Raw genomic sequence first — 109,981 nt, 5'->3', positions numbered from 1 at the left:
GCGTGGCCAGACCCAACGCGCAGGGGCAGGCGATGATCAGCACTGCGACGGCAGAGACCAGCGCATAAGACAAGGCCGGTGACGGCCCCCAGACGGCCCAGGCGATGAAGGACAGGATGGCGATTGCGATCACCGCCGGCACGAAATACCCGGCGACCTGATCGGCGTATTTCTGGATCGGCGCCCGGCTGCGCTGTGCGTTCGCGACCATATCCACGATCTGTGACAGCATAGTGTCGGCGCCAACGCGTGTCGCCTCCATCACCAGGCTGCCAGTGCCGTTGATCGTTGCCCCGGTCACGGGATCGCCCTCGGTCTTTTCGACCGGGACGGGCTCTCCCGAGATCATGCTTTCGTCGACCGAAGACCGGCCATCGACCACAACGCCATCCACCGGCACCTTGTCGCCCGGCCGCACCCGCAGCCGGTCGCCCACCTGAACCTCTTCAAGCGCGATTTCCTCTTCCGTTCCGTCAGGCCGGATCACCCGCGCGGTCTTGGCTGCCATATCGAGAAGCGCACGGATTGCCCTGCCCGTCCCTTCGCGTGCGCGCAATTCCATCACCTGTCCCAGCAGTACCAGCGTCACGATCACGGCAGCCGCTTCGAAATAGACACCGACATGGCCCTCTGCATCGCGGAACCCGTCCGGAAAGATGTCTGGGGCAAGCACGGCAGCGACACTGAACAGCCATGCCGCCAGAACGCCCATGCCGATCAACGAGAACATATTGAGATTCAACGTGCGGAACGAATTCCATCCGCGAACCAGGAATGGCCATCCGCACCAGAGGACGACCGGCGTGCCGAGCACCAGTTCGATCCAGAGCGTCGTGCGTTCGCCAAAGATGTCGCGCACCCCGGGGAAGCCCAGATACGGACCCATGGTCAGAACAAGAAGCGGGATCGTCAGAACAGTGCCAACCCAAAAGCGCCGTGTGAAGTCGACCAGCTCCGGGTTCGGGCCCTCCGCAACCATCGTGGCCGACTCCAAGTCAAGCCCCATGCCGCAGATTGGGCAGGAGCCGGGATGCGTCTGACGGACTTGTGGGTGCATCGGGCAGGTATAGACGGCGCCATCATATCCGGCCGGGATCTCGTCATATTTTCCATCAACGGGTGTTGCGGCTCCGTGATGGGCATGGTGGTCGTGCTCGGAATGGGCATCGAGTTCCGCCTCCGGGACAAGATGCATCCCACATTCCGGACAATCGCCGGGGCCGTCCTGCTGCACGTCGGGGTGCATCGGGCAGACATAGCTGTTGGTATCGGTCACCGAATGGTGGGCGTGGTCGTTCATCGGAAATTCCTCTCGGGGCGAGTCGGGGTCAACCTAGTCCTTCCACTGACTGGAGGGTCAAGGCGTGTCGCATATGACAATACAAGCGCGGCGCGGAGGCCGGCTCCGGCTTGTGGAAATGGTGTCGGGCTCAGAATCCCGCGACGTGACATCGCCCGGTCGGATCCACCTGCGGTCCGGGGAACCCGATTTGTTGTTCGGTCCATATCATTCCCCGATCGTCAGGGTTAGATCATCGGCAAGAGTGTAATCAGGAATGTCGAGATTGCGCGGGGCGGGACCTTTCCGGATGCGGCCCGAAGTGTCGTAATGGGATCCGTGGCAGGGGCAAAACCAGCCGCCGTATTCCCCCAACGCGTCGCCCGACCTCTGACCGACGGGAACGCAGCCGAGATGTGTGCAGATGCCGATGACGACTAGCCATTCCCCGGCCCCGTCGGCAGTGCGGTTCTGGTCGAGCGCCGGCACCATCCCGGAATGGTTCGGATTTTCTCTTGCACTGTCAGTCTGATCCACGAGCGCCTCAAGCGGTGTCGCCCGCGCGGCGTCGATGGACGCTTGCGACCGGCGCCAGACAAAAACGGGCTTTCCCTGCCAGCCGACCGTGATGCGCTGGCCGCGCTCCATCCCGGACAGATCGACGCGCACCCGTGAGAGGCTCAGGACATCTGCGGAGGGGTTCATCGCGTTGACCAGCGGCCAGATGGCGGCTCCCGTTGCGACTGCCCCTGCCCCGCCCGCCGCGTAGTAGAGGAAATCCCGTCGGCTCTCTCTGGTTCCCGGGTCGATTTCGAGTAGAGTTCCGTCGCTATTAGTCATCTCTTTGGCTCCTTCGGTTTCAGGATCCGTCTGGAGTGTCGCAGCGCGCGGGAGGTCTGGCCCGGATGCGGCACAAGCCCCGCGCCGGGCGCGTAGATTGCCTTGAACACCGCCGCGATGGCGCGATCCCGGGCAAGCCGCATCGCGCGCAGACTGGCGCCGATCCGGGCCATCGCCTTGCGTTCCGCCGCTACGGCGGGGTCGTCGGCAGGTAGCGGTTTGCGGTCAGAGCGGATCGTGTCGGCCATGGCCTGCACCGCGCCCATCCACGGGTTGTAGCGCGCCGAGAACATGAGCCGGCTCCAGCGCATCGGATGCATCGCACGCAGGGCCTCCGCCGATTGCGGCGTGGTCATGGCCCTCAGCCACGGGCCGAGGAACAGGTCGTATGCCGCCTCATTGATGAGCGAGACCTGCGCGACGTTCTGCAGCGCATGCTCGGGATGCACTTCGCCGATGTCCGACACGTCGCGCGGTTCGAAGCTGACCGAATAGGACGGCTTCCGGCAGTCGGGATCGCCGGCGGGATTGTCGATTTGCATCTCGTAGAGCCCGGGCGCCAGCGCCTCGATCTCGTCGAGGCTTTCCAGGATTGCCCGGTGTTCGAGACGCGCCACAGACGCGGATACGAAGATGCCGAGATGCCCGACATGGGGGTTCACGAGATAGACGATCCGCTGTCCCGCGGCCTTGAGCGCGGCGGTGTCGGAATAGACCTTCGGGATCCAGCCCAAGGCCTGCGCCGGCGGGGTAATGTTGTCGCCCTCGGAGGCGAAGATCACGATCGGGTTTCGGATGCGCCGCAGATCGGCCGTGCGGCCCTCGCAGATCCGCATCTCGCCAGACTCCAGCCTGTTGCCGATGAAGAGGTTTTCGGTGATGGCGAGGATCTCCTCGCGGCTCAGCGTATAGAAGCCGTTCCACCAGCGCTCGAATTCCAGGAACCGGTCGCGTTCGGCGTCGATATCGGTCAGAAGGCCCGCATATTTTTCCCAGATCGCCTTTTCCGGCTGCAGGTTCTCGAAGTTCTGCGCGAGCCACGCGCCGTCGAAGCGTCCGTCGCCGAGATCCGCGGCCATATGCGCGGCCCATGTGCCCCCGGCAAGTCCGCCCATCATCCGCATCGGGTTGGTTCCGGCTTCACCGGCCCAATAGGAGAGCGGCGAGCCGTTCAGGACAATCGGACCAGAAAGACCCTGGCAGTCAGCGGCAAGCAAGGTGATCGCCCAACCAGCTTGGCAGTTGCCGTAGAGGACTGGCGCGTGGCCGGGGTGGTGGCGGGCGACCTCCTCGACGAAGCGGCGCAATGCGTGGTGGACATCGGCCAGGGTCTGGCCTGGCTCGGGCTCCGTGGAAAACACGACGAAATACACCGGGTGGCCCTCGTGCATGGCGATGCCCACCTCGCTGTCGCGCTTGAAACCGCCGATGCCCGGGCCGTGACCGGCGCGCGGGTCGACCACGATCACCGGCGGCTTGGCCATGTCGACGCAATCGTCCCAGCAGTCGTCGCCGATCGCGGTGATCCTGAGAAGCGCGTAGTTGGCCGGTCGGTCAAAGTGGCGCGCGTCGACAAGAGTTTCGTATTTGAAATCCAGAAGCGGCGGCATCCCCCGCCGCTCGTGCTCGATCATGTTGTCAGCACGTTCGCGCAGCGTGTCCAGGAACAGGACCCAGCGTTCAAACAGGTCCTGAGGATAAGTCGTGGCGGCAGCGGCCGGTTTTTCGACCTGCGCGGCCTTCGGTTCTTCAGCTATTGGGCCGCTTTGGTTCGCAACAAAGTCGTTCGTTACTGTCGCAACCGCCTTGAGTTGCCGCTTGGGGGATCTGGTCGTGGCCATCACGAACTCCGCTCAGCAAAGAAGTTGAACAACGAGCCGAAGATCAGCGCGACGAACCAGCCGTAAAGCAGCGTTTCGGCAACGCCGAGGACGTAGCCTCCAAGGCTGATGCCATCGACCCATGGCAGAAGCGGGGTCCACAGGCTGGTCATGCTTTGGCCCGGAAAGACCAGGTCAAAGACGACACAAATCGTGTAGGTGATCGCGAAGAAAATGCCGAGGCTCCAGCCCAGTGCCTGAATCGGGATGCGCGGGGCATGGCGCGTGTCGCTGGGTGCGGCCATGTCACGTCCTCCCCTTCAGGCGTGCGCCGGAAACGCTTGCATGGCTGCCGCCGCGCAGGCGCGGGGCCGCAGGGGCGTATTGAACCCGGGCCGGAGCCAACCGAAGCTGGCGTGCCGGCAGAAGCGCCGTTGCCATGAAGGCCAATATGATCAGCATTGCTGTCATGTCTCTTCTCCCTTCTCTCTGACGGTGCCTGCGGCGCCGTCACCTTGTAGACGCCGCGCGCGGGTTTTCGTTACAGACCGGCGGCATGAGCCGGTCTTTGGCGCGCGCCACAGGCGCAATCGCCGAAACCGTCCCGGCAGCACGGGCCGCAATGGACCGCAAGCGCGTCGCCCAGGGCCGCGCGGGCGCGGTGCAACCGCACGCTCAGCGTTCCGGGCCTAAGCCCCAGGTCGGCGGCCACGTCCGTCCGGGCGTCCTCGTCAAAGTAGACGCGCCGGATCAGGTCGGCGTCCGAGGGGCGAAGGTCCGTCACCAGCTCTCTGACGCACTGACAGATCACAGCCATGTCCTCGGCCGCATCTTCGCTTGTGACGCCGGTTGTTGCTTCTCGTGCCACCCCCTCCCTGAGGCTTTTCGCGCGGCCGGTTGTCCGGAAATGGTCGTTGAGCGTCGAACGCAGCACTGCGTAGAGCCAGGCATCCATCCGCCCCGCATCGCGCAGCTGGTCCTTGTGGGTCAGAACCCGGACGCAAAATTCCTGAAACACGTCCTCGGCCTCGGCCCGGTTGCCGAGCCGCTTGGCAAGAAAGCTAAGAAACGCCGGGCGCAGGTTGATCAACCGGGTCTCGGCCGATGGGTTGCGATCAGTTGTGGTGCACATGCCTCCTCCTTTCTTGCGTCATGAGACCGGGCGAGAGCCTGTATGGGCCGGAGGTGCCGGCCGCCGCCAGGCGTGCAGGATCAGCGCCAGCCCGATCAGGATCATGGGTGCCGATAGCGTCTGGCCCATCGTCAGCCCCCAGTCGCCGAAATGGATTACGTGGCCAACCGGGTTTCCCGGAGCGACGAATTGCGCGTCTGGTTGGCGGAATAGTTCCACGAAACTCCGCGCGGCGCCGTAGCCCGCCAGGAAGGTCCCGGTCAGCGCACCGGGCATCTTCAACCAGCCGCGACGCCAGGCGAGGTAGAGCAGCACCGCGCCCAGCAGCGCGCCCTCCAACAGCGCCTCGTAGAGCTGCGATGGGTGTCGGGCGCATAGCGAAACCATACCCGGACAATCCTGCGCCGCATCACCCGGAAAGATCACCGCCCAGGGAACATCCGTCGGCCGCCCCCACAGTTCGGCGTTGATGAAATTGGCGATCCGGCCTAGCAGCAGGCCCGGTGGGGTCGCCAGCGCCAGCAGGTCGGCGACGGCCGCAACCGGGGCCTTCTGGCGCAGGCAGAAGATGAGCGCCACCGTGACGACGCCTAGGAACCCGCCGTGGAAGGACATGCCGCCCTGCCAGATCTTGAGGATCTCCGCGGGATTGGCCAGGTAGTATTCCGGCTGATAGAACAGTACGAAGCCCAGGCGCCCGCCCAGGATCACGCCGAGGATGATCCAGGTGAGCAAATCCTCGATCTGGCGCCGGTCGAGCGGCGGACCCGCGCTGGACCACAGCGCCGGTCGGCTGACCGCCGCGACACAGATGCGCCAGCCCACCAGCAGCCCGACGATATAGGCCAGCGCATACCAGCGGAGGGAAAAGCTGAAACTGCCGATCTCGATCGTGAACAGCGCGTGGTTTATGTCCGGGAAGGGGATTGCAGCGGTCAGCATGGGCCGGATTCCGTTCTCTGTCGCAAAAGGCGGCGGGTTGACTGTGCAGGCCGGGAACGGCCCAAACGGTGGAGCAAGTTGGCGCGGAGGTCACTCATGGCGCAACCTGTTGTCTCGCCAGTCGCGCAGGCCCACGATCAACAGCGGAATCAGCGTCAGCGCGCCCAGTCCGATCGCGGCCCAGGCGGCGCGGGAGGAACTTCCGCTCACCGCCTCCTCGCCGAAATGCGCCAGCACGAAACTGGCCGGGACGATCCCGGCTAGCGTGGCGAGCCCGAAGCGCCAGAAATGAAGCCGGCTCAGCCCTGCCGCATAGCTGACGATGTCGAAGGAGATGAAGGGCAGCAACCGGCTGACAAAGACTGTGAACGTCAAGGCGTTCTGCGACCCGAGCCAGCCCTTGTCGACCTTCTCGCCAAACCAGCGCACCAGCACGTCGCGGCCGAGATATCGCGCCAGCCCGAAGGCGATCAGCGCACCAAGCCCGGCCCCGGCCACGATATAGGCGGTGCCCAGCGTGTGCCCGTAGGCGGCCCCGGCCGCCAGTGCGATGGGGGCGCTGGGGATCGGCGTGGCCACGATCGCCGCCGTCATCAGCCCGACGATCAGCAGCGGCCCCCATATCCCGGCGGCCTCGATCCAGCCCGAGATCCGGTCGCCATCCAATTGTTCGAGCATGTCGGTGGCGGATCCGAGAAACAACACTGCGAGAACCGCAACCAGAAGCGCTGCGATGGCTGACTTAGCAGCCGGGCGTGATATCGACCAGTCTGCCATGGGCGCTCTCACGGCAGATATAGGGCCAGTAGAAAGCCCGCTGCCAGCAGATCAAAAACCACACAGAATGGGATGTACCATCGGGGAACGGGCGCTCCGACCCTGCCGCCGTGATGTAGCACGTCCCATCCGGCATGCGCGGCAAGTCCGGCTGGCAATGCCAGCGGGTTCCAGAGCATACCAGCCAGGGCGGCCAAACCGAAGAGGACTGCGACGCCTAGTTCGGACCAGAAAGTCCTCAGCGATCTGGAAGTGGCGCCGAAACCGATATACGCCCCGCCGATCAGGGCCAGCGTCACCGATGCGACCGCCACCGAGATTTCCTGCGGGACGAGAAGATGGATAGGAGCGGTGACGACAAAAAGTCCCGCTCCCACTGCGCTCGGTCCCGCATTGCCAGGCCCGAACCTGTGTCCAATGTCCGTTTCAACAGTTCGGTCAGTCGGCATGTTTCTTGATCTCCGTGATTGCTGAGGTTCGGATCTAATCCTCACGGAAATAGCAATTCCAGTAGCTGGAAGGTCAAGGCATGGATGATCAGGCAGCATCAACCGCTTTGCGAAGCATGTCGCGAACCTCGTCGGCGACGTCGTGAAGCTGCTGACTGTCAATGGCCTTTATCAATTCGACCGGGTCGATGGCGCTGATTTCGGTGCCGCCGTCCACCTCACGGAGGATCACGTTGCAGGGCAGCACCGCGCCCACGCGAGGCTCGATCTCAATTGCCTTGTGCGCCATGGAGGGATTGCAGGCCCCGAGGATGCGGTAGGGTGGCATGTCGGCGTCGATCTTTTGTTTCATCGTCGCTTGGACGTCGATTTCGGTGAGAACGCCGAAACCCGCCTCGGCCAGCGCGTCGCGCAGGCGCATGTCGGCATCGTCGATATCGGTGCCCATCAGTATGCGATCATAGGTATAGGCCATTCCGTTCTCCTTTTGCGTCTGTGCCCGGCCTTGCCGCTGCCCGTCCGGCGCCGCGTGAACGCCGGGGGGCGGCGGTGCCGACCTGCTCAGTTGTCCGTCATCATGCCGTCCATCCCGGGCGTGGGGGCGTCGCCGGGCTGGGCCTGCATCATCCGCGCACGCATGTTCTGCATGCGTTCCATTGTGTCGGCGACGGCCGAGATCTCGTCCGCCGTCACCGACCCGTCGCCATCGGCGTCGAGATGCTGGAACCGATCCACCATCGTTTCGCGGATCATAGCGCTGTGCAGGGTCTCGAATTCCGAGATCGACAGCGTGCCGTCGCCGTCGCTGTCATACTCGGTCAGTTTCGCCTGAAACCCGGCGCGCAACTCCTCGGCGGTCACCGTGCCATCGCCATCGGCATCGAACATCTGCATCATGGTGCCGTGCATCGGACCCATCCCGCCCATCATGCCGCCGCCCATCATGCGGCCGTGCATCTGCTGCATCATGTCCATCATCCCCGACATGCCGCCCATCATGCCGGTGCCGCCCGGGGCCGCCATTCCTGCGGCGGCCCCAGGTCCGGGTTTGGCGCCGTGGTGGTTGGCATCGGCGAAAGCCGCGCCTCCGAGTGCGGTTGCGGCCAGCACGATTGCCGCCAACAGTTTCTTGCGTGACATGAAGATCTCCTCATCCTTGGTTTCGACAAAACGCATATGGACAGGGTTAGGGGTCATCGAAACACCGGGAAACGGGCGGTTTGTATCGGTGGGTCGCAAGCGCCGCTGCGGTTACATTTCGTGACAAATCTCTTCGGGAAAGCCGCGCTTGCGACCGCTAAAAGGAGGCCATGAGCGACCAGCCGCATATCCTTGTCGTGGACGACCACCGTGAGATCCGCGAGTCCGTCACCCGGTATCTCGAGAAGAACGGGCTGCGCGCGACCTCGGCCCGCGACGCGGTCGAGATGGACGCCAAGCTGGCCCGGGGTCAGTTCGACCTGATCGTGCTGGACGTGATGATGCCGGGTGAAGACGGCTTGTCCGTCTGTCGCCGCCTGTCGGCACAGGGCGATATGCCCATCCTGATGCTGACCGCGCTTGGCGAAGAGACGGATCGCATCGTCGGGCTGGAAATCGGCGCGGACGATTACCTGGCCAAGCCGTTCAATCCCCGGGAATTACTGGCGCGGATCAAGGCCATCCTGCGCCGCTCGGCAACGCCCGAGTCGCTCGCCGGCCGGTTGTCGGGGCAACGCATCGCCTTTGCCCACTGGGTCCTGGATACCGACAGCCGGGTGCTGTCCGATGAGGCCGGCGCGCGAGTCGATCTGACCGGATCCGAACTGAAGCTGCTGATCACGTTCCTGGAGCGCCCGCGCATGGTGTTGAACCGCGATCAGCTGCTCGACCTGACTGCGGGGCGCGCGGCATCGCCGCTGGATCGCACCATCGACAACCAGGTCAGCCGACTGCGCCGCAAGATCGAACCCGACCCGGCGCGGCCCCGCATTGTCACCACCGTGCGCGGCGGCGGCTATTGCCTGGCCGCCGACGTGCGGGAGCTGGAGTGATGCGGCGCCTCTTCGACAGCCTCAGGGGGCAGCTGGTCCTGCTGATCGTCGCGGCGCTGGCCATAGCCCAGGCGGTGAGCCTATTTCTGTTCGTGGACGAACGCGGCTTGGCCGTCCGCGCCGCCTTGGGGTTCGAGGCAGCCGGTCGCGCGGCCAATGTCGCGCTTCTGCTCGAAGAAGCGCCCTCGTCCCTGCATCAGGCGATCCTGCGGGCCGCGAATTCGCCGTTGGTGCGGTTCGAGCTGTCGCCTGTCCCGGCCGTGGATCACGGCAGTCATGCCGATGGCGGCGCGGTCGAGACGCGGGTGCGCGGGCTGCTCGGCGGCGCGCCCGACCGCGAAATCCGGGTGGAGCTGCACACGGTCGAACATGACATTCTGCCGATGCCGCATCTGGCCGCCGAGATGGCCGAGATGCATCTGGCCATGATGCGGGGCGAGGTCTCGGCCATCGAGATGCAGGTGTCCATCGCGCTCTCGGATGGGCAATGGCTGAATGTCGGCACCCGGTTCGAGCGGCCCCCGCTGCAATGGCCCTGGGTGTCCTTCGTCAGTTTCGGCCTCACCGCGGCGCTGATCTTGATCACCACCTGCTGGTTCCTGCTGACCCGGCTGACCGGCCCGCTTCTGCGCGTCTCGCGCGCCGCCGACCGGCTGGGCCGGGGCGAGGCCGTGGATCCGTTGCCGCTGATCGGTCCGGGCGAGTTGCGCGATCTGACACAGGCGTTCAACCGGATGCAGGCTCGGCTGACCCGGTTCGTGGCCGACCGGACCCGGCTGCTTGCCGCCCTGGGCCATGACCTGCGCTCGCCTCTGACCGCGCTGCGGGTGCGCGCCGAGATGGTCGAAGAGGCCGAGACGCGCGACAGTCTGATCGCCTCGGTCCAGGAGATGCAGGAAATGGTCGACGCCACGCTGTCCTTCGCCCGTGGTATGGCCAGCGCCGAGGCTTACGAAACGGTGGATCTGGGCGACTACCTGCGACAGTTACAGGCCGACATGGTCGAGGGTTTCGATCTCGACACCGGCGACCGAATCGAGTTGCGCCTGCGGCCCCATTCGGTCCGGCGCGCCCTGCGCAACATCATCGAGAACGCGCAGCGCTATAGCGGCGGCGCCTCCGTGACCTGCCAACACGACTCAGAGGAGGTTCGGATCCTCATCTCCGACACCGGCCCAGGCATCCCCGAAGATCAGATCGAACAGGTGTTTGAGCCGTTCTTCCGGCTCGAGAAATCCCGCTCGCGCGAGACAGGCGGCACCGGGCTTGGCCTGTCCATCGCCCGTTCGATCATCCGCGCACATGGCGGCGAGGTGACGCTGGCAAACCGCCCCGAGGGCGGGCTTGTCGCGACCGTGACGCTGCCGCGCGAGGTCGCGCCCGGACCACAGGAAAGGAGCTTGCAATGACCAGATACACGATACTTGCCGCGCCGCTGGCCGGACTTACCACGCCCGCACCGGCCCTGGCCGACAGCGCCGAGACTTGGCGCGACGGGTTCGGCCATATGTTGGGCGGCGGCTTTGGCATGGTCGGCGGCGTGATGATGCTTCTGTTCTGGGGCGGGATCATTGTCCTGATCGCGCTTGCAGTGCGCGGTTTTTCCGGCGGAAGCGAGGCCCGTCGCGGCCCGGACGCCCGCGAGATCCTGCGTGAACGATATGCACGCGGCGACATCGACGAGGAGGAATACGAGCGCCGCAAGGCCGGGCTGGAGACGTAGTCCCGCCCGCCTTTCCGGTGGGGAGTGAGTTCCGCGACTCGCACCCGCGCAGGGTGGCCAGCAAAGGACCAAAGACAATGATACCTGAAATCGGACAATTCGCCCTTGCTCTCGCCCTTGGCGCCGCCGTGGTGCAGAGCGTGCTTCCCATGCTGGGCGCCGCTCGGAACAACCTTCTTTGGATGCGTAGCGCCCGCAGTTCTGCCATCGCGCAGCTGATGTTCATCTCCATCGCCTTCGCGGCGTTGGTGCGGTCTTTCATGGTCAGCGATTTTACCGTGGCGAATGTGGTGGAAAACTCGCATTCGCTCAAACCGATGTTGTTCAAGATCGCGGGAAGCTGGGGCAGCCACGAAGGCTCGCTTCTGCTCTGGGTACTGATCCTGGCAGCCTTTGGTGCCGGTGTCGCCCTTTTCGGGTCAAACATCCCGGAGGCGCTGAAGGCGCGCACGCTTTCGGTACAGGCGTGGATCAGCACCGGGTTCCTGTCCTTCCTGCTGTTGACCTCCAACCCGTTCGAGCGGGTCTTTCCGCCGCCGCTCGATGGTCAGGACCTTAACCCGCTCTTGCAGGATGTGGGCTTGGCGCTGCATCCGCCGCTTCTCTATGTCGGCTATGTCGGTTTCTCCATCGTGTTCTCCTTCGCCGTGGCGGCGTTGCTCGAGGGCCGGGTCGATGCCGCCTGGGCGCGCTGGGTGCGGCCCTGGACGCTGGCCGCCTGGATGAGCCTGACCGCCGGTATCGCGCTGGGGTCGTGGTGGGCCTACTACGAGTTGGGTTGGGGCGGCTGGTGGTTCTGGGATCCGGTCGAAAACGTCAGCTTCATGCCTTGGCTTCTCGGGACCGCCCTGCTGCATTCGGCCATCGTCACCGAAAAGCGCGACGCGTTCAAAAGCTGGACCATCCTGCTGGCAATCCTCACCTTCTCGCTGTCGCTGCTGGGCACCTTCATCGTCCGTTCGGGGCTTCTGACCTCGGTCCATGCATTCGCGGTCGATCCGGAACGCGGCCTCTACATCCTGGGGCTGCTGGGCCTGTCAATCGGCGGCTCACTGGCGCTCTATGCCTGGCGCGCCCCGGCGATGGAGGGCGGGGGCCTTTTCACACCGATCAGCCGCGAGGCGGGGCTTCTGGTCAACAACCTGCTGCTGGCGACGGCCACCGGAACCGTGCTCTTCGGCACGCTCTACCCGCTGTTCATCGAGGCGCTGACGGGCGAGAAACTGTCGGTCGGGCCGCAATTCTTCAACGCGACCTTCGTGCCGATGATGCTGCCGCTGGTCCTGCTGATGGGCGCGGGGCCGTTCCTGTCCTGGAAACGCGCCGATCTGAAAGGCGTGATGCAACGCCTGCGCTTTGTCGCACTTCTGGCCGTGCTGGCCGGTCTGGCGACCTGGTATCTGGCGCGGGGCGGTCCGGTGCTCGCCTATCTGTCGGTCGGGCTGGCTGCCTGGCTGCTGCTGGCGACGCTGCGCGAATGGGCGCTGCGCATCCGGCTCTTCGACGTGCCGCTTGGGGACGCGATGCGGCGCGCGCGCAACCTGCCGCGCGCCGCGCATGGCATGACCATGGCCCATGCCGGGCTGGCGGTGGCGATCTTCGGCTTTGTCGGGTCCAGTGCCTGGAAATCCGAAGAAATCGTCTTCGTCCAACCCGGATCGGTCATCGAGATCGCCGGGTTCGATGTGCGGTTCGACGGCGTGGAGCGGGTGCGCGGTCCGAACTATGTCGCCGACCGAGGCGCGCTGGCAGTCAATCGGGACGGCGAATTCGTCACCACGCTCTACCCCGAGCGGCGGTTCTATCCGGTGGCGGACAGCAGCACGACGGAATCAGCGATCCGCTCGACCGTGGCCGGCGATCTCTATGTCTCGCTGGCCGAGCCTGCCTCGGACAGTGCCGCCGACCGGGGTGCGTGGACGCTGCGCATTCTCTATGAGCCGCTGGTGAACCTCATCTGGATCGGCTCGGCGATGCTGATCCTCGGCGGTGCGCTGTCGCTCAGCGACCGGCGGTTGCGCGTCGGCGCCCCGCGCCGGGCCGCGCGGGCGCCCGCCGCCGCAACACCTGCGGAGTGAGCCCATGCGACGCCTGCTTGCCGCGCTGCCCGTCCTCATCGTCCTTGTGTTCGGCGGCTTCTTCCTGTGGGGGCTGAACCCCGACCGCGACCCCAACGCCATCCCCTCGGTGCTGATCTCGCAGCCCGCGCCGGCATTCGACCTGCCGACGGTCGAGGGTGTCGGCGTGCCGGGACTGTCCCGCGGCGATCTGACCGGCAATGCCGACCCGGTCGTAGTGAATGTCTTCGCCTCCTGGTGCGTGCCCTGCCGCGCGGAACATACCGTGCTGACGCGCATGGTCGAACGCGACGGTGTCCGGCTGTTCGGTATCAACTACAAGGACAAGCCCGAGGCCGCCCGGTCCTGGCTGGAGGAGTTGGGCAACCCCTATGAACGGATTGGGTCGGATCTCGATGGGCGCGCGGGGATCGAGTGGGGGATTTCGGGCGTGCCCGAGACCTTCATCGTGGCGGGCGACGGAACCGTTCTCTACCGCTATGTCGGTCCGATCGTTGGGCCGGAGGCCGAGGGAAAATTTGCCACTGCGCTTGCCCAGGCGCGCGCGAACACCGGAGCGAACTCATGACACGCCGTATCCTTGCCGCAGTCCTGATCGGGGTCCTGCTGCCCTTCGCGGCATCGGCCGTGGAACCCGACGAAATGCTGGATGACTCCGCGCTCGAGGCGCGCGCCCGCGAGATCTCGAAAGAGCTGCGCTGCGTGGTCTGTCAGAACCAGGACATCGACAGCTCGAACGCCGGCGTGGCCCGCGACCTGCGTCTGCTGGTGCGCGAACGGCTTGTAGCTGGCGAAAGCGATGCCGAAGTCCTCGCCTACGTGCAGGCGCGCTATGGCGATTTCGTGCTGCTCAAACCGCCCTTCAAGCCCGAAACCTATGCGCTCTGGCTGGCGCCGGTGGTGCTGTTGCTGATCGGTGCGGCGACCATGTTCGCCGTGCTGCGCGGAGGCCCCCGACGCGCGGGCGAACGTCCGCTAACCGATGCGGAAGACCGTGCGGTGGCAGAGATGCTGGGCGATGAGAACGGAGACAGCGCATGATTCTGTGGATCACTTTTGCGGCGCTCGCCTGCCTTGCGGTCGTGCTGATGCTTTACCCGATGCGCCGCGCGGGCGGTGGCAGCACGGAGCGGGACGCGGGCGCCGTCGCCGTTCTTGGCGATCAGCTGCGCGAGGTTGATCGCGATGAGGAACGCGGCCTGATCTCGCCCGCCGAGGCCGAAGCCGCCCGGACAGAAATCAAGCGACGGCTGCTGAAGCTGGGGCGGCGAAAGGGCGCGGGATCCGCCTCAACCCAAGGCGGCAGGGCCGCTCTGTGGATCTCTGCAGCGGCCGTACCGCTGCTCGCCGCTCTTTTCTATGCGGGGCTCGGCGCGCCCGGCATCCCGTCGATGTCTTACGCGGACCGGCAGGAAGAACGCGCTGATCAGGTGCAGATCGCCGAGCTTACAGACCGGCTTCGGGAACGCCTCGAAAGCGATCCCGAGGGCGGGCCGACCGAAGGCTGGATGCTGCTGGGGCAGACCTATATGCGGATGGGGCGCTATGGCGATGCCGCCGCGGCGATGGAAACCGTGATCGAGCGCCAGGATGCAAGTTCGGCCACGCTGTCGCAGTTTGCCGAGGCGCTGGTCGTGGTCGAGAACGGCATCGTGACACCCAAGGCCCGCGCAGCGATCCGCCGTGCCCGCGAGATGGATCCGACCAACCCCGCCGCCACCTATTACGAGGCGCTGGCGCTGGACCAGGCCGGGGACAGCGCCGAGGCGCATGATCTGCTGGTCGCACGACTTGAGCAAGCCGCCGGCCCCGTCCCCTGGATGGAGCCATTCATCGCCCAGGCCAACCGGATCGGCGAACGGCTTGGCCGCGCGCCCGTGACACTTGCCACATTCGCCCCGATGGCCGGGTCCGAGGCCCCCGGTCCGACCCGCGAGGACATGGCGGCAGCCGCGGAGATGAGCGACGCCGATCGCGCCGAATTCATTCGGTCGATGGTCGATCGCCTTGCCTCGAGCCTGGAGGAAAACCCCGACGACCTGGACGGATGGCTGCGGCTGGGCAACGCCTATCGGGTGCTGGGCGAGATGCAGGCAGCGCGCGAAGCCTTCGAGGCGGCGGAACGGCTCGCCGAAACCCTGCCAGTGGAAGATCCGCGCATCCAGACGATCCGGGACGCCCTGTCGGACCTGCGGGGTTAGCCCCCTGCCGGCTGTGCCAGCGCGTCGATCTCTTCTGCCCCGGTTTCGTCGAGACAGGCGGTTTCGATCTGCAGGGTGACGAAGTAGAACTCGAACCGCGTCTTGAGAAGCGCATGGGCCTTTTCCAGAATGCGCGGCCCGTCGGCATCCGGCTGAACCCGCAGATGCGACGAGAACACGTTCCGTCCGCTGGTCAAGGTCCACGCATGCGCGTGATGAACGTCCCGCACACCATCAAGGCTGGCCAATGCATCCACGACATCATGCAGGTCAATCTCTTTTGGCGTTCCTTCCATCAGCAAACGCCCGGCATTGCGCAGGATCCCCCAACTTGCCCATATCAGGACAAGGCCGAAGGCCATGCCCAGGATCGGGTCAATGAGCAAAAAGCCGGTGAACTCGATCACCAGCGCCGTCACGATGATCAGCAAGCTTCCGACAAAGGTCTGGAGGATGTGCCAAAGCGCGCCTCTTGTATTGAGGTCGTCGCGGCTCTGTTTCCAGATGAGGCCGAGCGATACGAATTCCGTCACCAGCCCCCCTGCCGCCGCAAGCAGCATGGGGCCGGTTGGAAGGTCGATGGGCGATCCCAGCCGCATCGCCGCCATGTAGATGACCACCAGCGCCATCCCCAGAAGGAACCCGCCATTGATCAGCGCGCCAAGGATTTCCGAACGGAACCAGCCAAAGCTCAGGCTTGCGCTGGCCGGCCGCCGTGCCAGACGGGCCGCCGCGAGCGCCACGAGCACGCCGCCCACGGCCGAGAAGGTGTGGAATGCGTCCGAAATCACGGCGATGGACCCGGTCCAGAGGCCGATGGCAAGCTCGATCACGAAATAAATGCCAGTCAGCCAAGCCGAGATGATCAACCCGCGCCCGAATGTCGGCATGTGCCCAGCATGGGCGGCGGGGGCGGTCCCCGAAGCGTTCTGCATCACGGATTCCTTTCCTGATCGTCTCCCATCCCAGGCACCGGCAGGGCTGGCCAAGCGCTATCGAGCGGCAGCCACCTGCCCTGCACCCGCCTGTTCCAAAGCCTCAAGCACGGCATCGCTGGACAGGAGTTCGGGCAGGACGATGCCCTCGGGCGCGCCGGGGCCGTAGACGGCGTTGAACGGAATACCATAGCGCCCGAAGCTTTCCAGATAGCGCGAAATGGCCTCATTCGGGCGCGTCCAGTCCGCCTGCATGGCGATCACCCCCGGTTCGCGCAGCCGGGCCGCGACCGAATCGCGGTCGAGAACCAGGGTTTTGTTGGCCTTGCAGGTCAGGCACCAGTCGGCGGTGACATCCACGAACACGGTCTTCCCGGTCGAGACGTGACGGGCGATGGCCGCGCGATCGAACCCCGCCCATTCCGTTGCGCCGGAGGCGGTGGGGGTGTCCGCCTCGGAGAGGTAGCCCGCCAGAACGATGGCGGCGGCCGAGGACTGCACGGCGCCTGACAGCCGGACCCTGCCGGAGAGCCGGGGCAGCGCCAGCAGCGCCGCGCCGCCGAGGCTGAACGCGCCCGTCCAGGCCGCCGCTTCCCGCCCGGCCACTCCGGCCAGCACCCAGAACAGCCAGACCGCGGTCGCAGCCAGCGTCAGGCCCAGCACAATCTTCAGCACAACCATCCAACGCCCCGGTTTGGGCAGACGCTCGACCAGTCGTGGGAATACGGCGATCAACAGGTACGGCACCGACAGGCCCAGACCCAAAGCGGTGAAGATCACCGCGATATCCACCGCGCGGCCTGCCAGCGCGAAGGCCACCGCGGTGCCAAGGAAGGGGGCCGAGCAAGGGGTGGCCAGGATCGCGGCGAAGGCACCGGTCGCGAAATCGCCGCCATAGCCCTGCCCGCCACCCGCCTGGGCCATCCGCGTCTGCCAGGAAGACGGCAGCGCGATCTTGAAAAGCCCGAACAGGTTGGCCGCGAAGATCACCAGCACGACGATCATCACCGCCAGGAAGACCGGGTTCTGGAATTGCAGGCCCCAGCCGACGCTCAGCCCCAGCCCCCGCGCCGCAAGCGTCGCCGCCGCCAGCACCCACATGAACGCCAGCACCCCAAAGGCCGAGACCGCGAACCCCGCCCGGATCCGGGCGGGGGACTGGTCGCCAGACTTCATGGCCGAGGACAGCTTGATCGACAGCACCGGCAGCACGCAGGGCATGACGTTCAGAATCAGCCCGCCGAGAAAGGCTATGCCAGCGATCCATGCAAGTTCGGCCAGTCCCGGAACCGATGCGGCGATGCGGAAAGGAGGGTCGGGCGCCACCTCGGCATAGGCGGGCTGCAACGTGGCCGCGCGCCCGGTATCTGTCACGGTGACCCGCAGATCGGGCAGGTCCGGGGTGGCAGCCAGCACCGGCAGCCTGGCCCACATCAATCTGCCCCCCTGCGCCAGCCGGATATCCGGCTTTCCGAACGCCGTGCCCTCGCCGAGTTCGGGAAAGATGTCTGGGGCCTCGAACGGCCTGTCGCTGCGCGCCGTGATGGTCAGGGCGAAGCGCTCCGCGTCGAGATGTGCCGCCTCTATGCCGATACCGCTCTGCCCGCCCTCATCCGGCACCCGCGCCGCGAAAGCGGAGATCAGCGTGGCCGAGTCCGTGTCGATTCCGCTTGCCCGCGGCAGGTCCAGCGCAAGGTCGAAGTCCTGCGGCACACAGACCGTCGAACAGGTCAGCAGGTTCACCCGCGCTTCCAGCCGCGCGGGCGCACCGGGGTTCTCCAGCGTGATCCGGATCGGAAAGACGACCTCGTCATGATAGCCGAAATTCTCGATGCCGAAGGCGGTGAACCGCTCTGGCGCGGGCCACAAGAAATCGGTCTCGGCGATGTTCTCGGACCCGGTCCAGTCGATGGTCGGCGGAAGACCGACCTCGCCAGGTGAACGCCAGTAGGTCTTCCAGTCCTCGCCGAGTCGCAGGTGGAGACCCGCCGAAATCGACGCTGCATCCGGACCGACGCCGTTCTCTGCCGAGATCAGACGGGCCTCCACGGCCGGATTCGAAAAACTTTCTGACTCGGCCGCCGCCACGAGCGAGGCGGATACCGATATGGCGAACAGAGTGGCGATCACATGCCAAACCTTGCTGCAAAGCGGCGCCATGCGCCCTTTCAAGCCACCCGACATACCGATCCCCAGCCTTCCTCGCGCTCTCTCTTGATAATCGCCTGAACTGTTCGCTCGCTGACTTCACCCTGGACAACTGTTCGGCCGATCACCATTGCAGGGGTGCCAACGAAGGCGAAGATGCGCGCAAGCGCTGCACTGTTTTCGAGGTCTTCGAGGACTTCTTCGCCGTTCATATCCGCGACCAGCCTTACATGATCGACGCCGATAGCATTTGCGAGGGCTTGAAGGTATTCGGGTGTCGCGCGGAACGGCGACCTCATGAGACGTTCGTGGAATGCAGGATAGGCCCCCTGGTTTCTCGCCGCCAGCGCCGCTTTTGCCGCGAGCGTCGAGGTTTCTCCCAACAAAGGCAGTTCGTGCCAGCTTACACGAATCTCACCTTCCTGGCGCGCTTCCATTTCAGCAAGCCGTCTGGTCTGTACACGACAGAATGGACAATAGTAGTCGGAAAAAGACGCTACGGGCACTTCGTCTGCCGTCGTCGGCCTGTCGTAATACAGCGCGGCGCAGATGTTCTGTCTTACCCTGACCCTGGCAGCCTCGAGATCGTCGTTGTTCTTTTGAGGTTCCAGACCGACGAACGGATCGAAGCCGGACGAACTTTGCCCGGCGGTCAGGCGTCGGAACCCTGCGGGATCGTCGATGTCTTCGAGAACTAGCTCCTCGCGGCCGAAACCTGGCGCAATTCGGAAAGCGGCATATGCCGCGGCCAGCCCGGAAAACAGCAGCAATGCGTTTCGTCTTTCCCTGTTCACCTTGGTTAGCTCATTTCAATACACTGTTCATATCTATTCCAGAAATTCGCCACGAAACATGAAACCCTCGCGCCCGTCGTCGCAGTCGAGGATCATCACCCCACTCGATCCCGCGTCTCTTGCCACACAACCTTGAGGGAGTTGCCCTGCGGAGCCACTGGTCGATAGTCGCGACGCGCCAGCCTCGAAGCAATCCTGTAGAGAGGTCGAGCAAGCACCCAGCAAGAGGACCACAGAAAGGGGATAGATGTTGCGCAGGGTGAGACGGCCAATCCTATTCTGTCGCAATTTTCGTAGTTGGCCGGGCTTCGACTGCCTCGTCCTCGGCACCTGTCTGGCGCGCCGTCCCATGACAGGACCTCCCCATCATGCGGTGCATGACCAGATGCGCTCCGACACATAGAAATAGCGGCGCGAAGGCGATGAGGCTCTCGGAAACGCCCGATACCCCACCTGTCGCCAGATAAGCGATGATCGGCAATAACATCACCGCGCAACAGATCCACATGCCATATTTCATCAGCGTACCAGACGCTGGCCGTGCAGCTTCTTCTTCAACTCTCATTTGCGCCCTTCTCTATTGACAGACAGGCCTTCGCTAACGGCTTCCCCCACGGGAAGGTCAACGTTACAAACCGATACAAAAATCACTCTTATGTCAGACAGGGCTTGCTTGACCCTCCAGCGCTGGAACGTGATTTACGCTTGCCGAACAGGCAAGAACTCGGAGCAAGCAGGCTTTGGCAGAGCATGTCCTTACCATGACCGACCGCCGTCGGTTCCTAGCAGGTGCGACCGGCGGTCTTTTGGCGTTGGCGGCACCGTCTTTACTTCGAGCTCAAGAAGCAGCACCCACGCGACGCAACGTTTCGTCTTTCCGCACCCACGAGTGGCAGGATCACTTCGATTCGCTTGGTAAGGGTATCATCATTTCGGACACGACCACGAAGGTCCTCCAGCACTGGACCACCGATGGCGAGATGCGCATCTACCCAACTTCGGTTCCGTTGACGGACGAGTTGACCAAGCGAGGTTATACCGAGGTGATAGAAAAAAGAATGAACCCGAGTTGGGCGCCAACGCCGTCTATGCGGGAGCGGAACCCCGAATGGCCTCCGGTTATTGCTGGTGGAGATCCGGCCAATCCGCTTGGCACCCGCGCGCTCTATTTGTCCTGGCAATACTACCGGATTCACGGAACGCAGGACACTCGCAAGATTGGGCGGCGGTCGTCGAACGGATGCATTGGGCTGTACAACGAGCATATCGAGGAAGTTTATGACAGAACGCCGGTTGGAACGCAGGTTAAACTGATATGATCAGAAGAAGCGCCCGCGAGGAACAGCGATAATGAACAAGATGATTTTGGCTGTCGCGGCCTTTCTTATTGTTGGCGGCTTTGCAGTGTATTGGAACGTGACGCAATCCGCTCAATCGCCTGCTGGGCATTCCATGGTGCCGCCGGACACGAGCGACATCGAGCAAGGGGCGCCCATTGTGGAGGTCTCGCTTCCCGCAGAGCTGTCGTCTGAAGCGCAGATCGGAAAGCGCGCCTTTGATGCAAAATGTGCCGAGTGCCACGGCGCGAATGCCGCGGGCCAGAATGGCGTCGCGCCGCCGCTCGTTCACAAGATCTATGAGCCTAGTCATCACTCCGACATGGCATTCCTACTTGCGGCAAAAAACGGCGTTAGAGCGCACCACTGGGATTTCGGGAACATGCCTCCCGTTGAGGGGCTCACGGATGCCGACGTGAAGATGATCGCGCGCTATGTGCGCGAACTTCAGGCAGCGAACGGTATTTTCTAGAGGTATGTATCCTAGGCTTTCCCCCTTCATGATCCTTCGCGCTGCTGTCCTTTGCGCACTCGTCGCGTTCGGCCTGGCGCCGCAATCAGCCGACGCGCATACAGAGGACCTGGTGGTTGCCGCAGAGGTGCATGCGGCGACGAGCGATGAGGATCACCCCCATAACCTGATCGAAGAGGTTCTGGGTCACTGCCACCCTGGCCTCGATTGTGCGCTTGCGGCTGTGGTGATCCAACCAGTACGCCTTCTCCAAGGTATCGGGCTTGACGGCGAGAAATTTCGCCCCTGCGACGCTTCCCATGAGGGAACCGACCTTTCCTATGACCCTCCGCCTCCACGAGATTTCGTCTGATCGAAATTGCGAAATCGAACAGTGAAGGACGAAGGAACAGGATATGAAAATCAAAGGATTGATCCCTGCCGCATTGGCGATTGGCGTTGCATCGGCAGCACTTGCGCATACCGGCGCAACCGGCATCGTCAAGGAGCGCATGGTTGCCATGTCGGCCATGGGCGACGCCGTCAAGGCGATCGCGCCGATGATGAGCGGCGAGGCCGCCTATGACGCGGAGGTGGTTCGCGAAGCCGCCGAACTGATCGGATCGCACGCGGGCAGTGCGATGACGGAGCTGTTTCCCGAAAACAACGAGAACGCGGCTTCCTACGTCAAGGATGCCATCTGGGAGGACTGGGACACCTTCACCGAGCTTGCGGAACGGCTGCACACCTACTCCGAAGGACTTGCCCTTGCCGCCGACAACGGGCTCGCTTCCTCTCGAAACGGCATGGCCGATGCGGGCGCGATGATGGGCGGCGACGCCATGATGGGCTCTGGTGACATGATGGGCGGAAGCGGGATGATGGCCGACGCCACGATGGGCCGGGAAGAGCTCGCTGAAATGCCGGCCGATGCCGTCTTCGCGATGGTCAGCGAAACATGCTCTTCATGTCACACACGGTTCCGGACAGAGGCCAAGTGACATGAGGCGGGTTTTTGCAGGTGTTGTCGGGCTTGCCCTTGTGGGTACGGCCGCGACGGCAGCGCTGGTGATGTGGCCGGTCGGCCAGGAACCGGCGAAGATCGATTTGGCAGGCGATGTCCAGCGCGGTGCCTACCTGGCGCGCGCCAGTGGTTGCATCGCTTGTCACACGAATTTCGAGGATGGAGGTGCGCCACTTGCAGGTGGCGCACCGCTTGAGACCGACTTTGGAACCTTCTATCCGCCAAACCTGACAACCGATGTCCAGCATGGGATTGGAGGCTGGACCGCCGAGCAGTTCGCGATGGCGGTCAGGCAGGGCGTTTCGCCCGACGGCGAGCCGTATTACCCGACCTTCACCTATCCTTTTTATGAGGACTTCTCGGATCAGGACATCGCCGATCTCTGGGCGGCTTTTCAGACGGTGGCCCCGGTCGCCGAATCCGCTCCGTCTCACGAGGTCGCGTTTCCCTTCAATCAGCGGTGGGGGCTGAAGCTCTGGCGGGCCGCATATCTGGGCGACCCGCAGACAGAGCCGGTCGAAGGTAGGAGTGAAGCGTGGAACCGCGGTCGAGAGCTTGTGCGCGGCGCCACGCATTGCGGCGCCTGCCACACAGGTCGCAATCTTGCCGGTGCCCGAATTGCAAGCGCCGTCTTTGCAGGCAACGATGCGCTGCCCGGCGGCAACAAGGCGCCGTCCATCCTTCCGGAAGATCTACGGGAACGTGGCTGGACCGTCGCGAACTTGTCCTATGCCCTGCAAAGTGGTGTCACGCCTTCGGGCGATGTCTTCGGGGGAAGCATGGGCGAAGTCGTGCAAAACGGGACCCGATTCCTTTCCAGGGACGACTTGCGCGCTATGGCGACCTATCTTCTGGACAGCGATCTTGGGCCCGAAGATGAAATCGCCTCCATACCCGCTCACGGGCCAAAGCTGGACTGACATGATGGGGCGCGAGAGCGCCCCATCCAATAAAAGGACGACTAGAGAATGACCACAAGGCGGGAATTCCTGAAACACAGCGCGGCAACGATCGCGGCTCTGACCCTGCCCGTTTCGGCACGTGCCAAAACCGGGCCGTTCACGAAACTCACGGCGCGCCCGGCTTCGATGCAGTTGGCACCCCCATCCTACCCCAAGACAGACATCTGGGGCTACGACGGCATCATGCCCGGCCCCGAACTGCGGATCGCGCGGGGCGCGCGGGTGCAGCGGTCGTTCCGGAATGCATTGCCCCAGGCAAGCTCTGTCCACTGGCACGGCATCCGTATCGACAACGCCATGGATGGGGTGGCAGGACTGACTCAACTCGCCGTGGAGCCGGGTCAGACCTTCGACTACGATTTTGTCGCGCCGGATGCGGGCACCTATTGGTACCATGCCCACAACCGGTCGGTTGAACAGGTCGCACGCGGCCTTTACGGCGCATTGATCGTCGAAGAAGATGAACCGCCGGAGGTCGACCGGGAAGAAGTGCTGATCCTCGACGACTGGCTGCTCGACCCGGAGACAGCCCAGATCGATCCTGATTTCGACTCTGTCCACGACCGCAGCCACGCTGGCCGTCGAGGCAATTTCATTGCGACCAACGGGCGCCCTGACTTATCACTCGAAGTGCGGCAGAACGAACGGCTACGCCTGCGATTGATCAATGCCGCCAATGCCCGGATCTTCGTGCTGTCACTGGCCGGACTGGAGGGTTGGAGCATCGCGCTGGACGGAATGCCCCTGGCGTCGCCAGAACCACTGACTGATGCGCTTATCCTCGGTCCGGGTCAGCGCGCCGACCTGATAGTCGACGTGACCGCGAACCAAGGCGAGACTGCGCATCTGGTTCGGATCGAGGATCAAGAGGGTTTTTCGCAGGTCGCGTTTCCCGTCACCGGCTTGGCATCGGCCGAACGGCGCGGCGAGCCCGCCGCCCTGCCCCGCAACCCGAAGATGGAGGTCACCGGCCTCGAAGACGCAGTCTTTGTGCGCCTGAACATGCAGGGCGGAGCGATGGGATCGCTGGACGCGGCGGTCCTCGATGGAGAGCGCAAGTCTTTCCGGGAACTTGTCGATGCGAACCAGTTCTGGGCCTTCAACGGCACCATCGGAATGACCGAGGCACCGCTTGCCGAACTCGCACTTGGCCAGACCGTCGAGCTCGAAATCTACAACGACACGTCCTTCCCCCACGCAATGCACCTGCATGGAATGCATTTCCGCGAGATCGGTCAGGACGGCACCCCCGGGCCGCTTCGCGATACGCTGATGATGTTCGGGGGCGAGACCAGGACGATCGGCTTCGTCGCCGACAATCCGGGCGACTGGTTATTCCATTGCCACATGCTCAGCCATGCGGCCTCTGGCATGATGACTTGGGTCAGGGTGGCGTGATGGGCAGATATCTTGCCATTTCAGCAATAGTCTTGAGCGCGGCGGCGGTTGGAGGCTGGCTTATGACACAGGCCGATGCTCAGACCGAAGCCACACCCGAAACCTTCGATATCGTCCGGGGCGAAACGCTTTACGCGGAGTATTGCGCGGCCTGCCACGGAGCGGACCTGGAGGGCCAGCCCGATTGGCGATCGCCCGGCCCCGATGGCGTTTTGCCCGCACCGCCCCATGATGAGACCGGGCATACCTGGCACCATGCCGATAGCGTTCTTTTCGACTACACGAAACTCGGGGGCAAGGCGGCACTCGCGCGTCAGGGCGTCGACTTCGAAAGCGGAATGCCCGGTTTCGACGAACAGCTCTCGGATGCAGAGATCTGGGATGTCATCGCCTACATCAAATCTACCTGGCCCGAGCGCCAGCGCGCCATTCAGGCCGAACGAAGCGCCCAGACGCAATAGCGGAAAGGAACTGAAATGCGATCGATCAAAATCGCGGCAATCACGCTGGGTCTAACCCTCGGTCCCGTTCAGTCGACCGCGCAGGATCTGACTGAAGAGCGGATCAAGGAACTGGCGCTGCAAGCCATCCGGGAAAACCCGCAGATCATAATGGAAGCGGTACAGCTGCTGGAAGCCGAGCAAGCGGCCGCTCAGGCCGATGCGCAAGCAGACGTGCTGAAGAACCAGCGGGAACTGCTTGAACGCGACCCGAACGCACCGGTTCTCGGCAATCCCGACGGAGATGTCACCGTCGTCGAGTTTTTCGACTACAACTGCCCCTATTGCAAACGCGCCATGGCCGAGGTCCAGGGGTTGATCGCCGCAGACCCCAACGTCCGGTTGGTCTACCGCGAATGGCCGATTCTGGGCGAAGGCTCGGTGTTTGCCGCAAAGGCCGCGTTAGCGGCGCGCGAACAGGGCAAGTACGAGGAGTTCCACTGGGCCCTGATGGGGATGCAGGGACGCGCCGAGGAAGCTTCGGTATTGCGAGTCGCGGAAGATATCGGCCTGGATGTCGAACGGCTTCGCGCCGACATGGATGCGCCCGAGATCGAGGAACATATCGCCACGTCGATGCGACTGACGCAGGCGCTCGGTTTCAATGGAACGCCATCGTTCGTCATCGGTGACAACCTCATTCCCGGGTTTGTGGAAGAGGAGCAACTCAGATCGGCTGTCGACGATACCCGCGGCGGCCGTTGATCGGCGCGGCCCCTTGAACCCGGCACCGGGCGGACCGGCGCTCTCCGCGTGTCAGGTTTCTGCAGGCGTGGCTACCTCGTAGCCGGCACCCCTTATGGCCTCGGACAGGGCACGGTCGCTCAGAAAGCTCTCGACCGAAACAGTGCGGGTGGGCAGTTCGCATGAAACGGTCGCTGTCGGGTCAATGGCCTTGATCGCCTTCTCGATCGCGGCGGTGCAATGTCCGCAATTCATGCCTGGAACATTAAAGCTCGTCATTTGCGTCTCCTTCTCTCTTCGCATCAGGTGAGTGCTTCCAGCACGGGAAGGTCAAGGGTCGAAGAAAAACTATCTTGCAGGGTTGACCTTCCAGTCAGTGGAAGCCCTAGTTATATCCCGAGTGACAAGGAGATCATGATGCCCGCCACGCAAAGTCTGCGCCTTTCTGTCCAGAATATGTCTTGCGCGTCTTGCGTCCAGCGGGTTGAGAGCGCGCTTTCGGCTGTAACCGGGATCGAGGAGGTCAACGTGAACCTCGCGACCGAGACGGTGCAGGTGCGGATCGGGACTGAGGCTCATTTCCCCGCGGTGATCGAGGCGCTGGAACAAGCGGGCTATCCCGCCCGGATCCGGAGCGTCCGCCTGAACGTGTCCTCCATGTCCTGCGCATCCTGCGTGGGACGTGCCGACAAGGCACTTGCGGCTGTGCCTGGGGTGCTTGGCGTCAATGTCAACCTCGCGTCGGAAACTGCGACAGTGACCTTTGCCGAAGGCGCGCTCGATCTGGACGACCTGCTCAGGGCGGCCGAAGATGCTGGATACCCCGCCGAAGCTGCGGACGACGCCAGCCCCGAAGACCGTGGCGCGCGCAAGGAAGTCGAAGCCCGCGTCCTCGCCCGCAGGACCATGTTCGCAGCGGCGCTTGCCCTGCCGGTTTTCCTGCTAGAAATGGGCGCGCATCTGGTTCCGGGCATGCACGATCTGATCGGACGGACGATCGGTCATCAGACAAGCTGGATGATCCAGTTCGTGCTGACGACGATCGTTCTGGCCTGGCCGGGTCGCCACTTCTATACCTCCGGCTTTCCGGCCCTGCTTAAAGGCGCGCCGGATATGAACAGCCTCGTCGCCGTGGGCACCGGGGCGGCATGGCTCTATTCCGTCACTGCGGTCTTTGCCCCGGCCCTGCTGCCCGAGGGCACCCGCGCTGTCTATTTCGAAGCGGCGGCGGTGATCGTTGTACTGATCCTGCTGGGCCGCTGGATGGAGGCGCGCGCCAAGGGCCGCACCGGCGCCGCGATCCAGAAACTGCTGGGGCTTCAGGCCCGGACGGCGCGGGTATTGGTCGACGGCGAGGCGCGGGATGTGACCATAGAGCGGATCCGGACCGGCGACATTTTGATCGTGCGCCCCGGCGAACGCATCGCGGTGGATGGCGAGGTGACCCAGGGCAGCGCGCATGTGGACGAAAGCATGATCACCGGCGAACCTGTCCCGGTCAGCAAGGCGCCCGCCGACGCCGTCACCGGCGGCACGGTCAACGGCGCCGGCAGCTTCCAGTTCCGTGCCACCCGCGTCGGTGCCGACACCACGCTGGCGCAGATCATCCGCATGGTCGAGGAGGCGCAGGGCGCCAAGCTGCCGATCCAGGGCATGGTGGACCGCATCACGCTGTGGTTCGTGCCGGCCGTCATGGCGCTGGCGACGCTGACCGTGCTGGTCTGGCTGGTGGCCGGCCCCTCACCCGCGCTTTCCTACGCGCTGGTGGCCGGCGTGTCGGTGCTGATCATCGCCTGCCCCTGCGCGATGGGACTGGCCACGCCCACCTCGATCATGGTCGGAACCGGCCGCGCCGCCGAGATGGGTGTGCTGTTTCGCAAGGGCGACGCGCTGCAACAACTGACCGGTGTGGACGTGCTCGCGCTCGACAAGACCGGCACGGTCACGGAGGGCCGCCCGGAACTGACCGACCTGGTGCTGGCCGAGGCATTCGACCGCGCCGAGGTGCTGACGCTTGTCGCGGCGGTCGAGTCCCTGTCGGAACATCCCATCGCCGAAGCGATCCTGCGCGCGGCGAAAGCCGAGGGACCCGTTTCGCAGGACGTCCAGGGATTCGAATCGATAACGGGCTATGGCGTACGGGCCAAGGTCGACGGGCGCGACGTATTGGTCGGCGCGGATCGGTTCATGCGGCGAGCGGGGATTTCCCTGGGCGCGCTGGCGGAGCAGGAAACCCGCCTCGCAGCGTCCGGACGCACCGCGCTTTTTGCCGCGGTGGACGGACGGATTGCCGCCGTGATCGGCGTTTCCGACCCGGTCAAGCCGGCCAGCCGCGCCGCCATCGCTGCGCTGCACGATCTGGGCCTGAAGGTCGCGATGATCACCGGCGATAAACGTGAGACGGCCGAGGCGATCGCCCGGGAAACGGGCATCGACCATGTGATCGCAGGCGTCCTGCCCGACGGCAAGGTCGCGGCACTGGAGGAACTGCGCGGATCCGGCAGCCGGATCGCCTTTGTCGGCGACGGGATCAACGACGCACCGGCGCTGGCCCATGCGGATGTGGGCATCGCCATCGGCACCGGCACCGATGTCGCCATCGAATCCGCCGATGTCGTCCTGATGTCTGGCGACCTGCGCGGCGTGGTAAACGCGTTCGAGGTCTCTGCCCGGACCATGAGAAACATCCGCCAGAACCTGTTCTGGGCCTTCGGGTACAATGTCGCCCTCATTCCCGTGGCCGCCGGGGCGCTGTTTCCCGTGTTCGGCCTGCTGCTGTCGCCGGTCCTGGCGGCCGGGGCCATGGCGCTCAGCTCCGTGTTCGTTCTGACGAATGCCCTGCGCTTGCGCCGCGTTCGGCCAGCAATGGTCGAAGCGAAATCAACGACCTCTGGCGAGACCATAACTGTCACACCTGCCCCTATCGCCGCTGAATAAGGAGGAGCATGCAATGAACATCGGAGACGTCGCCAACCTGTCGGGGCTACCCGCCAAGACAATCCGCTATTACGAGGACATCGGCCTTGTGAAACCCCTGCGCAGCACGAACGGCTATCGGACATTTCGCGAAAGCGATGCCCACAAGCTGGCCTTCCTCGGCCGTGCCCGCGCACTCGGGTTCAGCATAGAGGACTGCCGCAGCCTGCTTGCGCTTTATAGCGATGAAGATCGCGCCAGCGCTGAGGTAAAGGAGATCGCCGAACTGCATCTCGACCGCATTGACAAAAAGATCGCCGAGTTGACGGAAATGCGCGCGACGCTTGCGCATCTTGTCGATGCATGCGCTGGGGATCATCGCCCGGACTGTCCGATCCTTGCGGATCTGGCCATGGAGTGCCGCAAGGATGACCAACTAGAGAAATCAGCGTAGTCGGGCCGCCGTCGTTGACCTGGGCAATCGTTTTTGCGGTCCTGCTTTTTGGAATGAGTGGGCTCATACATGTCCGCGCGATGTCCCTGGTGATGAGTGTCACCAAACGCGCTTCTCTTTCCCGGTCAGGCAATCTGTTGGTTGCACTTTATTCTCTGGCGATCGCCCACATTCTTGAAGCTGGTCTTTATGCTGTTGGATTCAGTTTGGGCGACAGCATCGGAATAGGTGGTTTCGCCCAAGCGAATGTCGCAACATTTATGGACGTCTTCTATTTCTCCGTCGTCAATTACTCGTCATTGGGGCTTGGCGATATTTATCCCACCGGTCATTTGCGTTTTCTTGCCGGTGTCGAGGCATTGAATGGCTTTCTTCTGATCAGTTGTTCTGCGTCGACGATCTTTCTCGTTGTTACAAGAGACCGACAATAATCCGTCAATCCGCTCGCACCTGTCGGTGAAGAGTTTCGGAACCTTCCAGCGCTGGAAGGACGTTGTCCGTGTGTCTTTTGCTATGTCCAGAGGGGAGAACGCCTATGTCATATTGGAGATTTGCGGCGATGATCGTGACTTCAACGGTCGTCATGTTCGGTCTAATGTATCTCAACACCTATCTCTTGGCCCATGTCTTCTGGTCCGAGACACGCGCCTATATGGCGCTGCTGATGGGCGCCACGATGGCGATCATCATGCTGGGTTTCATGCTGTCGATGTATTCCAACAAGGCCATCAACGCCGCGATCTTTGGCGGTGCGGCGATTGCCTTCGCCGCCTCGCTCTGGCTCGTTCGCAGCCAGGTCACGGTCGGCGATACCAGCTTCATGCGAGCGATGATCCCGCACCATTCGATCGCGATCATGACCTCGAGCCGGGCAAACATCTCGGATCCCCGCGTCCGCAAGCTCGCCGACGAGATCATCTATGCCCAGGACAAGGAAATCGCCGAGATGCGTTATCTCATCGACAGCATTGAGGCTTCCGGTGACGCGACCGAAACCGCCGAGCCCTCAAGTCCCCAAGTCGTGAGTCTCGATCAGGCTCTGTCCACGGCGCATGTCGCGGTATTGGATCCCGGCTTCCTGACCGATGAGGATATTGCGGCGCTATTCCCCTCTGGAGCAGCTTGCACATTCAATTACACTACCGGCAGCCGACCCGCACTCGCGATAGGCGAAGTGGACGGGCAGACCGCCGGTCTGGTCAAGCTCAGCGGGGATCTCGTTCGCCTCGATGCAGCCTCGGCGACCGAGCTCGGCACCGGCGGCCTGACAATCCGCATCGGCGCGCCGGGTGACAGCACGGACACCCTCGGATCGGCCAGACCAGACCCCGCCGAAGCGGATATGATACTCGACCTCGATGCCGGACTGAGCGCCGGCTACCGGGGCTTCTACAGCTGCGGCGGATAACCAAACGAGAGAGGTGCGACATGGCCGACACGACTCCCATCAAGACCGCGACGCTCTACAGGATGGTCATGCCCGACCATCTCTGCCCCTACGGCCTGAAATCCAAGGATCTGCTGGAGCGCGAGGGATACGATGTCGACGATCACCACCTGACAACCCGCGAAGAGACCGACGCCTTCATGGAGAAGCACGGTGTCGAGACGACACCACAGACCTGGATCGGCGACGAGCGCATCGGCGGTTACGACGATCTGCGCGCGCATTTCGGCAAGGATGTGAAGGAAGAAGACGAAACCAGCTACCAGCCGGTCATCGCCATCTTCTCTGTCGCTTTCCTGATGGCGCTCGGCCTCAGCTGGGCCATGTTCGGCACGATCCTGACCTTACGAGCCTTCGAGTGGTTCATCGCCATCTCGATGTGCTTCCTCGCGGTGCAGAAACTGCAGGATGTCGAAAGCTTCTCGACGATGTTCTTGAACTACGACCTGCTCGCTCGCCGCTGGGTGCGCTATGGTTATGTCTACCCGTTCGGCGAGGCTTTCGCCGGCATCCTGATGGTGGCAGGCGCGCTGACCTGGATATCGGCCCCGGTGGCGATCTTCATCGGCACGGTCGGCGCGGTTTCGGTCTTCAAGGCGGTCTATATCGACAAGCGCGAGTTGAAATGCGCCTGTGTCGGCGGCGGCAGCAACGTGCCGCTGGGGTTCGTGTCGCTGACCGAAAACCTCATGATGATCGCGATGGGGCTCTGGATGCCGTTGAAACACTACGTGCTGGGCTGGTAGCCGGGCGACCAATTTGAGCCGCCCGGCTCATACTCGTGCCTGCGACCGGAGCCGCTACTGAAGCTTCGTCACCGTCAATTTGCCGTTAACCCGCTCGGCAAGAAACAGGATTTCTGAGCCCTCGGCGAGCGACTCCAGCATCGCCGGGTCGGCGACCCGGAACACCATCGTCATCGCCGGCATGCCCAGATCGATGAGTTCCTCGTGGATTATGGTCACCTTACCGGCCGGGGCCTCGATTTTCTTGACGACGCCTTTGGTGAAGGTTTCGGCTGCGGCGTAACCCGCGAAGCCGAGCGACAGGAGCCCGGCAAGAGCGATCGTGGTCAGGTTTTTCATGTGAAGTTCCTTCGGTTGATACGGTTGTCAGTTGTCGGGTTGTCTTGGATCTCAGGATTTCGCGGCAACGATGACCGGGCCATGCATGCCCATGTCGTAGTGGCCGGGGATCAGGCAGGCGAATTCGAAACGCCCTGCCTTGGTGAAGGTCCAGACGATTTCACCCGATTGCCCCGGCTCAAGCCGGATCGCATTCGGATCGTCATGTTCCATCTCGGGGAACTCCTCCATCAGCGCCTTGTGTTCGGTGATCTTGTCCGAACTGTCGATCACGACCTCGTGCTCGAACTCGCCGGTGTTCACGACGACCAGGCGAACAGTCTCACCTTCGGCGAATTCCAGCACCTCGGGCTCGAATGTCATGTCGCCATCGTCGGTCTCGACCATGAGAAGTTCGACCGTGCGCGTCACGGATGCGGCATCGCCGGGTCGCCCGATGGCTATGTCGTCGTGGCCGCCGGCATGGGTTCCGCCTGCCATGGCCGCCCCCGATCCGAGGAGAAGCGTCAGTCCTGCAAGTAGATGTTTCATTCCTGTATTCCTTGAGGGGTTGAGTTTCTTAGGTTCTTCCACGAGACGGGGGACGCGGCGTGTAGAGCGTCTGGGCCGTATCGTGCATGGCAGGCTCGGAAACCTCGCCCTTCCATTCGTAGGCTTCGGTCCCCGGCGGGTTCTCGTACCAGCCGGGATCCGAATAATCGTCGGCGCCGATGCCCTCGCGCACCTTCACGACCGAGAACATGCCGCCCATCTCGATCGGGCCATGCGGGCCCCAACCGGTCATCATCGGCGTGGTGTTGTCGGGCAACGGCATTTCCATCTCGCCCATGTCGGCCATGCCTCTGGTGCCCATCGGCATGTATTCCGGCTGGTGTCTGCGGATCATCTCGGTCAGGCGCGACTTGTCGACGCCGATGAAGGTGGGCACGTCGTGGCCCATGGCGTTCATCGTGTGGTGCGACTTGTGGCAATGGATCGCCCAGTCGCCTTCATGCACGGCATCGAATTCGTAGGCCCGCATTGCCCCGACGGGTATGTCGATGGACACTTCCGGCCATTGCGCCGACGGCGGCACCCAGCCGCCGTCGGTGCAGGTCACCTTGAAATCATAGCCATGCATGTGGATCGGGTGATTGGTCATCGTGAGATTGCCGACCCGCACCCGCACGCGGTCGCCTTTGCTCACCACCAATGGATCGATGTCAGGAAAGATCCGGCTGTTCCAGCACCAGAGGTTGAAGTCGGTCATCGTCATGACCCGAGGCATCCACGTGCCGGGGTCGATGTCGAAGGCATTCAGAAGGAACGCAAAGTCGCGGTCGACAGGCATGAACGACGGATCGCGCGGATGCACGATGAAGAGGCCCATCATCCCCATCGCCATCTGCACCATCTCGTCGGCGTGGGGGTGATACATGAACGTGCCGGACTTGGTCAGGTCGAACTCGTAGACATAGGTCTTGCCGGGCGGGATCGCCTTGTGTGACAGCCCGCCCACCCCGTCCATGCCCGAGGGCAGGATAAGTCCGTGCCAGTGAACCGTCGTATGCTCGGGCAGCCGGTTCGTCACGAAGATGCGGACACGGTCGCCTTCCACAGCCTCGATCGTCGGGCCGGTGGACTGGCCGTTGTAGCCCCAGAGCCGGGCGATGGTGCCTTCCGCCAGTTCCCGTTCAACAGGTTCGGCAACAAGATGGAACTCCTTCACATTGCCGTTCATCCGATACGGAAGCGACCAGCCGTTCAGCGTGACGACCGGCGTGTAGTCCGGGCCCGTCGACGGACGGGGCGGGACCTGCGTTGCGGCCCCTTCGGCAACCGCAGCCTCCGGCAATGCCGTGTTGGAGGTTTGGCCCCATGCAGCGGTGGAAACCAGCGCCGCGCCGGCACCAAGCACATGTCTTCTGTTCATCATGTCGAACACTCCCATCAATGCGCCGCGGCGCCGGGGTCGGTGACCCGGGTCGCACCGCCACCGGCAACGGCCATAGCGCCGCCGCCGTAGATCGTTGCAGTCAGATTCGCGTCGGCGAGCCAGAAGTCGCGCCGCGCATTTGCTTCCAGTATGGCGCTGCTCAGCCGCGCCCGCGTATCCGCCAGAAGCTCGAACGTATTGGTGATCATGCCGTTGTAGCTGAGCAGGGATTCTTCCTCGATCGTCGTTCGCAGGGGCAGAAGCGTTGCCGCATAGTGCCCCGCGATGGCGTGCCGTCCGGTATAGGACTTGTAGGCCGACCGCGCTTCAGACCGGACATTGACCGCCAGTTCGGCAAGCTGATTGGCCGCGCGCATGTAGGCCATCTCGCTTTGGCGAAGCCGTGCCTGCCCGGAATCAAAGATCGGAATGTCGAACTCGACCTCGATCTGTGGTGTCGTCTCGGTTTCTATCTCCGTTCCGTCAAGCTCCCGTTCGGCCTCGAAGCCCGCGATAATTTCAAGGTCGGTGACAAAGCGTGTCGCCCCGGTCAGTCCTTTCGACCTCGCCATCGCTTCGAGTTCCAGCTTCGCGATCTGTAGATCGATGCGGTGTGAAAGCGCCTCCGCTTCGATGCGCGGGCGCGAAGCCGGCGAACGCGGCAGCGCCGGCAGGGCGTTCGGGACGAAGTAATCGACCTCGCTTCCCCACAGACCCATGGCCCGGGTCAGCGTCTCCTTGGCCAGTTCCGCATCCAGCCGCGCCTGTGCCCGCTGTCCTGTGAGTTCGGCGAAGAACGCATGTTCCCGCGCCTGGTCCGCCTTGTTGAGAAAGCCGGTTCGCCCAAGCTCTGCGGCAAGTTCGGACGCCGCATCGGCGGTGCCCTGCGCATCGCGCACGATCCCCGCCTGCTCGAATGCGCCCACAGCCTCCACCCAGGCGCGCCGGGTTTCGGCCGCCGCGGCCAGGGTCTGCTGCGCCGCGACGAGTTGCGCTTGGCGGAAGCGGATCTCCGCGATCCCAAGGCGCCGTTCGCGCGTGGCCAGGGCCAGAATGTTGTTCGCGATCAGCCCTTCGATCGCACGATAGCCATTCAACCCTTCGGCCCCGATACCCAGCACACCCACGGAAACCGTCGGGTTCGGCTGCATCGTCATCTGCCAGGCCTCGGCCGCAGAAAGGCCAAGCTCGGCATAGGCGGCCTGAAGACCGCGATTGTTCAGCAAGGCCACCTGAACGGCGGTGTCCGCGCTGATGGTTTTCTTGTGAACCAGCGCATGCACACGCTCACCGGCGGCGCGGGTTTCTTCGGCGCTTTGCAGCCAGACCGGTTGTGCGCCCGACGCTCTGGCCGAGATCGAAGATACGGTCCCGAAACCGGCCTTTGGCGACGATACACTTGAAAGACCCGGCGGTGTGGCGCAAGCCGCGAGAACCAGCGGCGCCAAGACAATAATGCGTGCACGTTTCATTGAGTCCGCTCCCCATCTGGACCTTGAAGGTCGTTCAAGTTCCGCCACTCTTCGGGGCTTGCCGGTACGCGATTCACATACCCGACCACGCCCATCGCCGGTTGAGGACGGACCGCAATCGCCGGATCCGCGACCGGCAGCTGCGCCACGCGCACTTCGGATGCGCCGCACGCCGCGACAAACAGCGATCCGCAGATCGCCAAGTAAGATTTCTTCATGGATTTTCCTGATACTCTACGAATGCAGACCCGCGCCGAAGACGGCGCAGGCAATCAAAAGACGTAGCTCAGGTTCTGGGAGGACGCCGAACCAAATCCGCCGGATTGGAAATCAACTGTTCGTCGGCGAAGACGACAATTGCAATTCGCCGGGTTGAAGTGGCCTGAAATGCCACCTCCGGCCCGAGGGACAGGAACGGACAGGGTGTGCCATTGCAATGCTGGTCGTTTCCAAGCTCGGCATCGCCGTGGCCGTGATCGTGTGTGGCGGAAAGGTCCTTGCCGACATGGTCCGCGACAATTTCCTCGTGGCCGGTGCAATCCGTAGAACTGGCGAAGTCCAAACCGTGTTTGTCATGTCCAACGGAATGCGCTGCGGCACCCGTGCCAATGAGAAGCATGGATAGAAAGACAACGAAAAGGCTGCGCCAAGTCACGATCATGGCGGCGATGTTGCACCAAGCTTGATTCTCGTCAATCTACATTCGCGATGTGAGCGAATGGTTGCTTCACGTTTAAGTGTCCCCGGCACCAGCATTGGCGGCGCGATCTGTTCTTTCTGCGTGGCTTAGCTCACGACCGACCGATCCGCCGCGCTCTCTCCGCCATCCGGGTTATCTGCTCGCCGCTTAACCTTGCGGTCATTGCAACCGCCGAAGGAGCTTTCGCTGTCGCGCGCCCCACGATCTCCCCAGTGGTCAGTGCCCCAATCCGCGCCCGCCCTTGAACGCCGGACGTATTGACCATCCCCCTGGCAACCGCAGCCGCACCGGCAAACGCATTCGGTCCGGCCACAACCATGAAATTCCCCGAAAGCCCGCGCACGATGAGCGGCGTCGCAGCAACGAAGCCCTTCGCCAGGAAGACCATAACGAAGAACGGGATGAGCGAGCCGATATTGGTCGCGGAGCCCGGATCGCCCAGCTGCGCCAGGAGCGCGTTGGCCATGCCCACGACGGTCGAAAACATCGCGGCGATGACGACGGGGTAGAAGGCATAGCTGACGGTGGTCGAGACCCAGCGGTGGAAGAAATCCTTCGTCGCCTCGAAGAGCGAGAGCGCGATCATGACCGGTGCGAGACCAAGCATGAGGGTCAGCATCATCTTGGCGAAGATCAGGACGATGCCGGTCATGAACCCGAGGAGGCTGAGCAGCACGAGGCCGATGCCGCCGAGGATCGCACCGGTCATCCAGTTCAGGTTGCTACCGATGGCGTTCAGATACTGACTAAATTCGTCGATGAGATCGTCGAACTCTGAAGCGAAGTATGAGGCCCCTGCCCCACCGCCCCCCACAGACGAGATCAGCGCGCCCGCGACATAGTCCAAACCTCCGATCACCGCGTTGGCGACCGTATTGAACTGCACCCAGTTAAAGGCGAACAACCCAACCAGCATCAGCTTCATAAGGTACCAGAAGAAGCTCGCGCCATCCATGCTGCGGTATTGGAAGGCCATGTTGATGAAGAGCCCGATGGCCGAGATGGTGACCATCAGCAGTACGATCGTGCCGATATTGCCTGCGACCGCCCCGAACTGGGACTCCGCGGCATCGGCGAGGAAGGCATCGGCCGTTCCGACCATCCAGCTGACGACGCCCATTACCAGTTGCCTTGTTCTCGGCAGATTGCCTCGACATTTGGCGCGAGTTGCCGTTGTTCACCTCGAATGCTCAATCGGGCCTGCGTTTGGTCCGCTTGCGGAAGATGCCCATACTTCTCTTGGTATTCGGCGTCGGCACTTTCCCAACTCGGGAAACGGGTTGAGCAGCCGCAGTCCCCGGTCTGCAATATGGCTTCCCAAGTCCTGAGTTCGTACAGCTTCTGTAACGTCAGCGCCTTGTAGGCTTCACGCGGATGCAGTTCATCCATCCAGGCGGGGCGCGCGGGCCGGTCGTTGCAGATCCGGTACTGCTGCGGCGCCATGTCGACCGTGAGGTCGGTCGACACGGCGGGCGCAACCTCGGCCAGAGCCGGACCGGCGCCAAGAACGACAAGGATGGCAATGTTGGGAAGGCGCATGGCGTATCCTTTGATGGTCACTGACCCGGGTCTTCGGTCTGGCCGGGCAGGTAGAATTCGGTGATGCCGCGCGTGCCCTGGTGGCGGCCGGCCTGGATGATGACGTCGATCGAGCCTTCGATGTAGCGGATCATGTCGGCGTAGGTCAGGGGCAGATCGGTCTTCAGCGCGGCAATGGCAAGCCGTCTCACGGCGAGCTGGGGGGTTTCCGCGTGCAACGTGGTAAGCGAGCCGCCATGGCCGGTGTTGATCGCCTCGAGGAAGGTCATCGCCTCCTTGCCCCGAACCTCGCCGAGCACGATGCGGTCGGGGCGCATCCGCAGCGTCGAGGTCAGGAGCTGGTCGGCGCTGCGCGTGTCGCTTTCCCGATCCGAGATCAGCGTCACCGCGTTCGGCTGTCCGGGCCGCAGCTCGGCCGCCTCCTCGATGGTGACGATCCGCTCCGCGTCCGGGACGAGGGAAAGGATCTTCCGGGCCGCGACGGTCTTGCCGGTCGAGGTCCCGCCCGAGACGATCATGTTGAGCTTGTTCTGGACACAGAACGAGAGCGCGGCGTCGATATCGCCGGCGGCCACAACCTCTCGCAAGGCGAGGTTGCGCTCGCGCCGCAGTGCCTCGAGGCTGGTTTCCTTGTCGAAGAGATAGGCGAGTTTGATCTCTTCCAGCGGCAGGCTCGAGAAGAACCGCAGCGAGATCGAGAAGCCGCCCTCGACGGCGGGCGGCTGGATCACCTGGGCGCGGATCGGGCGGTCCCGGTAGAGGATGCTGACCGAGACGATGGGTTTTTTCTGGCTGAGCGTCGTGCCGGCCGCCGAGGCGATCTGGTTGCCGAGATCCTTGATGGCGGTCTGGCTCAGGGGCGTGCCGAGCGCGGACATGAAATGATCCCCGTGGAACTCGCCCCAGGTGCTGCCGTCGGGGTTGATGCAGATCTCGATGACGTCGGGACGCCCGATCGCGGGTGCCAGCGCGTCGAGCGAGGCTTCGAGGTAGCTCGCCGCCATGTCAGAAGATCTCGAGATCGCGGTCGACCATGACGGTGATCCGCGTGCCCTGGTCGACATGGATGACCGGCTTGATCGCGAGGTAGTCCTGCATGACGCTTTGCGTGCTGTCGCGCAGGTCGGACCCGACATCGCTCGCCACATCCGCGGCCGCTTCGTCCTCGATCTGGCCCGCCGCGGCCGCCGGGAGCGCCCCGATCAGCGAGATGAGCGCGGCGGCGCCGAAGCGTTCGGCGAAGCGCGTATCGACGAATCCGGTCGTGCCGGACCGCCCGAGTTCGTCCCCGCCATAGGCGCTGATCTGGACCGACTGGTTGTCGGGCAGGATGATCCGGTCCCAGGCCACCATCACCCGGGACTGCGCCAGCGCCACTTCCGATCGGTAACGCCCGATGAGCCGCGACCCGCGCGGGATCAGGACACGGGAGCCGTCGAAGGCATGCACATCCTCGGAGACGATAGCCCGGATCGCGCCGGGCAGGCTGCTGTCGAGAGCGGTCTCGGTCACCGCCTGGATCATCGTGCCCTGCGGCACGGTGTGGGACGGGTTGGCGATCACCTCCGCGCGGGTCACCTCGGCGACCTGCGCACCGGACCGGACGAAGGCCTCGTCGGCGTTGAGGCGCGCTTCGACGGCCCCGTCCCTGGGCCCGTTCCCGGCGCCGGAGAAGGCGATCATCGGCGAGGCGATGCGTTCGGCGCGGGCTTCGGCTTCTGCCGCGCGGCGGCGTTCGAGTTCGGCGAGGCGCAGCTCTTCCTCCGTGGGCCCAAGCGCGGCGGGTGCGGGCTGTTGCAGCTGCGCCAGTTCCAGATCCATACGCATCTGTTCCAGCGCCCGGTCGCGCTCGGTCAGCTGCCGTTCGAAGGCGCGACGGGACTCTTCGCCCGCCGCCTGCAGCGCCGCGATCTGCGCGGTCAGATCGGCGATGGCGGCATCGGCGGCGGCGGACGATGGCTCCGCCTCCCTGGCCAGCAGCGCATCGAGTTCGGCCTGGACTGCCGCTAGGGCCTCGGCCAGGGCACGCTCTGTCTCGCTCGGTCCGGCGTCCGCCGGTGCCGGCTCCGGGGTCCGGACCGGCAGGACGGCGGGCACCAGGTCGCCGAAGCCCGACCCCTGGTCCTGGAATTCGGCCGGTGCGGCGGTCGGCATCGGCACCGACGCCTTGGGCTGGAGCGCGGCATAGGCGAGACCGCCCAGACCCGCGATCCCGAGCACGCCGAGAAGGGCCGTGACCGGGGACGGACGCCGGCCCCCCGCCTTCTTCCCACTCGCGCCTTCGAGCGCGGCAAGACGGGCCGCGAGATCGTCGGGCTCGTTGCTCATGCGCCCGCTCCCCTACGGCCGAGGTCCTGGATGCAGACCACCTCGTCGCCGAGGCGCAGCACCCATTCAGGGTTCACCCCGGAGACCCGGATCACGCCATCCGCCTGCGCCTGGCTGTTGACCGAGCGTTCCGCGCCGCGTGTGTGACGGAAGATCGCCGGGACGGGCGCGTTCCGTGCGAAGCGGAAATAGGTGAATGTGCCATCGTCCCAGACCGAGAGTGGCGTGAACTCAAGCTGCGCGCTCGCGCCGTAATTGGCATTCGGCGCGGCGGCCGCCACCGCCTGCCGGGGCGCGTTGCGGCTCTCGGGGTAGCGGAACTGCACGACGTAATGCGGGGTCTCCCGGGCTTCGACGACGTGGAAGTAGTAGGAGCGCCGGTTGGTATATACGGTGATGTTGGTGGCGACGCCCGAGGCCACGGGCTTGATCGCGAAGGCCCGTCCGCCCGGGACCGCGTCGAACTGGAAGCCGACCGTGTCGCCGGCGATGATCGAGCGGATGGTCTCGCCCTCGCCGAACTCGACCGTGGTCACGCGGGTGAGGCTGGTCACCACGCGGAACACCTGGCCGTCGACCCAGGTCGCGATCCGGACGCGGCTGTCATGGGCACCACGACCGGGCGTGGTCTCTGCCCGGGCGGGAAGGGCCGCGGACATCGCCGCGGCGACGAGGAGGCCGGAAAGGGTCAAGCGGGTGGTCATTCGGCGCGGTCCGATCTGATGGCGTATTGCGTGACGGTGAAGCCGAAGGGGTTCTGCCAGACCTCGTCGAGGACACGCGGGGTCTCGGTGTGGAACTCGAACATCAGCGTGGCGGTGAAGGCGCCGTCCTGCACGCCCTGCGGTCCGGTCAGGCGCTTGCGCAGGCGCACCTGGGCGCGGTTCTCGCCGATGAGGGTGATGCTGGCGATCTCGACCGCCATCTCGGCCCCTGCCCCGTAGCGCGTCGGCGGGTAGGTCTCCTGGCCGCTGGTCCAGGTGGCGCGCATGCTGGCCTCGGCGGCGCCCTTCGACTGCGCGAGTACCCGGCGCACGCGCAGGTCATTGTCGAGCTGGTTGTAGGTCTCGCGGTCGGTGATGTAGCGATAGATCTGCGCCTCGATCACCGCGGGGCGCTCGGCGAGCGTCACGGTCTGGACGGCGGCATTCGGCAGGGCGAGGCCGGTCGCCGGATCGAAGGGCACGACGACCGGGGGCGGGGTTTCGATCAGGAGGGCGACGGCGGCGGCCGAGAGGCAACCCACTACGCCGAAGACCGCGCCGCCGATGCCGATCTTGCGCCAGGTCTCCTCGCGGCGCAGCGCACCGTAGACCAGCTCCTCCTCGACGATGGCGTCGATGCCCGTTCCCATCGTCATGGACGGAGCTCCGGCAGGGTGAAGTCCATGTAGCGACGCTCTTCGGCGATGGTCGCTGCATCGACCACGCCCGCATTGCCCGCGCCGACGGTCTGGATCGCCTCGAGCTCCCACATCCGGGTCATCGCGATGGCAAGCTCGGCGGTCACCCGGGTGTTGTGATCCATGGATGCCTTCAGGTCCTCCATATCCGGGATCATCTCCACCAGGCGCTCGACGCGTTCCAGCGATTGCGCCGCCTCGGCATGGCTGTTCTGTGCCGCCGCCGAGAGCACGGCCCCGGTGGTCGCGCGGGTGGCCACCCCTTGCGCGCCGGGACTGCCGCTGCGGGCGATCTCGGCAAGGCTGTCCTCGTCGAAGCCAGCGCTCGCCAGCGCGGTCTCCATCTGGGTGCGGAGCGGCCCGGCGGAGGAGCCGAGGAGCGCGCTCCAGTCGCCCTGCTGGATGCCGGTGATCAGATCGCCGATGTCGGAGAAATCCGCCTCGAGCAGCCCGTCGAGATCGCCGCCCATGAAGAGGCCGAGGATCCGATCCCGCGCGCCGGTGAGCGAGGCGTACATCTGGTTCAGCTGGTCGAGCTGCTGCTGCACGAGGTCGAGCTGCTCAAGGAGGGTATCGAGCTGATCGGTCTGGATCCCGAAGTCCTCCAGCATCTGCTGCAGCTGGCGGATTTCCTGGGCGATATTCTGGGTGTCGACGGTCGGCACGCCCTGGGCGATGGTCGGCGCGGGCGCCAGGCTCATCGTCACGGCTACCGCAGCGGCTGTCCCGAACAGAAGTCTCCGTGCGCGCGGGAAGTTCGTCCTCATCGCAATATCTCCAAACTGAAATCCATGTATTGCCGCTCGGCGGCCTGTGCCGCGGCGAGCGCGATCTGCTCGGCGCTCATCGGCTCGGTTCTGGCGGCCTTGAGGCGGGTGCGGATGGCGACGAGGCGCGCCAGTTCCGCGCGGGCATAGGTGTTGAGCGCCAGCGCCTCGTGCAGGTCCTCGGTTTCGCCGATCCGCTCGATGATGTCCTGCACCCGGAGCGCGGAAGCCCGGACCGAGACCATCGAATAGTCGCCATAGACCCCGGAGCCATGTGCCGAGAGGCTGAAGCTCGCGTTGGCGAGAAGGACCGGATCGATGGTGCCGAGGGCGTCGATCCCGCCGACCGCGGCGAGGTAGCGGTTGTACTGCTCGGGGATGACCACGACGTAGTGCTGGGTTTCCGAGAACGGCGGCACGCCGCCGTAATCCTGCACGTTGCCGGGACCCGCGTTGTAGGCGGCGAGTCCGTGGATGATGTTGCCGCCGAACATGTTCAGCATCTGCGCGAGGTAACGCGCGCCGCCTGTCACCTGCAGGTAGGGATCGTCGTAATAGGCGGGATAGATGCCGAGATCGGAGGCGGTGCCGGGCATGATCTGGGTGAGGCCGAAGGCACCCACGGGTGAGCGGGCACCGATCTGGAACCGGCTCTCCTGCCAGATCAGTGCCTGGAGGAGGCAGCGCCATTGCACGAGGGTGAGACCGGCGCGCGACACCCCAGGGAGGGAGAAGGTGTCGCGCGCCGCGCGGATGATCAGCTCCTCGATCCCTTCGCGCGCGTCGCCGAACATACGGGCCGCGGCCGGATTGCCATCCGCAGGCCCATAGAGCACGGCGGCGGAGGTGTCGGAGCCCCTGCCCGCCTCCAGTCCCGCGATGGGTGCAGAGACATCGGTTCCGCCCACGCTTGTCGCCTCGACGAGATCGTCCAGCGCCGCGAGCTGTTGGCGTTCGATCTCGGCCAGCTCCTCCTCCCGGGTCAGCCGGTCGCGCTGCAGCGCCAGATCCCGGTCGCGCTGCGCGATGAGCGCTGCCGTGCGTGCGAAACCTTGGGCGTCGAAGGTCGGCACGCCCTGCCCCGACGCGGGACAGGCGAGCGCGGCGAAGGCGAGAAGGGGAGGAAGCCGACGCAGCATGGATCAATCCGCGAGCCCGAGCGCGGTGAAGGTACAGGAGGTGTCGGCCCGCGTGACCGCCACGCCCTTGGTGGAAACACGCGGCGCGTTCGCGGTCTCGGCCCGGAAATTGAAGCAGTTGGCCGTCGCGGGCCGGTATTCGGCGCAAGCCGACAGGGTGAGCCCGAGGACGAGAAGCCCGAGGCGCAGGGTGAAAGTCTTGGTCATCATGTTCTCCAGAATTCCGGGCGGTCGCGGTAGTCGCTGCCCACCAGCTCCTCGCCCTTCTCCATGCCGCCGAGGATGGTCACGAGCGGCCCGAGGCTCGAGAGATCGGCATCGATCACCACCGAGCCCCGATCGTCTCGGACCAGCGCCAGGCGCGAGGACGAGCCGACCCCGAGGAGGATGTCGAGCTCCTTCTCCGAGAGCCCCAGCATGGCGTAATCGGCCTCGCTGGCGCGGATGTTGGGCAACAGGATCTGCGTCGGCACCGCCTCGACGATGGTCTTGCCGGTGCGGGTGCGCTCAAGCTGGCTCGCATATTGGGTCATCATCACGACGACGGCGTTCTGTTTCCGGGCGGTGACGAGCCAGTTCGACAGTCGCTCCGCGAAATAGGTGTTGTCGAGCGCCTTCCAGGCCTCGTCGATCAGGATCACCGTCGGCTTGCGGTCCTCGATCACGCGCTCGACGCGCCGGAAGAGATAGGAGAGCACCGCCATGCGTTCCCGCTCGCTCTCGGAATCGAGGATGCCGGTCAGATCGAAACCGGAGATGTCGCCTGCGAGGCTGAAGGTATCCTGCGGGTTGGCGCCGAAAATCCAGCCATAGCGGCCTTCGGCGGTCCATTCCTGCATGCGCTCGAAGAGATCGCCCTCGTCATCGGTCGAGACCAGCAGCGAGGCAAAATCCGACCAGTTCCGCAGACCTTCGTGACTGGCCGAGGCGTTCTGGCGCACGACCTCCTGCAACCGATTGGTCTGCACCGGGGTGAGCGGTCGGTCGCGACGTTCGAGGAGCGTCGCGAGCCAGTCCGCGAGCCAGGCCTGGCCGCGCGCATCGGTCTCGGTCTGGAGCGGGTTGAGCCCTGTCGGCCGCCCGGCCCGCACGGTGGAATAGCTGCCGCCGAGCGCCCGCACCGCCATCTCCATCCCGGCGCGGTAGTCGAAGACGAAGAGCCGGGCATTCGCGCGTCGCGCCATGGCCATGAGGAAGGCCGCGAGCACGGACTTGCCCGAGCCGGGGCGACCGAGGATCAACGTGTGCCCGCCGGTCGGTTCGCGGTCCGGCGCGCCCTGCTCATGAAAATTGAACCGGAACCCGCCGCGTTCGGGCGTCGGGAAGAGCGTGATCGGCAGACCCCAGGGCACGTCGCTCCCCGGTTTGCCGAGAGGCGTGCGGTGCAACGTGGCGAGATCCGCAAAATTATGGTTGGTTATCGCGGCCTTGCGGCTCCGTGCCCCGGTATTGCCGGGATGCTGCGCCATGTAATGCGTCCGGGCGCCGAAGCCTTCCGAGATCAGGTTGATGCCGGTGCTGGCGGCGATGTTGCGCACCTCGGCGCAAATATCGTCGAGGGCGGTCCGGGTCTTCGCATAGACCGCGACCGTCATGTGATGCTCGCCGAAGATCAGGCGCTTCGATTCCAGATCGTCCTGCGCAAGCTCCAGCTCTTCGGCGAGGCTGACCGCCCCGTCATTGGCGGCCTGCATGAGCCTGAGCTGCCGCTTGATCCGGCCGGCCATGATGTTCGAGTTTACGGCCACGAAGGAATGCGTGACGACCATGTCGACCGGCAGGTTCAGCTCGTCGAGCATCAGCGCGTCGGTCTTGGCCGGGTAGTTCTTGACCGCGAAGATCGCGCCGAATTTCTCGCCCGCCGCCCCGTCGGAGAGACGGATCGTCGGACCGTCGAAGGTCACACGGGTGTTGGCCACGTCTTCGGCGAGGATGCCGAAACGCGAGCGCGGGAAGAGCGGATGCTCGCAGCCGGTGTTGAGACTGCCGAGGAAGCCGAGCAGCGCTCCGGAATTTGCGGACAACAGTCGGGGCTTCATCTCGTCGAAGGTCGAAAGGATGAACCCGACCACCTCGTCGAGCTTGCGTAGCCTCCGAACCGTGTCCTGCGCGAGCCGCGCCCGGGAGGCGGCGGCAAGGAACGGCAGGCCGCGGCCCACCTCGGGGCGTTTCAGGACCGTGAGGGTCAGCGTCTTGTCGCGCAGCCCGGAAGCGCGCAGATGCGCGCACCAGCGCCGGTCGATCTCGCCCGCGAAGCCAGCCTCTTCGATCGGCGGCAGGTCCACCTCGACCGCCTTGGAGACCTTGTGCAGGTAGAAGGAAAACCCTGTCCCGGCCTGCGCCACGATCCCGGCCATCAGCGCGCCGATGCGGTCGAGATGCGCATCCTCGCTCGTGGTGCTGTTCACCCCCTCGAGCCGGATGCATTGCATGAGCTCGTTGCCGCGGGTGCGGATTGTGGTGTCGCTCACGAGGCTCACATAGGGCAGCATCTGCGAGAGACGCTTCTCGCCCGCAATCCAGGACGGCACCGCCGTTCCGAGATCGAGGTCTTCACCATATCCAGCATCACGGGGCATAGCTGTCGCCTCCGTGCAGCTTGCGGTTCCGGGTCGGCGGCGTCTCCTGCAGGGTGATCACCAGCACATCGAGGAAGTTCGGATCCCAGTCGGCGGCCTTCCAGAGCGCGGGCCAGGCGATACCGGCGATCAGCACCACGATCCAGCTCTGCACCCAGAGGAACAGGAGCGTGGAGCCGAAGAGCCAGACCATGGCGTACATGATCGGCAGACCCATGAGCTTGGGCGGCCTCAGGAGGCCGATGAAGACACGCGACTGCTCCGCCATGGTGTCAGACCTCAAGTGGTCCAGATCGCGGCGACGATGGTCGGGGCGGCGGCGATCCCGGCGATCGCCACCACGACCCAGAGCGCCTGGCGGAAATCCAGGATACCGAAGAGCCAGGAGAGGAACACGCCGATCAGCGCCAGCGTGCCGATCACGATGCCCAAGGGCCCGGTGATCGCATCGACGATGCCCTGGAGCAGGGTCTGCACCGGCGAGAGGTCGATACTCTGGGCGAGCGCCGGTCCCGCGGCAACGATCAGCAGGGCCGCCGCGACGGCGGTCAGGTTCACTTGTCTTCTCACGAAATCTCTCCTCTCAGGCGCAGCATCGCGGCGGTCACTTTCGCCACATGGCCCATGGTTTCTCGGTAAGGGGGAATGCCGCCGTGGCGGTCGACCGCCTCGGGTCCGGCATTGTAGGCGGCGAGTGCCAGGCGGCTGTCGCCGAAACGGTCGAGCATCATCAGGAGATACCGCGCCGATCCGTCGAGGTTCTGACGTGGATCATGCGGATCGACGCCCAGAACCCGCGCCGTGTCCGGCATCAGCTGGCCGAGCCCGATCGCACCCGCGCCGCTCAAAGCGCGCGGATTGTAGGCGCTCTCGATCTCGATATTGGCCCGGTAGAGCGCGGCCCAGTCGGTGACCGAGAGACCGGCGCGGCGCAACCCGGGGTGACCGGCATAGCGGAAGGCAGTCGCCTCGATGGCGGCGAGAATGTCGGGAGGAGCCGGGACGGGCGCGCGCGATGCGCTTTCTGCGTTCGCTTCATCATGCGACCGATTGGAGAAGAGAAAGAGCCGGTCGCCGGGACCCGTTGCACCGTTCGCTTGCTTGTCGGCAGATGCTTCTGGATCAGCCTGCGTGGCAGAGACATCGATCAGCCGGCCGTCCTGGCCGACGGAGAAGATGAACCCGCCTGTCGTCGTCTGTGCCAGCAAGGCCGAGGGTGCGGAACAAACACCTGTACCGAGCAGGGCAAGGACCGCGAGAACGCGGCAGGCGGTGAATCCGTCAGGCCTTGGCGGCCAGAGGTTTGCCCGGGGCTTCGTGCGGAACCCGTCCGCCTTCTTCGAGCGGGATGGAGACGACGGTTGCGCCCATGTCGGCCAGGAAACTGACGAGGCCGACGATCGTCTTGAATTCGCGGATCTTGAGATAGCTGCGCGAGGTGACGAGCAGTTTCTCGTCCCGTCCATCGGAAGAGACGGCGCGCACGGTCCAGGTGCCGTACCAGCTGTTGTGGCGTTTCTCGGCGCCTTCCTTGCAGACGACCTCGGCCCTGTATCCCTGGCCGAGCAATCCGCGCAGTCCGTCTTCGGTGACCACATTCGGTGCTTCTTCTATCATGACCTCCCCTGGGCCCTCCTCATCATGAGTACCGGCCCGCGGGACATTTCCACACGGGCGATACAATACAACATAAATGACTGCAAGACGATTTCTTCATCTTGACTGGATGCTTTCGCGCACTTAGGTCCGCTATCACACAAATCCACCGATTCACACCGGCAAAGGAGTTTTGCCCTGCGCATGTTTTGTGTCGGACGTGCCAACCTGCCCGATTTGGTGGCGATCTTCGTGCTGAGCGGTCAAATGGCAAGCGCCTGCATCGTGCCGGATCGGCCCTTCCTGCCCGAAAACCCAGAAGACGTGCGCGAGTATGCCGAACTGCTGCGGGCCGACTTCGAGGGATACATCGCCGACATCCAGGAGTATTTCCGCTGCCTCGACGCCGAGCGCCAGCGCGCCTTCCTCGAGGCGCAGGAGGTCAGCCGCGACTACGGACGACTGGTCGAGATCCTCGAGTGAGGACCCGCATGCTTGCTGGTCTCCGCTTCAGACATTGAGCGTCACAAAGAAATCCGATTGCCGTCACGCGTGTTGTATTGTATTCGCCCGCATAGTTTTGTGGAGAGTCGATACATGAGACGCAAGATCCTGCGGCTGGCGATGGCCGCGACATTGACGCTTTCGGGACAGGTCCCGTTGGCGACCCCGGCGAGCGCCTACCAGGTGGACTGCGCCATCCTGCTCTGCCTCGCGGGCGGCTGGCCGGCCTCTGCGCCTTGTGCCCATGCCCGCGCGGTGTTCATCCGCCGGATCACCCCCTGGCCCATCGAACCGCCGCTCCAGATCTGGCGCTGTCCCATGGGTGCGTCGTTCTCGCCGACCGAAGCGCCTGGTCCGGCTGAGCGCCTGTTCGATGCCGCCTTCCAGGCCACCCTGCCCCGGCAGTCCTTCCCGGAGGACGCGCCGGTCGTCGAGGTCCAGGCCACGGATGGGGCGGACATCGACATCTCGGGCGACGCCTTCGATTTCGTGCGCAGCATCCGGGTCTATCACATCCAGTACCGCCAGCACGAAAACCGCGACGGCGACTGCAACCGCACCGACTCGACGCGGCTCGGGTCCTATGGCGTGCAGGGCGACTATCGCTGGACCCCGTCCAGCACGGCCCAGGTCCCGCCTGCCTCGCAACTGCGGATTCCGAACGGGTGCGGCAGTTATTTCTACCGATCGGTCTTCGTCGACTGGCGTGACCACGCCGGAAACTACGGCTCCGAAGAAGTCCGCTACTGACCATTTCCCGGCCCAGGTCACCCCGGACCTGATCATCCATTTGCACCGGAGGCTGTGCATCCCACATCCAGAAAAGAGAACGACGCCAGACCGATAGTCCGACGCCGCGCCCGATTACTCACTGTGCCCGAGTTTTCTAGCCGATCGCCCGGAGACCTGCAACCAGCAAAGTTGTTTTGCTGGCAGGAATGTTGTTGCCTCACGATCTGACGTCGTCCTTCCGAAGAGACGACATTCATGGACCTTACAACCGGCTCAATCCTGCGGCAGATCCTCCGATGCGATCTGTCCGTTTCCGCGCACAAGCTCGCGACGATCATCCTCGACGGCATCGCCTGGAAGGACGGCTACAACGGGCTCGATCGGGGCACAGCCGCCTTCACGCTCTCCACTCTTTCCGAGATCATGGGTGTGACCCGTCAACACCTCACAACCCTGCTTGCGGAGCTCGCGGCATCGGAGCTTCGCGTCGAGCGCTGGAAGCCGAACGGCAAGTTCGCGCCGTGGCTCTTCCGCTTCGGCTGTATGGCCCACGAGTCGCCACAGCATCTGGCGTCAACTGGGGGTGACACATCACTATCTAGAGAATCTAAAAACAAAACTATCTTCTCTGGGAAGATCGAGATCGCGCCCGGCTCGAACGTCCATCGCACCACCTGGGCGGCGCTCATCAAGGCGGCGAAAGCCGCGCTGCCTTGCTGGAACGTCGATACGCAGGCGATCTGGGATCGCTTCATGGCCTTCAACGAAGCCCGCGGAAACACCTGCGTTCCGGCGGGTTTCCTCCTGGGCTTCATGCGGCGTTGGCAGACATCGGTTGGGCGACCGCCGGCAACGCCAGTTTCCGTCAATTGCCCCAGATCAGATGTAAGGAGTGCCGAAACCGAGCTGGTGCGTCTGACGCGCTCCGCGCCGGTTGGAAACCGTCAGTTTCATGCCGCCGACCTGCAGCGCAGGATCGGCCATGTGGCCTACAAGGACCGGGTCAGGGCCATGGTCGAACGGTTCGGATGCGGGGAGTTTGCGGCGATGCTCGCCGTCCACGGTGAAGCCGCACGCCGCGGCGAGATAAGTCCATGAGCGGCGGTTCAGGCCGACGCCCGCCACACCCTGAACCGCCCCTGCCCTGTGACTTCATGCACAAGGCCTTCCGCTTCCAACCAGGCGAGGTTTCTCTGAATGGCTGCGCGACTGGCGCCCGTGAGTTCCTCGGCCATGGGCGCGGTCACGAGTGGCCAATCGCGCAGGACAGAGATCAGGCGCGGCGGGGTGCGTCCCGACAAACGCGAGGAGCGCGCGATTGCGCGGGCTTCCCACGCCTCCAGTTGATCGATCTGTCGCATCGACCCGATGATCCCTTGCTCGGCCGCCTTGAGCCACCTTCCCAGCCGCTCCTCGGGATCGGCTCCGCGCAACCCCCCTGCCCCGCCGATCTGCAACGGCGCGAACAAGGCCCCGCCTTGCCCTTCAGCCCCCGACAGCCTTGCCGCGACGACCGCTCCCTCGAGGACATCGCCCTCCGGGCCGATCCCGGTCAATGGCCACAGGTGAAATGCGAAACACGCCCTAACCAAAGGGTGCAGACTGGACGTCAGGCCCATGACCGCGTTCCAAGCCGCGACTTTCTCCGTGAGCGGTTCGACGCCCTCCACCTCGTGCCGACCCAGAAAGCTCGCGAAGTCCGGTTCCGGTCCAGGACCTCCTGAAAGCCGCCGGAACGTCCAAGCTGCACGCTGGAGATCTGAGCTGTCTTCACCCGTCGCGCCCAGGCGCATCGCCTGCCAAAGCCCCAGGCGATCGACCGATACCCGGTCGCCTGACATCCAGCTGAACTCGGAAGACGCCAGGAGGGCCAGCCGATGCCGCCACCCCTCAGGCCCGCGGGCCAAACGGTCATCCAGGGCTCCGAACCGGGCAGCCACGCGCGCCAACCGCAGGGCCTGAGATGCCTGGGCGGCTTCCCAATCCGCGACCAGCGCACGTTCATCGGGCTCCGCCCGGGGCAGCGGCGACAGGAAGTCGGGTTCGTCTTCGACCGGACCCGGCAGGAACCAGAGGTCTTCTTCCGATGGCGCACCGTCATAGGGCCCCTCGGTGTCATCCTCCAATTCCTCTGGAAAGACGGACTGTTGCGGTTTCATATGTGCAAAATATGGTGCTTTTGCACAGCACCCAAGCGAAATCTTGGGGTGCCGCCTATAACTCTATATAGAAGGCAACCGCGCCACCCTGTCTGAGTGTTCTCGTGGCGCTCGGCGCAAGGAAACCAAGGGGTTTCTAACGAGCGCCACCACAGAGCCGCCCCTTGCATCCGTTTTCAAACGGTCATTTATTGGTGATATGTAAAATTGCAAACGGCCGGTTTTCATGTCCCTCATAGGCTATGCTCGCGTATCGACGGAGGATCAGACCCCCCTGCCCCAGTCGGAGGCCCTTCAATCTGCGGGTTGCGTAGAGATCTTTGAAGAGCACGCCTCAGGTGGCAATCGGGCGCGGCCGGTGCTCGCGCGTGTGATCGAACGCGTCAAGAGCGGCGATACGCTGGTCGTCGTGCGGATCGACCGACTTGCGCGGTCTCTGTCGCACTTGCTAGAAGTGATCGAGCGCCTGGAGGCCAAGGGGGCCTTCTTCCGCTCGCTCCATGATCCGATCGACACGGCATCGCCGCAAGGCAAGTTCACCTTGCAGGTTCTGGGCGCCGCGGCGGAGTTCGAGCGCGCCCTGATCCGCGAACGCACCAAGGCGGGGCTGGCCTCGGCGCGCAGCAAGGGCCGGATCGGCGGCAACCCCGGTCTGCGCGCCCGTGATCCCGCGGCGCTGCGCAAGGTGCGGTTGGCACGACAGGACGGCTACATGGAGCGCTTGAACGAGACAGCGCAGGATTGGGTGCCCCATGTGCGCCGCTTGCGCCCCGTTATGGCTTGGGAAGACGTCCTGCGGATTATCAATGGCCCCCTGCCCCGAGATCGTCATTGGACCCAAAGCCGCCTGCTCCGCGCCGTGAAAGCATATGTGCGCGACGGCTTTCTGCCTGATGAAGTTCTTGGCCGCGCTGGACGTCGCGAAACTGACGATCGCCTGCCTGCGATTGTCGCTGCAATCAAAGGTGCTGACCCCGAGATCACCCTGCAGGCAATCTGTGACCGACTGGAATCCATGCGTGAGCGTACCCCTCGCGGTCGCACCAGCTGGCAGCCTTCCTCAGTCAGAATGTTGCTGGAGCGCGCTGAAAAACTGGGGCTCCTCTAAAGGCGGCACTTGTGTTGGCCTAACCGATTGCCACTAAATCTAGAAAGTGCTTGCACGAATCTGGTTGGTCGGGCAATAGTCTCGAAAAATAACGCGCGGTCACATAAAAAACGCGCCCACGGATCGGGGCAGACATGAGAGAAGTAGAGCAGGATCTAGACATCGCCATCGGGCACTACGCGGAACTTCTCGCGTCAAACCTGCATGCTCAGCGCGCTGCCCACTTCCCGCCGGATGCAAAGAAGGTGATGCGCACTTTGACCAGCGGCGAAGCTGCTGAGCTCCTTGGCGTCGACCATACCTATCTTCGGAAGCTTCATCGAGAAGGAAAAATTCTTGACGTCGAGACGACGGCGGGAAGTCATCGCCGCTATACGCTCGACGATATCTGGGAAATCCGGCAGACGCTTGAAGGAAACGCAAAAAAGTCTGGAACTTACGTGCCTGGGCGTCGCGACGGTGACGAGCTTCAAGTCATTTCAGTGGTGAACTTCAAAGGCGGGTCCGGCAAAACGACGACGTCTGCTCACCTCGCTCAGCGCTTGGCGCTCAAGGGGTACAGGGTTCTTGCGATCGATCTCGACCCCCAAGCATCTTTTTCGGCTCTTCATGGAATCCAGCCGGAACTTGACCTTATGGAGGGCGGAACCCTCTATGATGCCGTTCGCTACGACGATCCGGTTCCGATCGCCGAAGTGATCCGCAAGACCTACATCCGCGGCCTTGATCTTATCCCGGGCAACCTTGAACTCATGGAGTTCGAGCACGAGACGCCTGCTGCTATCCAGCGAGGCGGAGCGAAAGCGTTCTTCGCGAGAGTTCATGACGCACTCGATAGTGTCGAAGCGAACTACGACGTTGTTGTGATCGACTGCCCGCCGCAGCTTGGTTTCTTGACGATGTCAGCACTTTCCGCGTCCTCGGGTGTCCTCGTGACGGTTCACCCGCAGATGCTTGACCTCATGTCGATGTCCCAATTCCTGCGAATGACCGCGGATCTCCTGGGAGTGATCAGGGATGCAGGCGCAAATCTGCGCTTCGATTGGCTGCGCTTTTTGCCAACGCGATACAAAGTCGGCGACGCGCCACAAACCGAAGTCATCGCTTTCATTCGCGGACTGTTCGGGAGGTCGGTCCTGACCAATCACATGGTTGAATCGACCGCAATTTCTGATGCCGGCTTGACTAAGCAAACGCTCTACGAAGCTGACAAGAAGGACTTCACGCGTCAGACGTTTGATCGTGCAATCGAATCCATGAACGCAGTGAACGATGAGATCGCTGAAATCATCCAGAACACATGGGGGCGGAATGGCAAGAAAGCCTAAACTTGGCCTGCCGCTGCAGACCCTTCGCAACGCTCCTGACGCTCTTGAAGGGCGCCGACTGCGTGGCGGTGTATTTGAGATCGATCCGGCGCAGATTATTACCGAAGGACGATTGGATGACAGGCTTCAGATTGAAGTTGAGGGCCTGAAGAATTCAATCTCCAAGAACGGTCAGCGTGTGCCTGTCTTGGTCCGCCCACTGGAAGGCGATCGCTACAACCTGATCTATGGCCGCAGACGCCTGGAAGCATGTCGCGAGCTCGGTATCAAAGTTCGAGCCATCGTCACGGAAGTTGATGGTGATCAAGCGCTTCGAGATCAGCTTCTCGAGAACCAAGAGCGTCGTGATCTGAGCTTTATTGAACGTGCGCTTGTTGCGACGGCGCTTCTGGACGGTGACCATTTGGAAGGGGCTGAGCGCACCAATCGAGGTGTCGCCGAAGTCCTTAACCTCCACGAAGCTGGGGTTTCACAACTCTTGAGTGTCGTTCGGACGGTCGGCGAGGAACTCATCCAGGCAATTGGTGCGGCTCCCGGGATTGGTCGCCCGAGATGGGAAGAGCTCAAAAAGGCCTTGGGTGCCTACGACGGTGATCGAGACCAACTGCAAGCCGTAGCTCATGCAGCCAAGTCCGAAAGTTCCGGCTCGGTCGATGAGGTTTCTGAGCGTGCGTTTCTCGCAGTTCTGGCAGCTGCGAAGAGCCCAGAGAAGAAAGCAAACCCGTCTAGAAAGGGCGTGCCTGCTTTGGCGATCCCCGGTGTCGGAGCTGCGACGGTCAAGACCGGTCGCCAAGGCAAGCAGCTTAAACTCGATCTGACTACGGATGAACCTGATTTTATCAGCTGGTTGGAGGGCAATGCCCCAAAGCTGATTACCGAGCTTCATGAGCGCTGGAAGCGTTCAGGAGACTGAGGAAGAGCAACCAACAAGAAGGAGGCACGATACAGGCAAAAAGAAAAAGGCCCCGAGAAGCTAGCTTCACGAGACCTTTGTAAGGTTTCGCACCGGGATCAGCCCGCTACAAAATCTCAGTTTTCGCACTTCTGAATGTAGCGTTCTGGCCCCTACCCCGCAAGCGCAAAGCGATTCGCGGGCCGCAGAAATTTTGCCTTCGTGAACGTTTTCATGGAGTACACACCGATTTCGCCGTTTATGCGGCCGATCTCGCACGCCCATCTGCGCGTGATCGAGCGACCCGAGGCATCTGTTCCGGGCAGACCCGTCAACAAGTGGGAACTCCTGCGCGAGCTCTCCAAGGCGCAAGCGGCCTTTGGCGTGTCAGAACGTGATTTGACTGTTTTGCAGGGGCTCCTCAGCTTCTTTCCAGACGATGCACTTGGCGGGAACGCCGAGATGGTAGTCTTCCCCTCGAACAAGGCGATCTGTGAGCGCCTGAATGGTATGCCCTGCTCCACTATGCGTCGTCACCTCGCGCGTCTTGTCGAGGCTGGTTTGCTCCAGCGGCGTGATAGCCCCAATGGAAAGCGCTACGTCCGCAAGCACGGCGAAGAGCGCGTCGCCTTTGGGTTCGATCTTTCCCCGCTCTACTGCCAGTCCGAGGAGATAGCACGGGCCGCAGAGGCCGTACGTGAGGCTGAGGAGCGCGTCAGGCGTCTGAGAGAGGTTGTAAGCCTCATGCGGCGTGATCTCGCGGCCCTCGCGGAGTTCGGAGACGAGATGCAGCCAGGCCTAGGCATCTGGGACCAGCTTCGTGACAAGGCTATCCTCACAGCGCGCGCGCTTCGCCGCAAGCTTTCAATTGAGGACCTCGCGGCCTATCGAGCCGATCTTGAAGCTCTCCTCGATCAGGCACGCAACATCATTGATGGCTCTGAAACAGAAGAAATGAACACCAATGATGCTCGATCTGATCGTCACCATCATAATTCAAATAAAGAATCTATAGATCTTGAAGCTGCTTTAGAAAAAAGCGGGGCGGTGGCCGGCGTGCCAGATGTGGACAGGGATGGGCCCGTGGCTGACGTCGATGAACAGGACACAAGACACCTGCCAAAGATCCCGCTGCACCTGGTGATCGCGGCATGCCCCTCGCTCAAGACCTTCTACCAAGGCGAAATCCGGCATTGGCACCAGCTTTTCGATGCGGCATGCCATGTGCGACCAGCCATGGGGATCAGTGCATCTGCATGGGAAGAAGCGCAGCGGTTCATGGGTCCGGAGCAAGCGTCGATCGTCGTTTCTGCCATGCTGGAACGCTTTGAGGACATCAGATCGCCTGGTGGATACTTGCGAGCTCTGACTGCCAAAGCTGTGGCCGGTGAGTTTTCCTGTGGGCCGATGGTCATGGCATTGATTGGACGACGATCTGCAGCTTAACAGCTGTTAAGGTTGAGAGACTGCGTACTGTTCCGCCACCTCGGGACTGACGACTTAACAGCTGTTAAGGTCCTGTCTCGGGAGTGTCAGAACAGGAGAGGGAAAGGTTTGTTGGTTGGAGGGGTGACGGGAAGTGAGATCGGAAGAGTGGCTTCCGGCGCCCGTCGTGGAGAAGATCTGATGGCGAAATCTGCCCAGAAAGTCACCCTGTCCCCGTCCCGGGACATTCCCTTCGACAAGCTCGTGCTGAGCCAGTCCAACGTCCGGCGCATCAAGGCCGGCATCTCCATCGAGGAACTGGCCGAAGACATCGCCCGCCGCGGGTTGCTGCAGAGCCTGAGCGTCCGGCCCGTTCTGGCGGATGATGGGTCCGAGACCGGCAAGTTCGAAATCCCCGCTGGCGGTCGGCGCTTCCAGGCATTGTCGCTCCTCGTGAAGCAGAAACGCCTGGCCAAGACGACGCCCATTCCCTGCATCGTGCGGGATGCCAATTCCACGATCCTCGCCGAAGACGACTCTCTGGCTGAGAACATGCAGCGTGCGGCCCTGCACCCGCTCGATCAGTTCCGTGCCTTCGTGGCGCTGCGGGAGAAGGGACAGGGCGATGAAGAGATCGCGGCCGCCTTCTTCGTCACGTCGCAGGTGGTCAAACAGCGCCTGAAACTCGCCGCCGTGGCCCCTGCCCTGCTCGAGCTCTATGCCGAGGATAAAATGACGCTGGAGCAGTTGATGGCCTTCACGGTCAATCCGGACCACGAGCGTCAGATTCAGGTCTGGGAGGCGATCAAGTCGTCCTGGAACAAGGAGCCCTATCAGATCCGGCGTATGCTGACGGAAACCTCGGTACGCGCCTCTGACCGTCGGGCCGTCTTTGTCGGGGTCGAGGCGTACGAGACGGCTGGTGGCACCATGTTGCATGACCTTTTCCAGGGCGATGACGGCGGCTGGTTGGAAGACCCAGCCCTGCTCGATCGTCTGGTCAGCGAAAAGCTTCAGGCTGAAGCCGAAGCCATTGCGACCGAAGGTTGGAAGTGGATCGAGGTCTCGCTCGACCTGCCCTATGGCTACAGCCACGGTTTGCGGCGGCTGAGCGGCGACCCGGCGCCGATGACGGATGACGAAGGCGCCGCCCATGCCAAGCTGCTTGCCGAATACCGAGCGCTCGAAGAGGAATACGAGGGCCAGGATGAATTCCCCGAAGAGATCGACGTGCGACTTGGCGAGTTGGAAGTCGCGATGGAGAAGCTCGAGGCCCGGCCGCTGATCTTCGACGATGAGGAGATCGCACGGGCAGGGGCTTTCGTGACGCTTGACCGCTATGGCGAGCTTGCCGTTTATCGGGGCTTTGTCCGGCCCGAGGATGAACCTCGGCAAGATGCCGACGTCCACAGCGGTGAACAGGCGGCAGACGGGCAGGGCGTTGAGCTTTCAACGGGGAGCAAAGTGGATGGTATCGGCCATGGCACGGTGATCACCTCTGCCGGTCAATCGCTTGGCGCGAACATGCCCGACGACGAGGACGATGGTGCGTTGAAGCCCTTGCCTGAGCGGCTGATCATGGAGTTGACGGCGCACCGGACCTTGGCACTGCGCGAAGCTGTCGGTCGCTCACCTGACGTCGCGTTGACGCTGCTGCTCCTGAAGCTCGTCAACGACACCTTCCGGACGTCCAGTTCGGCCGGCAGCTGCCTCGAGGCTTCGGTGCGTCACGTCTACATGTCGGCGCAGACGAGCGATCTGAAGGACAGCGTGGTGGCCAAGCTCGTCGACGATCGTCACGCGGAGTGGGAGGCCGACCTGCCGCTCGGCGACGATGTCGCTCTCTGGGATTACCTGGCTTCCCTCGATCAAGGGAGCCGGCTGTCGCTGCTCGCGCATTGCCTCAGCTTCGGGATCAACGCGCTCCATGAGAAGGTGAACCCCTATGGTGCCGGTATCTCCGCCAGCGGTTTGACCAAGCGGATGACCCAGTCCGACTTGGTCGCACAGGCGGTCGATCTTGACATGGTCGAGGCGGGGTGGGAGCCGACGGCCGATACCTACCTGAACCGCGTGCCCAAGGCACGGATCCTCGAGGCCGTGTGCGAGGCAAAGGGGGAGGGGACGGCGCAACTCCTCGATCACTTGAAGAAGGGCGAGATGGCGACCGAAGCCGAGCGTCTGCTGAAAGGTAGCGGCTGGTTGCCAGAGGTTCTTCGCCGTCACGACCTGGTAGCACTCGACGGTGCGGAAGGGCAGGGGGCGCCTGAGCTCGTTTCCGACTCCGACCAGGCCGAAGATGTCGATCTGCCCGCCTTCCTTACAGCGGACTTGCCGAGCAATGAGGCATCGATGATGGCTGCCGAGTGATCCGCGCCATCCGAGGGCGGGGAAACCCGTCCTCAATCACATAAAAGGTAACAATATCAATATGATGAATGCAAATAGACGCATTCAGGATGAAGAATCATGTCTGCAACCACCATTCTCGACACCGCGCCCCTGGGCGCGCTCATTTGCTACACCGACAACAGTCCGAAACCGCCTGCGCGGTTCACGAAGAAACTCGCGGCTTGGGAGCGCTCGAACGGCGTTGGCCGTCTCGTCAAGAAGGAGCCGCCACGACCCTATCCGACCTGGATGGCGCCGGCGTCGTTCACGCTGCACGAGGGGAACTTCTCCTCGGACGGGGTCATACTCGTGACGATCATGCGGACCCATTCGGCGGATAGCGCCTTGACCTTCGAGGTAGCAGAGGAACCGAAGCCCGGACAGGTGCGCGTCCTGGTGGATTTTGGCGGTTGCACGGAACTGCTCCACCTGGCCGAATCTGTCACGGCTGCCGAACTCTGGATCGCCAGAGAAGGCTATCGCAACGCGCGGCTGGAGATCGTCGGCAGCGAGGACGGGGATAGGGCAGGGGACGCGGAACTTGCCGCCTGAGCCTACGTAGAACCCAAGGGGCCCGCCAAAGTGCGGGCCTCTCACCCATCACGACCCTGTCCCGCGAGATCGCGGGGCACCAAAGGATCCAATTCAACACGGAAGGAGGTCTTCTACCAAATGTCTGCCCGGGAGGCTGGCAGCGATAGCATCAGCGGAACATACGGCTCCAGTCAGCGGCCGCACCATCCCCCGCTCGCCATTCCCTTCCTTGCCCCGAATCCCGTCTTCGAGATCAACCCGCGAGGGGTCGGACTACGGGCGAACCCGTGCCGCCGGGTGGATTCGGACGAGCCGAACGCACCCGGTGATGTCAGCCAGTCTTCGGGCCTGCGGGGTCCTGTCGCGCGGGGGATGGTCCTCCGCCTCCAAGACAGGAGCCAAACAGATGTCCCGCAAAGATGCTCACGCCTTCGCCGCTTCCCTCGCCGCCACGCTCATGGTCTCGATCGTCGTCTTCCAGGCAGGAGATGGAACCTTTGGCGCCGTGCCCGCCGATGAAATCGACGGAGACGAGGTACAGGTGGTGGGTGAGATCGACCCGTGGGCGTAAAGCCCACGGGGTCGAAGACGGCTCGGGCTCGGAGCAAAGCTCCGATCCGGGCCTTTCGCCTGTCCACCGTTCCGGCCGACCGGCTGGCTGAGCCGACGATGGTCGGCATGCCTTTGCATTAAGAAAACAAGCTCGAGTGTCAGCCAATCTGGCTTTGCCCAGACATCAGCGGTCAATTGCAGTGCAATGAAGGCAGCTTGAACATCGTCAGGGTTCGTCGGAAACTGCGTTTTATTTGGTTCAGGTCACGTCGCATGCTCTACAAATCATTGATTTCCTTATACGGTTCATCGCTTGCGGGCAAATCGGCTCCTGCTGACGACCTTGTTTGGCACTTTGCGCCGTCCGAGGATCTGAGGCTCTTTCGCGAGTATGCGCTCGATGCCCTGCAGCAGGCGAAAGTGTACCTGCTCGACCATATGGCTGCAGCCTATGCCGATACGCTTCATGACGCAGTCGCCAAGCAGGCTTCGGAAACCGGTCTTCCCGCAATGGCCATTCTGGGTGAGGTGAAGCTCCCCGCCGACGTTGTTTGGGTCGAATTCGACGATCGAGAGCTGGGTGTCGCGCGCTTTGAACGGGCTTCACCTGTAACGAGACATGACGACAATCCCGTAGGCACTGGTCTACGCGGCTATCTCATCGATGATCGAAACAATTGCCACTTGCGCATCACGATGTTCCATCGCCGCGAGAATTCGCGGGTCGTCGATCCAATCTGCGCTTTGCTCGTGAAGCGAACTCCGACAGGCGAGTTGAACTACGACAACGTCGAAGTCGAGTTGAGCCGTTCCATGGTCGAATTCCGTGTGCGGAGCGGTGATACGATGGAAATGATCAACGGTCGGCGCACGGTGCACCAAGTTGAAACAGGTTACGATCTGTTCATTCCCTACGCGCTCTTCGCGATGCTGGTTTCCCCAGACTTGGGTGGCATCATTCCCACGGAAAACGAGACGTTCACGACCAAGGATGCAAAGACCGCTCGAAAGTTCGGGAAGTCCTGGATTCTGGGCGCGCAGAAATCCCATCTTACAATCCGCATTGGTCCGCAGGCCGCGGCTCACATGCAGGAGCGGCAGGCTCGCCTTGAGTTCGAGCGTCAGGTCCAGGATGGGCGAAGTGGCCCTGTTCGCCATTGGGTGAGCGAACATGAGCGGCGCTATCGCAGCGGTAAGGTTGTGTTGGTGAAGGGGCACCACAGAGGGCAATTGCCTGCGCCTAATCTGCCAACGCGTGTGATGGGGCCAAAACCCGAGGCAACGATTTTCGAGTTGGACGCAGTTGATCCGTCCAACCCAGACTGAAACCGGCGTTTTCCGCGCGGCCATGTCGTCGGCCGTCAATCTATCGCCGCCACATCGACGAACAGCCGTAGTTTTCGGCCGTGACCGGACCAGGTCGGTGCCAAGAGCTCAGGTTGCCGGAAGTCCGACGATACCGGCGCACAAGCGGTTTCCACTCTCCCCGATCAGTTCGGCCAGGAAGTGGTCCATACCTTGGCGATGGCTTCCGCCTTGGTGCAACCTTTCGCCATCTGCCAAACCAAGACCGTGGAGCATGCCCCGGCGACTTCCTTCTGCATTTTTTGTACGCGTTTTGCGACAGCGTCCCGAGATCGCTATCAGCTGTGGGGTGTGGTCCGTGTCCGGAACATTCCGGTATCGATAGCCCGCCGCGGCAAGGCCCTGCATTTCCCAGCGGGGTAGGGCAGGGGGACGAGAGCCGGTGATCGACATTTGCGCCGCTCTGGGTGGTGCTGGGCTTTGGGTCAAACAGTCCCGATTGGCAAGGCGACATGGTCTGGCATGGGCTCCCCGCATCTCTCTGTCTCCTGGGCCATCCCTTCGACTGACAATCCCCTAATCCCGTTCGGTCTCCTGCGCGCAACCCCGCGTCAGCCCGGGCCGTGTTGGCCGCTTTTGGCGTCCTGCCCGCTCCACCCCGGTCCTCTGGGGGTTTCCGGCGTCCGTTCCGTCCACCGTGCACGTGTCACCCGACGGGCTTTTTCAGGGTCTTGTCGAAGGGACGGTCCCGAAGACAGGAAACACAGGAGCTTATCATGCAGAACATCGTCATCCTCGCCGGCAACATCGGTCAGACCCCCGAAGTCCGCACCACCCAGAGCGGCACCAAGATCTCCAATTTCAGCCTCGCCACCTCGCGCCCCCGCCTCTCGGAGGGCCGTGTGATGCGCGACGAGAACGGCTACCGGGTCATGGACACCGAATGGCACCGCATCACCTGCTTCAACGGTCTCGGCAAGACGGTCGCGGAGCACTGCGAAAAGGGCATGAAGGTCCTCGTCCACGGCCGCATCCACTACACCAAGTGGATCGATAGCATGGGGAACGACCGCTACGGCAGCGAGATCATCGCCGAGAAGGTCGACTTCCTGAGCCGCCCGAAGTCGGCCGAGAACGAGAACCCCGAGCTGGTCGACCGCGACGACGAGATCCCGTTCTGAGAACGGGGTCTCCCCCTCAGGCCCGGCGGGGAAACCCGCCGGGTTCGGGACTTCCATTCGGGTATCACCGATAGCGCGACACGATCAGGATCGTGCCCGCAACGAGAAGCGCTACCCCGATTGCCGCTGGCAAGATGCCATTCGATGTCAGGCTGTTAGAGCGGGACATGTCCCACGCAAGACCGAACAGCAATTGGCTCGCGACGAGGGTCGCGATGGTCGGCGCGGCTCCAACGCTTTGATAGCCCGTGATGCTGGCATAGACGAAGAACGTGCCCAAAATCCCAGGGATAACGAACCAGAGCCGAAACATGCCCGCGATTTCATTCAGCCCGCTCATCCCGGTCTTGCGCAATATCAAGGCGGATAGCAGCACCAATCCCACAGCCGAATTCATCAGAAGTGCTACCAGCACTGAGGAGGCCGCCCCGGTGATCTTGGCCATCAGCAAGTTCTGTACGATAAGCGCTGCGCCCGCCGCCACAAGAAGGCCCAGAGTGATTCCAGCTGTCATTGCTTGGATGGACGATCAGGATCCGCCCGTTTGTCGAGCGTGAGCTGCAGGAAAGCCAAATCCAGCCAACGGCCGAACTTCGTGCCGACCTGCCGTAAGAGGCCCGCCTGTTCGAAGCCGAGCTTTTCGTGCAGTCGGATCGAGCCGGTATTGCCTGCCTCGATGCCGGCAACCATCACGTGTTTGCCAATGTCGCGGGCGCGCCCGATCAGGGCCTCCATCAGCGCCTTGCCGATCCCGGCGCCGCGCTGGTCTGAACGGACGTAGACCGAATGTTCGACGGTGTGGCGATAGCCGTCCCAGGCGCGCCAGTCGCCGAAGGAGGCATAGCCCAGCACCTTGTCGTCATCCGAGACGGCCACCATCACCGGGTATCCAGCCGTGCGCCGATCAGCGAGCCAGGCACGTCGGTTTTCAACGTCAATTTTGGTTTCGTTCCAGATCGCCGTCGTCTGTTCGACGGCATCGTTGTAGATCGCCGTGATCCCCTCAAGGTCACGGTCTTCGCATCGCGAATCTGCATGGTTCAGCCCTCTGCGGCACTATGATTGCCGTAAAGTCTAATATAGTGGACTTGTTGTCAATATCTTATCATGCGCCAACTGGCGTCATCCATCGCGCAGGACTGCCACGGCGTAGGTGCAAGGTTCGTTGCCTTCATTGCGAAACACGCAGTCTTCAGGTGGCCCGAGATGCAGGCAGTCGCCAGCGTGAAGCTCGTGGCGGACGGGCCCTTCGGCAAAGACTAGGTCACCCGCCAGAACCCAGATCAATTGCCGGATGAAAGCGTAGGCCGAGGCGGGCATCGGCACTTCCTTGCCAGCCGGAAGGGTGACCTCTACGAGATCGAGCGGCATGTCGGACTTGGGTGAAACCTGGCGCCGGATGTAACCAGTTTCGGGATCGGTCCAGACCGGCTGGTCGTCTTTGCGGAGTAGGTCGCCTCCTGCTGCTTCGGCGCGCGCGAGCAGGGTGGACATGCTGAGGCCGAAAGCACCTGAGAGCTTGCCGAGAAGATTGGCGGTCGGGGAGCTGTCACCGCGCTCGACCTTGTGGATCATGGCGCGCGAGACCTTCGCCCGGTCGGCCAGTTCGGTGAGCGACCAGCCGCGGGTTTCGCGCTCGGCGCGGATGCGGGCGCCGATCCGCAGATCGATATCATCATGCAACATCCCGTCACTATAGTGGACGAGGGTGTGCCTCAGCAAGGTGTACGCAACCTCCATCGGAGACCAGATCGTTCCTCAAAGACCTGGCATGTGGGGTTCGAGAGGCAGAGCGAGGTTGGTTCCTTTCGTGACGGGTCGAAGGCTGGGAGAGTGGCTCCCGGCGCCCGTCGCGGGAGATAGCCGATGGGCGTTGTGGAAGTTTTGGATCCGGTTCAGCCGGTGCGGGCTGGTGGCTGGAAGGTGGATGTGAGCCGAGGCGAACGGAACGGGCGGGTGTCGTCCGAATGGTTCAACCGGCCCGATGACGAGCGGTATCTGTCGCTCGATGACCTCTGGGCGAGCGTGAAGGGTCGGTCTGAGCGCAGCCGCAGCCGGGTGGTGCAGACGGCCGACATCCGGGTCGAGGCAACGCGCGACAGCGCCGAGCGATTGCACCTGGTCCTGCCGAAGGGGGATGAACCGGTTGCACCCACCCATTGGGCCTTCGGCCAGCTCGCCAGCATCGTCGGTGCCCCGGCGTCCTACCTGCGTCAGCTGCCCGCGCCGTTGGCGGGCATCAACCTGCAATACGGTCTGACCAACCACCGCGCCGATCAGGTGAAGACCTTCGAGACGGAAGATGGCCGCACCGAACTACGCGCTGTGACGGGCCCGGACTATGGCCGCATCCATGACTTCGAGCTTGTCGAGGCGGTGCAGCGCATCGCGGGCAATGGCACGGGCGATACGCGCTGGAAGGTGCCGGGTGCGCTCGACTGGTCGACCGGGGTCTACAACCCCGATGTCGAAATCAGTCGCGACACGACCACGCTCTACGCCTCGGACCGCGATGTCTTCTTGTTCCTGGTCGACGATCGCAATCCGATCGAAGCGGGCAAGCTGGCGGACGGCTCGCCCGACCTCTACTTCCGGGGATTCTACTGCTGGAACTCCGAGGTGGGGGCAAAGACCCTCGGCATGGCGAGCTTCTACTTGCGGGCGGTGTGCCAGAACCGGAACCTGTGGGGCGTCGAGGATTTCCAGGAGATCAAGATCCGCCACTCGAAATACGCGGCCTCCCGCTTTGCACATGAGGCGGCGCCGGCGCTGACGCGGTTTGCCAATTCCTCGCCGCAGGGCTTCGTGAACGGGATCAAGGCGGCGCGGCAGCAAGTCGTGGCGCGCAGCGACGAGGACCGTGCGGATTTCCTGCGCAAGCGGGGCTTCTCGAAGGCCGAATCCGGCAAGATCATCGAGAAGGTGTTGATGGAGGAAGGCCGCCCGCCCGAGAGCATCTTCGACTTCGTGCAGGGCATCACGCGGCTTGCCCGCGACAAGAGCCAGCAGGATGCGCGCCTCGACATGGAAGGGCGCGCCAAGAAGCTGCTCGACAGGGTTGGTTGAGTATATGGCCGGAAGCGCGTTTCGACGTGGTTCCGGCGCTCTCTTTCAGGCATCTTTCCGGAGGATCGCCTGCGTGTAATGAATGAAAGTAATGAGAAGAGTATTGAATGCTTGATTTAGTTGGTTTGGGTACGGTTGCCACGGCGTTTTTCGTAGCCGCTGCGTCGCCGGGTCCCGCAACAATTGGTGTTGCCACAGTTGCCATGAGTGGCGGAAGGGCACGTGGCCTGCGGTTTGGCATGGGCCTGTCTGTAGGTCTGTCATTCTGGGGGCTTGTAGCAGCCACGGGGCTTGGAGCGATCTTGCAGGCCTCGGTTGTGGCCTTGACGATCCTTAAAATTGTCGGTGGGTTGTATCTTCTATGGCTAGCCTTGGGAGCCGCTCGATCGGCTGCCAAGAACGAAGGGGCAATGCCCGAGGCTGAGGGTGCGGGAAGCGATTTCAAGCGTGGCTTGCTATTAAACCTTTCCAATCCGAAAGCCGTTTTTGCATGGATGGCGACCCTGGCGCTTGACCTCTCAGATCGCACAGGAACATCGCAGGTCGCCCTTTCAACAACCCTTTGCATGGCCCTTGGGGTCGCAATCTACTCCTGCTATGCCATTGCGTTTTCGACACTGGGTGTCATGGGCGTCTACACCAGAACGCGACGGGTCATTGAGGGCGCGATAGCAGGGCTGTTCGCCCTTGCAGGGCTAGGACTCATTCGTTCTGCCATTGTCCGTCAGTGATCTGAGTCCGACAGTCCGGTACATGAATACGCAACTGCCGTCCCCCCCCCTTCCGAGTCAGAGGGGGGCGGTTTGGTCTTTGACGGTTTGAAGCGGAGAGAAAGGCTCTCCGCACCGTCGGAGATATGCCCATGTTCGACCTTCCTCTCCAAACTCAGCCGGAAACACAGAAGACAGGTTTGCCGCCGAGCTTCCTGACCGTTTTTGTAGATCAAGACTTACCGTTTGCTCTCACGACGGCTTGCCATGCGCCCGCGGCTCTCATGTCTGGGCAGGCACACCCCAAGGTACTGGAGCGGTTTGCCACGCTGGCCGAGGCCATGCAGGGGGCAATCGTTCACGCCGAAGATATCACTCCTGAAGACACTCCGCGCATCCTGGCAATCCTCGATCGGGAGGGCCGCCTCGTTCTGGCCGGGGCTGTTCATGATGGCGGGGTCGCATGGTGCCACCCGGTCTCGGATGCCGCCGAAGCCCGCGCCGTCGTGTCCGAGGCCAGCCAGACCCGCGCGCAGGCCATGCGGGCGGCCGAGTGGCATGAACATGGCCTTGCGCGACGGCTGCGGCACCACGCCGACCTTCTCGATGCCCGTCTTGTCGATCCGCTCTGGCGTGTCTTCGCGTCTCGCGCCCTGCAGATCGCGGCGTGACGCCCGAGAGTCAGAGAAGGGCAGGGGAGGATGTGAGCCTACGAGGACGAGAGAGAGAGCCTCGGGGTTCAGATCCTTTCCCTCATTTCGGAGTTTCCAATGTCTAAGATCGAACCCACACTGGCCGCGCCTATGGCGCCGTCCAGGATTGATTTTACCGCCATGCTGGCTCGGCAGGCCGAGCGTGACGAGCGGATCGCAGCTTTGCGTCCGGCCAACAAGGAGCGCCTCTTCGATGGCCTGACTGCCGCGGGCATCACCCATGTGACCGTGAGCTTTGACGGCTATGGCGATAGCGGCCAGGTTGAAAGTATCGAAGCCTACGCTGGCGACGCCGAAGTCACTTTCCCCAAGACCCAGATCGCCTATGCCGCATTGACCTGGGACGACCCGGAGGTCGAGATGCGGGCGCTTTCGCTCGAAGATGTCTTGGAGCAACTGGCCTACGACTTGCTCTCCGACACCCATGGCGGTTGGGAAAACAACGACGGGGCCTACGGCGAATTCTGCTTCGACGCGAGCGCTCGCTGCATCCACCTTGAGTTCAACGAGCGCTTCACCTCGTCCGAACTCTACACACACGATTTCTGAGGGGGCGGCGATGGCACATCCCTATCACCACGCCCTGTCCTCGGTGAAGAAATGGGGCGGCACGGTCGACGACTTCATGGCTGTGCATTCCTGGTTCGATCAGAGCAAGGAGATCACAGCCGACTTTCGGCATCGGGCGCTGCGCCACCATGCCGAGGGCATCTTCATGGCCGAGACCATATTCGGCCAGACCGTCACGCTCTCGACCGGGCGCATCATCCCGACCCGGTGGGTAGGCGAACAGCATGTGAAGGAAGACCTTGGCTTCATCCCGAGCTTCGCCGATTGGGTGAAGGCCATTCGGCCCGAACCCTGGATGGGTCGGACCGAACGGATCGAGGCACAGGTCGATCCGCATCTCGCCTCGCCCGTGGTCGAGGTCACGTGACATGGCCGATCCAGCCTATCAGCGCCTCGGCTTGCCCGAAACGGCTTCGCCCTACGCCGTCCTGCGGGCGGCGGTCCGGACGCTGCACCCCGACACACGCGCCGTTCGCGGCTTCCGGGCAGCACGCAAGCGCTTCTACCGGCAGATGCTCTGCGTGCATGCCGCGCGACAGACGGCGGGCGACAGACCCACCGGCTGATCGCACCCAACCACCCCTTGATTCCAACACAACGCCCGGCCACTCGGCCGGGTCTTCCCCTTGTTCAGGAGGTCTCCATGGCGGATTACTTCACCCACTTCTCATGCCTGCTCGACGTCGGCAGCCCCGACAAGGCCGCCCGCGCGCTCGCGCTGTTTCAGGAACTCCGCGCTGCGGATCAGGACGCTGACGACCCGGAGGTCGCGGGCTTCGACCTCGCGCGCCAGGACGCGTCCGAGGGCAGCACCCTCTGGTTCCATGACGACGAGCACGGCGATGTCGAAGCCGTCATCCGCTTTGTGCTGCGCCTCGCGGAAGAGCTCGACCTCACCGGTCTCTGGGGCTTCCAGTATGCCCTCACCTGCTCCCGACCGCGCCTCGACGCCTTCGGCGGTGGCGCGCATGCCATCGATCTCGGCGCTCGCAAATCCATCGGCTGGACCAGCACCCAAGAATGGCTGGCGGGGGCACTGAACGGGGAGGACGCCGATGCCTGAGATGATCTGCACCACCGTCTACCAGTTCCCCGAACTCTCTGATGCCGCGAAGGAAAAGGCGCGCAGCTGGTATCGCGACCTCGGGCCTCACGACGACTGGTGGGACGCGGTCTATGAGGATTTCGAGCGGGTCTGCGAAATCCTCGGCATCCGCCTGAAGGCCTCCCCCGTCCGCCTGATGGGCGGCGGGACGCGGGCCAAGCCCTGCATCTGGTTCTCCGGCTTCTGGAGCCAGGGTGATGGAGCTTCGTTCGAAGGCTACTGGTCCCACGCCAAGGGCGCCGCCGCGCGCATTCGGGACTACGCGCCCATGGACGCGACGTTGCATGGCATCGCCGACCGGCTGCAGGCCATTCAGCGCCGGAATTTCTACCAGCTCGCCGCCGAGGCCAGCCACCGCGGCCGCTACTACCATGAATACACCATGTCAGTGGACGTCTCGCGGGACAGCGTGACCTGGCAGCCGCCGACCGAGGACGCGCAAGAAGTCGTGACGGAGGCGCTGCGAGATCTGGCCCGCTGGCTCTACCGCCAGCTCGAGGCGGAATACGACCACTTCACCTCGGACGAGGCCATCGAGGAGGGGATCATCGTCAACGAGTATACGTTCACGGAAGGAGGGCGGCGGTTCGGGTAACAGAGATCAAAGCGTAAGGTTCATTTGATCTTTACAGTAAGTCCATATGAACTATATTGAGGCCAATGGAGGACGCCATGTATGTCGCAGAGAAAATTCGGGAACCCGCACAGGTTAACGCCGTCGCGTTGAAAGCTTATGCCCGCGTGGCCGATGCCTGGGGTCTCAGTCTCAAGGAAGCGGCTGGCCTTGCCGACATGTCGGAGAGCACATGGAAGCGCGCCAAGAAGCCGGATTTCGCGGGAGAGCTCACCAAGGACCAACTGCTGCGGCTCAGCGCTGTAATTGGCATCTTCAAGTCGCTCGAACTCTACTTCTCGGAGCCTCTGGCAAGAAGCTGGTTCACCCGACCGAACACCGGTCCGCTCTTTGGTGGCGGCCGACCAGTCGACACCGCCATCGACGGGGGCTTGCCGCAGATCCTCGCGGTTCGGACCTATCTTGATGCGTTGCGTGGTGGGGCATGAAGCAGACCGAGATTTCCGATCGCGGTCTCGTTCGTCTCCTGCCTGCCACCTACCACAAGCCACCATCGCTGCGCGGCCTCGTTGATACCGATGACGAGATGGAGATCTTGGCAGAGATCGAGGGCCTGACCAGTGGACGTCTACAGGCCGAACGCGGGCGCAACCCGCATCTGGACCCGCGCGAACTCGCTTGGCAACGCCGCAGCCGCGATCTGCGCATCTATGGAGACAGTCACGTCAATGCCGCCTTCACTTACACCCGCGCCGGCGGAAACCGCTTCAACACCGAGGAGCGAGGTGCCTGGTACTGCGCATGGGAGGTGATGGTTTCTGTCAGCGAAGTGGCCTGGCACCGCACGCGTGAACTCGGCTTTATCGGCAGCTTCCATGACAGCGCCCGCTATGTGGAACTGCTGGCCGACTTCATCGGCGTCTTCGACGACATGACCGATGAGGCAGGTCATCCGGCGCTGCATCCGGATCCGGTTGTCGGGTATCCCGAGGGCCAAAGCCTGGCCCAGCATCTGCGCCGGGGCGGATCCAAGGGCCTGATTTACCCTTCGGTCCGGGCTCCTGCACCGGGCGGGAATTGCCTGGTCTGCTTCGAGCCCCATGCAATTCAGAACGTCCGTCCGGGCGCGTCTTGGGATCTTGTGTGGGATGGGACACCACACTATTCGATTACCGCCGTCGGCTAATCCGCAAAACCGTAATTGCCCCGGAGGCCTATAAGGATGGCAACGCCTGATATCGAAAACCCTGACCGCACCGATCTCAAGCAGATCGACCATGAGCGCTTCTTTGAAGCGATGGACTCGCTGCCTTCGCCGACCGAAGCCCTGCGCTCGGCCTTTCGTCGGGCGAAAACGCGGTCGTTTCAGCGAAACACAGGGCTTGGAAGCGCCGACTGAGTTCACCCGTCTTCGGCGCCTCCCGTCGACGCGATGAGGACGGCCAACGCAAAGCGCCCCTCGCGACGGTGCTGGGCGTGACTCAGCCCAAGAGCTTCAACAAGGCGTCGCGATGCGCGGCATGTTTTTCGGGGTTGTCGCGCTTCAGTTTGTTCAGGTTGAGGAGTTTCCACGTCACGGCCGGTAGGTCAGCGGCTTGCGAGCGGTCGATCGCCGCAAAGTCAGGCTCGCCGTCCTGAAGCGTCAGGAGGAACTGCCTCGCCTTGTCATCGAGCCTCGATTGCAGATCGGCGACCAACTTTAGGCGCGTCGCCAGAAGCGTATCGAGAGGGACGGGTGTTCTGGTCATGCCCTCGAATTCCCGCACGTAGGGTTGCGCGAGATCGATCAGGTTCGGATCGAGAAGCTCATGTGCCGGCCGCGGCGAACTGGCGACATAGATCAGGAATGTGTGGAACAGGTCCTGCGTCAGGCCCTCGTTTTCGTAAAGGAGCGTGACGTCGTAGAGATCCCGGGGATGCTGCCTGTCAAGGGCGGCGTGCAGCTTGCCAGCGAACAGGTCCTCGAACGAGACGATCTGCATTTCGGCATAACCATAGGCATCCTCGACGGCGGCAGAGACGGTCCGGATTTCCGGGTCGTGGACCACGCCCCGGGTCACGGGCGAGGTTTCGATCTTGATCTCGGCATTCCCGAGGCGCGCCTGGAGCCGCGTGGCTCCGCCGCCGCCCCCTTGGATGCGCTGAGATTTCGCGCCGCGGATACCGGTCTCGATGGAAGTCACGATGCGATCCATCGCGGCGTTGATCTCATCCAGGCTCTCGGCGCGGTCCTTGATGGGCAGGTAGGTCAGGTCGATATCGACTGAAAGCCGCGGCAGGTCGCGGTAGAAGAGGTTGATGGCCGTCCCGCCCTTGAGCGCGAAGACGCCTTCGCCCGCGACATGGGGCAGCACGCGTACAAGGAGCGCAACCTGGGCTTCATAGGTCTCACGTGCCACTTTCGGTCTCCGGTTTCACGAAGTCTTCCGGCACCATGATCCGATAGCGCGGGTGGAGCTTGCCGCCCTGGACCAGGGCCCGGTCGCCGCTGCCGAGGTCGAAGGCCTGCGGGTCGATCCGTTTGCGCCAGGGATGATCGTGGCGGTCCGCGAAGACGAAGAACAGGCGCTTGACCTTGATCTTCCGGCACGCCTGCAGGAGGTCGGACAACAGTCGCGGGCGCAGGGTCGTCAAGCTCTCGAAGACCATGTCGAGCGTGTGAAAGCTTTCATGGTGGGGCAACTCGTCCATGGCTTCCAGGATCGCGCGCTCCGGCGTCGACATCGTCAGACTCCAGTCCCACGGCAGGCCAGATTTCTTGCCCTCGATAACGCCCAGCTCCGGATCGGCGAACAAGGAGCGAGGGCGGATAGTGAAAGGGGCATCCGTCGGCAGTTTGACCAGCCAGTTCGGGACCCTGTCCCCATAGACCCAGACAGGAGCGCTTTCGCCGAGGCGGAGGTAGTGGGCATGTCCCTGTTCGCCAAGCGCCGTGGTGCTGCCGACGTGCAGGTCATGACCCATGATGTGCTGCATCGAAAGGATGCAGGTCTTCCAGTCGATGCTGTTGGACGCCTGCATATTCGGGACAGGCCGGCGGAAGACACCACGTGCGATGCGCTCCAGCCAGCCGCGCTTCACATAGTCACGGAAGCTCTCATAGGCGATGCCTTGCGAGACGAGCCATGTCGCATCGACCAGATACCCGGCGGGCACGGTATCCAGTAACTTCTTCAGATTCTGTGACCTTGCAGCGTCCATGATGCCTAAATTGACATATCTTCAAAGAGGCGACTAGCGACTTCTTTGGAAAGCTGAAAGATTCAGTGTTATGAGTGCTCCAAAATCAATATTTTCAAAGAGACTTTAGAGCGGCCTTGGATGGCGACAGCTCCAAACACTGTGGGTCCAGAGATAACCGCAGACCTACGGTGGTTACCGAATGTCGATGCGGGCACCTCCCGGCATGCCGCCGGGACCGGGCCTTGGTCCTGCAGACTGGAGCCTGCCTATGCAGTCTCCCCCCATGCGGGCAACAGTCCCTGGCGCAAAAAAGGCAGGCGGAGGCTACCTGTTCCCGTCGATCCACTTCGACATCAGCCCCCTGTCGCGGAAGCATTCGTCCGGAACGGCGCGCCGTTTGATCCGGGCGAGTTTCTCAGCGAAGGCCACCTGCCTGGACGTGGGCAGCCGGTCCATGTCCGATACTGGCTTCAGCCGGGCCTGAGCTTCGATCCAGGCGCCCAAAGATCGCCGGTCTTGCTGAACTTCCCAGGGCAGGAGGGTCCGGTTGCGCTGCGCGAGCGACCGCGCATAGGCGATCTGCTTGGGCGTTGCGGGCAGGGCGTGCGTGGTGATTTCCATGGGGGAACTCCCTTTCTGGCTTGGCTCTGATTATAGAACATAACGGGAACAAAATCAAGCCAAGCGTCCGGGGTGCGTCGGTTCGAGAGGGAGAGAGGGGCTTGGAAAGATTAGGCCTGAAGGTGCCCGAGAGAGGGTGTCCGGGCCTGATCCTGTCCTTCATTCCGGAGTTTCCCGATGACCCATCTTGCCCCTGTTGCGCAGGTGTCCTTGCCTGCGCCCATTGTCCCGTTGGCAGCAAATCCTGTCCCTGCGATCGTTGCTGTTGCCGAAGCGCTGCAGCCCGATCTGGCGCAAGGGCTTCAGATCGACGCGCTGCGCCTGCGCCGCGAGATGGAACATGCCTTTGGCGGTTCCGATGCGACCGGTGCCTGGGACTGGAAGCTCGCCTATGAGGCGGGCGAGGTGGCGCTGATCCTCTTTCTGCGAAAGTTCGGTCGGGCGCTGCTTGCGCGTGCCGGCTCGCCTGCGGCGCTCTTGCCGATCCTCGCCAGGGTGGCAGGCCTCTTGCCTACGCACACCCGGCGGTCGGAAGAGATGGAGCGCTTTCAGCAATTCAGCACGCCGCTGCCCATGGGCCTTGCGGCTCTGGCAGCCGCGCAGATCACGCCCCGCGACCTAGTCCTCGAGCCTTCGGCTGGCACCGGCCTTCTGGCGATCCTTGCCGAGATCGCGGGCGGCAGTCTTTCGCTGAACGAGCTGGCTGAAACCCGCGCCGATCTTCTTGGCTTGCTTTTTCCGGGCCGACCGGTCACGCGGTTCGATGCCGCGCAGATCGACGATCATCTCGACGCCTCCTCAAGCCCGAGCGTCATCCTGATGAATCCGCCTTTCTCGGCGCAAGCCAATGTCGCTGGTCGGTCGACCGAGGCGACGGCTCGGCATCTGCGCTCGGCCCTCGCGCGTTTGGCCCCTGGCGGGCGGCTCGTGGCCATCACAGGGGCCGGTTTCGTGCCGGATGCGCCTGCCTGGGCCGAGACCTTCGGCCGCCTGACCGAGACGGCCCATCTCGTCTTCACCGGCGCGGTGTCGGGCGCGGCTTTCGCCAAGCACGGCACGAGCTTCGAGACGCGGATTTCTGTCTTCGATAAATGCCGCAGCGGAGAGCCGGGCGGCATCACCGCCGACCTGCGCCAGCCCCTGTCTCCGGACGTGGCGCATCTGATGTCGCGGGTCACTGCAGAGGTTCCGCCGCGCCTCGAACTGGAACAGGCAGTAAATGCGGATCTGTTCCATTCTTCCCTCTTCCCGGGAAGTCCTGCCCGCGCCACTCACACAACCACCAGCCGATCGCGCGCGACCTCTGCGGCTGAAATGGTGAAACCCGAAACGCCGATTGAGGCCGAGGAACTGGACTACGCTCTCCGCGACGCCGCCGAGGACGAGGACGCCGCACGGCTGTCCGACGCGATCTACGAGACCTTCCGTCTGCAGGCTATCGACATCCCAGACGCCGCATCGCACCCGACCAAGCTTGTGCAATCGGCGGCCATGGCCTCTGTCGCACCTCCGAAACCCACGTACCGCCCCAAGCTGTCCCCGGCCGTCCTGCGCGACGGCCTGCTGTCGGATGCGCAGCTCGAGACAGTGATCTACGCGGGCGAAGCGCATGGCGCTTACCTCGCCGGGTCGTGGACCGTCGATGAGACTGGTGACGTGGTCTTCGCTGCACCGGACGATGCCGCTGACACCGTCCGCTTCCGCCGGGGTTTCTTCCTTGGCGATGGCACCGGGGCGGGCAAGGGCCGTCAGTCCGCCGGGATCCTGCTCGACAACTGGGCTCGAGGAAGACGCAAGGCGCTCTGGATATCGAAAAGCGACAAGCTCCTCGAGGATGCGCAGCGCGACTGGTCGGCGCTCGGGCAGGAGCGCCTGCTGGTCACGCCGCTCTCGCGTTTCGCCCAAGGCCGCGACATCCCTCTGACCGAGGGCATCCTCTTCACCACCTATGCCACGCTGCGCTCCGAAGAGCGCGGGGCCAAGAAATCCCGCATCGACCAGATCGTCGACTGGCTCGGGGCGGATTTCGACGGGGTGATCCTCTTTGACGAAAGCCATGCCATGGCGAATGCCGCCGGTGGCAAAGGCGAACGCGGCGATACCATGGCCTCGCAGCAGGGCAGGGCGGGTCTGCGCCTGCAGCACAAACTGCCCAACGCCCGCGTGGTCTATGTCTCGGCCACGGGCGCGACGACGGTCCACAACCTCGCCTATACACAGCGTCTCGGGCTTTGGGGCGGGGAGGATTTTCCATTTGCTACTCGCGCCGAGTTTGTCGAAGCCATCGAGGCTGGCGGTGTCGCGGCGATGGAGGTCCTGGCCCGCGACCTCCGGGCGCTTGGCCTCTACACGGCGCGGTCGCTTTCCTATGACGGTGTCGAATACGAGATGCTGGAACATGCTCTCAGCCCTGAGCAGCGCGGCATCTACGATGCCTATGCCGAGGCCTTCGCCATCATCCACAACAACCTGACCGCAGCAATGGAAGCCGCGAACATCTCCGGCGCGGCCGACGGGCCGAGCGGGTCGGGCACGCTGAACCGCCAGGCAAAATCCGCCGCGAGGTCAGCCTTCGAGAGCGCCAAGCAGCGTTTCTTCGGCCATTTGCTCACCTCGATGAAGACCCCCACGCTGATTTCCAGCATTGAGGCCGATCTGGCTGCGGGCCATGCGGCGGTCATCCAGATCGTCTCGACGGGTGAGGCACTGATGGAACGCCGCCTCTCGGAGATCCCGACCGACGAATGGAACGATATCCGTTGTGACATCACACCCAGGGAATATGTCCTGGACTACCTCGCCCATTCCTTCCCAGTACAGCTCTACGAGCCTTTCACCGACAGCGAGGGCAATCTCTCGTCGCGCCCCGTCACGCGAGACGGCCAACCGGTCGAATGCCGCGAAGCCGTCCGCCGTCGTGACGCGCTGATCGAAAAGCTGGCTTCGCTGCCGCCGGTGCCGGGGGCGCTCGACCAGATCATCCAGCGCTTCGGCACGGATCTCGTGGCCGAAGTCACCGGGCGCTCGCGCCGCATCGTGCGCAAGGGCGAAGGGCACTCGGCACGGCTCATTGTGGAGAACCGGGCCGGAGCCGCGAACCTCACTGAGGCCCAAGACTTCATGGATGACGAAAAGCGGATCCTGATCTTCTCGGATGCCGGCGGCACCGGGCGCAGCTATCACGCCGATCTAGGGGTGAAGAACCAGCGCCTGCGGGTCCACTACCTCCTGGAACCCGGCTGGAAGGCAGATGCGGCGATCCAGGGCCTTGGCCGCACCAACCGCACTAATCAGGCGCAGCCGCCGCTCTTCCGGCCGGTCGCCACCGACGTGAAGGCGGAGAAACGGTTCCTCTCGACCATTGCACGACGTCTCGACACGCTTGGCGCCATCACGCGGGGTCAGCGCCAGACCGGCGGTCAGGGATTGTTCCGCCCCGAGGATAACCTCGAGTCGCCCTACGCCCGCGACGCCCTGCGCCAGCTTTACCGCCGCATCTATCGCGGCGATCTGGCGGGCTGCTCGCTCGGGGCTTTCGAGGATGCCACTGGCCTTGAGCTCACCGATGACAACGGGCTGAAGGATGACCTGCCGCCGATCACGACCTTCCTCAATCGCCTGCTGGCGCTGACGATCGACATGCAGGCCGTGTTGTTCGCGGGTTTCGAAGAACTCCTCGACCAGCGGATCGAGGGCGCCATCGCGGCCGGAGTTTACGACCTCGGGCTCGAGACACTGCGCGCCGAGAGCTTCCGCGTCACGGACGCACAGATCATCTACACTCATCCCGACTCCGGCGCCGAAACCCAGCTTCTGACCATCGCGGAAAAGCGGCGCAACACGCCGACTTCTCTCGCGGACGCTCTCGAGTGGCTCGATGATCCGAAGGCACGCCTGCTGGTCAACAGCCGCTCGGGCCGCGCCGCGGTGCAGGTGCCCGCCACCAGCCTGATGCTGGATGATGGCACCATCGAGCCGCGCCTGCGCCTGATCCGGCCGCTTGATGTCAGCACAGTCCCGGCGAGGATCATGGAGGACACCCACTGGCTCGAGGCCGACCGCGCGGCCTTCTCCGCAGCCTGGACTGGGGAACTGGCCGAGGTGCCGGAGTTCTCCGAAGCCACGCTGCACATCGTGGCAGGTCTGCTGCTACCGATCTGGAAGCAGCTCCCCCAGGATGAGACCCGCGTCTATCGCCTGCAGACGGATGACGGGCAGCGTATCATCGGCCGCCGCGTCCCGCCCGCCTGGATCGCGACCACGCTGGCGAATGAAGCGCCCAAGCTCTCGGCGGCGCAGGTCCATGCCCTCGTTCTGGAGGGAAAGACAGTCGTGCGCCTGTCAGAAGGGATGGAATTGCACCGCTCGCGCGTCATGGGCGCGAACCGGATCGAACTCTCGGGTTTCCCAGAGGCGGCCAAGGACCGGTTCAAGGCCGACGGCTTCTTCTCGGAGATCATCAGCTGGAAACTGCGGCTGTTCTGCCCGACCGACGCCGATGGTGTCGCGATACTGGATCGTCTGCTTGCACGTTGTCCTGTCGCAGGTCTACATGATCGCGGAGGTTGTTGACCCATGTATTCCAAGACCGAAGACCTCGTGCGCGATCTGGCAGAAAATGCCGAAGGCGTCTGTCGTGCCTACCTTCCCGCCGGACGGCGGGAAGGATCCTACTGGATCGTGGGCGATCTGCAGAACAATGCCGGTCGGTCGCTCTTCGTGCGGCTGACCGGGCCTGCGTCGGGGCCGGGGGCAGCGGGCAAGTTTACGGATGGGGCCACAGGCGAACATGGCGATCTCCTGGACATCATCCGCGCCAGGACGGGGATTACGCGCTTCCCCGACCTTCTGGCCGAGGCGCGCGCACATCTTGGCCGTCCGCAGCCGGTCGTCCCGGATAGGCAAGAGCCGAGGAAGGCCAAGGCGCCCGGTGGGACACCAGCAGCGGCGGCGCGCTTGTTTGCTGCCTCGAACCCGATCACAGGCACGCTTGCCGAGACCTACCTCCGTTCCCGGGGCATCACCCAATTCGGGGCGAACGGTGCTTTACGCTGCCACCCGAAGTGCTGGCATCGGGAAGAGGGGCAGACTCGGAATATCCCCAGACCGGCGATGATCGCGGCGGTTACCGATGGGACAGGGGCCCTGCAGGGCGTGCATCGCACTTGGCTTGCGCTTGATGGAAAAGGCAAAGCAGATGTCGATCCGCAGCGTCGGGCTATGGGTCACCTCCTCGGCAATGCTGTCAGGCTCACCCCGCAGGACGACATCCTCGTCATCGGCGAAGGCATCGAGACCATGCTGTCCCTGTCCGAGGCGGCCCCGGGCCTTCCCGTCTGGGCGGCGCTCTCGTCCGGTCACCTCGGGGCCGTGCGCCTGCCGGAAGGGTTGCAGCGCCTTTACGTCGCGATCGATCGCGATCCGGCCGGGCAGCGCGCGGCAGAGAAGTTGAGCGCCAGAACCTCCGAGGTCGGGGTCCCTGTGCGGCTGCTGGAACCGCGGCTCGGGGATTTCAACGATGATCTTCGGGCGAACGGCAAGGACGCGCTGCGCCAGCATCTGGCAGGTCAGATCGGGCCAGAGGATCGGCATCGCCTGCCCAGCTGAGCTGCATCGCGCAGGGGGGTCTGGGGTGCGGGGCAGGGGGCAGCATCCCAGTCGTGGCTCTGGATCGTCGTCCTCACCCCATCCCAGGCCTTGCGCATCCACCCGTCACCCGAGCGGCCTTCAAGAGATGGGCAGGCCGTCAAAGCGGTTGCCCCTGCAAGGTCGGCAGGGAACCTATTTCCGCCGGCGGCGAGACCACCCCACGCGACAGGTCGCGTGGGGACCCCGATCTGCCGCCTTTGCATCGCGAGACAAATAGCTTCCCTGCCGACCTCCTCCACGCTGTTCCGGCCCCGGTGAAGCCGGGGTGAAGGGGCAACCGCCCCGACGGCTCGGGTCTGCCCATGAAGGCCGCGCGGGCTGACGCGCGGACACGGCAAACCCCGGAGGCAAGAAACCGATGGCGATCCACACCCACGACGACGCGTATGAACCTGCCCACACCGCATCCCAGACCGCCCATGCACTCGACGAGCTGCAGCTCTATGGCTACCGCCCCTTCGACGAGCCCGATCCGCGCCCGATGCCCGATGGGCAACGCCTCGCGGTCGCCGTCGCCGACATCTTCGATGCCCTCGTTGCGACCCTGGAAGACACCCGCATGGAACCCGATCTCGAAGAAGTGCTCTGGGGCCAGGTCAACCTCTTCCACCGCGCCACGGCCCGGATCGAACGGTCGCTCGATGAGAACGAACAGGCGCAGCGCCGCCTCCAGCGCGAGCAGGACGGCTCCGAGGTGAAATCGGTCGAACTCGAGCGCCTGACGGCCGAAGGCCTGACCCTCGTCGAACGGCGCAACTGCATGGACATGATGCGCGATCACGCCGCCACCGAGTTTGTTCAGCACACGGGATCCACCTGGCGACCCCGCACCGGCTCGATGGTGAACCGCCAGCACATGACCGCCGCCCTGATCGACAGCCGCGATTTCCTGGCCGCCAAGCGCCGCGCGGAGACCGAGGTGATGCTTCCCGCCGGCCCCAAAGTCGCTCTCACCGGCGGGACCGACTTCAACGATCACCGCCTGATCTGGGGCAAGCTCGACCAGGTCCGGACCAAGTATCCCGACATGGTCCTTCTGCACGGTGGCAGCCCCAAAGGCGCAGAACTCATCGCCGCCAAATGGGCAGAGTCTCGGGGCGTGACGCAGGTCGCCTTCAAGCCTGACTGGACCAAGCACGCCAAGGCCGCGCCCTTCAAACGAAACGATGCGATGCTGGATGTGCTCCCGGTCGGGGTCCTCGTCTTCCCCGGGACCGGTATCCAGGAAAACCTCGCCGACAAGGCCAAGAAGCTCGGCATCCCGGTCATGAAGTTCGAGAAGGGGGCGTGAGCCCCCTTTCCCTTTTGGGAGAGAACATTGTGGAAACACGAACATACACTTGGTATTGTTATCGCAGACAAGGTGACCGCAAGATGTTCGATGAATCGCAGCAAATGGAGGTGTTTCCGACGGCGGTCGATCTCAGGCGGATCGACCCGTTTCTCAACATGCGGCGCTTCTACAGGATGAGCGTTCAGCCGGACCTCTTCGGCGGCGTGAGCCTGGTGCGGGAATGGGGTCGGATCGGCTACCGTGGCCAGATGCTGGTCGAGCAACACGATGACGAGGGCAGGGCGGTGAACGCGCTGATGAAGCTGTCGGCGACGAAGAAGCGGCGGGGGTACCAGTCGTCATCCAAGATATGATCCGCGCACCAGAAGACCGCTTTATGATTGCTCCAGCCCTAGCCGTTCGGTGTGCCTAGCTTCGGTTCCTGGAAAGTCCCGTGAGCGCAAAGTCACTTTTTCTTGCCGGACTGACCGCAATCGATTCAAATGACAGATACAAGATATAGGTAGCCTCGCATTCAGCTATCACACATTTGGAGGACGGATGTCAGACGATTTCATTCCATTGTCAGTGCAGGAATTCTCAGCGGATGCGCTTGCGACGGACCTTCGGCGGGACGCAGATTCCCTCAACTTCCCTTTGCTTGGCCTCTTTGGAGAGGTCGGGAGCCTTCTCTCTGAAGTGAAGAAGAAGCAGAGAGACCCGATCTCCTATCGCGCCTACGCGGCTGCGGTTACAGAAGAACTCGGCGACGTACTTTGGTACTTCAACCTGGTTGCTGCTAGGGCAGAAATCTCGTTCGCCGATATTGTCACCAACCTTGCCAGCGATAGCGAGAACTGGCTATCCGCAACCGGAGAGCCGCTCACCTTTGAGGCTTTGCAGCCGTCTGTACTGACCGCTGGACAGTCACCGTCACCGGCCTTTGAAGCAACCCTCATCGAGTTGGCGGCTGCAACCGGGCTTCTTATGGCCGATCAATCGAACAACGAGCTCCAAAGGGATCGCCGACGTCTCGGACCCCGACTTGTCGCGATTCTCGAGATACTCATTCGCGCGGCCAATGAAGCGGGCGTCACACTGGAAGCTGCGGCCATCAAGAATCGAGCGAAGACGACAGACCGATGGCCCATCCAGAAGGCATACCCGCCCTTCTTCGATGCGGACTTGCCCCCGGAAGAACAGCTGCCCAGGAACCTCAAGATCAACATCTTTGAACGGGAGGTTGGTGGCAAACGCTACGTCTTCCAGACCTGCAACGGCCTCAACATCGGGGATCGACTGACGGACAACGCCATGACACCGGATGACTACAGGTTCCATGATGTCTTCCATTATGCCTACGTCGCTATCCTTGGCTGGTCGCCAGTCACTCGTTCCCTTTTTCGGTTGAAACGCAAGAGTCGGCCAAAGATCGACGAGGCCCAAGACGGAGCCCGCGCCGCATTGATCGAGGAGGGGATCGCGACCTGGATTTTCGGACAGGCCATGGAGATGGATTTCTTTCAAGACCTGAAGGCCGGGGAGTTGCCGTTCGACCTATTGAAGCAGGTCAGACAGTTCGTTCGCGGCTACGAAGCCGAGAACTGTCCGACCTGGCTGTGGGAAGAGGCCATCCTGCAAGGATACGCAGCATTTCGCTATCTGCGCGAACATCGCCGTGGAACTGTTATCCTAGATGCCGTAGAGCGGCGGCTAAACATCGAGCCGTTGACATGAACACTCCAGAATCCTTTGTCGAAGAACTTGCCGCTGTAGATTTGGTGAACACCTTTAATCCGTACAGCGACATCTGCCCAATTCACGATACCGTCGATGCTGCACGCGCTCGACGCGAGAACCTGAAGCGGTGTCTTGAGGCCGCGATGAATGCCCGTGCTGATACTATCTGGATAGCAAGGGACCTCGGGTACCGGGGGGGACGGCGTACCGGAGTACCCTTGACCGACGAAGCACATCTCACGGAAGCTGAACATCTGTTTGGCGGAATAACCCTTGCTCGGGCTACGACAGGACCGGCACTTGCCGAACGTACGGCGACAGTCACTTGGCAGCTTCTTTCGTCAATTGGCAGGCCAGTAATGCTGTGGAATGTGTTTCCGCTTCACCCGCACGCGCCAGATGATCCCATGACCAACCGCTCACATCGCAAAATGGAGCGTTCGGCGACTTGGCCATTTCTGTTGGCACTCCTGGAGATGCTTCAACCTAAACGCTTGGTGGCAATTGGGCGTGATGCGGGAGAAGCTCTAGCAGATTTGGACCTTCCTGTCTCTCAGGTCCGCCATCCGAGCTATGGTGGGCAAAGCGAGTTCATTGCTGGCATCGAGGCAATATACAATCTCTCAAGTTCGGCCCGGCGACCGGAAACGGCAACTCTGCCTTTCGCTGAGTTTGCCTAGGTATTGGCTTCAGACAGACTATCAATCTCGTCGAGGAGTGCTCGAAGCTCGCCGCGTGTTGTAGTCCCCCCGCAGGCTGATCGTGGCAGGTCGATTGTCGCATGTGACGACAGCACGGTAAGGGAGCCAATCTTGAGTCCGGCTTCAGTGGCCACAAACGACATCAACTGGCCGAGACCAATCAAGTTTCCGAGTAGCTTTTCGACATAGTAGTGGTTCCGGTAGATCGCTGTGAGTGTGAGCGTCTCCGGATTCCCTGCCAACAGTTTGAAGCTGAGAAAACTGAGGCACTGTCCGCCGTAAGGTGAACGATCAACGTCGCGAGCAGGATCGAAAAGAGCAAGCTCAAATTTGTTCCTTGCCCTGACCGCGGGGTCCCTCATACGCGTGACGACGTCCCAAAGCGGATTGCCGGCCGGGGCGCCGGGCCAATCGACCATCCGCTCGAAATAGTATCCTGACCATCTTTCGTTGCGTCGTACCGTAGGCAGAACTCGGTCGCGAAACCGGTTGAAGAATTCCGGGGCACCATATCTATGATAGAGTGCCTCAGGAAAGATCGTGTTGGCGATGGTCCGGACGGATTTGTCGTGCCGGAGCAAGAATTCATTGACGGCATTGACGCTCGCGTCGCTCAACTTTGCCCCGGCGGTCGGGTCATCGACTGACATCAGGACGTTGTGCGCCTCGTGTCCGGGTTCGCTATCAACGCAACGAACCGCTTCGCGCCAAGTTCTTACACAATCAGGCTGTGGCGGAATGGCCAGATACATCACATTCGTCCGTCAATATTGCCAAGGCATACATGTGCTTAGCCAGAAAATCCTCAGTTAGCCAAGCATACCCGCTCAAACCCCAGGTCGGTCCCCAGCTATTTCGCACCAGAATGACACGTTTCGTCGCCGCTTTCCCATAGCCGACCGCGATAACAGCATGTCGCGGCGTTGGAAAAACCTCGTCACCGGTGATTTGGTCGATGACTCCATCCGATGGCGGATTAAAGAAACTTCTCGTCAGGACTGAAAGAACAATAGCAGGGACGTTGGAATCCAACGCATCGCAAACTCGATCGACTTCGTGGCTGGTCTTCTGACTTTCGCGCCCAAATAAACTTCCGACGGATGATGGGGGGCGATAGTGCCTCAGGTCCGTGGGCAAACGCGGAATGTACGGCCATCCACTTTCCGATGGCTGGCCGGTATCGCGAAGCGCGGCCAGCATGTCGTCGAGAAATGCTCCCTTATATGGAGAGCGCCCGGTACGTTTTTGTGCGTGGTAGAAGGCGAACTCACATGACAGAGGATCCCAGCCGCTCCGCAATGCAGCATGGGCGTCGCTGGCAGCAAACGCCAAGCAAGTTGGTCGCGCACCTTGATCCCTGGCGGGGCCAAACTTCGCCCGTAAATCTACGTCTATCGTTACAGTCACTCAAGCGGCCTCCAGTAGTCTTCGCCGCTCAGCACGTGAAAGGCCTTCACCTTCGGGGCCTGTCAGGTCGAGGTCCAACTCGAGTCTGGAGTAACTCTGATTGTGATCCCAGGGCCGTGTTTCATCCAACACAAGGCGACCTCGGTACTCTTCCGGAGGCCTTGCTGTGACGCGCCGTATTCCAGGATCACCGACGCTATCTGTTTCGAGCGCTTCGATTTCATTACTGACGATGGCGAATCCGCTCTCCTGCAATTGATGGATGTTCCAGAGATATCCTCCGTTGCTGTGCTCGGTGAGCTTGAGAACGAATAGATCGTTACGACTGCCATCAATCAGCGCACCAGCGTCGCGTTCGGTAAGTAGCCATACATCGCCACGATAGTTTGTCGGTCGATGATCAGCGAGAAGCGCTTCTTTCAACGCCTTTGGCTTTGTCTGCAAAAGCTCGCGGGCCTGCTTCGCAGCAATCATCCTGTACCGAACTAGGGTCCAGCACAACGCCTCGTAGCTCACCCCAAGTCGCAGACTGAACTGGTAAATCACGTTTGCGCGTCGAAAGTCTGGCACAGTCCAATTCTGCCGCCTCATGTGTAGGGCCAGCAGCCATTTGGGCATGAGAAACGCGACTGCGAAAGCGTCGGCTTCGACTTCTTGATAGTCGTGGCCCGGATCGAAATTGGCTGGCATTCGACGGAGGATACTCGCTTCATCGTCGAGGCTGGGCTGATGGTTCAGAAGACAATGGCCCAGCTCATGTGCGGCCGTAAATCGCTGGATACTCATGGGGCGCTGAGTGGTGACGAGAATCCCTTGCGATGGGACATTAAGATATGCTCCGAGCAATCCGTCGAGCGGCCGGAGGAGCAAAGGCACGTCAAGTTCATTGATGAGAGCAAAAACGTTGACTGAACCGCCTGAAGTTTCGAGCCGCTCTCGCACGCCTAGTTGCCGGTGTGCTCGAGCCGCCGCAGCTGCTCCGCCGCGAACTGCCTGCGAATAATTGGAAACCACTGGCTACTCCTGGGTTGCGGCCGAGCGGGCGCGCAAGTACTCGGCAAAACGCCCCAGTTCATCCCGGTCTTGCCGAGACAAGTCTGCGGCTTGTCGTGCAAGGTGCGCTACATCTACCGGCAAACTCCCAGCTGCATCGTCTTCTCCGATGAAATACGCGACCGGTTGTCGATACAGCTTCGCGAGCCGGTTCAACTCCAGTGCCTCGACACGGCGGTTTCCTGCCTCGATCTCTGACAACGCGGTTCGCTGGATCTTGAGGTACTGGGCCACCTCGTCTTGTTTAAGACCCAAATACCGACGAGCTTCCCGCAGCCGCTCCCCCATCTCCTGCCGAGCTTCTTGGTCATCGTCGTTCGTCCGCTTCGCGACGCTCATGCTGACACTCCATTCTTCTTTTTCCACTGCTGTTCCAGCCGCGGGATTAGGTGATCCAAAGCGTCTTGCACCGAGTTGTATCCGCCAGTGCGTACCGTCGCATCCGCCGGCGTAAAGCCAAGCACTGGTTCGACAGCGCACAGGAGCTCCACAACTACAAGAGAATCCATCGGTACAGGTGCGACTGCCGCAACCCCAGATGATGCTGGCAGTACAATTCCGTGCATGCTGGCTTCAGCCTCCGCCGCGAGCATGAGCTCGTCACGAAGCACAAGTTCCAGATCCTGCTTCGGAAACAGTTTCGTCTTGGTGGTCGTTTGCATCGTCCATGTCCGAATAGCTGTCTTGCGCTCAATATAATGTTGGAAAATCCAACATGCAAGGCCGTTCACCAGTCGCTTTCGGGCAGGCTAGAGTCGCCCCGAGCTTTTCCGGGATGCGACCAAAGGGGCATCTGTGCTGCGGAAACAAAGATTTCCCGGACAAGCGCCGGTTGTGACGAAGTGTATCGGGCGCGTTCCCAAACCCACCAACGTGAGCTCAAGTCTTGGGTCATGTTACATAAAACGGATTATCGGAGTTTTGGCAAAGCACGGAAATCAAATGAGAAAGCGGCCCTTCCCCGGCTTTTCCCGAGGATGCAACCAGCGAGCCGCTGCTCCGTTGATCGAGCCTACGCCGCCGCCTTGATAGGTTCGTACAGCACGCCCTGCACCTCGCCATCGAACCAGGCGGGCTGTAGGTCGCCGTTGTCCCATTCGTAGAGGTAGCCGACCAGTTCGCCGGAGGTCTTGGAGAGGATCCGCATGATGGGTGTGCCGGTCAAACGCGGGGCTTGGGACATTCTGCTCTCCTATGAACTCGTTATGCAAAGCGATTGATCTGTAGCGCCGTCACATTCTTGTCGGGGTCTTAGGAGCGTTATGCTGCACCTGCAACATACAATTTGCGGTTGATAGGCGCTTCGGGAGGATTCTCGCCGCAGAACGGCAAAAAATCGCGCGAATTCAGGGCCTAATCCTCGACCAATGTCTCGGTCGCGGCGTCCCCGGGAGGCGAATCTTCGCTCTGCGCCGCAGCGTCAGCCAGATCGGCAAGAATCCTGTCGATCTCTTGCCAGACCAGCGGCTCGAGCTGGCCGCGGATCAGCGACCACTTGCTGCAGACGTCGAGCGGGTCCTCGGTGGCCATGATCGCGGTCAGGGCCTCCTCATCCGCGGCCACGGTCGTTCGCATCCGCCATGAGGACGGTTTCGCAGCCCGGTCGCTGCTCGGCGGAACGAACTGCGGTTCCAGCTGCCAGTGCTTTGTCGCGCGCCTCAGCGCAGCCCGGACGACATGGGCCGGATTGATGCCACAGGCGTTCAGGTCGGCTGCCTGGCGCTCCAGAGCGGTCACCCGCACATCCACCTTCCGGGTCCGCGCGGATTGAGGCTGCGCAACACCTGGCGAAGGATCCACGACTCCAGGGACCGCTTCGGCATGGGGCGCCGGTGGCCGTTCGGGCGTCATCTGTTCTGCCCCCTCGCCTGCCCGCGTCGTCCCAACCCCTTCAGGGTCGGGCCTCGTGACCTCCTGGCGTTGCGGTTCGACAGGCGCTGAGACCTTCAGACCTGCGGCATAGCCGGGGTCCGGGCGCGTGATCGTGGGGATCTTCTTGCGCATCGCGTCAGGCCGCGAGGACGTTGTTGAGAATGTCGGTCGCTTCCTCCAGCGCCTCGACCATATGGCGGACATGGGGACGCATCAGTGGGTTCGGATCGGTCTGCTTCTGCAGCGCGATGGCATGCAAGAGCCCCTTCTCGTCCATCTCCTTGTAGGCGTTCCGACGCAGCATCACGGTCTCAACGAGCGGGAACATCCCGATGGCGTTTTCGATCAGCGCCGCATCCGCCTTGGTGGTCTTCGGGTCGACCATGTTCAGGACAACATGATGCCGGGGCAGCGCGGAAGCGTCGTCGACGCGCGCGGCGAGCTGCCGGAACCAGCCAACCGTCTGGCCGCCGACGTCGAAATCCGAGGTCGAGAGCATGACCGGGGTGACGATGTGATCGGCGAGCACCGCGATCTCGTCGGACCATTCGGCCCCTACCCCGGCGGTGTCGATGAAGACGAAATCCGCCGAACCGTCCAGGTAGACTTGCTCGATCATCCGGTCGACGTCGCCGACGCTCTCTGCCACCGATGAGCGTAGTTGCGGTGAGCCATACCCTGCCCCTTCGGCGCGCGCGTGCCAGGACGACAGCACGCCGGTGCTGTCGGTATCGATGAGCATCACCCGGCGCCCGGCGGCGACGGCGGCGCTGATCAAGGCGCGGGAGAGCGTTGTCTTGCCACTCCCCCCCTTCCGGGCCATCGCGGCGATCACCACGAGGTTGTCGTTGGGCATCTGAGCATCTCCGGCAAAAATAGTGAAACGTCGCAAAACGATTGCTACGTCGGTATCCCGATCAATTGTGGACGTCAAGCATTGTGCGGGCTGCGCGAGACATAGGGCAGTCGGCGTGGCGCACTCTCCGGGGCGCGGATCGCACGCAGTAGCCGACACGGGACGCGGTCCGTGCAGCAGGGTGCGTAGCGCGCTTGGCGTGCGACGCGGCGCACGCGACTTGAGACGGGTGCCAGACGCCGGACCGCATCCCGCAGAAGGCGGCACGCAGAAGACGGGATACGGGCCGCGGAACGCGGAAGACGGGGCGCGAAGCGCATCTCGCGGGCTGCAGAAGGCAGCACGCGGGATGCACTCCGCAGAGAACGTCAAATCGCCCCTGCGTGGCGATTTTCTACATTGAGTACAATCCCTTATGGCCAACGCCACTTGCGTTGGGAGTCGGCGGGCTTGTACGAAGTTGGCAAGAAATAGGAACGTATACTTCACATGCCCAAAGCCCGACGCCTGACCGACGAGGAGCGCTCGAAGATCGTCCGAGAGCGGGCGAAGGGCGTTCCTGCGAGCGATCTAGCTGAGCGCTTTGGCGTGAGCCAGAAGACGATCTACAACGTCCTCAGTCACGGCCGTTCGGTGAAGTCGGCGAACGGAAGCCGGTCTCGCGTTCTGACAATGCGCGTGTCAGAGGCCGACTTGCGCCGGTTCGATGCCGCCCTGTCGCGGCGCGGGATCGCGCATCGCTCGGATGCCATGCGCCGCCTGATGCTGGCGGCCGAAGGTGTCTTCCTGCCCGACGACGAGATGTGCGACGAGCTGAGGAACCTCGGCGCCGCGCTCAACCGGGTCGGCAACAACGTGAACCAGATCGCGCGACGTCTGAACGAGGCCAAGGTGCGGGGCGAAAGACTGTCCTACCCGGCCTCAAGTCACCGTGACGTCCGCGCCCTTGCGGGTCTGGTCTTCGATCTGGCCGACCAGGTCCAAGAGATGTCGCGTGCGCGGCGCAGCGTGCTGGACCTTGAGATCAGCTCTGCCCTGACGGGCCTCGCCGCGAGGGATGCGAATGGTGCGGAGTGACCGGGTCCGGGGCATCGACCCGGCGCTCTTCGACCGCGGCTGGAGCCGAGTTTCGGGATCCTGGCAGGGGCTTTCAAAGGGCGCGCAGATGGTCCGTGCCGCGCGCGGCTATTCGCCGGCAATCTTCAAGGCTATCTCGAAAGGGGGCTGCCACACTGGGGCGCAGCTGCGGGCTCAGCTCACATATCTCACGACGAAGTCGACCCATATCCTCGACAGCCGCGGTATCCATGACGGGAAGAAGCAACTCTCGGAAGCCGAGATCAACCGAGTGGCGCGGCGGTTCGAGAACCAGTGGAACGAGCGCAACAGCCCCAAGCTTGGCCATACGTCGCATCTGCTGATGGCATTCCCGGTTGGGACCAGTGGTGAAGAGGTGCGCGATATCACCCAGGCCGTCTGCGAGAAGTTCTTCGCCGGTGAGGGCTCGCAATTCGACTATATTGCTGCAATACACCAAGATCGCGCACATCCACATGCGCATATCGTTCTGAACCGCCGCAGCAAGGATGGCGAAATGTTCTTTCTCGGGAAGGATCATCACTTCAACTACGACGCCTTTCGCGAGGCGATGGTCGAGGCGGCCCAAGTTCATGGGATCCGCCTTGAGGCGACGCGTCGTTTGGATCGCGGCGTCACGACCTACCGCGCCGAGATCGATGAAATCTACAAGGCCCGCGACGAAGGCCGTCCCGCTGTCGAGCGCCAGAGAACCGGGGCTGACCTGGCGGCCACGCTGGAAACCGTCCGACAGAATGCCCTGATCTATCGCGGGCTCGCGGCGGAGGCGTCACGCTCGAATTTCGACGACGTGGCCGAAGCTCTCGAGAGGGCCAGCACCATCCTTGCCAGTGGCGGTCAGATTCAATCTGACGGAGCCATCTACATGTCCCAAGACGAAGCAGCGTTCGACACGCTGATCACCGAGTTTTCTCAGAACATTCGCCAGATCGAGGCGGCGATCGACAGGGCTCCGGCGGCCGAGAGGCCGGTGATCGAGCGCAAGCTGACCGACGTTCTGGCCTCGGTCGTGCATTTGAACCCGCTCGGGGATCGCTCCGCCGCCCTGGTCGATGCTCCGTCCCGGGACGGTATCTATGCAAGGTCAAACGCAAGTGAAGATCACCTCGCGCGTCTTGACGATGGAGAGGTGGCACCAAAGTTGGCCAAGGCGTTGCAAGGTACGGGCATCGATGCCGAGGCTGTGGCCGCGCGCCTGCGGGAAGGAGCAGGCAATGCCGCATTGGAACGCCAGTGGCTGGCACAGGATCTGCAGGCGATCGCTAAGGAAAGTGACCTCGATCTGGACAAGCTCGAGGACCGGGAAGACGCGCTCGACCGGCTGGAAGCCGTGCATGTTCGGTTGGGCGATGTCCTGACCGACATGCGCGTCCTGCGCGCGCCAACCGAGGTCGACGAGGTGGATGACGCTGAGGAAGTGATCGGTGAGCGGTTGGCGGAACCTGGGGGTGATCTCGCGCAAGACGGGCCAGACATTTTTGCCCCAGCGGAGCGGCAGGCGTTCAGGGCGCTGGTGGCGCAGTTCCGTCGGACGGATTTCGATCATCCGTTCTCAGACGACCCCTCTGTGCGGCGGGCGGGCGCCGTGGAAGTCGAAGAGGCCCGCGCCGCGTTCGACGCCTACGCGCAGAGATCCCCGCAGCATGCCGAGCTGGCGTCGATGGCCTGGGACCAGATGACCGACAGCCGAAAGCCGCCGCAATACGCGGTATCGGAACAGGACCGCACGCTTCATGCCGGCGACATGGACCTCGCCTTGCGGGATCCTTCGGATCATCTCGGTCCGATCACCGAAGAGCTCCGCACCCTCGCCCGCTATCGCACGGAGATGCCGGATGACGAATTCGGGCAGGCCGTCCAGAACGAAATCAACCACCTTCGTTCGCTCGGCGCGTCGCGTGCCTATATCAGCGAGCGCAGTTTCGAGATCGAGGACCAGGCGCGACAAGACTACGCCGAGCGCCGGTATATGGAAGAGACCGCCCCAAGCGTCATGGCCTTTGTGCGGAACAACGACGTCGGGGGCCCGCTCTCCGAGTCAGAGCAGCAGGAGATAGTCCGCCAGGTCGACGAACAGCTAAGCCCCGACGCAATCGACGCGCTGCGGGCCGGCAACGCAGAAGTCCTCGATAAGTTCACTGAGGATCCGCTGCGCCAGCTGGAACTCGCCAGGACCTATCTTCAAAGCAGCGAGGTCACGGCGCACGGCCCGGCGATGGAGCGCGTTCTCGATGCATTGGCCGAAGAGCAGATCGAGGCGCAGCGCGCGCGCCACGCCGCGGCACATGGTGAGAAGGGGATCACCCATGGATAAAGGCAAGATTGCCCTCGGCGTGTTGAGCCTCGTGCTGGTCGGTCTCGCCATGGGCTATGTCGTGGCGACCGGCTTTGTCATGTTCCGCTATGGGCTTTCACCCACGCGTTTCGACGTCACCCTGCTTGCCCGCGAATATCGGGGTCTGTCTCAGTCTGCTCCGAAAGACTTCCTCTGGGTGAACCTCATCCTTGGCGGCTTCGGCCTGGCATCGCTCATGCTGAGCGTCACGCTTCTGGGGGATGCATTGACCCGCTTCGGGACGACGCATTGGCAGTCTCGCAGCGAGATGAAGAGGAACGGTTTCTTTGCCAAGCCCGGCGGCGGCTTCCTTCTGGGCAAGCTCGGCTCCCCGAAATCCAAGCGCCCGTTCCTTGTCTCAAAAACCTTCCCCCACGCGCTGATCGTGGCGCCGACAGGCCGGGGCAAGGGCGTGGGGTTCGTGATCCCGAACCTGCTGACCTACAAGGGCTCCGCCGTGGTGCTCGACGTGAAAGGCGAGAACTTCCGCGAGACCTCGCGCTTCCGCGCCAGCATGGGGGACAAGGTGTTCCGCTTCGCGCCGACCGACTGGGACCGACCGACACATCGCTACAACCCGCTGGCGCGCATCGCGGCTATGACCAACCCCGACCGGCAGCAGATGGAGCTGAAACTCACCGCCAAGCTCTTTCTCCAGACCGACAACGAAAAGCTAAGCGGCCTTCTCGCAGGCGGCATCGACTTGTTCGTGGCGGCCGGGCTTCTGGCCTTCGAGCGCGGTGTGCCGACCATCGGCGAGATCTACCGCATCACAGCCTCGGGGGGCGACAAGCAGAAGGAATACCTGAAGCGCTCGCAGGAGGTGAAGAACAAGTCGGCCAAACTGATCTTCGAGCGTATGGCATCGACCAACAACGACACCCTCACGTCCTACCTCTCCCTCCTGATGACATCGGGTCTCGACACCTGGGACAACCGCGCCATCGACGCGGCCACCGCGACCTCCGACTTCTCATTCCGGGATATCCGCCGCCGCCCACATGCGATCTATCTGGTGGTCGAATCCGAGATGATCCGCCCGCTGGCTCCGCTGATCCGTCTCTTCTTCTCGGACCTGATCGCCTCGCTGCAGGCACAAGAACCCGGCGATGACGAGCCCTGGCCCGTGATGATCATGCTCGACGAGTTCGACCGGTTGGGGAAAATGCCGATCGTCGCCGAGAGCATCAAGACGCTGCGCTCCTTCGGCGGCAACCTCGCCATCGTGACCCAGACTATCCCCGCGCTGGACGAGATCTATGGTGAGAACACGCGCCGGTCCCTGCAGGGAGGCGCAGGCGTGAAACTCTACCTCACGCCGTCCGAGCAGAAGACCATCGAGGAACTGAGCCAAGCCGTCGGCAAGACCACCAAGCGTGTGGTGACCCGCTCCCGTGCTGTTGGACGCAATCCGTTCGAAGGACGCAGCGTCTCGGAACGAACCGAGGATACACCACTCCTCACCGAGGACGAAGCCCGGCGCATGGACCTCGACGAGGTCATCCTCGTGATCGATGCGCAAATGCCGATCCGCGCGAGAAGGGTGAAGTATTTCGAGGACCCGGCACTGAAGGTGCTGCACGCGAGCCAGTCGGGGAGTTTCCCGTATCCTGACGAGGACGGCCTGCGGCGGGATCGGCAGATGTCTGAAACGCGGGAGACGGTAGAAAAGCTGAAGCAGGAGCTGCAGGAAGTGCGGGCAGAGAAAGCCGCGGAGGTAACAGGCCCGACCGCGCCGAAGCCGTCGAATGACATTTCGAGAACCGGTCCTGGCATTGCAGCGATGGCCCGCGGCCGCGCGGCTCGTATCGCTGCGAGCGGCGGCGGCCAAGGTCAGCTTTCACTTAACGTCGATGCATTGGGTATCACAGGACAAGACCGAACGGCACTGGCTTCAGCAGTTCAGACGACAAGGGCCATCATCTCTGAGCATGGGTGAGCAAAAGGTATCAAGGGCCTCGGACATGAAGCGCCGAAGAACCGCTAGATTGCGAACGAGCCGCATGCGTCCAAATTTCTTGGGATTGCTTCACGCTTTTTTGCCCTTTTGCGCCCACTCCACCGCATCGTCTCCCTCACTGGGGTCGAACCACCGCATCTCGGAACGGGCCAACAGACTCACCATTCGCGTGCCCCATTCCATCCAACTTCGCTCTCCGACCACTGCGACGCGACTGAAATCGTTTGTATGGGCCGTGTCGATCTTGATGTCTTCCAGCAGTGCCGAGGCATTTTCGTACCCCTCGAACTTCGTCAGTTCGAGCAGAAGTCCGGGCCTGCCGCCTCGGGAAAGTCGCTCATGAATTAGCGTGTGCATCCGCTCGAAGTCATCTTCTGACAACTTGCCTTCGCACACCAGTCCGATGACATCGTCATGCTCGGTCAGCGTTTCCTTGAACATGGATTTCCTCCTTTTCACCTAAACTGCCATGGCCGTAGAGATCAGCGTTTTCGTGCGCGCGCTCTTCATGCTCGAATTCGAGGCTGGAATGGTTGATGCCGAATTCTTCTTTCAGCCGCTTCTTGATCGCACTCTTGATCTCCTCAATCCGCGGCCACGCTTCGGCCTTCACGACGACATGACAATCTAGCGCAGCTTCATGTTCCTGCATCTGCCACAGATGCACGTGATGAAGGTCCGAGACACCATCGACGCTCCGCATCGCTTCGACGACGGCCTCGTTGTCGATGTCCGGCGGGCTGCCGAGCATCAGCGTTCGGATCGGACCACCGATCTCCGTGAAAGCCAGATAGAGGATATAGAGCGCAATGCCGATGGTGATGGCCGGATCGACCCACCGCATGTCGTAGAGGATGATCAGCGACCCACCGACGATGACCGCAACGGAAGCAAGTGCGTCGGAGAGGTTGTGCAGGAAGAGCGCGCGGATGTTTACGCTGCCTTTCTGCATCGAGTAGGTCAGCAGCGCCGTCAGGGTGTCGACGACCAGTGCGACCCCGCCCAAGATCACGACCGTCCAGCCCTGCACTTCGGGCGGGTCGATCATGCGCATTCCGCCCTCGTAGATCAGGTAGAACCCGATCAAAATCAGCGTCGTGTAGTTGATCAGAGCGGCCACGATTTCGACCCTGCCGTAGCCGAAGGTCATGCGCTCGTCGGCGGGCCGGCGCGCGATCTTGCGCGCGGCGAAGGCGATGACGAGCGACGCCATGTCCGAGAAATTGTGCAGCGCGTCCGCGATGAGCGCGAGGCTGCCTGAAAGTATGCCGCCAACGATCTGCGCGACGGTCAGAAGCCCGTTCGCCCAGATCGCAATTGATACTCGTCGATCGCCGGAGTCGGGGTCGATATGGGCGTGTCCGTGATCATGCGGCACGGTTCGTCTCCTCGTGGCGATGGTTCGGCTGGGCGAAACCGGGAAGCCGAGGCAGGTGGCCTCGCCGGATTGCACGCACCCGACTGTTCATCCCGTGGCGGATGATGTGGCGATAGAGCCAGTCGCGCAGAATTCCGAAGTTCTGACGATGCTTCAAGTAGAAGTCGTCGGGCGTATCGAAGGTTCCGAAGTCGCTGGCGATGCCGGTCTTCTGAATGAAGGTATCGCGCCCGGTCCATTCGACCGGCGGCGCGCCCAGGCAGCCGGTGCCCGCTCCGTATCCGCAAAGGCTCTCGGACTCGCTGAACTCGCGTTGTAACGATGCCAGGAATGGCGCGTCCAGTATGAAGCCTTCCAGGTTGACCCATCCGCTTTCGGTTTCGACCTCGACCCAGGAATGAAGGATTTCTTTCGGGGCGACGGGATAGACCAGCTCCGGTACGACCCCGCGCTGGAGCGCTTTGTGGATGGTGAAACCATGCAGTCGGCAGCGGACCCCGAGCGCGCGGAGCAACGCCATGAGAAGCGTGCCCTTCGTGTTGCACTGGCCGTATCCGTCGGCAAGCACTTCGGACGCAGGAATGTCGTCAGAGCGATTGTAACCAAATGCGATCTCGTTTCGGACGAAATCATAGGCGGCACCGATCCGGTCATGCTCGCCAAGTGCATGCCAGCCCCGGTCTGCTACAAGGTCTGCAATAGGGGCGGCTTCGAAATCCAGCAGCCGCGTGGCTGTCAGCAAGGGGTCAACAGCGGGCAAGATGCATCTCCTCGAATCTAACGAGGGTCTACATAGAGGCTACAGCGACTGTAGCTTCAAGCCCCCATTTTCAGAAGGCGATCAATCGCTACTGGTCGTCGGCATGAACGGCTTTGTGGTGTTCGCCGTGTGCATCGCGCAGGATGTCGATACCGCCCCATGCCGCGATCCCGGCCACGACCACACCCACGACTAGGTCCGGCCAGTTCGTTCCCAGCCAGGCGACGAGACCGCCAGCCACGACAATCCCGAGGTTCGCGGCGAAGTCGTTCCAGCTGAAGGTGTTCGCCGCGCGGATGTTGACGTCCGGTTCGCGGAGTCGGGCGAGCAACCAGACGCAGACCGCGTTGATCGCCGCGGCGATCAGGGCCATGGCGATCATGATTGTCCCGAGCGGATCCGACCCGCCGACATAGCGCCGCCACGCATCATAGAGGATGCCCAAGGCGAACAGGATCAGCAACCCACCCGAGACATTGGCGGCGCCGCGTTTCCACTTGCCGGACCGGGACAGCGCAAACAGGCTGATGGCGTAGACGAAGCTGTCGGAAAGGTTGTCGAGGCCGTTTGCGATCAGGGCGCTCGAATCGCCAAACGCGCCGGTCGCGAAGAACGCCAAAGCCAGACCGATGTTGAGCGCCAGAACGATCCAGAGCGTGCGTCTCTCCCTCGCTTTCTTTGCCGTGGCCATGCTTGATCTGTTCCTCTGGCGTTCATCAGGTGAACCGCCACCGCGCTGCAGGGTTCCAAACGTAAGGGTCAGTGCCAGTGGAGCTTATGCCCCGATGTCGTCGTGCTCGGTCAGGCATTCCGAATGGTCCCGCAGGACCTCGAGCACTCGGCAATCCGCGGTTCGCCCGCCGCTGCACTCGTGGACCATGCGCTTTAGCTCGGTGCGAAGCGCTTTCAGGCGCGCCATGCGTTGCTCGACCTGGCGGAGTTGCCGGCGGGCGATCGCATCTGCCTCGTCGCAGGACTTTTCCGGATGGTCGCTGAGATCGAGGAGCTCCCGGATCGCATCGAGCGAGAAACCGAGTTGCCGCGAATGACGGATGAATGATAGCCGATCGAGTTCGGCATCCTCGTATCGGCGTTGCCCACCCTCGGTCCGGCCCGGTTCAGGCATGAGCCCGATTTGTTCGTAGTACCGGATGGTCTGCACCTTGGTGCCGGTCTTCTTCGCCAGACTGCCAATCGTCAGCATATGTTTCCCTCAAGAGAACCTACAGACCTTGTAGGTTTGGTGGGTTGATAGCGCAAGTCCAAGACTCACAGATGCGTGACCTCCCGCCGCAGCCGGACAATCAGGCTTGAATCTACAGTAGCTAGAGGATGTACACGCCGAAACAATCAAGAATCAATGACAGGCAGTCCGGATTGTCCCTCTCATCGGTAAGAAAAGTTCTCTGGGTATTGGTGGGCATTGCAGCTCTCGCGCTTGGGTGGCTTCTGCTCTGGTCCGACTATCGCGCCGACAGCGCGCGATCAGAGGCAGATCCGGCTTTCGTCGCGGAGTTCGAACTGACCGATCATCAGGGCATGGTACGCACCGAAGACGATTTCGCGGGGCGCTGGATGCTGATCTTCTTCGGCTTCACCAACTGTCCCGACGTCTGCCCCACCACCCTGTCGGAGGTCGCGGCCGTGATGGAAGGACTGGGCGCTGACGCTGCCAAGGTGCAACCGATATTCATCACGATCGATCCCGAACGCGACACGCCCACGGCGCTTGCGGACTACGTTCCCCTGTTCGATGCCGGCATCATCGGACTGACCGGCACACCGGAGCAGATTGCCCAGACTTCGGAAACTTTTCCGATCTTCTTCGAACGCATCGAAGAAGCCTCTGCGCCCGACGGTTACACGATGGGGCACACGTCGCATCTGTTCCTTTTCGATCCAGACACAGGCTTCGCCGAGTCCTGGCCCTACGGCACGTCCGCCGAAGAGATCCTCGCTGATCTGAGAGAGAGGATCTGACCGACATGACCCGAATATCCGGAGAAACGGCACTGGGACTGGCATGGGTGATTGCTCTCACGGCATCGCTAGCCGTGCTCTTCATCGGCGAGGTGCTGGGGCAGACGCCCTGCCTGCTCTGCTGGTTCCAGCGGGCCTTCATGTTCCCGCTGGCCATCATTCTCGGGCTCGGCCTTTGGTGGCGCGACCCGCTCGCGGGCCGTTACGGGATCGCGCTTGCGCTCGGTGGCGGCGCTGTCGCGCTCTGGCACATGGGTCTTTACGTTGGCCTGATCCCCGAGCGCATCCAGCCCTGCACGGCCGCTGGTCCCTCCTGCACTGACGACAACCAGTTGGTCTTCGGCATTCCTATCCCGTTGATGGCGCTTGCCGCTTTCGCCCTGATCGGCGCGCTGTCGGCACTCTCTCTGAAGGAAACACGAACATGAACAGACGCGGCCTGATCCTCTCCGTTCTCGCCCTCGGCGTCGCCGGTTTCGGCGGCGCAACGTGGTACGCAAGACGCCCCGGTCCCGTGGCGGAGGCCGAGCCTGTGGCTCCGGAACTGGCGGAGGCTCTGATCCGGTCCTATTCGCCCGTTCTCGGTCCCGAAGGTGCGCCCGTCACCATCGTCGAGTTCTTCGACCCGGCCTGTGAGGCCTGCCGCGCCTTCTATCCTGTGGTCGAAGCCATCATGGCCGAGCATGGCGATGCCGTGCGCGTGGTGATCCGCTATACGCCGTTCCACGGCCCGGCGTCCGAGCAAGCGATCCGCGTGCTCGAGGCCGCGCGCATGCAGGGCGTCTTTGAGCCGGTTCTCGAAGCGGTACTTCGGGAACAGCCAAGATGGGCGTCGCATGGAGCACCCGAGCCGGGACTGATCCTGGAGATCGCCGCAACGGCGGGCCTCGATGCGGAAGCCGCCCGCACGCAGATGCTTGCACCGGACGTAGTGGCGATCCTGAACCAGGACCGTGCCGACGTCGAGACTGTGGGCGTCCGCCAGACGCCCACCTTCTTCGTGAACGGCAAGCCGCTCGACCCGTTCGGCGAGGCCGAATTACGAAGCCTGGTGGCGGCTGAAGTCGCAGCGGCGCGAAGCTGAACCAAGAGAATGGGAAGAGCAGGATGAGGACCTTCTTTACTACCGGCGCGCTGACAGCGCTTTTGTCGTCGGCGGCGGCTTTGACGCCGGCGCTGGCAGGATCTGAGGACGTGGTCGTCGAAGGCGCTTGGTCCCGCGCGTCCATCGGCATGAACCGCCCCGGCGCCGCCTACATGACGATCCGAAATACCGGCGATACACCGTTGACACTGATCGGTCTCGTGACGCCGCTCGCCATGATGCCCGAAATCCACGAGTCGAAGACCAATGCCGATGGCGTGAGTTCCATGGCTCCGGCCGACGAGATCACCATCGCGCCGGGCGAAAGCGTGTCGCTCGAGCCGGGCGGTCTGCACGCGATGCTGATGCAGTTGCAGACGCCGATGACAGAAGGAGAATCCTATCCGCTGACGCTGCTCTTTGACGACGGGGGCGAAGTGACGGTCGAGGTGCCGATCCTTGGCATCGCTGCGCGAGGTCCGAACGACTGATGCGGCGACGGACGATCCTTGGATACGGCGCAGCGGGTGCCGGGGCGCTACTCTTCGCGCTCTTTGTCGGCTGGTGGCAAGTCGACGGGCCTGGGGCGCCCGAACCGGTGGGCCAGCGGCCGCTGGCTCTGTCCGCCATGGACTTCAGCCTGACGGATCACGAGGGAAACGAGGTCGGGCCGGAAACGCTGATCGGGCGCCCTGCGATGGTGTTCTTCGGCTTTACCTACTGTCCGGACGTCTGCCCGACCACGCTCTCGGACATTTCGGGATGGCTCGACGACTTGGGCGACGAGGCAGATGAGATGTCCGTGGTTTTTATCTCGGTCGATCCCGAGCGCGACACCGTCGATGCGATGTCGGAGTATGTCGGCTATTTCCATCCGGCGATCCGCGGCTGGACCGGCACAGATGAGGAAATTGCGAAAGCCGTGCGCGGATTCCGCGCGAGCTACGAGCGGGTGCCGACCGAGGGTGGCGGTTATACGATGAACCACACCGCCAGCGTTTTCCTTTTCGACGCTGCAGGGCGGTTCGTCACCATGATCGACTATCACGAGCCAAGGGAATTCGCGGTGCCGAAGATTCGCCGCGCACTCGAAGAAGAAACTGAGGGGGCAACATGAGGATCAGAGCAATCGCGGCAGGTTTCGGAACTGTTGCCGCTCTATCGGGTGGTGGTCTTGCTATTTCGGGGATTTGGTCGAAGGATCCCGTCCCTCCAGGTCTCGCCGCAGCAAGCATGTGGACACCGGACGGTCTCCAGCCTCCCCCGTTTGTGGTCTCCGAACCGCCGCGAATTGCGCAGGCAGGAGCCGAGCCCACGACGTTTCCTAGCCCCATGCCTCTTTTGCAGATATCGGTCGCTGATACTTCCTTGCCCACGATCGAACCTCCCCTTTCCACTTGGTCGCGCGAAATAGAAGGCGGTGAAACGCTCGACACAGTTCTCGCGGAGGCCGGTCTCTCGGCGACCGACCGTGCGGAAGTCGCCCTCGCCCTTGGCGCGGAGTATGATTTGAGGCGGCTGCGGCCAGGACATTCCGTCACCGTCGTATCGACGATGGACAACAGCCCGCGCAGGGTCGCGCTCGCCATAGATGACGGTGTGCGCATCGAGGTGATCTTCGGCGATGAACTTGCCACGCAGATCGTTACCCCGAAGTCTGAGACGGTGACGCTTGCCGGGGAAGCAGTGATCGAAAGCTCGCTTTTCGCTGCGCTCGATGAGGCCGATATCCCGGCACGGTTCGCGGTGGACCTGGCGCAGATGCTCGGCGGAACGGTGGATTTTCGCCGTGAGATGACAGGCGGCGAAACGCTTCGGCTTCTCTGGCGCGAGGCGCGTGTCGGAGACGACAGGATCGGCCAGCCTGACCTTGCCTTCGCCGCGCTGGATGTCGGCGGCGCGCTCTACGAGGTTGTTTGGCCGGACAGCGGCAGCGGACAGGCGACGATCTTCGTCGACGGCGAAGTGCTCCGCGTCTTCGCGCAGCCCGTCGAAGGCGCACGCCTGAGCTCTGTTTTCGGCCGCCGCACGCATCCAGTCTATGGGAACGTGCGAATGCACACCGGCGTCGATTTCGCTGCGGCGCGTGGGACGCCGGTTCAGGCCACGGCACCCGGGCGCGTCAGCTTCATCGGTTGGCGGAACGGGTACGGCCGCGTGGTCGAAATCTCGCACGGCTCCGACACCATGACGCGCTACGCGCATCTGAGCGCCGTGCCGGATGGCCTTGTGCAAGGCCAGCGCGTGGCTGCCGGAGACCTGATCGGCCGTGTGGGCGCCACCGGCACCGCGACCGGTCCGAACCTGCACTACGAGGTCCTGGTGGACGGTCGGCCGACCGATCCTCTCTCCGAAGAGCGGCTCGCCGAAGCTGCCGAGCGCGAAGCGGATGACTCTGCCGCGCGGTCGATGCTCGCCGAAGCCCGCGCGCTTCTCGCTGAAAGTCTCGACCGCGAGATCGCCCTGACAGCAACTGAAAGGCTCTGACCCATGAAACGTCTGACACAAGCCCTGGCCTTCGCCATCGCACTGTTTCCGGCAGCGCAGGCCCTCGCGGAGGCAACTGCCATCGATGTCCGAAAGACCAATGGATGCGGCTGCTGCCTGTCCTGGATGAATCATCTCCAGGAGAACGGTTTCGCACCGACGGGCCAGGACATGTTCGGCGGCCTTCTCGTGCGCTTCAAGCTCGACAACGGGGTGCCGCAGCGCATGGTCTCCTGCCACACGGCGCTCGTTGACGGCTACGTGATCGAGGGCCACGTTCCGGCCGCTGACATCCGCCGGCTTCTAGACGAGCGGCCCGACGCGGTCGGTCTCGCGGTTCCGGGCATGCCCTACGGTTCGCCCGGCATGGGCCCCGAGGAGGACCGCGAAGCCTACGACGTCTTTCTGATTCTGAAGGACGGCTCGACCGATGTCTTTTCGAGCTACCCGGAAGGGTAAGCCATCTGACGAATGGATCAGTTGCCCCCGATCATGCTCGGCTTTCTCGGAAGCCTGGCCGCCGGCACATTGACAGCCGTCGGGGCAGTCCCCGTGCTGTTCGGGCGGATCCCCTCTCGCGCCACACGCGACCTGTCGCTCGGATTTGCGGCGGGCGTGATGCTCGCAGCTTCCTTCTTCTCGCTGATCATCCCAGCGTTGGACGCAGCCGAGCCGCGTTTCGACAATGGGGCGGCACCCGCGGCCATCGTCTGCATCGCAATCCTTCTGGGCATGGGTGCCGTTGCCCTGATGAACGAGAAGCTGCCGCACGAGCATTTCAGAACGGGCCGCGAAGGTCCGGACGCCGCGTCGCTCCGGCGGGTCTGGCTCTTCATCATTGCAATCACGATCCACAACTTTCCCGAGGGTCTCGCGGTCGGGGTCGGGTTCGGTTCCGGTGGCATGGAAGGTGGCCTCCCACTCGCCATCGGCATCGGCTTGCAGAACGCGCCCGAGGGTCTGGCAGTGGCTGTGTCGCTCTTGGGTGAGGGATACACGAAGCTGCGCGCCTGGGGCATTGCGGCCCTCACCGGCATGGTCGAACCGATCGGCGGGTTGCTCGGGGCGGGTATCATCACGCTGTCGGAGCCGCTGCTGCCTTGGGGGCTGGCGTTCGCCGCCGGCGCGATGCTCTATGTGATCAGCCACGAAATCATCCCCGAGACCCACCGCAGCGGACATCAGAACAAGGCGACGCTCGGACTGTCGGTTGGCCTTACCCTGATGCTGTTTCTCGATGTTTGGCTGGGGTGAGAAAATGTTGTCAGCCGAAAGACCGCCGGTGATCGGAATGTTGGCCGCCGTCGCGGCTTTCGCGATCGATCAGGTCACAAAGGCCATCGTCGTCACGTATGCGAGCGTCTTGAGCGCTGGTGTTCCCGTGTTCGCCGGATTCAATCTCACGTTCTATCGGAACGATGGCGTGACCTTCGGACTTTTGGGCGGCGCGCCGTGGTGGAGCCTCGTGGCGCTCGCTCTTGCCGTGTGCGCTTGGCTCGTGACCATGATGCTGCGCACCCGGGACGGCATCGAGGCGCTTGCCTACGGGGCGATCATCGGCGGCGCCCTAGGCAACGTCCTGGACCGCCTCAGGTTCCGGGCCGTGACCGATTTCCTCGATTTCTACGCCGGCACCGCGCACTGGCCTGCTTTCAACATGGCTGACGTCTTCGTGGTCGGCGGCGTCGGATTGCTTCTTGTCGCGCCGATGATCAAGCGACGCTCTAGGACCGGTCCATGAGACCGTTTAGGGCGCTGTCCCGGGAAAGGGCGATTTCCCTGCCGCCGCGCATGATCGCGGCCATTTCGGCCGGCGGCCTCTCTGTTCTGACCCTCCCTCCGTTCTCAATCCTCCTATTTGTTCCCGTTGCCTACGCCACCCTCCTTGTCCTCCTCCGGCATCTCCCGGTCGCCAAGGCAGCACTTGTCGGCTGGGCGTTCGGTCTCGGGCAGTTCGGTTTCGGACTCTCGTGGATCGCGGAGAGTTTCTACGTGGATGCCGAGCGATTCGGTGCGATGGCGATCCCCGCCGTCGCAGGATTGTCTGCAAGTCTCGCCGCCTTTCCGGCTATCGCGTCGGCGCTCTTCACCGCCATCGCACGCCGTCGTGCGATCGAAGGCGTGGCGGCCTGTCTTCTGTTCGCGACCTGCTGGACGGCGGCAGAGTGGCTACGAGGGCACGTGCTCACGGGCTTCCCCTGGAACCTCGCCGGCTATGCCCTCGTCGACTACGCGGCCTTGCGGCAACCGGCCGCGTGGGTCGGAAGCTATGGGTTGAGCTTTCTCGTGTTACTCGTCGGCACTCTTCCGGCGCCGGCCCTCTTGACCGAGGTGCGCCCGCGCTGGAGCATCCCCGTGCTCGGCCTTTGGATCGTTGTGGCGACCTGGTCCGCCGGCGTGGCGCGGCTCCAGCTCGAGCCGCCAGGCCCGCCGGGACTCGATTTGCGGATCGTTCAGGGCAACGTCCCCCAGCAGGAAAAGTGGGCGCCCGAAAACCGGGAGGCGACGATCACGCGCTATCTCGACCTCTCGACTCGTCCTGGCTCTGTCGACATCCTGCTCTGGCCCGAAACCGCCTTCCCGGGCTTTCTCGATGAGGATTCCGGGGCACGGTCGCGCATCGCTGCCGCCATTCCGGATGAGGGCCTGCTTCTGACCGGAGTGCCGGATCGCGTTTCGACGAACGAAGGCATACGCTTCTTCAACACTGTTCAGGCCTATGATCAGACCGGCCGGAGCCTGACCGGCTATGCGAAGCACCGCCTCGTTCCCTTTGGCGAATACGTTCCGTTCAGGGGCTGGCTGCCGATCGAACGCATGACGGAGGGTCTGGGGGACTTCACTGCCGGAACGGGGCCGCGCACGCTGGCATTTCCGGGGGTGCCGCTGGTTGCCGTCGCCATCTGCTACGAGATCATCTTTCCGGGCCATGTCGTTGACGGCCTGTTCCGGCCGGACTGGATCTTCAACGCGACCAACGATGCCTGGTTCGGAACCAGCATCGGGCCGGAACAGCACCTCGCCTCCGCACGCATGCGCGCCGTCGAGGAAGGGCTTCCCATCGTCCGGGCCGCGAATACCGGAATCTCCGCGATCATCGACGCAAACGGTGACTTGGTCGCGCGGCTCGGCACCGGAGAAACCGGTGTCATTAATGCGGCTCTTCCGTCCGCTCATCCGCCAACGCTTTATGCGCGCTTCGGCGACTGGACGCTGCTTGTGCTCGTGGTCTCCTGTTGGGCTACAGCAGCGGCTGGACGTCTTCGGAAGACCACAAGTTTGAGAAAGCGGGATACCTGATGCTGGTGATCATGGGAATTGTCGGGGGAGCGATCTGGGGTGGCTTCTTGGCCAGACGAAGGAAGGGAAACCGACTGGACATTCTTCAGTATGCTGCAGCCTCGGCGATTGCCTTCGGCCTGGTCGGGCTATTCGCTACGATCCTGGTCTCGCGTATTCTAGGCTAACCGATCCGCTCGGAACTCAGGTCGCATTGGAAGATTGGCACACGGTGAGAGCGCGTCGGACCTCACGGCAAAACCTCTATGTCCGATCAAGCTTTCGTTGGAACGCTTCCAGTGTCTCATCGCTCACATGATGCTCGATTCCCTCTGCATCGCGTTCCGCGGTTTCCTCATCGATCCCAAGGCTCAGGAGGAACGCGACCACGATCCGGTGTCGCCGTCGACACGCCTCGGCTAGGGCCTGGCCCTCTTCAGTAAGGAACACCGCTCGATAGCGTTCTCGCCGAACGAGGCCGGCGGTCCTGAGTCGTGAAATGTTCTTCGTGACAGTCGGCGGCTTCACTCCCAGCCGTTCAGCGATATCGACCGGTCGCGCCTCTCCGCGGGTCTCGATCAGCTCCGCGATCAATTCCACGTAGTCCTCTGCCATCTCGCTTTCATGCGCTTGCCGCACGATCGCAAAGCCTTCCGCCTGCGCCTCCGGCGCGCGTTCCACAGGTTCAAAGGTCTCGCGTTCTTGTGATTGCGGCTTGGTCATTTCGCAAGTCTGCCCTGAGACACAAGGATTGACAACTTGTTTGCTTCGGGTAGATAATTTAGCCAAGGCTAACTTTTGTATTGGAGGTCATGGTGATCCGGAAGCTGCTTGGGTTCGTGATTTTCTCTCTGGCCGGCGCGATGATCTCGTTCGGGCCGGCCATCGCGACACCTGCGAAAGAAGCCCCATGGCTTCCGGACGCGGCAGCCTACCGTCTGACGTTGTTTCTCGGAAATCTGGAGCCGCTACCCTGGGACGACGTCGAGGCCGCCTGGTCCGAACCTTACCGAAACTCGGAGTTCTCCACGGATGCGCTGACCTGGTTGGGTGAGAAAAGCGATATCGAAGACGGGCCTCTACTGGACGCAATGGCGCGACGGGATCGACAGTCCCTCTTCGCCGCCGCGACGAGGTTGATCGCTCTCAGGATCGAGGAAGAGCTGGGCCGCGCACTGGACGTTGACGACCCGGCCCGCGCGCAGCAAGCGGTGAGGACCGCGCGCGAGCTCTACCGCGCCTTCGCTGACGGCGTTGCCGCCGCCGATCCTGAGGCTTCACGACGGATCGGCCTAGCCTGGCTGGAACTTAACAGTAGCACAGGGTCCGCCGGTATTCTCGGAGCGGGCACCACACCACGAGACCGCAAAACGATGGTCATGGCACGAGCGGTGATCTCTGACTATCTCGCGGAGAATTATCTTGTGGACGACTTCGCTCCGAGACAGCAGCTCAGCCCGCTGCCTGAGACGGCTTTGACTAGCGGACGCGACATCGAGGTGCCACCGAGCCTGCCGCCGGGGTCCGACATCTTCGACCAGGATCCCCTGCCCCTGCTCGTCCTCAATTTCGAGGCGCAGGGCATCGATGAAACCGACCTGCCGCTTGTCGCTTACGGCGACATGCTGTTCGACAGCGCGCAGATCTTCGGCAGCCCGGCGCGCGACCTCGGGATCGCCTGTTCAACCTGTCACAATCGCTCGGACGTGAACCAGCGTCTGTTCATCCCCGGCGCCAGCCATCAGCCCGGGGCAATCGACGTGGACGGCGCCTTCTTCAACCCGATCTTCAACGACCGGCGCGACGACCCGCTCGACATCCCGAGCCTACGCGGACTGCGCTTCACCGGGCCTTATGGCCGCGACGGCCGCTTTGCCTCGCTTCGCGATTTCACCCGCAACGTGATCGTGAACGAGTTTGGTGGCTCTGAACCGACCCCATTTATGCTGGACGCGCTGATCGCCTACATGCTCGAGTTCGATTTCCTGCCGAATTCGATGCTGACGCGGGATGGCCGGCTGACCGACGCGGCTTCGGAGCCCGCACGGCGCGGCGAAGCGATCTTCACCCGGCCTTTCGAGGGTCTCGGCGACCGCTCCTGCGCCAGCTGTCACGTGCCGGACGGCAACTTCCTCGACCGTCAGGCGCATAACATCGGGTCCGCCAGTCCGCCCTACGAGGGTGCGCGGGCGAGCGCATTCGACACGCCGACCTTGCTCGGGACGGCCTACACTGCGCCATACTTCCACGACGGATCGCTGCCGACCCTCGCCGCTGTCGTGGACTGGTTCGACGAGACGAAATCGCTCGGACTCACTGATGCCGAGCGCTCAGACCTCACCGCATATCTTGAGGCGGTAGGCTCGGCTGATGAGCCTTACGAGACTTTCGATGCCAAGAACACGTCCTTCCGCCTTGCTTTCTCTGAATTGACGACCTTCGCTTCGACACTCGATACGCTGCTGCCCCGGCGGGACGCAGAGCACATCCTGCTCCTGACCGATACGGTCGCGGCGGACCTCTCGGCCGATGCCAGCACGATGTCCAACCTTGCCGGTCGGCCGGAGGTCTATGCACTTGCCGAGCGATTGGCCCAGGTCGGTGCCGCCGTGCGCGCCGGGGACTGGGAGACGGCAGAGGCACACTGGACCGCGTTCAGGGATGCGGCCGACACAATCGAAGAAAGGGCGTTCTGATGTCGATCCGTCTGAGCCGCAGAAAGACGCTGATCCTGTCCGCCGCGGGCGCCGTGTCCTTGGGAACACGGCTCGCGGCGCAGGGAAATACGCTTCGCCTCGCCTTCATTCCTCAGGAAAACCCCGATAAACTTCTCGGCGACGTCGCGGCCATCACCGGTTGGCTGGCGGATCAGATCGGCGTACCGGTCGAGGGTTTCGTCACCATCGACCACGCAGCGGCCGTCGAGGCGCTGCGGAACGGTGACGCCGACATCTCGTTCATGGGCGCGCTCCCCTTCGTGCTGGCCGAGGCCGAGATCGGCGCGGTACCGCTGCTGTCCGAAGTCTATCGCGGCGCGCCGAGTTACACCGGCCGGATCTTCGTGCGCAGAGACAGCGGGATCGAAATGCTTGCGGATCTCCGGGGCAAGGACATCGCCTTCGCGGACCCGATCTCGGAATCGGGCTATCTCTATCCTCTGGCAGAGTTCGTCGAGGCCGGATTGGTTGCCGGGCCCGGCGACGCAGACGCCTTTTTCGGTCGCATCTTCTTCGCGGGCGGATATCAGCAGGCGATGCAGGCGATGGCCGAGGGCCTTGTCGATGCCGCCGGCGCGAGCCAGTACGCCGACCTCCTTCTCACCCCGCAGCAGCAGGCCGAGGTCATCTGGATCGCCGAGAGCGAACCAATCCCCAGCCACGTGGTGATCGCGCGACCGGAACTGGACGCAGACCTCCGGTCGCGGTTCGTCGATGCGATGATGCGCCTCAACGAAGCCGGCAACCGCGACCTGCTGCGCTACCTCTACGGACCCGACGGCTATGTCAGAGCGGACTCCGCTGCCTATGACGGGGTGCGCGACATGGCCCGCCGCCACGGGCTCCTCGGGTGAGCGCCGCGGCGCAAATAGGCGATCTGAGCTTCGTCCATCAGGGCGCCGGGCTACCGGCATTGGACCATGTGTCGCTCTTGGTGCCTGCAGGCGAAAGCACCGCGCTGCTCGGACCGTCGGGGGCCGGGAAAACGACGCTACTGGCCGTGCTCGACGGGCGGCTTCGCGGCTGGCGCGGCCGTGTCTCTGTCCTGGGCGCGCCGCTCCATCCCGACCAAGCTCCGCCGCGCGGCAGTCGGCCTGACGTCGGTTTCGTCTTTCAGGAATTCGCGCTGGTCGAACGCTCTTCAGTGCTGCGAAACGTGCTGAACGGGCGACTCGGCCGCATGTCGCCCTTGCGCGCGGCCCTCGGGTCTCCCTTGCCATACGACTTGGAGGTGGCGCGCGCCGCACTCGCTGACAGCGGCATCGCCGATCTGGCCGAGCGTAGGGTCGACAGCCTCAGCGGCGGGCAGCGGCAGCGTGTGGCCATCGCCCGATGCCTCGCACAGGAGCCGCGGCTGATCCTTGCCGACGAGCCCGTCAGCAATCTCGATCCCGCCCGCGCCGCGGAAATCCTGGCGCTGCTGACCGGTGCTGCGCGCGCGCGCGGCGCGACCGTGCTGTTCTCCTCGCACCAGCCCGACCTCGCGCGGCGTTTCGCCGATCGTATTGTGGGCATGCGCGATGGGCGGATCGCCTTCGACATGGCGGTCGGTGACCTGAGCGATGTCGCGACCGCGGACCTCTATCGCGAGACGGGGGCCCTGCCGGCCATCGGTTTGCGGGCGGTGACCTGATGCGGTCGCGCGGGTTTGGCGGTTTCGCGGCCGGGGCTATGGTCGCGGGTGCGATTCTCTGGTCATTCGCCACGACCGATGTCGAGTTGTCGCGCCTCATGTCCGCCGGACCCCGGATCGCGGATTTCCTCGGCCGGATGGTCCCGCCCGATCCGACCGTGATGAACGAGATCGTGAAGGGCAGCGCGGAAACGCTGCGCATCGCGATCCTGGGGTCTCTGGGCGCGGTCTTCCTATCGGTCCCCCTCGGGATATTTGCGTCCGAGACGATGGCGTCGCCGGCGCTCTACCGACCCGTCAGGACGCTCCTCGCTTTTATCCGGGCCATCCCGCTGATCCTGGTGGCGATGCTCATGGTGGGTGCGGTGGGCCTGGGTCCCCTCCCCGGCATCATCGCGGTCGCCTTCCATGCCACCGGGATGCTCGCGAAGTTCTACGCCGAAGCGATCGACGGCGTCTCCCGCGCGCCGATTGCCGCGCTGGAAAGCGCCGGTGCCGGGCCGCTGGCGCGGCTCCGCTACGCGATCTGGCCGCAGATGGCGCCGGTCGTCGCCCGCGACACCATCTTCCGGTTCGAACTGAACCTGCGCGAGTCGCTGATCCTGGGCATCGTCGGCGCGGGCGGTATCGGGTTCTACATCCAGACCTATGTGCGCTCATTCCAGTACGACAAGGCAGCAAGCGTCACACTGGCCGTGATCGCGATGGTGATCGCCATCGAAGCCATCAACGTGGCTCTTCGCCGCCGGTTTGCCTGAAGCGATCGACCGACGCGCAGACGCCTCCCGGTCCTTCAGGCGTAGATGTCTATCGGTGTCCCGTCCCTAACCATGGCGTAGATTTCCTCGATCTCGGGATCCGTGACCGAGATGCAGCCCGCCGTCCAGTCGCGGACATTCGTGGGGTCGATCCCCCGCCGCGGTCCGCCGTGAATGAAGATGTCCTTGCCGGGGGAACGCCCCTGGGACTCCGCGAAAGCGATGTCGGCCTCGTTCGGGTAGGAGATGCCGACGGACAGATGGAAGAGGCTGTCGGGGTTCCGCCGGTCGATCACGTAGGAACCTTCCGGTGTGCGGCCGTCGCCCTCGAACCGCTTGTGACCGACAGGCGCGAAGCCCAGTCCGATCGGATAGGTCCGCAAGACGCGATCGGCGCCGTCGAGAACCAGCAGGCGCTGCGCCTTGTAGAGGCGCAGCCGGGTGACCTCGGGTCCGCTGTAGGTTCGGAACTTGCTGGCGCAACCGGATAGAAAAGCGACAAGCCCTCCGAACAATACGACGCGGCGCGGAATATGGATCTTCATCACTGCTCTATGCCTCGTGAGCGAGGTCTCGTATGGGGCAAACGCTACCCTGCGGGTGGTGGCGGTTCAATGCCCGTGTGCGAGCGCGCCTCTTGCCATCTGCTCACCAATCGGCTCGCCGCCGGATGGCGATACATTGGACTTGTGGCCATTCAGTAGTCTCAACGCATTCGCAACCACCAGCAGCGAGACGCCGACATCCGCGGCAATCGCGCCCCACATCGATGCCATCCCGAATGCCGTCGCGACGACGAAGACGGCTTTCGTCGCCAGTGAAACGCCGATGTTCTGGTGGATGATCGACATGGCGCGGCGTGAATGACCGATGAGCCAAGGCACCTTGCCAATGTCGTCAGTCATAAGGGCGATGTCGGCCGTCTCGATGGCCGCGTCGGACCCGACGGCGCCCATGGCGATGGCATAGTGCGCCCGCGCCATGGCCGGGGCGTCGTTCACCCCATCGCCAATCATCGCAACTAGGTCGTGGCTTTCGACCAGTTCCTCGATTGCCGTCACCTTGTCCTCGGGCAAGAGTTCGGCACGCACCTCGTCGATGCCGACCTCCGCCGCAACGGCGCGCGCGGTACGCTCATTGTCGCCGGTCAGCATGACGATGGTCTTCACGCCCTGCGCATGTAGTCGCGCGACGACACCCTTGGCGTCCGGGCGGATCCGGTCGCGCAGTTCCAGAATCCCGGTCACGCCGGTCTCGTCACCGACGGCTACAAGCGTACTGCCGGCCCCCTCGATCCGGTCACGGAGGTCCGCCGGAATGGCGCTGCCGAACCCTTTCTCTTCGGCGAACCGGTCGGAGCCAAGCCAGACTTTTCGGCCCCCTGCCCGTCCTTCCAGCCCTCGTCCCGGCACGGTGCGTGTATCCTCCGCCGCTGGAACCTCGATGCCGTCTGCCGCGGCCCGCGCAAGAACGGCACGCGCCAGCGGATGCGATGACCGCGCTTCGAGTGCGGCCGCCAGCGTCATCAGATCGCGCGCCGAGGCGCCGCCGAGCGGATGGACAGCGGCCACCTCGGGCTCACCCAAGGTGATGGTTCCGGTCTTGTCCATCGCCAGAGCCGTCGTCCGGCCCGGGGCTTCGACATAGGCGCCACCCTTGATGAGAACCCCCGCCCGCGCCGAGGCCGTCAGCGCGGCCACGATGGAGACCGGCGTCGAGATGACCAGCGCACAGGGACAGGCGATCACGAGAAGAACGAGCGCGTTGTAAAACCAGTAGTCCCAGGCTCCACCGAAGACGAGCGGCGGCACCAGCGCAATGGCGACGGCCAGCGCCATGACGATGGGCGTGTAGATGCGCGCGAACTTCGCGACCCACTGCTCCACGGGCGCGCGGCGGGCGTGAGCGTCCCCCACCATGCGGATGATCTTGGCGAGCACCGTGTCGGATGCCGCTTTGGTCGCGCGCACGGTCAAAGTCCCTTCGCCGTTGATCGTGCCCGCGTAAACCTCGTCGCCTGGCTCCTTCGGCACCAGCGCACTTTCGCCGGTGATCGGCGCCTGATCGACGGCCCCTGCCCCATCTACAACTTCACCATCCAGCGGGATGCGGTCGCCGCCGCGCACCACGAACCGTGCATTGATGGCAACAGCGGAAGCCGGCACGTCTGCTTCAGAACCGTCATCATAGAGAACCCTTGCCGTCGGCGGCGCCAGGTCAAGCAACGCTGAAACCGCGTTCCGCGCGCGCCCGACGCTCCAGCTTTCGAGGTAGAGCGACAGCGAGAAGAAGAAGGCCACCGTCGCCGCCTCGAAGAACTCGCCGAGGCCGATGGCCCCCGCCACCGCGACCACCATCAGCAAGTTCATATCGGGCGACAGACGCCGCGCGGAGGACCAAGCCTTCGGGGCCACGAGCCAGACACCGAACAGGATCGCGGCAGCGAAGAGCACGGCCTCCGC

Annotated in this window: 124 protein-coding genes (1 of these 124 cut by a window edge); 65 read left to right on the top strand and 59 right to left on the bottom strand. The window is 63.2% G+C overall.

The annotated features are described in order from the left end of the window. From ACP156_RS23720 to ACP156_RS23675, 10 genes are all read right to left on the bottom strand, one after another. Positions 1-1,300: the 5' portion of a copper-transporting P-type ATPase gene (locus tag ACP156_RS23720; RefSeq protein ID WP_425053830.1), read on the bottom strand. Its footprint begins 1,043 nt before the window's first position; the window shows 1,300 of its 2,343 coding nt (coding positions 1-1,300); it begins with the start codon at positions 1,298-1,300; its stop codon lies off the left edge, out of view. Positions 1,301-1,507: 207 nt separating this feature from the next. After that, a complete protein-coding gene (petA, locus tag ACP156_RS23715) occupies positions 1,508-2,119 on the bottom strand; it encodes a ubiquinol-cytochrome c reductase iron-sulfur subunit (RefSeq protein ID WP_425053829.1) in 612 nt (203 codons plus the stop codon). Next, on the bottom strand, positions 2,116-3,960 hold the full coding sequence (locus ACP156_RS23710) for a DUF3141 domain-containing protein (protein ID WP_425053828.1): 1,845 nt from the start codon (positions 3,958-3,960) through the stop codon (positions 2,116-2,118). The genes petA and ACP156_RS23710 overlap by 4 nt, the downstream gene beginning before the upstream one ends. Continuing rightward, the gene (locus ACP156_RS23705) at positions 3,960-4,244 is read right to left on the bottom strand and encodes a DUF5676 family membrane protein (protein ID WP_425053827.1); all 285 of its coding nucleotides are present in this window, start codon (positions 4,242-4,244) and stop codon (positions 3,960-3,962) included. Before ACP156_RS23705 ends, ACP156_RS23710 begins: the two co-directional genes overlap by 1 nt. A gap of 236 nt (positions 4,245-4,480) precedes the next feature. Beyond that, positions 4,481-5,071: an RNA polymerase sigma factor gene (locus ACP156_RS23700; protein WP_425053826.1), complete on the bottom strand. Its 591-nt coding sequence runs from the start codon at positions 5,069-5,071 to the stop codon at positions 4,481-4,483. Between the two features lie 18 nt (positions 5,072-5,089). Further along, positions 5,090-6,013, bottom strand: a complete 924-nt coding sequence (gene lgt / locus ACP156_RS23695) for a prolipoprotein diacylglyceryl transferase (RefSeq protein WP_425053825.1) — start codon at positions 6,011-6,013, stop codon at positions 5,090-5,092. Between the two features lie 90 nt (positions 6,014-6,103). Beyond that, positions 6,104-6,691 carry a TVP38/TMEM64 family protein gene (locus tag ACP156_RS23690; RefSeq protein ID WP_425053824.1) on the bottom strand — a complete coding sequence of 196 codons (588 nt, stop codon included), beginning with the start codon at positions 6,689-6,691 and terminating at the stop codon, positions 6,104-6,106. Between the two features lie 107 nt (positions 6,692-6,798). Then, positions 6,799-7,239 carry a hypothetical protein gene (locus tag ACP156_RS23685; RefSeq protein ID WP_425053823.1) on the bottom strand — a complete coding sequence of 147 codons (441 nt, stop codon included), beginning with the start codon at positions 7,237-7,239 and terminating at the stop codon, positions 6,799-6,801. 88 nt (positions 7,240-7,327) lie between these two features. Next, positions 7,328-7,714 carry a DUF302 domain-containing protein gene (locus ACP156_RS23680; RefSeq protein WP_425053822.1) on the bottom strand — a complete coding sequence of 129 codons (387 nt, stop codon included), beginning with the start codon at positions 7,712-7,714 and terminating at the stop codon, positions 7,328-7,330. Between the two features lie 86 nt (positions 7,715-7,800). Beyond that, positions 7,801-8,379, bottom strand: coding sequence for an EF-hand domain-containing protein (locus ACP156_RS23675; RefSeq protein WP_425053821.1), 579 nt, complete (start codon positions 8,377-8,379; stop codon positions 7,801-7,803). 170 nt (positions 8,380-8,549) lie between these two features. Here ACP156_RS23675 and ACP156_RS23670 point away from each other — a divergent pair, with 170 nt between their 5' ends. The 7 genes from ACP156_RS23670 to ccmI all read left to right on the top strand — a co-directional run bounded on the left by ACP156_RS23670 (position 8,550) and on the right by ccmI (position 15,274). Further along, positions 8,550-9,272, top strand: a complete 723-nt coding sequence (locus ACP156_RS23670; RefSeq protein WP_425053820.1) for a response regulator — start codon at positions 8,550-8,552, stop codon at positions 9,270-9,272. Further along, on the top strand, positions 9,272-10,681 hold the full coding sequence (locus ACP156_RS23665; RefSeq protein WP_425053819.1) for an ATP-binding protein: 1,410 nt from the start codon (positions 9,272-9,274) through the stop codon (positions 10,679-10,681). The genes ACP156_RS23670 and ACP156_RS23665 overlap by 1 nt, the downstream gene beginning before the upstream one ends. Continuing rightward, on the top strand, positions 10,678-10,995 hold the full coding sequence (locus tag ACP156_RS23660) for an SHOCT domain-containing protein (protein ID WP_425053818.1): 318 nt from the start codon (positions 10,678-10,680) through the stop codon (positions 10,993-10,995). The genes ACP156_RS23665 and ACP156_RS23660 overlap by 4 nt, the downstream gene beginning before the upstream one ends. A gap of 77 nt (positions 10,996-11,072) precedes the next feature. Further along, positions 11,073-13,073 (top strand): heme lyase CcmF/NrfE family subunit, encoded by a 2,001-nt coding sequence (locus ACP156_RS23655; protein WP_425053817.1) that lies wholly within the window; start codon positions 11,073-11,075, stop codon positions 13,071-13,073. A gap of 4 nt (positions 13,074-13,077) precedes the next feature. After that, the gene (locus ACP156_RS23650; RefSeq protein WP_425053816.1) at positions 13,078-13,641 is read left to right on the top strand and encodes a DsbE family thiol:disulfide interchange protein; all 564 of its coding nucleotides are present in this window, start codon (positions 13,078-13,080) and stop codon (positions 13,639-13,641) included. Next, the gene (locus ACP156_RS23645) at positions 13,638-14,114 is read left to right on the top strand and encodes a cytochrome c-type biogenesis protein (RefSeq protein ID WP_425053815.1); all 477 of its coding nucleotides are present in this window, start codon (positions 13,638-13,640) and stop codon (positions 14,112-14,114) included. The genes ACP156_RS23650 and ACP156_RS23645 overlap by 4 nt, the downstream gene beginning before the upstream one ends. Further along, positions 14,111-15,274: a c-type cytochrome biogenesis protein CcmI gene (gene ccmI / locus ACP156_RS23640; RefSeq protein WP_425053814.1), complete on the top strand. Its 1,164-nt coding sequence runs from the start codon at positions 14,111-14,113 to the stop codon at positions 15,272-15,274. Before ACP156_RS23645 ends, ccmI begins: the two co-directional genes overlap by 4 nt. On the opposite strand, the gene ACP156_RS23635 is transcribed toward ccmI, so the two are convergent. The 4 genes from ACP156_RS23635 to ACP156_RS23620 all read right to left on the bottom strand — a co-directional run bounded on the left by ACP156_RS23635 (position 15,271) and on the right by ACP156_RS23620 (position 19,716). Continuing rightward, positions 15,271-16,209, bottom strand: coding sequence for a cation diffusion facilitator family transporter (locus ACP156_RS23635; RefSeq protein ID WP_425053813.1), 939 nt, complete (start codon positions 16,207-16,209; stop codon positions 15,271-15,273). The two genes, ccmI and ACP156_RS23635, sit on opposite strands and share 4 nt — an antisense overlap. A gap of 57 nt (positions 16,210-16,266) precedes the next feature. Further along, positions 16,267-18,258, bottom strand: a complete 1,992-nt coding sequence (locus ACP156_RS23630) for a protein-disulfide reductase DsbD family protein (RefSeq protein ID WP_425053812.1) — start codon at positions 18,256-18,258, stop codon at positions 16,267-16,269. A 119-nt stretch (positions 18,259-18,377) separates the two neighbouring features. Then, complete coding sequence (locus tag ACP156_RS23625) at positions 18,378-19,127, bottom strand: DsbA family protein (protein ID WP_425053811.1); 750 nt, start codon at positions 19,125-19,127, stop codon at positions 18,378-18,380. 298 nt (positions 19,128-19,425) lie between these two features. After that, entirely contained in the window at positions 19,426-19,716 is a 291-nt protein-coding gene (locus ACP156_RS23620; protein WP_425053810.1) for a DUF2933 domain-containing protein, read from the bottom strand. A gap of 196 nt (positions 19,717-19,912) precedes the next feature. Between ACP156_RS23620 and ACP156_RS23615 the strand changes: the two genes are divergently transcribed. Both ACP156_RS23615 and ACP156_RS23610 read left to right on the top strand, forming a co-directional pair. Further along, positions 19,913-20,470 carry a L,D-transpeptidase gene (locus ACP156_RS23615; protein ID WP_425053809.1) on the top strand — a complete coding sequence of 186 codons (558 nt, stop codon included), beginning with the start codon at positions 19,913-19,915 and terminating at the stop codon, positions 20,468-20,470. A gap of 31 nt (positions 20,471-20,501) precedes the next feature. Then, positions 20,502-20,960: a c-type cytochrome gene (locus tag ACP156_RS23610; protein ID WP_425053808.1), complete on the top strand. Its 459-nt coding sequence runs from the start codon at positions 20,502-20,504 to the stop codon at positions 20,958-20,960. 85 nt (positions 20,961-21,045) lie between these two features. On the opposite strand, the gene ACP156_RS23605 is transcribed toward ACP156_RS23610, so the two are convergent. After that, the gene (locus ACP156_RS23605) at positions 21,046-21,261 is read right to left on the bottom strand and encodes a hypothetical protein (RefSeq protein ID WP_425053807.1); all 216 of its coding nucleotides are present in this window, start codon (positions 21,259-21,261) and stop codon (positions 21,046-21,048) included. Positions 21,262-21,370: 109 nt separating this feature from the next. Between ACP156_RS23605 and ACP156_RS23600 the strand changes: the two genes are divergently transcribed. From ACP156_RS23600 to ACP156_RS23580, 5 genes are all read left to right on the top strand, one after another. Next, entirely contained in the window at positions 21,371-21,940 is a 570-nt protein-coding gene (locus tag ACP156_RS23600; protein WP_425053806.1) for a c-type cytochrome, read from the top strand. A gap of 1 nt (position 21,941) precedes the next feature. Next, a complete protein-coding gene (locus ACP156_RS23595; protein WP_425053805.1) occupies positions 21,942-22,883 on the top strand; it encodes a c-type cytochrome in 942 nt (313 codons plus the stop codon). 48 nt (positions 22,884-22,931) lie between these two features. Then, positions 22,932-24,323 (top strand): multicopper oxidase family protein, encoded by a 1,392-nt coding sequence (locus ACP156_RS23590; RefSeq protein WP_425053804.1) that lies wholly within the window; start codon positions 22,932-22,934, stop codon positions 24,321-24,323. 62 nt (positions 24,324-24,385) lie between these two features. Continuing rightward, the gene (locus ACP156_RS23585) at positions 24,386-24,784 is read left to right on the top strand and encodes a c-type cytochrome (RefSeq protein WP_425053803.1); all 399 of its coding nucleotides are present in this window, start codon (positions 24,386-24,388) and stop codon (positions 24,782-24,784) included. Between the two features lie 15 nt (positions 24,785-24,799). Beyond that, positions 24,800-25,528, top strand: coding sequence for a DsbA family protein (locus ACP156_RS23580; protein WP_425053802.1), 729 nt, complete (start codon positions 24,800-24,802; stop codon positions 25,526-25,528). 51 nt (positions 25,529-25,579) lie between these two features. On the opposite strand, the gene ACP156_RS23575 is transcribed toward ACP156_RS23580, so the two are convergent. Then, a complete protein-coding gene (locus ACP156_RS23575; protein WP_298498498.1) occupies positions 25,580-25,786 on the bottom strand; it encodes a heavy-metal-associated domain-containing protein in 207 nt (68 codons plus the stop codon). Positions 25,787-25,924: 138 nt separating this feature from the next. On the opposite strand from ACP156_RS23575, the gene ACP156_RS23570 reads away from it, so the two are divergent. From ACP156_RS23570 to ACP156_RS23550, 5 genes are all read left to right on the top strand, one after another. Then, the gene (locus ACP156_RS23570) at positions 25,925-28,444 is read left to right on the top strand and encodes a heavy metal translocating P-type ATPase (protein WP_425053801.1); all 2,520 of its coding nucleotides are present in this window, start codon (positions 25,925-25,927) and stop codon (positions 28,442-28,444) included. A 13-nt stretch (positions 28,445-28,457) separates the two neighbouring features. Continuing rightward, complete coding sequence (gene cueR / locus ACP156_RS23565; RefSeq protein WP_425053800.1) at positions 28,458-28,877, top strand: Cu(I)-responsive transcriptional regulator; 420 nt, start codon at positions 28,458-28,460, stop codon at positions 28,875-28,877. An 80-nt stretch (positions 28,878-28,957) separates the two neighbouring features. After that, positions 28,958-29,308, top strand: coding sequence for an ion channel (locus tag ACP156_RS23560; RefSeq protein ID WP_425053799.1), 351 nt, complete (start codon positions 28,958-28,960; stop codon positions 29,306-29,308). Between the two features lie 104 nt (positions 29,309-29,412). Then, positions 29,413-30,285 carry a DUF305 domain-containing protein gene (locus ACP156_RS23555; RefSeq protein WP_425053798.1) on the top strand — a complete coding sequence of 291 codons (873 nt, stop codon included), beginning with the start codon at positions 29,413-29,415 and terminating at the stop codon, positions 30,283-30,285. A 20-nt stretch (positions 30,286-30,305) separates the two neighbouring features. Continuing rightward, complete coding sequence (locus tag ACP156_RS23550; RefSeq protein ID WP_425053797.1) at positions 30,306-31,070, top strand: MauE/DoxX family redox-associated membrane protein; 765 nt, start codon at positions 30,306-30,308, stop codon at positions 31,068-31,070. Positions 31,071-31,124: 54 nt separating this feature from the next. Here the strand turns inward: ACP156_RS23550 and ACP156_RS23545 are convergent, their stop codons facing one another. The 20 genes from ACP156_RS23545 to ACP156_RS23450 all read right to left on the bottom strand — a co-directional run bounded on the left by ACP156_RS23545 (position 31,125) and on the right by ACP156_RS23450 (position 46,867). Continuing rightward, on the bottom strand, positions 31,125-31,409 hold the full coding sequence (locus ACP156_RS23545; RefSeq protein ID WP_425053796.1) for a copper-binding protein: 285 nt from the start codon (positions 31,407-31,409) through the stop codon (positions 31,125-31,127). 51 nt (positions 31,410-31,460) lie between these two features. Continuing rightward, on the bottom strand, positions 31,461-31,940 hold the full coding sequence (locus ACP156_RS23540; RefSeq protein WP_425053795.1) for a cupredoxin domain-containing protein: 480 nt from the start codon (positions 31,938-31,940) through the stop codon (positions 31,461-31,463). Between the two features lie 28 nt (positions 31,941-31,968). Continuing rightward, a complete protein-coding gene (locus tag ACP156_RS23535; RefSeq protein ID WP_425053794.1) occupies positions 31,969-33,324 on the bottom strand; it encodes a multicopper oxidase family protein in 1,356 nt (451 codons plus the stop codon). A gap of 14 nt (positions 33,325-33,338) precedes the next feature. Beyond that, positions 33,339-34,796: a TolC family protein gene (locus ACP156_RS23530; RefSeq protein WP_425053793.1), complete on the bottom strand. Its 1,458-nt coding sequence runs from the start codon at positions 34,794-34,796 to the stop codon at positions 33,339-33,341. Continuing rightward, entirely contained in the window at positions 34,793-35,014 is a 222-nt protein-coding gene (locus tag ACP156_RS23525; protein WP_425053792.1) for a hypothetical protein, read from the bottom strand. The genes ACP156_RS23530 and ACP156_RS23525 overlap by 4 nt, the downstream gene beginning before the upstream one ends. A gap of 68 nt (positions 35,015-35,082) precedes the next feature. Then, the gene (locus ACP156_RS23520) at positions 35,083-35,457 is read right to left on the bottom strand and encodes a hypothetical protein (protein ID WP_425053791.1); all 375 of its coding nucleotides are present in this window, start codon (positions 35,455-35,457) and stop codon (positions 35,083-35,085) included. A gap of 130 nt (positions 35,458-35,587) precedes the next feature. Then, positions 35,588-36,616: a type IV secretion system protein gene (locus tag ACP156_RS23515; RefSeq protein WP_425053790.1), complete on the bottom strand. Its 1,029-nt coding sequence runs from the start codon at positions 36,614-36,616 to the stop codon at positions 35,588-35,590. Beyond that, complete coding sequence (locus ACP156_RS23510; protein ID WP_425053789.1) at positions 36,616-37,056, bottom strand: hypothetical protein; 441 nt, start codon at positions 37,054-37,056, stop codon at positions 36,616-36,618. Before ACP156_RS23510 ends, ACP156_RS23515 begins: the two co-directional genes overlap by 1 nt. Beyond that, on the bottom strand, positions 37,053-38,039 hold the full coding sequence (locus tag ACP156_RS23505; protein ID WP_425053788.1) for an ATPase, T2SS/T4P/T4SS family: 987 nt from the start codon (positions 38,037-38,039) through the stop codon (positions 37,053-37,055). Before ACP156_RS23505 ends, ACP156_RS23510 begins: the two co-directional genes overlap by 4 nt. A 1-nt stretch (position 38,040) precedes the next feature. Then, positions 38,041-39,363, bottom strand: coding sequence for a TrbI/VirB10 family protein (locus tag ACP156_RS23500; protein ID WP_425053787.1), 1,323 nt, complete (start codon positions 39,361-39,363; stop codon positions 38,041-38,043). Continuing rightward, positions 39,360-40,067 (bottom strand): TrbG/VirB9 family P-type conjugative transfer protein, encoded by a 708-nt coding sequence (locus ACP156_RS23495; protein WP_425053786.1) that lies wholly within the window; start codon positions 40,065-40,067, stop codon positions 39,360-39,362. The genes ACP156_RS23500 and ACP156_RS23495 overlap by 4 nt, the downstream gene beginning before the upstream one ends. Next, positions 40,064-40,717 (bottom strand): virB8 family protein, encoded by a 654-nt coding sequence (locus tag ACP156_RS23490; RefSeq protein WP_425053841.1) that lies wholly within the window; start codon positions 40,715-40,717, stop codon positions 40,064-40,066. Before ACP156_RS23490 ends, ACP156_RS23495 begins: the two co-directional genes overlap by 4 nt. A 2-nt stretch (positions 40,718-40,719) precedes the next feature. Continuing rightward, positions 40,720-41,532 (bottom strand): type IV secretion system protein, encoded by an 813-nt coding sequence (locus ACP156_RS23485; protein WP_425053785.1) that lies wholly within the window; start codon positions 41,530-41,532, stop codon positions 40,720-40,722. After that, positions 41,529-42,671 carry a lytic transglycosylase domain-containing protein gene (locus tag ACP156_RS23480; RefSeq protein ID WP_425053784.1) on the bottom strand — a complete coding sequence of 381 codons (1,143 nt, stop codon included), beginning with the start codon at positions 42,669-42,671 and terminating at the stop codon, positions 41,529-41,531. The genes ACP156_RS23485 and ACP156_RS23480 overlap by 4 nt, the downstream gene beginning before the upstream one ends. Before the next feature lie 3 nt (positions 42,672-42,674). Further along, a complete protein-coding gene (locus ACP156_RS23475) occupies positions 42,675-42,878 on the bottom strand; it encodes a hypothetical protein (protein ID WP_425053783.1) in 204 nt (67 codons plus the stop codon). Beyond that, on the bottom strand, positions 42,878-45,250 hold the full coding sequence (locus ACP156_RS23470) for a type IV secretion system protein B4 (protein ID WP_425053782.1): 2,373 nt from the start codon (positions 45,248-45,250) through the stop codon (positions 42,878-42,880). The genes ACP156_RS23475 and ACP156_RS23470 overlap by 1 nt, the downstream gene beginning before the upstream one ends. After that, a complete protein-coding gene (locus tag ACP156_RS23465; RefSeq protein ID WP_094023181.1) occupies positions 45,240-45,518 on the bottom strand; it encodes a type IV secretion system protein VirB3 in 279 nt (92 codons plus the stop codon). The genes ACP156_RS23470 and ACP156_RS23465 overlap by 11 nt, the downstream gene beginning before the upstream one ends. An 11-nt stretch (positions 45,519-45,529) precedes the next feature. After that, the gene (locus ACP156_RS23460; protein WP_425053781.1) at positions 45,530-45,808 is read right to left on the bottom strand and encodes a TrbC/VirB2 family protein; all 279 of its coding nucleotides are present in this window, start codon (positions 45,806-45,808) and stop codon (positions 45,530-45,532) included. Positions 45,809-45,816: 8 nt separating this feature from the next. Then, complete coding sequence (locus ACP156_RS23455; RefSeq protein WP_425053780.1) at positions 45,817-46,458, bottom strand: lytic transglycosylase domain-containing protein; 642 nt, start codon at positions 46,456-46,458, stop codon at positions 45,817-45,819. Between the two features lie 73 nt (positions 46,459-46,531). Continuing rightward, positions 46,532-46,867, bottom strand: a complete 336-nt coding sequence (locus tag ACP156_RS23450) for a hypothetical protein (protein WP_416369403.1) — start codon at positions 46,865-46,867, stop codon at positions 46,532-46,534. Positions 46,868-47,050: 183 nt separating this feature from the next. Here ACP156_RS23450 and ACP156_RS23445 point away from each other — a divergent pair, with 183 nt between their 5' ends. From ACP156_RS23445 to ACP156_RS23435, 3 genes are all read left to right on the top strand, one after another. Beyond that, on the top strand, positions 47,051-47,329 hold the full coding sequence (locus tag ACP156_RS23445) for a hypothetical protein (protein WP_425053779.1): 279 nt from the start codon (positions 47,051-47,053) through the stop codon (positions 47,327-47,329). Positions 47,330-47,443: 114 nt separating this feature from the next. Then, the gene (locus ACP156_RS23440) at positions 47,444-48,100 is read left to right on the top strand and encodes a hypothetical protein (protein WP_425053778.1); all 657 of its coding nucleotides are present in this window, start codon (positions 47,444-47,446) and stop codon (positions 48,098-48,100) included. 237 nt (positions 48,101-48,337) lie between these two features. Next, complete coding sequence (locus ACP156_RS23435) at positions 48,338-49,180, top strand: hypothetical protein (protein WP_425053777.1); 843 nt, start codon at positions 48,338-48,340, stop codon at positions 49,178-49,180. A gap of 8 nt (positions 49,181-49,188) precedes the next feature. Here the strand turns inward: ACP156_RS23435 and ACP156_RS23430 are convergent, their stop codons facing one another. After that, the gene (locus ACP156_RS23430) at positions 49,189-50,241 is read right to left on the bottom strand and encodes a hypothetical protein (RefSeq protein WP_425053776.1); all 1,053 of its coding nucleotides are present in this window, start codon (positions 50,239-50,241) and stop codon (positions 49,189-49,191) included. Between the two features lie 226 nt (positions 50,242-50,467). On the opposite strand from ACP156_RS23430, the gene ACP156_RS23425 reads away from it, so the two are divergent. The 9 genes from ACP156_RS23425 to ACP156_RS23385 all read left to right on the top strand — a co-directional run bounded on the left by ACP156_RS23425 (position 50,468) and on the right by ACP156_RS23385 (position 60,957). Then, positions 50,468-51,349 (top strand): recombinase family protein, encoded by an 882-nt coding sequence (locus ACP156_RS23425; RefSeq protein ID WP_425053775.1) that lies wholly within the window; start codon positions 50,468-50,470, stop codon positions 51,347-51,349. Between the two features lie 134 nt (positions 51,350-51,483). Further along, on the top strand, positions 51,484-52,677 hold the full coding sequence (repA, locus tag ACP156_RS23420; protein WP_425053774.1) for a plasmid partitioning protein RepA: 1,194 nt from the start codon (positions 51,484-51,486) through the stop codon (positions 52,675-52,677). Continuing rightward, a complete protein-coding gene (repB, locus tag ACP156_RS23415; RefSeq protein WP_071974350.1) occupies positions 52,661-53,590 on the top strand; it encodes a plasmid partitioning protein RepB in 930 nt (309 codons plus the stop codon). Before repA ends, repB begins: the two co-directional genes overlap by 17 nt. 213 nt (positions 53,591-53,803) lie before the next feature. After that, the gene (gene repC, locus ACP156_RS23410; RefSeq protein WP_425053773.1) at positions 53,804-55,015 is read left to right on the top strand and encodes a plasmid replication protein RepC; all 1,212 of its coding nucleotides are present in this window, start codon (positions 53,804-53,806) and stop codon (positions 55,013-55,015) included. 180 nt (positions 55,016-55,195) lie between these two features. After that, positions 55,196-57,364 carry a ParB/RepB/Spo0J family partition protein gene (locus ACP156_RS23405; protein ID WP_425053772.1) on the top strand — a complete coding sequence of 723 codons (2,169 nt, stop codon included), beginning with the start codon at positions 55,196-55,198 and terminating at the stop codon, positions 57,362-57,364. Between the two features lie 99 nt (positions 57,365-57,463). Next, on the top strand, positions 57,464-57,937 hold the full coding sequence (locus tag ACP156_RS23400; protein WP_425053771.1) for a hypothetical protein: 474 nt from the start codon (positions 57,464-57,466) through the stop codon (positions 57,935-57,937). Between the two features lie 388 nt (positions 57,938-58,325). Continuing rightward, positions 58,326-58,490: a hypothetical protein gene (locus ACP156_RS23395; protein WP_008335988.1), complete on the top strand. Its 165-nt coding sequence runs from the start codon at positions 58,326-58,328 to the stop codon at positions 58,488-58,490. A 254-nt stretch (positions 58,491-58,744) separates the two neighbouring features. Further along, the gene (locus ACP156_RS23390) at positions 58,745-59,797 is read left to right on the top strand and encodes a hypothetical protein (protein WP_425053770.1); all 1,053 of its coding nucleotides are present in this window, start codon (positions 58,745-58,747) and stop codon (positions 59,795-59,797) included. A 755-nt stretch (positions 59,798-60,552) separates the two neighbouring features. Next, positions 60,553-60,957, top strand: coding sequence for a single-stranded DNA-binding protein (locus ACP156_RS23385; protein ID WP_425053769.1), 405 nt, complete (start codon positions 60,553-60,555; stop codon positions 60,955-60,957). 64 nt (positions 60,958-61,021) lie between these two features. Here ACP156_RS23385 and ACP156_RS23380 read toward each other — a convergent pair whose 3' ends face one another. The 3 genes from ACP156_RS23380 to ACP156_RS23370 all read right to left on the bottom strand — a co-directional run bounded on the left by ACP156_RS23380 (position 61,022) and on the right by ACP156_RS23370 (position 62,697). Then, complete coding sequence (locus ACP156_RS23380; RefSeq protein ID WP_425053768.1) at positions 61,022-61,471, bottom strand: DMT family transporter; 450 nt, start codon at positions 61,469-61,471, stop codon at positions 61,022-61,024. After that, complete coding sequence (locus ACP156_RS23375) at positions 61,468-61,947, bottom strand: N-acetyltransferase family protein (RefSeq protein ID WP_425053840.1); 480 nt, start codon at positions 61,945-61,947, stop codon at positions 61,468-61,470. The genes ACP156_RS23380 and ACP156_RS23375 overlap by 4 nt, the downstream gene beginning before the upstream one ends. A gap of 132 nt (positions 61,948-62,079) precedes the next feature. Continuing rightward, positions 62,080-62,697, bottom strand: coding sequence for a helix-turn-helix domain-containing protein (locus tag ACP156_RS23370; RefSeq protein ID WP_425053767.1), 618 nt, complete (start codon positions 62,695-62,697; stop codon positions 62,080-62,082). 126 nt (positions 62,698-62,823) lie between these two features. On the opposite strand from ACP156_RS23370, the gene ACP156_RS23365 reads away from it, so the two are divergent. From ACP156_RS23365 to ACP156_RS23315, 11 genes are all read left to right on the top strand, one after another. Then, complete coding sequence (locus tag ACP156_RS23365) at positions 62,824-64,023, top strand: DUF932 domain-containing protein (protein ID WP_425053766.1); 1,200 nt, start codon at positions 62,824-62,826, stop codon at positions 64,021-64,023. A 107-nt stretch (positions 64,024-64,130) separates the two neighbouring features. Further along, the gene (locus tag ACP156_RS23360; RefSeq protein WP_425053765.1) at positions 64,131-64,754 is read left to right on the top strand and encodes a LysE family translocator; all 624 of its coding nucleotides are present in this window, start codon (positions 64,131-64,133) and stop codon (positions 64,752-64,754) included. Between the two features lie 131 nt (positions 64,755-64,885). Beyond that, positions 64,886-65,404 (top strand): DNA repair protein RadC, encoded by a 519-nt coding sequence (locus tag ACP156_RS23355; RefSeq protein WP_425053764.1) that lies wholly within the window; start codon positions 64,886-64,888, stop codon positions 65,402-65,404. A 99-nt stretch (positions 65,405-65,503) separates the two neighbouring features. After that, the gene (locus ACP156_RS23350) at positions 65,504-65,995 is read left to right on the top strand and encodes a DUF6878 family protein (RefSeq protein ID WP_425053763.1); all 492 of its coding nucleotides are present in this window, start codon (positions 65,504-65,506) and stop codon (positions 65,993-65,995) included. A 10-nt stretch (positions 65,996-66,005) separates the two neighbouring features. Beyond that, the gene (locus ACP156_RS23345; protein WP_425053762.1) at positions 66,006-66,383 is read left to right on the top strand and encodes a DUF6915 family protein; all 378 of its coding nucleotides are present in this window, start codon (positions 66,006-66,008) and stop codon (positions 66,381-66,383) included. A gap of 1 nt (position 66,384) precedes the next feature. Beyond that, positions 66,385-66,582: a hypothetical protein gene (locus tag ACP156_RS23340; protein ID WP_425053761.1), complete on the top strand. Its 198-nt coding sequence runs from the start codon at positions 66,385-66,387 to the stop codon at positions 66,580-66,582. Between the two features lie 77 nt (positions 66,583-66,659). Then, positions 66,660-67,079, top strand: coding sequence for a hypothetical protein (locus ACP156_RS23335; RefSeq protein ID WP_425053760.1), 420 nt, complete (start codon positions 66,660-66,662; stop codon positions 67,077-67,079). After that, the gene (locus ACP156_RS23330) at positions 67,072-67,716 is read left to right on the top strand and encodes an antitoxin of toxin-antitoxin stability system (RefSeq protein WP_425053759.1); all 645 of its coding nucleotides are present in this window, start codon (positions 67,072-67,074) and stop codon (positions 67,714-67,716) included. Before ACP156_RS23335 ends, ACP156_RS23330 begins: the two co-directional genes overlap by 8 nt. Before the next feature lie 65 nt (positions 67,717-67,781). Beyond that, positions 67,782-68,183 carry an MbcA/ParS/Xre antitoxin family protein gene (locus tag ACP156_RS23325; RefSeq protein ID WP_088671242.1) on the top strand — a complete coding sequence of 134 codons (402 nt, stop codon included), beginning with the start codon at positions 67,782-67,784 and terminating at the stop codon, positions 68,181-68,183. After that, entirely contained in the window at positions 68,180-68,881 is a 702-nt protein-coding gene (locus ACP156_RS23320) for an RES family NAD+ phosphorylase (protein ID WP_425053758.1), read from the top strand. Before ACP156_RS23325 ends, ACP156_RS23320 begins: the two co-directional genes overlap by 4 nt. Positions 68,882-68,917: 36 nt before the next feature. Beyond that, positions 68,918-69,094: a hypothetical protein gene (locus tag ACP156_RS23315; RefSeq protein ID WP_425053757.1), complete on the top strand. Its 177-nt coding sequence runs from the start codon at positions 68,918-68,920 to the stop codon at positions 69,092-69,094. Between the two features lie 82 nt (positions 69,095-69,176). Here the strand turns inward: ACP156_RS23315 and ACP156_RS23310 are convergent, their stop codons facing one another. The 3 genes from ACP156_RS23310 to ACP156_RS23300 all read right to left on the bottom strand — a co-directional run bounded on the left by ACP156_RS23310 (position 69,177) and on the right by ACP156_RS23300 (position 71,499). Continuing rightward, positions 69,177-70,094, bottom strand: coding sequence for a nucleotidyl transferase AbiEii/AbiGii toxin family protein (locus ACP156_RS23310; protein WP_425053756.1), 918 nt, complete (start codon positions 70,092-70,094; stop codon positions 69,177-69,179). Next, on the bottom strand, positions 70,084-70,896 hold the full coding sequence (locus ACP156_RS23305) for a type IV toxin-antitoxin system AbiEi family antitoxin domain-containing protein (protein ID WP_425053755.1): 813 nt from the start codon (positions 70,894-70,896) through the stop codon (positions 70,084-70,086). The genes ACP156_RS23310 and ACP156_RS23305 overlap by 11 nt, the downstream gene beginning before the upstream one ends. 306 nt (positions 70,897-71,202) lie before the next feature. Then, positions 71,203-71,499, bottom strand: coding sequence for a hypothetical protein (locus ACP156_RS23300; protein ID WP_425053754.1), 297 nt, complete (start codon positions 71,497-71,499; stop codon positions 71,203-71,205). 177 nt (positions 71,500-71,676) lie between these two features. Here ACP156_RS23300 and ACP156_RS23295 point away from each other — a divergent pair, with 177 nt between their 5' ends. The 6 genes from ACP156_RS23295 to ACP156_RS23270 all read left to right on the top strand — a co-directional run bounded on the left by ACP156_RS23295 (position 71,677) and on the right by ACP156_RS23270 (position 80,841). Beyond that, a complete protein-coding gene (locus ACP156_RS23295; RefSeq protein ID WP_425053753.1) occupies positions 71,677-76,071 on the top strand; it encodes a strawberry notch-like NTP hydrolase domain-containing protein in 4,395 nt (1,464 codons plus the stop codon). Positions 76,072-76,074: 3 nt separating this feature from the next. Beyond that, complete coding sequence (locus tag ACP156_RS23290) at positions 76,075-77,106, top strand: DUF7146 domain-containing protein (protein ID WP_425053752.1); 1,032 nt, start codon at positions 76,075-76,077, stop codon at positions 77,104-77,106. A gap of 400 nt (positions 77,107-77,506) precedes the next feature. Then, on the top strand, positions 77,507-78,439 hold the full coding sequence (locus ACP156_RS23285; RefSeq protein WP_425053751.1) for a DUF2493 domain-containing protein: 933 nt from the start codon (positions 77,507-77,509) through the stop codon (positions 78,437-78,439). 83 nt (positions 78,440-78,522) lie between these two features. Further along, positions 78,523-78,795, top strand: coding sequence for a WGR domain-containing protein (locus tag ACP156_RS23280; protein WP_425053750.1), 273 nt, complete (start codon positions 78,523-78,525; stop codon positions 78,793-78,795). Positions 78,796-78,982: 187 nt separating this feature from the next. Continuing rightward, entirely contained in the window at positions 78,983-80,158 is a 1,176-nt protein-coding gene (locus tag ACP156_RS23275; RefSeq protein ID WP_072704046.1) for a nucleoside triphosphate pyrophosphohydrolase family protein, read from the top strand. Then, a complete protein-coding gene (locus tag ACP156_RS23270) occupies positions 80,155-80,841 on the top strand; it encodes a uracil-DNA glycosylase family protein (protein WP_425053749.1) in 687 nt (228 codons plus the stop codon). Before ACP156_RS23275 ends, ACP156_RS23270 begins: the two co-directional genes overlap by 4 nt. Here ACP156_RS23270 and ACP156_RS23265 read toward each other — a convergent pair. From ACP156_RS23265 to ACP156_RS23230, 8 genes are all read right to left on the bottom strand, one after another. Further along, positions 80,838-81,614: a hypothetical protein gene (locus tag ACP156_RS23265; protein WP_245888634.1), complete on the bottom strand. Its 777-nt coding sequence runs from the start codon at positions 81,612-81,614 to the stop codon at positions 80,838-80,840. The genes ACP156_RS23270 and ACP156_RS23265 overlap by 4 nt on opposite strands. Beyond that, complete coding sequence (locus ACP156_RS23260) at positions 81,586-82,269, bottom strand: C1 family peptidase (RefSeq protein ID WP_425053748.1); 684 nt, start codon at positions 82,267-82,269, stop codon at positions 81,586-81,588. The genes ACP156_RS23265 and ACP156_RS23260 overlap by 29 nt, the downstream gene beginning before the upstream one ends. Next, the gene (locus tag ACP156_RS23255) at positions 82,270-83,283 is read right to left on the bottom strand and encodes an ImmA/IrrE family metallo-endopeptidase (protein WP_245888632.1); all 1,014 of its coding nucleotides are present in this window, start codon (positions 83,281-83,283) and stop codon (positions 82,270-82,272) included. Between the two features lie 3 nt (positions 83,284-83,286). After that, complete coding sequence (locus ACP156_RS23250) at positions 83,287-83,661, bottom strand: helix-turn-helix domain-containing protein (RefSeq protein WP_007803310.1); 375 nt, start codon at positions 83,659-83,661, stop codon at positions 83,287-83,289. Further along, positions 83,658-83,984, bottom strand: a complete 327-nt coding sequence (locus ACP156_RS23245) for a hypothetical protein (protein WP_007803312.1) — start codon at positions 83,982-83,984, stop codon at positions 83,658-83,660. Before ACP156_RS23245 ends, ACP156_RS23250 begins: the two co-directional genes overlap by 4 nt. 350 nt (positions 83,985-84,334) lie before the next feature. Further along, positions 84,335-84,505, bottom strand: a complete 171-nt coding sequence (locus tag ACP156_RS23240) for a hypothetical protein (protein WP_425053747.1) — start codon at positions 84,503-84,505, stop codon at positions 84,335-84,337. A gap of 170 nt (positions 84,506-84,675) precedes the next feature. Beyond that, positions 84,676-85,326, bottom strand: a complete 651-nt coding sequence (locus ACP156_RS23235; protein ID WP_425053746.1) for a hypothetical protein — start codon at positions 85,324-85,326, stop codon at positions 84,676-84,678. Between the two features lie 4 nt (positions 85,327-85,330). Next, positions 85,331-86,050 (bottom strand): ParA family protein, encoded by a 720-nt coding sequence (locus ACP156_RS23230; RefSeq protein ID WP_425053745.1) that lies wholly within the window; start codon positions 86,048-86,050, stop codon positions 85,331-85,333. Between the two features lie 489 nt (positions 86,051-86,539). Between ACP156_RS23230 and ACP156_RS23225 the strand changes: the two genes are divergently transcribed. From ACP156_RS23225 to ACP156_RS23215, 3 genes are read left to right on the top strand one after another with little or no spacing between them, the layout of a single operon-like run. Then, complete coding sequence (locus ACP156_RS23225) at positions 86,540-87,127, top strand: helix-turn-helix domain-containing protein (RefSeq protein WP_425053744.1); 588 nt, start codon at positions 86,540-86,542, stop codon at positions 87,125-87,127. Beyond that, positions 87,114-89,462, top strand: a complete 2,349-nt coding sequence (locus ACP156_RS23220; protein ID WP_425053743.1) for a relaxase/mobilization nuclease domain-containing protein — start codon at positions 87,114-87,116, stop codon at positions 89,460-89,462. Before ACP156_RS23225 ends, ACP156_RS23220 begins: the two co-directional genes overlap by 14 nt. Next, positions 89,455-91,422 (top strand): type IV secretory system conjugative DNA transfer family protein, encoded by a 1,968-nt coding sequence (locus tag ACP156_RS23215; RefSeq protein ID WP_425053742.1) that lies wholly within the window; start codon positions 89,455-89,457, stop codon positions 91,420-91,422. The genes ACP156_RS23220 and ACP156_RS23215 overlap by 8 nt, the downstream gene beginning before the upstream one ends. 90 nt (positions 91,423-91,512) lie before the next feature. Here ACP156_RS23215 and ACP156_RS23210 read toward each other — a convergent pair whose 3' ends face one another. The 5 genes from ACP156_RS23210 to ACP156_RS23190 form a co-directional block, all read right to left on the bottom strand. Then, positions 91,513-91,884, bottom strand: coding sequence for an STAS/SEC14 domain-containing protein (locus tag ACP156_RS23210; RefSeq protein ID WP_425053741.1), 372 nt, complete (start codon positions 91,882-91,884; stop codon positions 91,513-91,515). After that, the gene (locus tag ACP156_RS23205) at positions 91,856-92,821 is read right to left on the bottom strand and encodes a cation diffusion facilitator family transporter (protein WP_425053740.1); all 966 of its coding nucleotides are present in this window, start codon (positions 92,819-92,821) and stop codon (positions 91,856-91,858) included. Before ACP156_RS23205 ends, ACP156_RS23210 begins: the two co-directional genes overlap by 29 nt. Then, positions 92,811-93,581: a transglutaminase-like domain-containing protein gene (locus ACP156_RS23200; protein WP_425053739.1), complete on the bottom strand. Its 771-nt coding sequence runs from the start codon at positions 93,579-93,581 to the stop codon at positions 92,811-92,813. The genes ACP156_RS23205 and ACP156_RS23200 overlap by 11 nt, the downstream gene beginning before the upstream one ends. 88 nt (positions 93,582-93,669) lie before the next feature. Next, on the bottom strand, positions 93,670-94,272 hold the full coding sequence (locus ACP156_RS23195) for a cation transporter (protein ID WP_425053738.1): 603 nt from the start codon (positions 94,270-94,272) through the stop codon (positions 93,670-93,672). A gap of 84 nt (positions 94,273-94,356) precedes the next feature. After that, complete coding sequence (locus tag ACP156_RS23190; protein WP_091846788.1) at positions 94,357-94,785, bottom strand: MerR family transcriptional regulator; 429 nt, start codon at positions 94,783-94,785, stop codon at positions 94,357-94,359. A 173-nt stretch (positions 94,786-94,958) separates the two neighbouring features. On the opposite strand from ACP156_RS23190, the gene ACP156_RS23185 reads away from it, so the two are divergent. The 10 genes from ACP156_RS23185 (at position 94,959) to lnt (ending at position 102,432) form a co-directional block, all read left to right on the top strand. Next, entirely contained in the window at positions 94,959-95,561 is a 603-nt protein-coding gene (locus ACP156_RS23185) for an SCO family protein (protein ID WP_425053839.1), read from the top strand. Positions 95,562-95,566: 5 nt separating this feature from the next. Then, positions 95,567-95,989, top strand: coding sequence for a disulfide bond formation protein B (locus ACP156_RS23180; protein WP_088672127.1), 423 nt, complete (start codon positions 95,567-95,569; stop codon positions 95,987-95,989). Further along, positions 95,986-96,645: a DsbA family protein gene (locus tag ACP156_RS23175; RefSeq protein WP_425053737.1), complete on the top strand. Its 660-nt coding sequence runs from the start codon at positions 95,986-95,988 to the stop codon at positions 96,643-96,645. Before ACP156_RS23180 ends, ACP156_RS23175 begins: the two co-directional genes overlap by 4 nt. Positions 96,646-96,668: 23 nt before the next feature. Next, a complete protein-coding gene (locus tag ACP156_RS23170; RefSeq protein ID WP_425053736.1) occupies positions 96,669-97,136 on the top strand; it encodes a copper chaperone PCu(A)C in 468 nt (155 codons plus the stop codon). Beyond that, positions 97,136-97,762, top strand: coding sequence for an SCO family protein (locus ACP156_RS23165; RefSeq protein ID WP_425053735.1), 627 nt, complete (start codon positions 97,136-97,138; stop codon positions 97,760-97,762). Before ACP156_RS23170 ends, ACP156_RS23165 begins: the two co-directional genes overlap by 1 nt. A gap of 215 nt (positions 97,763-97,977) precedes the next feature. Continuing rightward, complete coding sequence (locus ACP156_RS23160) at positions 97,978-99,132, top strand: M23 family metallopeptidase (RefSeq protein ID WP_425053734.1); 1,155 nt, start codon at positions 97,978-97,980, stop codon at positions 99,130-99,132. 3 nt (positions 99,133-99,135) lie between these two features. After that, the gene (locus ACP156_RS23155; RefSeq protein ID WP_425053733.1) at positions 99,136-99,591 is read left to right on the top strand and encodes a DUF411 domain-containing protein; all 456 of its coding nucleotides are present in this window, start codon (positions 99,136-99,138) and stop codon (positions 99,589-99,591) included. Positions 99,592-99,603: 12 nt separating this feature from the next. Beyond that, positions 99,604-100,386, top strand: coding sequence for a ZIP family metal transporter (locus ACP156_RS23150; protein ID WP_425053732.1), 783 nt, complete (start codon positions 99,604-99,606; stop codon positions 100,384-100,386). Beyond that, complete coding sequence (gene lspA, locus ACP156_RS23145) at positions 100,370-100,873, top strand: signal peptidase II (protein WP_425053731.1); 504 nt, start codon at positions 100,370-100,372, stop codon at positions 100,871-100,873. The genes ACP156_RS23150 and lspA overlap by 17 nt, the downstream gene beginning before the upstream one ends. Positions 100,874-100,923: 50 nt before the next feature. Beyond that, positions 100,924-102,432 (top strand): apolipoprotein N-acyltransferase, encoded by a 1,509-nt coding sequence (gene lnt / locus ACP156_RS23140; RefSeq protein ID WP_425053730.1) that lies wholly within the window; start codon positions 100,924-100,926, stop codon positions 102,430-102,432. Between the two features lie 243 nt (positions 102,433-102,675). Here lnt and mntR read toward each other — a convergent pair whose 3' ends face one another. Next, the gene (gene mntR / locus ACP156_RS23135) at positions 102,676-103,134 is read right to left on the bottom strand and encodes a manganese-binding transcriptional regulator MntR (RefSeq protein ID WP_425053729.1); all 459 of its coding nucleotides are present in this window, start codon (positions 103,132-103,134) and stop codon (positions 102,676-102,678) included. Positions 103,135-103,226: 92 nt separating this feature from the next. Between mntR and ACP156_RS23130 the strand changes: the two genes are divergently transcribed. Genes ACP156_RS23130 through phnE form a run of 4 tightly spaced genes read left to right on the top strand, consistent with a single transcriptional unit; the run spans position 103,227 to position 107,519 of the window. After that, positions 103,227-105,107, top strand: a complete 1,881-nt coding sequence (locus ACP156_RS23130; protein ID WP_425053728.1) for a cytochrome c peroxidase — start codon at positions 103,227-103,229, stop codon at positions 105,105-105,107. Then, entirely contained in the window at positions 105,107-105,982 is an 876-nt protein-coding gene (locus ACP156_RS23125) for a phosphate/phosphite/phosphonate ABC transporter substrate-binding protein (RefSeq protein ID WP_425053727.1), read from the top strand. The genes ACP156_RS23130 and ACP156_RS23125 overlap by 1 nt, the downstream gene beginning before the upstream one ends. After that, positions 105,979-106,761: a phosphonate ABC transporter ATP-binding protein gene (locus ACP156_RS23120; protein ID WP_425053726.1), complete on the top strand. Its 783-nt coding sequence runs from the start codon at positions 105,979-105,981 to the stop codon at positions 106,759-106,761. Before ACP156_RS23125 ends, ACP156_RS23120 begins: the two co-directional genes overlap by 4 nt. Then, positions 106,761-107,519, top strand: coding sequence for a phosphonate ABC transporter, permease protein PhnE (gene phnE, locus ACP156_RS23115; RefSeq protein WP_425053725.1), 759 nt, complete (start codon positions 106,761-106,763; stop codon positions 107,517-107,519). Before ACP156_RS23120 ends, phnE begins: the two co-directional genes overlap by 1 nt. A gap of 35 nt (positions 107,520-107,554) precedes the next feature. Here phnE and ACP156_RS23110 read toward each other — a convergent pair whose 3' ends face one another. Both ACP156_RS23110 and ACP156_RS23105 read right to left on the bottom strand, forming a co-directional pair. Continuing rightward, positions 107,555-108,064 carry a L,D-transpeptidase family protein gene (locus ACP156_RS23110; RefSeq protein WP_425053724.1) on the bottom strand — a complete coding sequence of 170 codons (510 nt, stop codon included), beginning with the start codon at positions 108,062-108,064 and terminating at the stop codon, positions 107,555-107,557. Between the two features lie 66 nt (positions 108,065-108,130). Further along, a partial coding sequence (locus tag ACP156_RS23105) for a heavy metal translocating P-type ATPase (protein WP_425053723.1) occupies positions 108,131-109,981 on the bottom strand: 1,851 nt, incomplete at its 5' end.

It is taken from the genome of Psychromarinibacter sp. S121 (genome assembly GCF_049801035.1).
GTDB lineage: Bacteria > Pseudomonadota > Alphaproteobacteria > Rhodobacterales > Rhodobacteraceae > Psychromarinibacter.
The sequence above is the reverse complement of the archived record's forward strand: the minus strand, read 5'-3'. Positions and strand labels throughout refer to the sequence as shown.

Excerpts from the sequence above, each read along its gene's own strand:
- petA (WP_425053829.1), bottom strand. The coding sequence starts at position 2,119 with ATGACTAATAGCGACGGAACTCTACTCGAAATCGACCCGGGAACCAGA.
- ACP156_RS23710 (WP_425053828.1), bottom strand. The coding sequence starts at position 3,960 with ATGGCCACGACCAGATCCCCCAAGCGGCAACTCAAGGCGGTTGCGACA.
- ACP156_RS23705 (WP_425053827.1), bottom strand. The coding sequence starts at position 4,244 with ATGGCCGCACCCAGCGACACGCGCCATGCCCCGCGCATCCCGATTCAG.
- ACP156_RS23700 (WP_425053826.1), bottom strand. The coding sequence starts at position 5,071 with ATGTGCACCACAACTGATCGCAACCCATCGGCCGAGACCCGGTTGATC.
- lgt (WP_425053825.1), bottom strand. The coding sequence starts at position 6,013 with ATGCTGACCGCTGCAATCCCCTTCCCGGACATAAACCACGCGCTGTTC.
- ACP156_RS23690 (WP_425053824.1), bottom strand. The coding sequence starts at position 6,691 with ATGCTCGAACAATTGGATGGCGACCGGATCTCGGGCTGGATCGAGGCC.
- ACP156_RS23685 (WP_425053823.1), bottom strand. The coding sequence starts at position 7,239 with ATGCCGACTGACCGAACTGTTGAAACGGACATTGGACACAGGTTCGGG.
- ACP156_RS23680 (WP_425053822.1), bottom strand. The coding sequence starts at position 7,714 with ATGGCCTATACCTATGATCGCATACTGATGGGCACCGATATCGACGAT.
- ACP156_RS23675 (WP_425053821.1), bottom strand. The coding sequence starts at position 8,379 with ATGTCACGCAAGAAACTGTTGGCGGCAATCGTGCTGGCCGCAACCGCA.
- ACP156_RS23670 (WP_425053820.1), top strand. The coding sequence starts at position 8,550 with ATGAGCGACCAGCCGCATATCCTTGTCGTGGACGACCACCGTGAGATC.
- ACP156_RS23665 (WP_425053819.1), top strand. The coding sequence starts at position 9,272 with ATGCGGCGCCTCTTCGACAGCCTCAGGGGGCAGCTGGTCCTGCTGATC.
- ACP156_RS23660 (WP_425053818.1), top strand. The coding sequence starts at position 10,678 with ATGACCAGATACACGATACTTGCCGCGCCGCTGGCCGGACTTACCACG.
- ACP156_RS23655 (WP_425053817.1), top strand. The coding sequence starts at position 11,073 with ATGATACCTGAAATCGGACAATTCGCCCTTGCTCTCGCCCTTGGCGCC.
- ACP156_RS23650 (WP_425053816.1), top strand. The coding sequence starts at position 13,078 with ATGCGACGCCTGCTTGCCGCGCTGCCCGTCCTCATCGTCCTTGTGTTC.
- ACP156_RS23645 (WP_425053815.1), top strand. The coding sequence starts at position 13,638 with ATGACACGCCGTATCCTTGCCGCAGTCCTGATCGGGGTCCTGCTGCCC.
- ccmI (WP_425053814.1), top strand. The coding sequence starts at position 14,111 with ATGATTCTGTGGATCACTTTTGCGGCGCTCGCCTGCCTTGCGGTCGTG.
- ACP156_RS23635 (WP_425053813.1), bottom strand. The coding sequence starts at position 16,209 with ATGCAGAACGCTTCGGGGACCGCCCCCGCCGCCCATGCTGGGCACATG.
- ACP156_RS23620 (WP_425053810.1), bottom strand. The coding sequence starts at position 19,716 with ATGAGAGTTGAAGAAGAAGCTGCACGGCCAGCGTCTGGTACGCTGATG.
- ACP156_RS23615 (WP_425053809.1), top strand. The coding sequence starts at position 19,913 with ATGACCGACCGCCGTCGGTTCCTAGCAGGTGCGACCGGCGGTCTTTTG.
- ACP156_RS23610 (WP_425053808.1), top strand. The coding sequence starts at position 20,502 with ATGAACAAGATGATTTTGGCTGTCGCGGCCTTTCTTATTGTTGGCGGC.
- ACP156_RS23605 (WP_425053807.1), bottom strand. The coding sequence starts at position 21,261 with ATGGGAAGCGTCGCAGGGGCGAAATTTCTCGCCGTCAAGCCCGATACC.
- ACP156_RS23595 (WP_425053805.1), top strand. The coding sequence starts at position 21,942 with ATGAGGCGGGTTTTTGCAGGTGTTGTCGGGCTTGCCCTTGTGGGTACG.
- ACP156_RS23590 (WP_425053804.1), top strand. The coding sequence starts at position 22,932 with ATGACCACAAGGCGGGAATTCCTGAAACACAGCGCGGCAACGATCGCG.
- ACP156_RS23585 (WP_425053803.1), top strand. The coding sequence starts at position 24,386 with ATGACACAGGCCGATGCTCAGACCGAAGCCACACCCGAAACCTTCGAT.
- ACP156_RS23580 (WP_425053802.1), top strand. The coding sequence starts at position 24,800 with ATGCGATCGATCAAAATCGCGGCAATCACGCTGGGTCTAACCCTCGGT.
- ACP156_RS23575 (WP_298498498.1), bottom strand. The coding sequence starts at position 25,786 with ATGACGAGCTTTAATGTTCCAGGCATGAATTGCGGACATTGCACCGCC.
- ACP156_RS23570 (WP_425053801.1), top strand. The coding sequence starts at position 25,925 with ATGCCCGCCACGCAAAGTCTGCGCCTTTCTGTCCAGAATATGTCTTGC.
- cueR (WP_425053800.1), top strand. The coding sequence starts at position 28,458 with ATGAACATCGGAGACGTCGCCAACCTGTCGGGGCTACCCGCCAAGACA.
- ACP156_RS23560 (WP_425053799.1), top strand. The coding sequence starts at position 28,958 with ATGTCCCTGGTGATGAGTGTCACCAAACGCGCTTCTCTTTCCCGGTCA.
- ACP156_RS23555 (WP_425053798.1), top strand. The coding sequence starts at position 29,413 with ATGTCATATTGGAGATTTGCGGCGATGATCGTGACTTCAACGGTCGTC.
- ACP156_RS23550 (WP_425053797.1), top strand. The coding sequence starts at position 30,306 with ATGGCCGACACGACTCCCATCAAGACCGCGACGCTCTACAGGATGGTC.
- ACP156_RS23545 (WP_425053796.1), bottom strand. The coding sequence starts at position 31,409 with ATGAAAAACCTGACCACGATCGCTCTTGCCGGGCTCCTGTCGCTCGGC.
- ACP156_RS23540 (WP_425053795.1), bottom strand. The coding sequence starts at position 31,940 with ATGAAACATCTACTTGCAGGACTGACGCTTCTCCTCGGATCGGGGGCG.
- ACP156_RS23535 (WP_425053794.1), bottom strand. The coding sequence starts at position 33,324 with ATGATGAACAGAAGACATGTGCTTGGTGCCGGCGCGGCGCTGGTTTCC.
- ACP156_RS23530 (WP_425053793.1), bottom strand. The coding sequence starts at position 34,796 with ATGAAACGTGCACGCATTATTGTCTTGGCGCCGCTGGTTCTCGCGGCT.
- ACP156_RS23525 (WP_425053792.1), bottom strand. The coding sequence starts at position 35,014 with ATGAAGAAATCTTACTTGGCGATCTGCGGATCGCTGTTTGTCGCGGCG.
- ACP156_RS23520 (WP_425053791.1), bottom strand. The coding sequence starts at position 35,457 with ATGATCGTGACTTGGCGCAGCCTTTTCGTTGTCTTTCTATCCATGCTT.
- ACP156_RS23515 (WP_425053790.1), bottom strand. The coding sequence starts at position 36,616 with ATGGGCGTCGTCAGCTGGATGGTCGGAACGGCCGATGCCTTCCTCGCC.
- ACP156_RS23505 (WP_425053788.1), bottom strand. The coding sequence starts at position 38,039 with ATGGCGGCGAGCTACCTCGAAGCCTCGCTCGACGCGCTGGCACCCGCG.
- ACP156_RS23500 (WP_425053787.1), bottom strand. The coding sequence starts at position 39,363 with ATGAGCAACGAGCCCGACGATCTCGCGGCCCGTCTTGCCGCGCTCGAA.
- ACP156_RS23495 (WP_425053786.1), bottom strand. The coding sequence starts at position 40,067 with ATGACCACCCGCTTGACCCTTTCCGGCCTCCTCGTCGCCGCGGCGATG.
- ACP156_RS23490 (WP_425053841.1), bottom strand. The coding sequence starts at position 40,717 with ATGGGAACGGGCATCGACGCCATCGTCGAGGAGGAGCTGGTCTACGGT.
- ACP156_RS23485 (WP_425053785.1), bottom strand. The coding sequence starts at position 41,532 with ATGAGGACGAACTTCCCGCGCGCACGGAGACTTCTGTTCGGGACAGCC.
- ACP156_RS23480 (WP_425053784.1), bottom strand. The coding sequence starts at position 42,671 with ATGCTGCGTCGGCTTCCTCCCCTTCTCGCCTTCGCCGCGCTCGCCTGT.
- ACP156_RS23475 (WP_425053783.1), bottom strand. The coding sequence starts at position 42,878 with ATGACCAAGACTTTCACCCTGCGCCTCGGGCTTCTCGTCCTCGGGCTC.
- ACP156_RS23470 (WP_425053782.1), bottom strand. The coding sequence starts at position 45,250 with ATGCCCCGTGATGCTGGATATGGTGAAGACCTCGATCTCGGAACGGCG.
- ACP156_RS23465 (WP_094023181.1), bottom strand. The coding sequence starts at position 45,518 with ATGGCGGAGCAGTCGCGTGTCTTCATCGGCCTCCTGAGGCCGCCCAAG.
- ACP156_RS23450 (WP_416369403.1), bottom strand. The coding sequence starts at position 46,867 with ATGATAGAAGAAGCACCGAATGTGGTCACCGAAGACGGACTGCGCGGA.
- ACP156_RS23445 (WP_425053779.1), top strand. The coding sequence starts at position 47,051 with ATGTTTTGTGTCGGACGTGCCAACCTGCCCGATTTGGTGGCGATCTTC.
- ACP156_RS23440 (WP_425053778.1), top strand. The coding sequence starts at position 47,444 with ATGAGACGCAAGATCCTGCGGCTGGCGATGGCCGCGACATTGACGCTT.
- ACP156_RS23435 (WP_425053777.1), top strand. The coding sequence starts at position 48,338 with ATGGACCTTACAACCGGCTCAATCCTGCGGCAGATCCTCCGATGCGAT.
- ACP156_RS23430 (WP_425053776.1), bottom strand. The coding sequence starts at position 50,241 with ATGAAACCGCAACAGTCCGTCTTTCCAGAGGAATTGGAGGATGACACC.
- ACP156_RS23425 (WP_425053775.1), top strand. The coding sequence starts at position 50,468 with ATGTCCCTCATAGGCTATGCTCGCGTATCGACGGAGGATCAGACCCCC.
- repA (WP_425053774.1), top strand. The coding sequence starts at position 51,484 with ATGAGAGAAGTAGAGCAGGATCTAGACATCGCCATCGGGCACTACGCG.
- repB (WP_071974350.1), top strand. The coding sequence starts at position 52,661 with ATGGCAAGAAAGCCTAAACTTGGCCTGCCGCTGCAGACCCTTCGCAAC.
- repC (WP_425053773.1), top strand. The coding sequence starts at position 53,804 with ATGGAGTACACACCGATTTCGCCGTTTATGCGGCCGATCTCGCACGCC.
- ACP156_RS23405 (WP_425053772.1), top strand. The coding sequence starts at position 55,196 with ATGGCGAAATCTGCCCAGAAAGTCACCCTGTCCCCGTCCCGGGACATT.
- ACP156_RS23400 (WP_425053771.1), top strand. The coding sequence starts at position 57,464 with ATGTCTGCAACCACCATTCTCGACACCGCGCCCCTGGGCGCGCTCATT.
- ACP156_RS23395 (WP_008335988.1), top strand. The coding sequence starts at position 58,326 with ATGTCCCGCAAAGATGCTCACGCCTTCGCCGCTTCCCTCGCCGCCACG.
- ACP156_RS23390 (WP_425053770.1), top strand. The coding sequence starts at position 58,745 with ATGCTCTACAAATCATTGATTTCCTTATACGGTTCATCGCTTGCGGGC.
- ACP156_RS23385 (WP_425053769.1), top strand. The coding sequence starts at position 60,553 with ATGCAGAACATCGTCATCCTCGCCGGCAACATCGGTCAGACCCCCGAA.
- ACP156_RS23380 (WP_425053768.1), bottom strand. The coding sequence starts at position 61,471 with ATGACAGCTGGAATCACTCTGGGCCTTCTTGTGGCGGCGGGCGCAGCG.
- ACP156_RS23370 (WP_425053767.1), bottom strand. The coding sequence starts at position 62,697 with ATGGAGGTTGCGTACACCTTGCTGAGGCACACCCTCGTCCACTATAGT.
- ACP156_RS23365 (WP_425053766.1), top strand. The coding sequence starts at position 62,824 with ATGGGCGTTGTGGAAGTTTTGGATCCGGTTCAGCCGGTGCGGGCTGGT.
- ACP156_RS23360 (WP_425053765.1), top strand. The coding sequence starts at position 64,131 with ATGCTTGATTTAGTTGGTTTGGGTACGGTTGCCACGGCGTTTTTCGTA.
- ACP156_RS23355 (WP_425053764.1), top strand. The coding sequence starts at position 64,886 with ATGTTCGACCTTCCTCTCCAAACTCAGCCGGAAACACAGAAGACAGGT.
- ACP156_RS23350 (WP_425053763.1), top strand. The coding sequence starts at position 65,504 with ATGTCTAAGATCGAACCCACACTGGCCGCGCCTATGGCGCCGTCCAGG.
- ACP156_RS23345 (WP_425053762.1), top strand. The coding sequence starts at position 66,006 with ATGGCACATCCCTATCACCACGCCCTGTCCTCGGTGAAGAAATGGGGC.
- ACP156_RS23340 (WP_425053761.1), top strand. The coding sequence starts at position 66,385 with ATGGCCGATCCAGCCTATCAGCGCCTCGGCTTGCCCGAAACGGCTTCG.
- ACP156_RS23335 (WP_425053760.1), top strand. The coding sequence starts at position 66,660 with ATGGCGGATTACTTCACCCACTTCTCATGCCTGCTCGACGTCGGCAGC.
- ACP156_RS23330 (WP_425053759.1), top strand. The coding sequence starts at position 67,072 with ATGCCTGAGATGATCTGCACCACCGTCTACCAGTTCCCCGAACTCTCT.
- ACP156_RS23325 (WP_088671242.1), top strand. The coding sequence starts at position 67,782 with ATGGAGGACGCCATGTATGTCGCAGAGAAAATTCGGGAACCCGCACAG.
- ACP156_RS23320 (WP_425053758.1), top strand. The coding sequence starts at position 68,180 with ATGAAGCAGACCGAGATTTCCGATCGCGGTCTCGTTCGTCTCCTGCCT.
- ACP156_RS23315 (WP_425053757.1), top strand. The coding sequence starts at position 68,918 with ATGGCAACGCCTGATATCGAAAACCCTGACCGCACCGATCTCAAGCAG.
- ACP156_RS23305 (WP_425053755.1), bottom strand. The coding sequence starts at position 70,896 with ATGGACGCTGCAAGGTCACAGAATCTGAAGAAGTTACTGGATACCGTG.
- ACP156_RS23300 (WP_425053754.1), bottom strand. The coding sequence starts at position 71,499 with ATGGAAATCACCACGCACGCCCTGCCCGCAACGCCCAAGCAGATCGCC.
- ACP156_RS23295 (WP_425053753.1), top strand. The coding sequence starts at position 71,677 with ATGACCCATCTTGCCCCTGTTGCGCAGGTGTCCTTGCCTGCGCCCATT.
- ACP156_RS23290 (WP_425053752.1), top strand. The coding sequence starts at position 76,075 with ATGTATTCCAAGACCGAAGACCTCGTGCGCGATCTGGCAGAAAATGCC.
- ACP156_RS23285 (WP_425053751.1), top strand. The coding sequence starts at position 77,507 with ATGGCGATCCACACCCACGACGACGCGTATGAACCTGCCCACACCGCA.
- ACP156_RS23280 (WP_425053750.1), top strand. The coding sequence starts at position 78,523 with ATGTTCGATGAATCGCAGCAAATGGAGGTGTTTCCGACGGCGGTCGAT.
- ACP156_RS23275 (WP_072704046.1), top strand. The coding sequence starts at position 78,983 with ATGTCAGACGATTTCATTCCATTGTCAGTGCAGGAATTCTCAGCGGAT.
- ACP156_RS23270 (WP_425053749.1), top strand. The coding sequence starts at position 80,155 with ATGAACACTCCAGAATCCTTTGTCGAAGAACTTGCCGCTGTAGATTTG.
- ACP156_RS23265 (WP_245888634.1), bottom strand. The coding sequence starts at position 81,614 with ATGTATCTGGCCATTCCGCCACAGCCTGATTGTGTAAGAACTTGGCGC.
- ACP156_RS23250 (WP_007803310.1), bottom strand. The coding sequence starts at position 83,661 with ATGAGCGTCGCGAAGCGGACGAACGACGATGACCAAGAAGCTCGGCAG.
- ACP156_RS23245 (WP_007803312.1), bottom strand. The coding sequence starts at position 83,984 with ATGCAAACGACCACCAAGACGAAACTGTTTCCGAAGCAGGATCTGGAA.
- ACP156_RS23240 (WP_425053747.1), bottom strand. The coding sequence starts at position 84,505 with ATGTCCCAAGCCCCGCGTTTGACCGGCACACCCATCATGCGGATCCTC.
- ACP156_RS23235 (WP_425053746.1), bottom strand. The coding sequence starts at position 85,326 with ATGCGCAAGAAGATCCCCACGATCACGCGCCCGGACCCCGGCTATGCC.
- ACP156_RS23230 (WP_425053745.1), bottom strand. The coding sequence starts at position 86,050 with ATGCCCAACGACAACCTCGTGGTGATCGCCGCGATGGCCCGGAAGGGG.
- ACP156_RS23225 (WP_425053744.1), top strand. The coding sequence starts at position 86,540 with ATGCCCAAAGCCCGACGCCTGACCGACGAGGAGCGCTCGAAGATCGTC.
- ACP156_RS23220 (WP_425053743.1), top strand. The coding sequence starts at position 87,114 with ATGGTGCGGAGTGACCGGGTCCGGGGCATCGACCCGGCGCTCTTCGAC.
- ACP156_RS23215 (WP_425053742.1), top strand. The coding sequence starts at position 89,455 with ATGGATAAAGGCAAGATTGCCCTCGGCGTGTTGAGCCTCGTGCTGGTC.
- ACP156_RS23210 (WP_425053741.1), bottom strand. The coding sequence starts at position 91,884 with ATGTTCAAGGAAACGCTGACCGAGCATGACGATGTCATCGGACTGGTG.
- ACP156_RS23195 (WP_425053738.1), bottom strand. The coding sequence starts at position 94,272 with ATGGCCACGGCAAAGAAAGCGAGGGAGAGACGCACGCTCTGGATCGTT.
- ACP156_RS23190 (WP_091846788.1), bottom strand. The coding sequence starts at position 94,785 with ATGCTGACGATTGGCAGTCTGGCGAAGAAGACCGGCACCAAGGTGCAG.
- ACP156_RS23180 (WP_088672127.1), top strand. The coding sequence starts at position 95,567 with ATGACCCGAATATCCGGAGAAACGGCACTGGGACTGGCATGGGTGATT.
- ACP156_RS23175 (WP_425053737.1), top strand. The coding sequence starts at position 95,986 with ATGAACAGACGCGGCCTGATCCTCTCCGTTCTCGCCCTCGGCGTCGCC.
- ACP156_RS23170 (WP_425053736.1), top strand. The coding sequence starts at position 96,669 with ATGAGGACCTTCTTTACTACCGGCGCGCTGACAGCGCTTTTGTCGTCG.
- ACP156_RS23165 (WP_425053735.1), top strand. The coding sequence starts at position 97,136 with ATGCGGCGACGGACGATCCTTGGATACGGCGCAGCGGGTGCCGGGGCG.
- ACP156_RS23160 (WP_425053734.1), top strand. The coding sequence starts at position 97,978 with ATGCCTCTTTTGCAGATATCGGTCGCTGATACTTCCTTGCCCACGATC.
- ACP156_RS23155 (WP_425053733.1), top strand. The coding sequence starts at position 99,136 with ATGAAACGTCTGACACAAGCCCTGGCCTTCGCCATCGCACTGTTTCCG.
- ACP156_RS23150 (WP_425053732.1), top strand. The coding sequence starts at position 99,604 with ATGGATCAGTTGCCCCCGATCATGCTCGGCTTTCTCGGAAGCCTGGCC.
- lspA (WP_425053731.1), top strand. The coding sequence starts at position 100,370 with ATGTTTGGCTGGGGTGAGAAAATGTTGTCAGCCGAAAGACCGCCGGTG.
- lnt (WP_425053730.1), top strand. The coding sequence starts at position 100,924 with ATGATCGCGGCCATTTCGGCCGGCGGCCTCTCTGTTCTGACCCTCCCT.
- mntR (WP_425053729.1), bottom strand. The coding sequence starts at position 103,134 with ATGACCAAGCCGCAATCACAAGAACGCGAGACCTTTGAACCTGTGGAA.
- ACP156_RS23125 (WP_425053727.1), top strand. The coding sequence starts at position 105,107 with ATGTCGATCCGTCTGAGCCGCAGAAAGACGCTGATCCTGTCCGCCGCG.
- phnE (WP_425053725.1), top strand. The coding sequence starts at position 106,761 with ATGCGGTCGCGCGGGTTTGGCGGTTTCGCGGCCGGGGCTATGGTCGCG.
- ACP156_RS23110 (WP_425053724.1), bottom strand. The coding sequence starts at position 108,064 with ATGAAGATCCATATTCCGCGCCGCGTCGTATTGTTCGGAGGGCTTGTC.